Here is a 110578-nt window from a genome sequence, read left to right as displayed (position 1 = left end):
GTATGACGTGGAGTTCAATGCAGCCCTCCGCCTGGAAGAGCAAAACGCCGAGATCCCCCAGACCGATGTGCGCTGGGAACTAGACCTCAGCGTCTGGATCAAGCTCCCGGCGGTGATTGGCCTCCTGCCCGAGAGCCTGGTTCAGAGCAGCGGAGACCATCTATTACGTCAGATCGTGCGCCAAATCTCCAGGCGCCTGACCTGGAAAGTCCAAGAGGACTTCCACGCCACCCATGGGCTGGACTGCCCGCCAAGACGGCGGGCCCAGTTCTGATCAAGCGGGGCGGTTTTCCCAGATCTTGTTGAGGATCTGCATCCCGCTCACGGCTTGCCAAAGAAACAGGGTGAAGACACCCATGTTCAGCATCACGTGCAGCTTGCGGGCGATCAGATTGCCCTGCTGCATCAGCGGGGACAGGGCAGCCGCCATCGCGAGTCCGCAGGTCATGGCGATGCCCACAAGCAGGTGAGGGCCGACGAACAGCTTGCCGTTGTTCAAGTAGGTGACGGCCATGCCGCCAAAAGTGCCCAGCACCATCACCGCCAAGACGGCACTGCCATAGAGGTAATGGCGTTTCGCGAACTGCCCCTTGATCAGGGTCTTACGCGCTTCGGCATCAGCGGTACGCGTTTTCTTGGCCTTGATGCCAAGGAACATCGCGTAGCCGCTCAGAGCCAGCAGGCCCCACATGGCCAGCGGGTGCAGGAAGTTGAGATTGAAGGCGAGAGCTTCCGGCATGGAGCGCTGGCGTGGTGGACGGACCGCGCGACGCTAGATCAGTGCAGGAAATGGCGGCGGCCCGTGGTGACCATCGCCAGGCCCAACTCGTCGCAGGCGGCAATCGAATCCGCGTCGCGGACGCTGCCCCCGGGCTGAATCACGGCCGTGATGCCGTACTGGGCCGCCAAGCGAACGGTGTCATCGAAGGGGAAGAAGCCATCGCTGGCCAGTACGGCTCCACGGGCCTTGTCCCCAGCGGTCTCCAGGGCAATCTTGGCCGAACCCACGCGGTTCATCTGACCGGCGCCGATGCCGAGGCTTTGACCGCCACGGGCAACAGTGATGGCGTTGGAGCGCACGTGACGCACCAAGCGCCAACAGAAGGCCAAATCCGCCAGTTCTTGGGGGCTGGGCTGACGCTTGCTGACGACCTGCCAAGCGGTCTCGTCGACGGGCTGATCGTCCAGGTCCTGCACTAGCAGTCCACCCAGGACGCTGCGGAGTTGTTGCCGGCTGGCCCGCTCAATCGCCTCCGGTGCCAGCTCGAGCAAACGCAAATTGGCCTTCGCCGAGAGCAGCTCGCGGGCTTCCGGATCAAAGGAGGGCGCAACCACGCACTCCAGGAACAGGCTGGTCAAATGCCCTGCGGTGGCGCCATCGACGGGACCATTGATCGCAACAATGCCGCCAAACGCCGAGAGGCGATCGGCATCGAGTGCCCGCTCAATCGCATTGGCGCTGCCTCTGCCAGTGGCCACGCCGCAGGGATTGGTGTGCTTGACCACGACCGCCGCAGGCTTGAAGGCGTTGCCCCCCGCAGGCTGTCCGCCGTAGCCGAACTCGCGCACCGTGGCGAGGGCAGCCTCGAGATCAAGAATGTTGTTGTAGCTGAGCTCCTTGCCCTGAAGCTGCTCGCCCGCACCCAGGCCAGCCCCAGGCTGGGCGTACCAGGTGGCGCTTTGGTGGGGATTTTCGCCGTAGCGCAGGCTTTGGCGCGCGGGCAACTCCAGGCTGAACGTGCCGGCGCTCTGCGATGCCAGCTGCGCACTCAGCCACTGGCTGATGGCGGTGTCGTACTCCGCGGTGTGGCTGAAGGCTTCCAGGGCCAGCTGACGCCGCAGCTCAGGGCTAATCGCTCCGGCGGCCAAGGCCTTCAGAAAGGCGGGATATTGCGCCGGACTGGTCAGGACCGCCACGTCCGCATGGTTCTTGGCGGCTGCGCGCACCATCGCTGGCCCGCCGATGTCGATGTTCTCAATCGCCGCGTCCCAGCTGACATCGGGCCGAGCAATCGTCTCGCGGAAGGGATAGAGATTGACCACGACCACATCGATCGGGGCAATGCCCTGGTCAACCAGATCACTCTGGTGGGAGGACTCCGAGCGCTTTGCCAGGATTCCGCCATGAATCCGGGGGTGCAGGGTTTTCACGCGTCCCCCAAGGATCTCGGGGGCACCGGTGTGCTCAGCGACCTTGGTCACCGGAACCCCAGCGGCCGACAACGCTGCTGCCGTACCGCCGCTTGAAATCAGCTGATAACCAGCCGCCAACAGCCCCTGGGCCAAGGGCACCAGCCCTTCCTTATTGGACACGCTGAGCAGGGCCGTGGGCGCCATGGCGATGCAGAGGTCGGCAGAAGGTCCAACCTACGCAGGAGCAGCTCCCGGATCCGCCCATGACCAGCCATCCCGACCAGCTCCAACTCGGGCCTGAGAACGCGCAACAGCGACTCGTTCTGCTGCACGGCTGGGGAGCCGATGCCGATGACCTCCTGGATCTCGGAGAACTGCTCGTCAACCCAGAGACCAGTGTTGTCGCCCTGCGGGCGCCAGAGGCCCACCCCTACGGGAGCGGACGGCAGTGGTACGACCTGCAGCCCATCAATTGGGACGCCCTGCCCGCAGCACGCTCCGGCCTCCAAGCCCGGCTTCTCGCCCTCGCCGAGAGCGTCCCCCTCGAGCGGACCGTGCTGCTGGGGTTCTCCCAGGGCGCAGCCATGGCCCTTGACGTCGGTACAGCACTGCCCTTGGCCGGCATCGCCGCCTGCAGCGGCTACCCCCATCAAGGCTGGCAAGCGCCGTCTGCTTGCCCCCCCGTGCTCCTGACCCATGGCCGCCAGGATCCGGTGGTGCCGTTCATGGCCAGCGAAGAACTGCTGCAGCAACTCCAAGCCAGCGGACAGTCAGCGCAACTGCTGGCCTTTGACGGCGGCCATGGCATCGATGAATCGCTCTTCCCTGAGCTCAAACGCTTCATCACTGAACGGATCGCGCCCAGCCAAGGCCTGCCTCAGTGAGCAACAAAAAAGCCGGCCCCATCGGGAGGCCGGCTGATGCCCTTCTGAAAGCAGAGTCTGAGAATCAGACGAAGGCGTATTCGTACTCTTCCATTTCTTCCCAGTCGTCGGCGGCCATCGCCTCGAGACCAGCAAAGAGGTTGTCTTCGCCAATGCGATCGACGATCTCACGCAGGGAAGGGAAGAGGAAGTGGTTCTCCTCGGCGTATTGGGCACTAAACAGACCTTTTTCGCCCCAGAAGAAGCGGTCCGTGGTGTGCTCGTTGCGACGCACGTTCACCAGAGCGGGAGGAACGATCCCTGACTCGGCGATGTAGCGACGGGCAGCCGTCACAGGCTTGTATTCACCGGTCTCGATGTTGTGAACACCGACATGGGCCAGGACTCGCTGGCCAGCAAGCCGGCGGCGGCTGATGCGCTTGCGCTTTTTGGACATGGTTCAGGAACCCCGAAGGGCGGAGGGGACGAAGAGACGAAGGCAAGAGACCTTCAACAACGCCCAAACGTCTGACAGCCCAAACTGACAGCAAAGCGAGCGTTGGCGTTCAACCAGCAAAGAGACGTGTCTCTCCTGCTGTAACCTCGATGCAACAAAGTTGCAACCAAAGGCAGAAGCCATCGCCGTGCTGCCTGCGTCAGGCCGCTCGGTATTGGTCGATACCCAAAATCTTAAGACTTTTTCTCGGATTTGAACCAAGTCTCCGAAAAAAAGTTCCGTTTAAGGCCGTGGACCACCACCAGAACGCCGCCTAGATGCAAGTCTCCAAGCGGTTTCTCGCGCTGCTGAAACAGCAACTTGCCCAATTCGCAGATCGTCCTGATCTGCGGTCATTGGTGGTGTACGTGGCCCTCCCCAGCGCCAGTGGAGAACCCTCCCTGCTCTCGATTGGCGGCTGGCCCAAGCAGGTCTTGGCCCTCGAAAGCGATGCCAGTAGGCCATCGCCAGACGAGCGCAGTACGCGCCGTTGGCTCGCCCTGCGCGATGGGCCGCTCCTGCTTGGAGCCCTGCGAATCGACACCGACTGCTGGCCCTGGCCCACGCCCCTGAGTGATCGGCTAGAAGCAACAGCGCTCTGCCTCACCGAAGCGCTCAAGCTCGATCTGGAGCAACAACGACTCGGCCGTCAACTGGCCCTTCGGGACGACCAGCTCAAGCTGCTGGTCCATCAACTGCGCAATCCCCTGGCGGCCCTGCGCACCTTTGGACAACTGCTCAGGCGTCGCCTCGATGGCGATAGCGCCAATCAAGCGTTGGTGGACAACCTGCTGAGCGAGCAGCACCAGATCAATCGCTATCTCGAAGCGATCGATCAACTCACCCAAACTCCGCTGCTGCCCCCCGCCCAACACGGCCTGCAACCGCTGCTGCTGCCGCCAGCCTTCAGCAGTGAGGACCTGCACTCCCTCAACCAAGTGCTGGAGCCCTTGCTGGAGCGCGCCGCTGGAACCGCCGCCCTGCAAGGCCGGCGCTGGGTGCCGCCTGGAGAGCTTCCGACGCAAGCGTGCAATGCCGCGGCCGTCTCCGAAATCGTGGCCAACCTGCTGGAGAACGCCTTCCGCTACAGCCGCCCTGGTGGCGGCGTCGGCCTGGTTTGTCAGGAGCAGGGCGATCAGCTCGTCCTAGCGGTTTGGGACGAAGGGCCCGAAATCCCCAGCGCCGAACGGGAGCAGATCTTCCGCAAAGGGGAACGGGGCAGCACCGGCCTTGCCTTCGACGGCAGCGGTCTGGGGCTGGCGCTCGGCCGGGACCTCGCGGAACGCATCGGCGGTGCACTGGAGCTACGGGTGCCGCCCTCCGGTCTCGATCCCAAATTGCCCAGCGCTGGCAATGCCTTCCAACTCAGCCTGCCGAAACGGCCAACAGCAACAGGATCCAGCTAAGGCTCCACTCCACGCAGGCGCCGTAGCTGTCGCCGCTGTGACCGCCCAAGCGCCGGCCCAACACCCAAGGAATCAGCATGGCCGGCAACACACCGAGCCAGCCCAACCCAGCCCATGGACTGTGGCCGAGTCCCAGCAGCAGGCCGCTGAGGGCAAAAGCCAACAGCAACGAGGGCACCAATTCAGCCAGCAGACCCTGCCAATGGCGCAGGTGAAAAGCCGCCGTGCCCTCGCTCTGGCGCAGATAGGGAAACCACTGCATCGCAAACAGCGGTGAAACCCGCGCCCAAACCGAAGCCCAGACCAGGGCGAAAGGCGCCAAGGAGCCAAGCCAGGCCAACGCCGCAGCGCGCAGCAAGAGAGCCACCACCAGCGCCTGGACCCCGCTCGCCCCGACCCTGCTGTCGTCCATGGCCTCCAGACGGCGTTCAGCAGGGGCGGCCAAGCCATCGGCCGTATCCATCAGCCCATCGAGATGCAGCCCGCCGCTCAGACTGATGCCCAGGGTCAAGACCAGGGGGATCTGCACCAGCGGACCCGCGGGCGCGAGCAGCTGCCACAGCGCTGCCTCCAACAGCCCAATCGCCAGACCCACCCAAGGGGCAAAGCGGGCAATGCGCTCAAAGCGCGGCGTGACCCCGGGCAGCAGCGGAAGGACGCTGTAAAAAATCCAGGCTCCAGCCCAATCCCTGAGCATGCAGGCGGCCAGCAACGATGGGGCTAGATGATCCTGCCGCCTCGATGAGCTTCCACTTCGAGATCACGGCCCGCTGCACGCGCACCGCCGCCCGTTGCGGCTGCTTTCACACCCCCCATGGCGTCGTTACCACCCCGCGCTTCATGCCCGTGGGGACGCTGGCCACGGTGAAGGGCGTCACGCCGGCGCAACTCAAAGCGACAGGGGCGGAGATGGTGCTCTCCAACACCTTCCACCTGCACCTGCAACCCGGTGAGCAGATCGTGGCCGACGGCGGCGGCTTGCACCGCTTCATGGCCTGGGACGGGCCAATGCTCACCGACTCCGGCGGCTTTCAGGTCTTCAGCCTGGGAGACATCAACACCATCAACGACCGCGGCGTGGTCTTTCGCTCCCCGCGCGATGGGGCCCGGATCGATCTCACCCCAGAGCGATCCATGGCGATCCAAATGGCCCTGGGGGCCGATGTGGCAATGGCCTTTGACCAGTGCCCGCCCTATCCCGCCACTGAAAGCGAGGTGGAGACCGCCTGCCGCCGCACCCATGCCTGGCTGGAGCGCTGCATCACGAGCCACACCAAGGACGATCAGGCTCTATTCGGGATCGTGCAGGGGGGCTGCTTCCCGCACCTACGCGAAGAATCGGCACGCGTCATCAGCGCCATGGGACTGCCAGGCATCGCCGTCGGTGGCGTGAGCGTGGGCGAGCCCGCCGAAGAAATGCACCGGATCGTGCGCCAGGTCGGCCCCTTATTGCCCGATGACAAGCCCCACTACCTGATGGGCGTTGGCACCCTCCCTGAAATGGCCATCGCCGTGGCCAATGGCTTCGATCTCTTTGATTGCGTGCTGCCCACCCGCCTGGGACGCCACGGAGCGGCCCTCGTGGGCGGCGAGCGCTGGAACTTGAAAAACGCCCGCTTCCGCCATGACCACAGCCCACTGGATCCCAGCTGCAGCTGCCCGGCCTGCACGGTCCACAGCCGCGCCTACCTCCACCATCTGATCAAAACGGATGAACTGCTCGGAAAGATCCTGCTCAGCCTGCACAACATCACCCAACTGGTGCGCTTCAGCACAGCGATGGGACAGGCCATCCGTGACGGCTGTTTTTCAGAGGATTTCGCTCCGTGGGAACCAGCCTCTCCGGCCGCCCACACGTGGTAGTTTCCGTCCCTAGCCAACGACGAAACCAGGATGGCCGCCTACGCCCTGCAGACCCTGGCCCAGCTGCCCGAGGCCTACCAAGCCTTCGGTCCTCTGATTGACATCCTGCCGATCATTCCCCTGTTCTTCCTGCTGCTGGCCTTTGTCTGGCAAGCCTCCGTCGGCTTCCGCTGATCCCCGGCTGAGCAGTTGAGAGAAACAAAAAAGCGGTGGGGGCCCATTGGGTCTCCACCGCTTTTTGATGGCCATCCGGGATTAGCCCCGGCGCAAGACGGCCCAGGCAAATTCCGGTAAAGCCAACATCCGGCGCCAACGGCTGGGCTCTTGAACGAGGCGATACAGCCATTCGATCTGCAGACGGCACATCCACTGGGGAGCACGCTGTTTCGCGCCCGACCAGACGTCAAAACTGCCGCCCACTCCCATCCAGAGGCCCGGCTGACCAGCATGCATGCGCTGGATCCAAGTCTCTTGGCGCGGCACACCCAAAGCCGCCAGCACCAGATCCGGCCTGGCCTCGCGGAGTTGCTGCTCAATGCCGGGCCACTGATCCGGGCTTTGATAGCCGTGGACACTGAACTGCAGGTTCAGGCCGGGAATCTCTTTTTTCAGCCGGGCCGAGACCAGCGCCATCACCTCGGGACTGGCCCCCACCAAAGCAACACGCCAGCTGCGGGACGCCGCCTCGACCAGGAGCTGACGGGCGAGCTCAATGCCTGGGCTGCGGCGCACCCGGTAACCCTGGCGCTTGAGGGCCCAGACCACACCGGCACCATCAGGAATCACCAGATCCGCCGCCGCGATCGCCCCACCTAGGGCGGGATCGGCCAGGGCCGACATCGTCATCTCGGCGTTCAAGGTGACGATCTGACCGCCCCCCCGCTGCTTCAAAGCCAGGGCTGCTTCGAGCACATCGGCGGCCACGGCCACCTGCACACCCAAGACCTGGGCGGTCTCCCAGGCGGGCTGATCAAACGCATTGGGGCTGGCGGGAGTCGCCATTGATGCCGTCGTGGATAGGCCGCACGGGAGAATCTATGGCTGGCCTTCAGGCAGTGCTCGCCCATGACCCTCAGCAGCGCCCCGGTTGCGAACAGCGCCGCACCGCTGCAGCTGAGTGCCGCTGAGGCTTGGCAGCGCCTCCAAGAACTGGACCGTCAGATCGATCAGGTGGTGCTGCAGCGCCAACACCCGATCACTGGCCTGCTCCCCGCCAGCACCGCCAACAACGTCCACGGCAACTACGGCGATGCCTGGGTGCGGGACTGCGTCTACTCGATCCAATGCGTCTGGGGCCTCGCCCTGGCCCATCGGCGCCTGAGTGGCGACACCACCCGCGTCTACGAGCTGGAGCAGCGGGTGCTGCAACTGATGCGGGGCCTACTCAACGCGATGCTGCGCCAGGCCCACAAGGTCGAACGCTTCAAGCAGACCCTCTCCCCGCTCGATTGCCTGCACGCGAAGTACGACACGGGCAGTGGCGATCCGGTGGTCCCCGATGACGGCTGGGGGCACCTACAGCTCGATGCCACGGCACTATTCCTGCTGCAGCTCGCCCAGCTGACCCGTTCGGGACTGGTGGTGGTTCAAACGAGCCACGAACGGGACTTCCTGCAAAACCTCGTCTATTACGTGGCTCGCGCCTACCGGGTGCGCGATTACGGCATCTGGGAGCGCGGGGACAAAGGCAACCACGGCCTGCCAGAGCGCAACGCCAGCTCCATTGGTCTGGTTAAGGCTGCCCTCGAGGCCCTGGAAGGCCTGGATCTCTATGGCCCCCACGGAAATGGTCAGTGCCACCTGCACATTCCCCACGACGCCATCGTGCGGCTGCGGCGCGCCCTCAGCGGCCTGTTGCCCCGGGAATCAGCCAGCAAAGAAGTCGATGCGGCCTGCCTCTCGGTGATTGGCTACCCGGCCTGGGCCGTAGAAGACAGCGCCCTTGTGGAACGCACGCGCGAAAAGATCCGCACCGAATTGGGCGGGCCCTACGGCTACAAGCGCTTCCGCCGGGACGGTCACCAGACCGTCGTCGAGGACCACAACCGACTGCACTACGAACGGGAGGAACTGGCCCAGTTCGAGCACATCGAATGCGAGTGGCCCCTGTTCCTGGCCTATGAGCTGATCACGGCCTGCTGCGAAGAACGCTGGAGTGAGGCCTGGAGCTGGCGGGAGCGGCTGCGCAAGGTTGCCGTCGAAGTGGACGGCATCGAGCTACTGCCAGAGGTCTATGTAGTGCCGAAAGCCAGCATCGACGCCGAGCGCAAACAACCGGGAAGCCAGGAGCGCATTGCCAACGACAACGTTCCACTGCTCTGGACGCAAAGCCTGACCTGGCTCAGCGACCTGATGCTGCTGGGCCTACTGGAGCCGCAGCAACTGGACCCCAGCGAACGGCGCCGCAGCCGCAGTCTGGGGGCGCCTCAGGTCCTGGTGAGTTTCGTACCCGCACGCGAGCACATCGCAGCGGCCCTGGAGCAGTCGGGACTGGCCGTCAGCCGCCCAGGGCCCAGCAACATCGCCAGTTCCCAAGAGCTCGGCCGGCGGATGGCCCAGGTAGGCGCCAATGCGCGACTGGGCCTGAGCGGTCATCCGCGGCTGCGCATGGAGACCATGGCCACCGCCCGGCTCTACCGCCAAGACGGCCAAACCCTGGCCTTTTTGCCAGCGGTGCTGGAGGAGGACACCTTTTATCTCTCCGATGACCCCGAGCAACTGGTGGATGCGGTCACCAACGAAATCAGTCAGTTGCAACGCCACTGGCGCGGAAGCGGGCTACCGCTGCTGCTGATCCCTGTCGAAGAAGGTCCCTTCCAGCGCAGCCCTGAAACCTTCCTGCGTCTTGGGGAGACCCTGCGGAGCGGCGTGCTGGGTGGAACCGCCGTGCAACTCGGCAGCTTGGAGGACCTGGCCAACCAAGCTTGCTGGGCGGAACTGCCCCATGCGCAACCGGAGGCTGCCGTCAGCGCAGCCCAGCCCAGCCAAGGACTGCAGAGCAGCGGCCTGGACAAACCGCTGACCGCCGAACAAGAGCAAGAGCTGGAGGAATCCAGCCTGGATGCGCTGCTGGAGCGGCTCTGGCAAAGCGCCTCCCTCCAAGAGCAAGCCGAGCTGCTGGAACTGCTGGTGCGCCGGCTCGGCCTCTCGGCCGTCCTGACCGGACCCAAGGGCAATGCAACACCCAAGGCCCTGCTGGAGGAGGCCTACCGCCGCGCCCTCAAGGATGGGGACTGGAACGTGGTGCGGCGCTGCGCTGGAGTCCTGGGTTTGGTTCATCCCCAGCTTGAAGATGCCCTCACCGATCTCTTGGTGCGCCAGAAACAGGTCGTGGTGGGGCGCAACTACACCAACGACTCCCTGATCACCCAGCCCCTCAGCAGCAAGGCGATTGCAGCCATGATCCGCCTCTACAGCGGCGAGGACAGCCGCGAATGGGTGCTGCAGCAGGAACTCCTGCTCGCCCTCGATGGCCTGGCCCGACGTGATCCCGCCTTACTCAGCGGCAGCCTGACCCTGCAGCTGGGACAACTGCTGCTGCTGCTCACCAGTGAAGTGGCCGGGGAGCAGAACCTCTCACCGAGTGAAGCCTTCGAGGCGCTCTGCGACACGCCGCCCCACGCCATCGGACGGCGGCTCAAGCAGGTGCTCAGCGATGTGGAGCACGCCAAGGCCGCCCTGCAACGCAAGGAGCAACTGCACCTCAGTGGCCGGGTGAGCTGGGAGGCTCCTGAACCCTTGGAGGAGCTCGAAAAGGGCGAAAACTGGCTGAAACACCGGGAGCGCATGGGTGCACTGCAGAACGTGCCCCGGGACTTCCACCCCGGAATCTGGAGCCTGCTGCACCACTGCCGCGGCCTGGTCATCGGCGACAAGCTCGAGCGCCGCAACCGGCTCGAGAGCGCGCCGCTGCTCAAGGAGAAGACTCCCGGCGAGCGCAACTTTGCGGTCCACGTCGAGCACCTGCTCAGCAAGATTGAGGCGCCCGAATACCGCCGCCTCTGCATCGAGACCCTGGTCACCCTGATTGCCTTCGTCGATGCCAACCCGGAGGTCAGCGTCGCTGACGACCTGGTGCTGGATGTGGTGATTGGCCACGCGGTCCGCGTCGGCTGGCAGCAGCGCCATCCGGAGACCGATCCCGCGGAGTACGGCAGCCACAAAGGCGATGCCTGGGATGCCTTCTATCGCGCCTCACCAGCTGAATGCCGCCGCTGGCAGCTGCTGGCGCTGAAAGAACTGGCGGAGATGGCCTGAGTTAGATCGGCTCCGGCAGGGTCATGCAGATGTTGGCCTGCTCGACGCACTGCTCGATCAGATCAGCCAGCAGCAGGGCCCGCGACGCCTGAGGGCCGTCGACGGCGGGCTTCTCCTCACCGCGAACGCACTGGAGGAAATGCTCCAGCTCAGCGACCAGGGGGTCCACCGGCGAGGTGCTGACCTCTTCGATGAATCCATCGTTGCGATACAGCAATTCACCGTGGTCAGCGCTGAAGGACTGGTGGGTCCGCCGGTGGATCTGCAGGCTGCGGTTGAGGAAATCGGTCTCCACCAGGGCGCTGCGGCAGTGAGCAGAAAGGCTGCGGATCTTGCGATGCGCCATCTTGCTTGCGGTCAGGCTGGCGACCACACCATTGGCAAAGCCCAAGGTGGCATTGACGTAATCGATCGGACCATCGGCGCTGCGGCCGCCGGCGGCGGCAAGGCGAATAACGGGGGCCTGCGCCAGTTCCAGTACCAAATCGATGTCATGGATCATGAGATCCAGCACCACCGAGACGTCATTGGCGCGGTCCGGGTTGGGGCTGTGGCGGCGGGCCTCCAGCACCACGACCTCCTCGCCAGCCACCACCTTGACCAACTCGCGGAAGGCTGGGTTAAAGCGCTCGATGTGCCCCACCTGCAGCAGACGGCCGGAGGATTTCGCCGCTCGAATCAGATCGGAGGCCTCGTCTTGGGTGGCTGCGATCGGCTTCTCGATCAGAACGTGCACGCCCGCGTCAAAGCAGGTCATGCCGACGCGGTGGTGCAGGAGCGTCGGCACCGCGATGCAAACCGCCTCGACTTCCTTCAGCAGCTCGGCGTAATCCCCAAACCAGCGGCAGCCAAACTGCTCGACCGCAAGCTGACCGCGATGGGGGTCTGGGTCAGCAACCCCGACAAGCTCTGCATCCTTGAGCAGGCTGAGCACCCGGGCGTGGTGCCAGCCCATGTTTCCGATCCCGATGACCCCAACGCGGACTGGCTTCATGGCGTTGGTGTTCCGGCGCAGTAATTATCAGGGATCAAAGGTCGTCATCGCTGACGGGCTCTGCCAAACGGCGACTGATCTCTACACGGTCAATCCGGGGACCATCCATCGCGAGGACCTCAAATTGATGCCCCTTCCAGAACACACTTTCTCCGGGTGAAGGGATGTGCTGCAGGCGCTCCAAGAGGAAGCCGGCGAGTGTGTGATGTTCGTCGGATTCAGGCAACTGGAGGTTGAGCTCCCTGTTCAGCTCATAAATCTCCAGATCTCCGGCTACCAGCCAGCTGTCGTCCTGGAGCTGCTGGAGGTACTCCTCGGGATTTTCGGGATCCTCCTCTTCGCCGACGATCTCGCTGGTGAAGTCGGAGATCGTGACCAGACCCTCGGTGCCTCCGTGCTCATCCACCACCAGCAGTAGCGGTTGACCACTGCGAATCAAGGGCAGCAATTCAGCGACTGGCGTGGTCTCTTGAACCTTGGTGACCGGGGTGACATAGGGAGCCAACGGTGTGTCGCGCTGCAGAAGTCCCTTGGCAATCGGTTCCGCCAAACGCCTGAGGTCCAGCACCCCGCGCACGTCATCGAGGGAACTGCCCAAGACCGGGAAGCGGGCGTGGTGGGTCGTATGGACGGCCTCCATCAGCTCACCAAAGCGCACCTCCAAAGGCAGGGTGACCATGCCCGAACGGGGGACCATCACCTCCCGCACCTGGGTATCGCGCAGAGAAAAGAGACCCTCCAACATGTCACGCTCATCGGGCATCAAGCCGGTGACGCTGTTGGACTCAATCAGGGTTTCGAGCTCACCGGCTGAGAGGGCCGGCACCAACTGATCCCAGTTGCGCGGCAAGCCCAGCAAGCGCAGCACCCCATCACCGAGACGCTCCACCACCGCCAAAAACGGCGCCAGGGTGCGAATCAGGTTCTCCAACACCGGCGCCAGCCGCAGGGCGGTGGCTTCGGGGCGATGCAAGACCCAGGCCTTAGGCACCAAGCCGCCCAAAAGAGTGGCCAAGAGCACGAGGACCGAAAAGACAGCGATGTCCCACCAGACCTGCTGACCGGCAGCAGCGGAGAGCCGTTCCGCCAGGGCGCGGCCACTCCAGCCCAGCGCCAACAGGGCCATGGCCATGCCGAGCTGCGTCGCCACCAGGGCCCGGCGCAAACGCCGCTGCAGGCGTGCCACGGCGGTCGCACCAGCGTGGCCGTCCTCCTCGAGCAGCTGCACCCGGGTCGGGCGCAGGCGAATCAGGGAAAATTCAGAGGCGGCGAAAAAGGCCAGCAGGATCAGCAGGGCCGCCGGAGCCAGAAATCGCATCGCCAAAGAATGGGGGTCGCGAGGATCGAACTCGCCTAAGGCGGATTATGAGTCCGCTGCATTCACCAGATTGCTAGACCCCCAGCGGGTGTGGTTTACCACAAGCCGCGCACGGGGGCAGAGAGGTTGCTGCAGCCGCCCTGGGGCAACCCTTGGCAGAAGCCATTGGAGACATCGGCTGTGCGCCAAGGCAGGGGGTTGCTCTGCTGATCCAGCAGCACTTGATAGGTGTTCTCGACCGCCGAGCCGTCCCAGACGATCGTCTGATCTGGGAAGCCCAGGCCCATCACCCGGTTGCCCTCGCGGCCGCCCATAGCAATGCCGAGAACATCGGTGATCTGATTCACGACGCTGACCCCACGGGCATAGGGCGCGGTGTAGCTGAAGAAGCGCTGCTCCATCAGCTCAGGGGTGGTAGTCACAGGCCCGCAGCGACTCACCTCCACCAGCGGAGAACCATCGAGGGGCGCCTCGATGCTGGTACGACAGACAACGGGGCCCGCTGAAGCAGCCGGGATCAGCGATCCCGCCGCAGCGGCAGCGATGGCGAGTGATCGGAGCAGCTGCATCCCTTAGGGCTCTGGGCTCTAGGCGCAAACTAGACAGACCGAGAGCTCGACGCCAGCGGAGTGACTACCACCGTTTCCCTGCCTTCCACCAGCACCGAACAGCGGCAACTGCTGCTGGAACTGCTGGCCACGCGGGCCTACCGCCACGGCAACTTCACCCTGGCCTCCGGTCGCACCAGCAGTCACTACGTCAACTGCAAGCCCGTCAGCCTCAGCGGATTGGGCCTCGCGCTGCTGTCGGCCCAAATGCTGGAACTGGTGGAGCCCGGCGCTGTGGCCGTCGCGGGCCTGACCCTCGGCGCCGACCCCCTGGTCAGTGGCGTGGCCCAAGCCGCGGCCTTGGCCGGTCAAGCCTTGGACGCCCTGATCGTCCGCAAGGAAGCCAAAGGCCATGGCACCGGTGCCTGGCTAGAGGGTCCCCTGCCGGAGGCGGGAAGCCGCATCACCGTGCTCGAGGACGTGGTCACCACCGGTGGCTCCTCCCTTAAAGCGGTGAAGCAGTTGCGCGAAGCGGGGTATGTGGTCGAGCGCGTCGTGACGATCGTTGATCGCCAGGAAGGTGGCCTGGCTGCCATGCAGGAGGCCGGCCTGGAGCTGCGCAGCCTGTTCCAGCTGGATGAAGTCGCAGCCGCACACCAGGCATGAGTGCAGCCAGCCGCTGGGGCACTCCCGTCAGCTTGATTCGCCTGGAGGGCAGCGACACCCGCCGCTTTCTCCACGGCCAGAGCAGTCAAGCGATTGAACTGGCCAAGCCGGGGGACTGCCTGCCGACCTGCCTAATCAGCCCCACGGCCCGAATGCGCGGCCTGGCGCTGGTCTGCGTCGATGACGCAGGCGCTGACCTGATCGTCATCGCAGGAAATGGTGAGGCCATCCGCGCCGGCCTGGATCGCGTGCTCTTCCCCGCCGACAACGTGCGGCTGGGCGCTGTTCAGCCGGCCACCCTCTGGCAGTGGCAGGGCGACGCCCAAACCGAAGACAGCGTGCTGATGCGACCTGGAGTCAACCTCGGCAGCGGTCCGAATGCCGCCGTTGTCTTGCAGCGATCTGACGAGGAGCTGCCGCCATGGCTCGCTGAGCTGCCGGAATGGTCCGGCGAACAGGTAGAAGCCAACCGCCTGCGGCATGGCCTGCCCACCGAACCCGGTGAACTGAACGACGACACCAATCCGTTTGAACTCGGACTGGCCCAGTGGGTGAGCCTGAACAAGGGTTGCTACGTGGGCCAGGAGACCCTGGCGAAACTCGCCACCTACGACGGGGTCAAGCAACAGCTGCGCTACTGGGAAACCAGTGAAGCCCTCGAGCCCGGCACAACCCTGAGCAGCGCTGGCGGCGAGCGCGCTGGTGTCGTGACCTCCTCTCAGGGCCGCCGGGGGCTCGCGCTGATCCGCCGCTCTCAGCTCGAAGCCAGCACCCTGCAGGCAGAGGGCACCGAGTTGACCATCAGCACACCCCTGGCCTTTATCGCGCCTCCAATCGGCGCTGGCGGTCAGGGCTGATCGAGAAGCCAACGGGCGACCACCCAGGTCGCGAGCGCGTCGTCGTGGTTGTAGCGGAAGATCCGGCGCAGGTTCTGGCGGGAGCCACGGCCATCGGCGCCGGCTCCGCCGAGGCGCCAGCGGCGCCACCAGAGCAGGGCCCGAGCGCCATCGACACCCTGCTGGCTCCAACGGAAGCCAAGCCAACTGGCCACCGCCTTGAGCCCGTAGCTGTTGGTGGGCATCCACCAGTGCTGGCGCAGGCGCTGATGCACGTCCAGCATCCGGGCCCGTAGGGCCTTGAGCTCCCGCTCGCGCACCCCCAAGCGTTGGCCCATCTTCACCAGGGCCAAGACCTCCGTTTCGCCGAAATGCAACACTGGCCAATCGGGATAGGCCTCGAGCAAACGCATCAGGCGCTGCCAGAGCCGCTCCTCACCGTGCTCCAGCAGGGCGAGAACCGGGTGGTAAGGCGCAGCAGAGGCCTGGGCTAGATCCGGCCAACTGCCGTCGGGATTGCGGGGCAGACGCACAAAGCCATGCAGGAAATCGTCCCGGGCATCGGGATCCGATTCGATGTCGTAGATGAGCACCCCAGGTGCCTTCGCCAATTCCGGCAGGGCCGCCAAAAGGTCGCACCGCAACGGTTCGCCCCTGGCCTGCACCTGGGCTTGGGTGACCAGCTGCGGCGCAATCTCGGCGTGCTGCTCGCCATAGGTCATCAGGCGATCCGCCAGGTCGCCTGGATCGGCCTCAGCCAGGGCACTGAGACGATCAATCCCGAGCTCCATCAACATGTCGCGCCGCTTGGCGCCGATCCCACTGACTTCGCTGAGGTGTCCCTCCGCCGCGGCCACTTGGTCACAGCTGGCCTTCCAACTGCAGAGCACGCACTTCTTGCGATCGGCCACCAAGGGAGGCGGCGTTGGCCGGCGCAGATCATCGGCCAGGCGCTCCAGCGCTTCATCCAGCTGTCGCGGCAGGTTGCCGGCCAAGGGGACGGTCTCCTGCTGCAACCCCCGGCCTGATCCCGAGAGCACCAAGGCGGTTCGAACCGGTGCCTGTTGCACCTCCGCCAGCAAACGCCCCCAAAGGGCCAGGACATAGCGGTGCTCACGCGTTGTCCGCCGTCCCGGCCGAAACAACACCGGCCGATAGCTGTGAGGCCCCCAACGGCTTTCGCCTTTGACCTTCTGGAGCAGGGGCGGGTGGGCCTCGACGCCTTCACCCTTCAGCCGCAGGCCCACCACCGCCGGCGCTCCGGCCTGGGCTGCCGCCTCACCATGGCCGGGGCGCTCAGGGAACAAGGTCGCGAAACTGCGGCGCTGCTCATCGAGCTGCAATTCGCGGTGGGACGTCCAAAGCCGCTGGTCGCCATCGCCATGGCAATCAAGCCAGGCGCGGCGCTTGCAGCGCAACCAACTGCGCAAGAGCCGGTCGTTGAGCAGGATCTGAGCTGGCACCCCCTGACGCTAGGTGGCCGCCGCAGCCTGCTAGCACGTGGATGTCGCCCCTGCCCTGCTCCGATGGCTTCAGCGCCCCTGCCCCTGGAGGCCAGCCCCATTGCCTTCGGCACCGACGGTTGGCGCGGCATCCTCGGCGTGGACATCACCGTCGAGAGACTCCTACCGGTTGCTGCCGCATCCGCCCGGGAACTGGAGTCCTCAGCACCCGCAGGACTAAACAGCCGCGAGATTGTGGTCGGCTACGACCGCCGCTTCCTCGCACCGGAACTCGCCGAAGCGATCTGCAGCGCGGTGCGCGGCGCCGACTTAGTCCCGGTGTTGGCGGAAGCACCCATCCCCACCCCTGCCGCCAGCTGGGCCGTGGTGGAACGCCAGGCCCTCGGTGCACTGGTGATCACCGCCAGCCACAACCCGCCGGAGTGGCTCGGCCTGAAAATCAAAGGCCCCTTCGGTGGTTCGGTGGAAGGGGACTTCACCAAGCGGGTGGAACTGCGGCTGCAGGCCGGCGGCATCTCAGTGCCGATCCAAGGCGAGACCCTGCGCTTTGACGCCATGGGGACCTACCTCGCGGGCCTCAAAGCCAAGGTGGACACCGCAGCTCTAAGCGCCGGACTCGAGCGCCTAGGCCTGCAGGTGATCGTCGATCCGATGCACGGCTCCGCGGCCGGTGGACTGAGCCGCCTGCTCGAAGGTGCAGTGCAAAGCGATCACCTGCGTGAGATCCGCTCCAACCGTGATCCCCTCTTTGGCGGCAACCCGCCCGAACCCCTGGCCCCCTACCTGCAGCAACTGATCGCAGAGGTGCGGGCCTCGACCCTGGCCGGCCGGCCGGCCGTGGGCATCGTCTTTGACGGCGATGGCGATCGCATTGCGGCGGTGGATGAACACGGTCGCTTCTGCAGCACCCAGCTGCTGATGCCCCTGTTCATTGATCACCTGGCCCGGGCCAAGGGGATGAGCGGTTCTGTGGTGAAAACCGTGAGCGGCTCCGATCTGATGCAACTCGTGGCGGAGGACCTGGGTCGGCCGGTGCTCGAGAAGGCGGTGGGCTTCAAATACATCGCCGCTGAGATGCTCAGCAGTGACGTGCTGGTGGGCGGCGAGGAATCAGGCGGTGTTGGCTTCGGAAGCCACCTGCCGGAGCGCGATGCCCTCTACGCGGCCTTGCTCTTAATCGAGGCGCTGGTAGAGGGGGGCCAACCCTTGGGCGTTCGCGTCAGTGCCTTGCAGGAGCGCTGCGGCGGTGCCGCGGCCTACGACCGCCTGGACCTACGCCTCAAAGACATGGCCACCCGGCAGCGGCTGGAGGACTTCCTCGCCAGCACCCCGCCAAAGGAGGTCGCCGGATCCCCTGTTCAAGAGGTGATCACCACCGACGGAGTGAAACTGCGCCTCGGCCCCAGCCACTGGCTGATGCTGCGCTTCTCCGGCACCGAGCCCCTACTGCGGCTCTATTGCGAAGCCCCGAGCGAAGCGCGTGTGGCTGAAGTGCTCTCCTGGGCGCGCCAACTGGCCGAAGCAATCTGATGAACACCCTGGTGATCGCCAGCGGCAACGCCGGCAAGGTGCGTGAGTTCGCACAACTCCTAGAGGACCTGGGCCTCGACACCCAACCCCAGCCCGAGGGAATTGAGGTGGAGGAAACCGGCGACACCTTTGCGGCCAACGCCCGCCTCAAGGCCGAGGCCGTGGCACAAGCGACAGGTCAGTGGGCCCTGGCCGACGATTCAGGCCTCAGCGTCGATGCCCTCGGCGGCGTCCCCGGAGTGCACTCAGCCCGCTACGCCGCCACCGATGCAGCACGCATTGAACGGCTCCTACAGGAGCTGAATGACGCGGGCGCCATCGACCCGGCGGCCCGTTCCGCACGCTTCACCGCCGCCTTGGCCCTCGCTGACCCCAGTGGTCGTGTGGTCCTTGAAGTGGAAGGTCACTGCCCAGGCCAAATCCTGATGGCATGCCGAGGCGATGGCGGCTTTGGCTACGACCCCGTCTTCTATGTGCCGGAAGTACAGCTCAGCTTTGCGGAGATGCCCAAAGCGCTCAAGGCCGAAGTGGGGCATCGGGGCCGCGCCTTCGCAGCCCTAAAACCCCAACTGCAGGCCCTGCTGGCTCAAGAGAGGCAGTAATCCAACGCCAGGCTCACCGAGTTACGAGGAGCCGGGGCTTCCTCTGGGTTGAAGCTGGCCGAGAGGGCGCGGTTGTAGGGCATCGGCCTTGGCCCATAGCCACCACGCTGATTAATCCGCAGCAACTGAACCCTGCGCAGCCCAAGGGCATCGGCCGTGACCTGGGCCTGGCGCTTGCCGTCGGCCAAGGCCTGGCGCATCAACTGAGCCTGCACTGTTTCCGCACTACCGCTCGCAGCCAGCGACGTGAAGCCACGCAGGCTCACCCCAGGCAAGGTGCCTGCTGCCTTGATCAGGGCGTCGTAGTTGCCCTTACTGACCTCTCCCGAGACATTGGTGCTGGCCCGCTGCCGCCGAGGCCCAGCGCTGCCGCCACCAATGGCATAGGTGCGCGGTGCAGGAATCGTCATCCGCCCGCTCACCAGTGGCGTCAAGGCTGTGCGCAACTGCTCGAGTCGGGCACTCATCTGCTCCATCGCCTCGGCCTTCTTTCCTGCCTCGGCATCAAGGCCGAGGTTGAAGCGAAAACGGTCAAAGGCGGTGGTGCCGCTTTGGCTGACCTGCAGTTGATAGAGGATGCCGCCGCAGCGATCACCACCCCCCGCCTGAGCGGGTTGGATCAACGCCAACGGTGATAAGGCAGGAATCAGGCAGAAGCCCAGGGCGGCGGATCGAGGGCTGAACATGGCTCAGGGGGATGATCACTCCTGTCTACGGGCAATCCACGAGGCAGCAACAACCGGATCAAGCCACACCTGCGACCAAATCCAACTGGCCGCTCAGATCACCCCCAGATCACCCACCGCGGGGCGCCATTGCTGCAGCGTCCACTCCACCCCGCCGCTGAGCACCATCGGGTCCTGCTGGATCAACGCTTCGGCTTCGCTGTAGTCCCCGGCCTGCAGCAACAACAACCCACCGCCGCCTGGCTGACCCTCACCATCCACCAAGTAGCCACTGCTGAGCACCTGACCTTGGCCACGCAGCTGCTCGACCCAGCGGCGATGGGCCTCGAGATGGGGTTTCATCTCGACGTAGGGCCGCAGGAAGCGCTCGGTTTTGACAAACCAAGGCATCAGGCCTGGGCCCAACTCCCATGCAGGCCGTGGGGTACTGCGAGAGGGAGCTCCAGCACCGCCACCTCCGCCAAGCTGGCTGCATCCAGGATCACCAGATCACTGGCACAGCGGGCACCGTTCCAGACCAGGCAGAGCACCGAACCGTCGTCCTCAGCCGTGGCACCGGGGCGGGGCACCATCAGTGGCTCGCTGACAAAGCCACGGGGCGCCGCGCTCCAGACCCGGCCCGCTCCGGTGCTGAGATCCAGCTTTTTGATCGCCTGCAGGGGGTCGTTGCCGCGCTCCCGCTCCGCCACGGCCATCCAGCTGTAGCGGGCCTCAAGGCCCTGCCGCTCGGGGTTGACCATCGCGAACTCGCAGGTGCGCGCTTCGAGCACCTCGGTGCTGACCGCACCGCTCTCGAGATGGATACGGCAGCGCACCAGCTGCCCCTCTGGAATCGACTCAAAGTCGACCTGGCGGAAGTCCACATCCGGACCGATCGAGGGGAAGTCGTCGTAGTAGATCGAATCCACCACCAACTCCTCGCCGTCTTCAAAGGCATTGAGGTGGTGGAAGACAAAGCCCTCGGGAGCCGGGATCTGCAGCGGCTTGCCCTCGCCGCTGCGGGGGATCAGCCAGAACTGGCCTTTCTCGCCAGGCTTCGAGCTGAGGCACTGGGCGGCACCCTTCTGGCCGATGACAAAGCCCGTCGGGTTAAAGGCGACGGCGTTCTGCAGGAAGACCGCCCAGTTCGGGGTGATCGCGAAGTCATGCAGGAAGGCAAAGCCCTTGAAGCTGTGGCGGCTATCGGCCACGAGCGCTCCGGTGCTGGAGAACTCCATCAACCGAATCGTGCTGCGGGGGCCCGCCTTCACGCCAAAGGTCACCATCCGCGCCTCACCGTGGTGGCCCGGGTCAAAGCGGGGATGGGCACTGAAGGCCTCACCGGGCTTGAGCAACCCATCCAGCCGGCTGAGGCCGCGGGTTTCCAGGGTCTCAGGGTCCAGCGCATGGGGTTCGGCGGCCTCCCACAGGGCCAACAGCTGATCTCCCAGCCGCACCACATGGGTGTTGGCGATGTTTTTCAGACGCAGGTCAAAGGCATTGGCGGCAATGCCGCCGGGCTTCTGGGTGCCAAAGACACCTCGGTAGAGAAATTTGTCCGCCTGCTCCTCGGCCTCAAAGCCCTCGGTGCGCACAAAGCGATTGCGCAGCTGGACCTGACCTCCCTCAAACCGCAGGGCGGTGATCATGCCGTCCCCGTCAAAGGGGTGATGCACCCACTGACCACCCCGCTCCAACCGGCCGGGACCATTTCGGTAAAGAGTGCCCTCAAGCTCAGCTGGAATCGCGCCCCGGGCTGCGGTCAGCGCGACGCCATCAAGCTCGACGCCAACGTTGCGGAAGGCGCTGGCCCAATCGGAGCGGTCGTAGCCGAGGGCGGGGGCGACGGTCATGGGCAAAGACGCTGAGCGACGCCGCCATCATCGCGTAACGGAGTGTTAAGCGGGCCTAGGCGCCCGCGCGCTCCAGCACGCCCTTGCTGCTGGGCACCGCTCCGGCGCGGCGCGGATCCACCTCGGTGGCCTGGCGCAGCGCCCTTGCAAACGCCTTGAAGCAGGCCTCAACGATGTGGTGTGAATTCACCCCATCCAGCTGCCGGATGTGCAGGGTGAGGCCGGAGTTATTCACCACGGCCACAAAGAACTCTTTAACCAGCTCGGTGTCGTAGCTGCCGATCTTCTGAGCGGGGATCTGCAGGCCAAAGCTCAGGTGCGGGCGGCCGCTGCAATCGAGGGCCACCTGCACCAAGGCCTCATCCAGGGGCGCCACAAAGTGACCGAAGCGATGAATCCCGCGCCGGTCACCGAGGGCCTGGGCCAGGGCCTGACCCACGGCGATCCCCACGTCCTCATTGGTGTGGTGATCGTCGATGTGGGTGTCACCCACAGCATTGATCTCCAGATCGACCAGCCCGTGGCTGCTGATCTGATGAAGCATGTGATCGAGGAAGGGCACGCCCGTGCTGGCGCTGCACTGGCCCGTGCCATCGAGGTTCAACTTGACGCGCACATCGGTTTCACCGGTGACGCGATGGATCTCGCCCGTGCGCATGGTCATGCCCTCCTCAGCTCAGTCTGCCGCTCACATGCCGGTGATGCAGTAGCCGGCGTCGACATAGATGGTCTGGCCGGTGATGCCGGAGGCCAGGTTGCTGGCGAGGAAGGCCGCGGTTCCGCCCACTTCGTCCTGGGTGACGGTGCGGTGCAGGGGAGCCTTCTCTTCGACGTTATGGATCATGTCGAGGATGCCGCCGATGGCCGAGCTGGCCAGGGTGCGGATCGGGCCGGCGCTGATGGCATTCACGCGCACCTGCTTCTCGCCCAGCTCAGCGGCCAGATAGCGAACGGAGGCTTCCAGGGCGGCCTTGGCCACGCCCATGACGTTGTAGTTGGGGATCGCGCGCTCAGCACCGAGGTAGCTGAGGGTGATCACACTGCCGCCCTCGCTGAAGAGAGGCTTGGCGTGCTTACACAGCGGTGCCAGGGAGTAGGCGCTGACTTCCAGGGCTCGGGCAAAGCCCTCGGGAGAGATGTTCGAGTAGTCACCGATCAGCTCGTCCTTACCGGCGAAGGCCAGGCAGTGCACCAGGACATCGATCTGGCCCCACTGCTCCTTGACCTTGGCGAAGACCGCTTCGATCTGAGCGGGGTCCTGCACGTTCAGGGGCTCGAACAGGGTGGGGGAAAGGGGAGCGGTCAGCTCACGCACCTTGCCTTCAAAGCGCCCCTTGTCATCAGGCAGATAGGTGACCCCGAGCTCGGCGCCAGCGGCGTGCAGCTGCTGGGCGATGCCCCAGGCGATCGACTTGTTATTGGCGATGCCGGTGACCAGGGCCTTCTTACCGCGCAGATCGAGGAGCATGAAACGAGCGCTTGCGTTGCGGTGATTCTCACCCAGAAGGCGCCAGACGCCAGGATCACTGGACCCCAAGTCGCCATCGTTGGCTAGCCCCACCCCGCGCGGAGTGCCCCTGAACTGGGAGGAGCACCCCGGTGATCTCCCTCGTCAATTCAGCGACCGCAGCGCACTCGAGTGCACGCTGCAGCAGCTCTTCCCCGAAGCCAGCGGCAGCCTCAGCCCGATCCAGGGCGGACGCAGCCAGGCGGATGCTCTCCTGCGCAGGGTCCAACCCGAGCGCTACGCCAAGGCCCGCAACTTCCTCAGCGGCCCCGTCACCCGGCTCTCGCCCTTCATCCGCCACGGGGCCATCAGCCTGGCGGAGGTGCGCGATGCCCTTTTCGCCCGCACCAAGCAGCGGCAGGCCAGCGAGAAGCTGATCAATGAGCTGGGCTGGCGGGACTACTGGCAGCGGCTCTGGAAGCAACTGGGCGATGGGATCTGGAGCAACCAGGAACCGCTCAAGACCGGCCATCACCCCGGGGCCTATGCACCGGAACTCCCCGCCGACATCACCGAAGGCCGCACGGGGCTGGCCTGCATGGATGGCTTCAGCCAGGAGCTGCAGCAGACAGGCTGGCTGCACAACCACGCCCGGATGTGGCTGGCGGCCTACGTCGTCCACTGGCGGCGCATCCGCTGGCAGGCGGGCGCCCAGTGGTTCCTGCGCCACCTCCTCGATGGGGACCCGGCCAGCAACAACCTCAGTTGGCAATGGGTGGCCAGCAGCTTCAGCCACAAGCCCTACTTCTTCAACCGCTCCAACCTGGAGCGCTACAGCGATGGCCGCTACTGCCGAGACTGCGACCTGAGCGCCAAGGGCTGTCCGTTTGAGGCCAGCTACGAGCAGCTCGAGCAGCGCCTGTTCCAGCAGCAAGCCGCGATCCGCGAGACGGGCGATCGCACGAGCCGCCGACAGCGCCCCTCGAGCTCCAAAGCCTCCGCCTTCAGCCGCCCCGCCAAGCCCAACCGATGAACAACCCGATCCTTTGGCTACACGGGGACGCGCTGGGCCCCAGCAACCCTGCCCTGTTGTCCCACCCCGGTCAGCCGGCGGTGTTCGTCTTCGACCGAGAACTGCTGCGGGGCAACAGCCCCACCACCGCCGATCCCCAGGGGGCAGCCGAGCCGGTCAGCCTGAAACGCATCGGCTTCCTCTACGAGTGCCTGCTGGAGCTCCCCGTGACCCTGCGCCAGGGGGATGTGGCCAGCGAGGTGCTGGGCTTTGCCCAAGCCCATGGCGCCGATGGCATCGTCACCAGCTCCAGCGTGGATCCCCGCGTGGGGAGCATCTGCCGCACGCTCGAGCAATCCCTGCCGGTGGTACAGCTCGAACCCACACCCTTCGTCGAGCTGGAGGAGGGAGTGAATCTGGGGCGATTTAGCCGCTACTGGCGCCAAGCCGAACGGGAGGTCTGGGCCAACTGGACGCCGCAGGCTTAAGAAGCTGCGTTTTCCTCTGGGGGACTGAGCAGGTCCCGCTCCTCGAGCATCGGGAAGGTTGGAGCCGAGACCTCAGCGGCGCTGCGGGGCGGAACCGTCCACTGCCAGCGGGCCTTGGGAGCGCGCTGACGGCAGAGCGCTTTCAGCTCCTGCCGGAGGGCCCGCTGCACGTCCTGGCGGTTGGCCGCTTCAAAAAACTCCTGACGGCTCGCCAGGCCCGTGCTGAAGGGCCTGCTGCCATTGCCGTTAAACAGTCGAGCTGGATCCACCAGCCAGCGGGGTTTGCACACGCCAGCCTCCCGGGTGTCGGTGGAGAGCCAGATGTGCAGCCCGTAGCCGTCGGGCTGATTCACCACCGCCAAGCCGTCATGAGGCTGGGCGCGCTGCAGGGGATAGATCGTCCAGGTGGCGCTGCGGTGAGCGGGCACACAACCCAGCAGAGCCAGGGCCAGGAGAGCCGCTGCGGGACGGGGCCAACCCAAGGCAGTTCAGGGCACAATCAGCCCCATTCTGGTGGCGTTGTCATGGTGCTCACCCCGTCTGAAATGTTGCCCCTGGGAACGCCCCTGCCGGCGTTCGCGCTGGAGCGGGCCGCAGGCGGCAGCTGGAGCACAGCATCGCTGGAAGCCCAACCGGTGTTGGTGCTGTTCATCTGCGCCCACTGCCCCTACGTGATCCACATCGAGCCGGAACTGGGCCGCCTGGAACGCGACTACGGCCAGCAGCTGCAGATCGTGGCGATCTCCAGCAACAGCACCATCACCCACCCCCAGGACGGCCCGCAAGGCTTAAGCGCGCAGGCCCAACGACAAGGCTGGGGCTTCCCCTATCTCTTTGATGCCAGCCAAGCGGTCGCCAAGGCCTTCCAGGCCGCCTGCACCCCCGATCTCTTTTTGTTCGACAGCCAGCACCAGCTCGTCTATCGCGGCCAGCTCGATGCCAGCCGCCCCGGCAACGACCAACCGCTCAATGGCGCCGACCTGAGGGCGGCCATCGACGCCCTATTGAGCGGTCAAGCGATCAGCCCCGAGCAAACGCCATCGATCGGCTGCAACATCAAGTGGCACCCGCAGGAGCCATAGAAGGCCGAGAACCGAGTGGGGGCCTTAAGGTTCCCTTCATGCAGGTGCCCCCCTTCAGCCTCACGGAACAGCTGGCGCAGCTCGGACCTGAGCTGGATGCAGCGGTTTTGGAGGTTCTCCGTAGCGGTCAATACATCGGTGGCGGGGTCATCGCTGCTTTCGAGAAGGCCTTTGCCGAGAGCGTGCAGAGCCCCTTTGCCGTGGGCTGCAACAGCGGCACCGACGCCCTGATCCTGGCCTTGCGGGGCCTGGGCATCGGTCCGGGCGATGAGGTCATCACCGCCTCCTACAGCTTTTTTGCCACCGCGGAAGCCATCAGCGCCGTGGGTGCCACACCGGTCTTCGTTGATGTCGAGGAGAGCTCCTACCTGATCGACCTGGAGCAGGTGGAAGCCGCAATCACCCCCGCCACGAAGGCTCTGATCCCAGTGCATCTGTTTGGCCGGCCAGTCGACATGGAGCGCGTCTGCTCCATCGCCGCAGGCCACAACCTCAAGGTGGTTGAGGACTGCGCCCAGGCCAGCGGCGCAAGCTGGGCTGGGGTCCCCGTGGGCAGCTGGGGCGATGTGGGCTGCTTCAGCTTCTTCCCCACCAAAAATCTCGGTGGTGCCGGTGACGGCGGCGCCGTGACCTGCAAAGACGAGGCGCTGGCACAACGGATGCGGGAGCTGGCAGTGCACGGGATGCCCCGCCGCTACCTCCACAACGAACTCGGCTACAACAGCCGCCTCGATGCGATCCAGGCCGCCGTTCTGGGCGTCAAGCTGCCCCACCTGAGCGACTGGGTCCAGAAGCGCACGGCCATCGCCCAGCGCTACCGCGCCGAACTCAGCGGCAGCAGCGGCTTCGCCTTGCCTGAGGCCGGTCCCTCCGGCCACAGCTGGAACCAGTTCGTCGTTCGTGTCCCCGCCTGCAGTCCCACGCCGGCCTGCGGCTCAAGCTGCACCCCGTCCGCTGACAGCGCCAACTTCGGCCTCCCGGAAGCCTGCTGCCGCGACTGGCTGAAACAGCAGCTCCAGGAGGCCGGCGTCACAACGATCATCTACTACCCGATTCCAATCCACCGCCAGCCGGCTTATGCCCACCTGAACTACGGGCCCGGCTCGCTGCCCATCACCGAGCGCCTCTGCTCCGAAGTCCTCAGCCTTCCGATCTTCCCGGAACTCAGCACTGAGCAGCAGAGCCGAGTGATCGAGGTGCTGCAGCAGGTGACGGCCAAAACACCTGCATCGGTTGCGGCCTAGGCCTTCGGCAGCGACGCATAGAGCGCCTTGAAATGGGCCTGCTGCTTCTTGTGACTCACGATTGGCGCGGGGTAGCCGCGGCGCTCCATCGGGGTGATCTCGCCACTCAACAAGTCTTTGGTGTTGACGTGACTGAGCTCCGGTAGCCAGCGGCGGATGTAATCACCCTCCGGATCAAACTTGCTGGCCTGGGTGGCTGGATTAAAGATCCGCAGGGGCTTGGGGTCCATCCCGCTACTAGCACTCCACTGCCAACCGCCGTTGTTAGCTGCCAGATCACCATCCACAAGGCGGGCCATGAAAGCGGTCTCGCCTAGGCGCCAATCGCAGATCAGGTCCTTCACTAAATAGGAGGCGACGATCATGCGGCAGCGGTTGTGCATCCAGCCGCTCTCATTGAGTTGGCGCATCGCCGCATCAATGATCGGCATGCCTGTCAGCCCATCGCACCAGGCCTGGTAGCGATCAGGGTCGTTCTCCCAGGGGAAGAGCTTCCACTGGGGCCGATACGGACCATCGGCGAGTTCCGGGAAGTGAAAAAGCGCCTGTTGATAAAACTCCCGCCAAGCCAGCTCCTGCTCCCAGACCTGAATCGACTCGCGCTGCTCATCGCTGCGCGCCAGGGCCTTGGCCTGCTGCGCCGCATCCCAGGCCTGGCGCGGGCTGAGGGTCCCAAACTTCAACGCTGCCGAAAGGCTCGATGTCCCCGCCTCTCCCGGCATGTTCCGGCCGGGCTCATAGGCCAAGAGCGGACCGCCATCACAGAAGGCCTTCAGCTGCTGCTTGGCCGCGGCCTCTCCTGGACGGCAGGGACAGAGTTCTGCACCTGAGAAGGTTTTACCGAGGGACTCCAGGCTGGGCAGCTCGGCGAGAACTGGCAGCTCGCCGTCATAGGCCAGCAAGCCCTGGGGGGCAGGTCTCAGAGCCAGCTCCCCAGCGGCAGACCGGCGCTCCACCTGGCCAAACCAATTGCGCTTAAACGGTCCGTACACCCTGTACGGATTTCCACTGCCGGTCTTGAGGGCTTCGGGAGCCACCAGGAGCTGATCCCAGTCCACCAGGACCCTCTTGCCCTGGGCCTGGAGCGCCGCGGCCACCCGCCGATCACGCTCTCGCCCGTAGGGCTCGACATCACGGTTCCAGGCGACCACACCCGCTCCGATCGCCTTGGCCAACTGCGGCAAGACCTCAGCGGGATCCCCCTGGAGCAACAACAACTGACTGCCGGCCTTGCGCCAGCTGGCCTGGAGTTCCTTAAGGCTCTCGAGCAGAAACCAGACCCGCGCCGGAGCCATATCCGCCGCCGAGAGGATCGCCGGATCCAGCACGAACACCCCCGTGACCGCCGGGGTCGCTGCAGCGGCGGCCGCCAGACCCAGGTTGTCGACCAGACGCAGGTCACGGCGATGCCAGAACAGCCAACGCTCCGCTGCCATCAGATCCCCAGCACCTGCTTGGCGCGGAACCAGGCCGTCACGCTCTTGGCATCGAGGTACTCATCGCCGCTGGCGATCAGCTGATCGAGTGCCGCCGGCGTCATCAGGACCACCTCCAGGTCCTCATCGTCATCCCCTGGCGGACGCTCGCTCAGCTCCGTGAGATCACGGGCCAAGAAAAGGTGAATCACCTCATCGGAATAGCCCGGGCAGGGCAACAGCGCTCCGAGTTCGTCCCAACGGGTGGCCGAGTAGCCGGCTTCTTCTTGCAGTTCCCGCTGCATCGTGCTCAGCGGGGTCTCGCCTGGATCCAGGGTCCCGGCCGGGAACTCCAGCAACCGGGTCGCCACAGCAAAGCGGTATTGGCGCAGGACCACCACCCGGCCATCGGCAAGCACCGGCACCGCCAGGGACGCCCCCGGGTGCTTGACCATCCCAAAAGTCCCCTCGACGCCCATCGGCAACTGCATCCGATTGACCTCGAAGCGCAGCTTGCGCACATCCAGGCTGGCGGTGGTCTCAAGCTGGCGCGCGGGCTCGGGAGAGGGCAGTGGCGCCATGGAATCTGATCACCGATCGATGGCAATCAGCATGGCAGTTGCAACTACTCAAGCCATCCGGCCCTAGGCGCCAACCGCAACGGCGGCGGCTGTCCCGCCAAGACCTGCTGCAGTGGCAACTCGAAGCTGGAATCCAAAACGGCCAAGGGCGCCAAGACAAAGGTCCGGTCCGCCCAACGGGGGTGGGGGAGCTCCAACTCGGAGCTCTGGAGCTGCAATGTCCCCCACCAAAGCAGATCCAGATCCAACGTCCGGGGCCCCCAGCGCTCCTTGCGCAGGCGGCCGAATTGCGACTCCAGAGCCTGCAGCCGTCGCAACAGCTCCATCGCCGCCGCCGCAGTGGGCTCAGGTGGCTGATCCAAGACCACCACAGCATTGATGTAGTCCGGCTGATCCGGCGGGCCGCCAACGGGAGCCGTTCGAAAGAGCGGGGACCAGCGCAGCTCCGCTTCGCCCAAACAAACCTGAAGTTCAGGCCGCAGAGCGATCAGGGTCTCAATCGGACCGCCCACTGCGCTGGGCAAATTGGCCCCAAGCCCAATTGCCAGGCCCTGATCAGCGAGACTGGCGCCCACGACGAACTTCTCCGGCGTTTCCATGGTTGCAAGTGGTACAGCCGCTCGGGCCTTCCCCCTTGCCGCCATCACCGGCCACGGAACCCTGAAGCTGGCCCTGCTGTTGGCAGCCGTCGACCCCGGCCTGGGTGGTGTGGTGATCGCCGGCGGGCGCGGCACTGGCAAATCCGTTCTGGCGCGGGGTCTGCATGCCCTGCTGCCGCCGATCGACGTCCTCGATGTCGGCGGCCATGGCCTCAACACCGACCCCCAGGCACCGGAAGACTGGGATGCGCCGACGCGGGCGCGGCTGACGGAACTCGGGGCGGACCCAACCGGCGCCGACAAGCAAGCCCTACTGCCCACCAAGGTCATCCCGGCACCGTTTGTGCAGGTGCCCCTTGGCATCACCGAAGACCGCCTGGTGGGCTCGGTCGATGTCACGGCATCGCTCGCCAGCGGTGAAGCGGTCTTTCAGCCAGGTCTGCTGGCCGAGGCCCACCGGGGCGTGCTCTACGTCGATGAGCTGAACCTGCTCGATGACAACGTCACCAACCTGCTGCTGGCCGCCATTGGCAGCGGTGAGAACCGGGTCGAGCGCGAAGGCCTGAGCCTCTCGCACCCCTGCCGCTGCCTGCTGATCGCCACCTATAACCCCGAAGAGGGGGCCATCCGCGATCACCTGCTGGATCGCTTCGCCATTGCCCTCTCGGCCAACCAGGTCCTGGAGCTCGATCAACGGGTCGAGATCACCCGCAGTGCTATCGGCCACGCCGAATCCAGCGAAGCCTTCCGCCAGCGCTGGCAAGAGGAAACCGACGCCCTCTCAACCCAGCTGCTACTGGCACGCCAATGGCTACCCGATGTCCAGATCACGCGGGAGCAAATCGCCTATCTAGTGAACGAAGCCCTGCGCGGCGGCGTGGAAGGCCACCGCAGCGAGCTCTATGCCGTGCGGGTCGCCCGCGCCCATGCCGCCCTCAGTGGCCGTGACCGGGTGGAAGCGGAGGACCTACAGGTGGCCGTGCGCCTAGTGATCGCGCCGCGGGCCATGCAACTGCCGCCCCAAGATCCCGACCAACAGATGGAGCCCCCTCCGCCGCCACCCCCGCCGCAGGGCGAGGACAACCAAGAGCAAGAGCCGGACGAGCCTGAGGACAACGAGAACGACAAGGAAGACGAACAGGACGAAGAAGACACCCCGGAAGATCAAGCTCCGCCTTCGATCCCCGAGGAGTTCATGCTCGATCCCGAAGCGATCGCGATCGATCCGGATCTGCTGCTCTTCAACGCCGGCAAAGCGAAGAGCGGTGGCAGCGGAAGCCGGGCGGTGGTCTTCAGCGACTCCCGCGGCCGCTACGTCAAACCGATGCTGCCGCGGGGGCCGGTCAAGCGCATTGCCGTCGACGCGACCCTGCGGGCCGCAGCGCCCTATCAAAAAACCCGGCGTGAGCGGGAACCGCACCGCAAGGTCGTGGTGGAAGACGGGGACCTGCGGGCCAAGCAACTGCAGCGCAAGGCCGGTGCCCTGGTGATCTTCCTGGTGGATGCCAGTGGATCGATGGCCCTCAACCGAATGCAAAGTGCCAAGGGGGCCGTGATCCGGTTGCTGACCGAGGCCTACGAGAACCGCGACGAAGTGGCGCTGATTCCCTTCCGCGGCGAAGCCGCCGAAGTGCTGCTGCCCCCGACGCGCTCAATCACCGCCGCACGGCGGCGGCTGGAGTCCATGCCCTGCGGCGGCGGCTCCCCCCTAGCCCATGGCCTCTCCCAGGCTGCTCGGGTGGGTGCCAACGCCATGGCCACCGGGGAACTGGGCCAGGTCGTTGTTGTCGCCATCACCGATGGCCGGGGCAACGTTCCCCTCAGCCGCTCCCTCGGTCAGCCCCAGTTAGAGGGGGAAGAGCCCGTGGACCTCAAGGAAGAGGTCAAGCAGGTGGCCAGCAAGTACCGCTCTCTGGGAATCAAGCTGCTGGTGATCGACACCGAGCGCAAGTTCATCGGCAGCGGCATGGGCAAGGACCTGGCCGACTCCGCCGGCGGCAAATACGTCCAGCTGCCCAAGGCCAGCGATCAGGCGATCGCCGCGATCGCAATGGAGGCCATCAGCGGGGTCTAATCAGCGTTTGGTTTCGGTCTTCCCGGGATAGACCTCATCGAAGAAGGCCCCCAGTCCAATCGCCACGCTGCGCAGGCCATCCATGAAGCGCTTGTCGGAGGTGAGCTTGTTGATGTCACCTCCCACGCGATCCAGGGTGGCCGTGAGCTCCTCCAGGTTGGCGACTGTGCCCTTGAGCTCGCTAAGGGTCTTGGGGTTATCCAGAACCCGCACGAAGTTGAGGATGTGGGCCGTGGAGTCGTTGAGGTTGTTGATCGTCGGCTGGACATCACGAACGGTGGTCCGAAGGTCACCGATTAGGGACTGACCGTCATTCATGAACGCCGTTGCTTCCTTGGCCGTGGTTTCAATGCTGCTGATCGTGGTGGCGAGCTTGGGAATCAGCTTTTCCTTCTCCGCCTGATCCAGCAACTGCTGCAGCGTGGCCGTCACCTGGCTCAAGGTCGCCGCGCTCTTGCCCTGAATCACTGAGCCATTGCAGACCGTCAAAGCGCGGTTGCAGTTGATCGCTTTAGGCCCAGGGGTCCCCTTCGGCAAGGGCTTGATCGGGGCCGTGAGAGCCACGACAGCATCCCCGCCGAGCAGCGAAGCCGCCTCCACCCGTGCATCCAAGGGTTGAGGAAGCTGAAGGTTGGGTTGATTGATATCGATCTGCACTTCCACAGCCGTGGCCGTAGCGGTGACTTGCTGAACATGACCGACGGTGACCCCGCGATAGGTCACCGCCGAGCGGGGCGCCAATCCAGCAGCATCAGCAAAGTTCGCCTGGAAGCGCCAGGTGCGATTGCTCACCGACACGCCTTTGAGCCAGAGCCAGAACAACCCAGCCGAGCTCACTGCCGCCAGCAGCGTGAAGCCGACGATCGCTTCTTTGACACTGCGGCGCATCGGGATTAGAGCTCCGCGGGTTGCATCGGCCCGCTGAGACTAGCCGTGCGGAACTGAAGCACATAGGGATTGGTTGTGGTCCGAAAGTCCTCCACCGTTCCTTGCCAGCGGAAGAGGCCGTCATAGAGCAACACCACCCGATCGGCGGTGCGCTCAATCGTGCTCATCACGTGGCTCACCACCACAGAACTCCCACCAGCGATTTGAGTCGTGTGAACGATCAAATCTTCAATCCGCGTGCAGGCCACTGGATCCAGACCTGCCGTCGGCTCATCGAAGAGCAGCAAGGGGACCTTCCCCACGGGCTGACTGGGATCACTGATCACAGCGCGGGCAAAGCTGACCCGCTTCTGCATGCCGCCACTGAGCTCGCCGGGATAGAGGTCCTCCGTACCAGAAAGCCCCACAGCCTCCAAGGCCTCGGCCACCCGCTGGCGGATCTCCCGTTCATTCAAGCGACTGAAACGATCCAGCAAAAAGCCCACGTTCTGGCGCACGGTCAAGGACGCCAGAAGCGCCGGGTTCTGAAAGACCGTGCGGACGTCGGGGGGGTTGCGCTGATCCAGCCGCAGATAGGTCTGCTGCACCCCATGGATCTTCAAGCGACCGCTGCTGGGCAGAAGCAAACCCGAGAGCAGACGCAGGATCGTCGATTTACCGGCACCCGAGGGACCCACCACCGCCAGGCGCTCGCCCGCGTTCAGGGTCAAGTCGACGTCGCTCAGCACGGTGTTACGGCCCCAACGCACGCTGACGTCGTCCATCTGGACCACTGGGGTGGATTGCACCGGATCCTTCACGAATGGGGGCATCTTGGCGGTTTCTCCGTAACCTGGCCCCATGCCGGCTCGAGGACAGCGCAGGGGGAATCGCTCGAGACCTCGCCCGAGCTGGGTCGGCAAGGGAGATCTGCGCCAGAAAGACCTGGTCAGCCGCTCCAAGCGCGCCGCACGCTGGCTGCAGCCCGGCCTGGTGGTCAAGCGCTGGATGCTGACCTCCGGCATTGGTCTGTTCCTGCTGTTCCTGGGGGGAGCCGTTTGGGCCGACCTGCAGCCGATCTACTGGCTGCTGGAGTTCATCCGCTGGTCCCTGGCCAACATCACCACGGTCCTCCCCCGCGAGATCACCGGACCACTGGTGCTGGTGGTGGGCGGGGGACTGATCTGGCTCGGGCAAAGCCGCAGCTTTGGGGCGATCCAGCAGGCGCTGGCACCCGATCGCGACACCCTGCTGGTGGATGCCTTAGCTGCCAAGAGCCGCCTGAACCGCGGCCCCTCGATCGTGGCCATCGGCGGCGGCACCGGGCTCTCCACCCTGCTAAGCGGGCTCAAGCGTTACAGCAGCAACCTCACGGCGATCGTCACCGTCGCTGATGACGGCGGCAGCTCGGGGGTCCTGCGCCGCGAACTCGGCGTGCAACCTCCGGGAGACATCCGCAACTGCCTGGCGGCCCTAGCCACAGAGGAACCGCTGCTGACTCGGCTTTTCCAGTACCGCTTCCGCGCGGGCACTGGCCTCGAAGGCCACAGCTTCGGCAATCTCTTTCTCTCCGCCCTGACGGCCATCACCGGCAGCCTGGAGGGGGCCATCACCGCCAGCAGCCGGGTTCTGGCGGTGCAGGGCACGGTGGTCCCGGCCACCAACGCCGACGTCAAACTCTGGGCCGAGCTAGCCGATGGGCGCCGCATTGAAGGCGAATCCCAGATCGGCCATGCCACCAGCCCGATCGTGCGGGTGGGCTGCATTCCCGAGCGACCTCCGGCGCTACCGAAGGCCCTCGAAGCGATCGCCAATGCCGACCTGATCGTCCTTGGTCCGGGCAGTCTCTACACCTCTCTGCTGCCCAATCTTCTGGTGCCCGAGCTCGTGCAGGCGATCAGTCGGAGCAAGGCGCCCCGCCTCTACATCTGCAATCTGATGACCCAGCCGGGCGAGACCGATGGGTTGGATGTCGAGGGACACCTGCGGGCAATCGAATCACAGCTCGCCAGCCTGGGGATTCAGCAGCGTCTGTTCTCTTCGGTCCTGGCCCAAGAGGACCTCGGTGAGTCCAGCCTGGTGGACTACTACCGCCAGCGCGGTGCAGAACCTGTCGAATGCGACAGCCGCAAACTGCGTAGTGAGGGATATGACGTCACCATTGCCCCGCTCCAGGGGGCACGTCCGACCTCAACGCTGCGGCATGACCCCCGAAGCGTGGGGCTAGCGGTGATGCGCTTCTACAAGAAACAGCGCAGAGAGAAAGAGAAAACGACCTAAGCAGTCAGCCCAACAACTGAGTGTGCAGCTGCACCCAGGCCGCAAAACGCTTCAGACCGACCTCAAGGGGAGTATTCGGCCGGAAGCCAACCCAGGCCTCAAGGGCTGAAGTATCGGCAGCCGTTGCCACCACATCACCCGGCTGCATGGGTTGGAAGTCCTTGATCGCCTCGACGCCGAGGGCCTGCTCCAGCAGTTCAATGAAGCGGAGCAAAGGGGTGGGCTGTGAGTTGCCGATGTTGAACAGCCTGTGCGGCACTGCGGCAGTTGCGGGATTCGGATCCAGCGGATTGAAGTTGGGATCAGCGGTGGCGGGTTGATCAAGACAGCGGATCACCCCTTCGACGATGTCGTCGATGTAGGTGAAGTCCCGTTGCATCTGACCCTGGTTGAACACCCTGATGGGCTGCCCCGAAAGGATGGCCTTGGCGAACAGCATCGGGGCCATGTCCGGACGACCCCAGGGGCCATAGACCGTGAAAAACCGCAGACCAGTGGCGGGAAGCCCATAGAGATGGCTGTAGGTATGGGCCATCAGCTCGTTGGCCTTTTTGGTGGCTGCGTAGAGGCTCACCGGATGGTTCACGGCGTGCTGCTCGCAAAACGGCATCTGACGGTTGCCGCCATAGACCGAGCTACTGGAGGCATAGACCAAATGCTCCACGCCCTGGTGACGGCAGCCCTCGAGCACATTCCCAAAGCCATCGAGATTGCTCTTGATGTAGGCCGCCGGGTTCTCGATCGAGTAGCGCACTCCGGCCTGAGCTGCGAGATGCACGACAGCGCGCGGTTGGTGGGCCGCAAACAGATCAGCGATCTCGGCTTCATTTTCGAGATCGAATTGCTTGAAAAGCCAATCCCCAGCCGCATCGTCGAGGCGCTGCAGTCGCGCAACTTTTAGTTCAGGCGAGTAGTAAGTGTTGATGTTGTCGAGGCCAACAACACGCTCGCCACGCTCCAACAGGCGCAGAGCAACGGCGGCTCCGATGAAGCCGGCCGCACCGGTCACCAAAACCGGACGTTTCACAGGCTGGGAGCTCAGTAGGCGTCCTGCATCTCGTAAAAGTCCGGCTGCACGTAGTCCTTGCGCAGCGGGAAGCCCTTCCAGTCTTCTGGCATCAGCAAACGCTTGGGTTGGGGGTGGCCTTCAAAGCCGATGCCGAACATGTCAAAGGTCTCGCGCTCAGGCCAGTCGGCACCGCGATAGAGCGGATAGAGGCTGGGGATCGTCAGGTCGCCGTCTCGGGAGAGGAACACCTTCAGGCGCACCTCCTCGGGCGGCTGGTGATTGGAAGTTGCGGATTGCTCCGCCAAAGCACCCAGCTTGAGCAGGTGATAAAAGCTGACGAGCCGGCCGCCCGGGCCCTCGTCATAGCCGCCCTGCACCTGCAGGTAGTCAAAGCCCGAGGCTTTCAGGGCAGCGGCAATCACCGGGAGAAAGGGTGCTTCGATGCCAAGGACCTCCACTCCGAGGTGATCAGGCTCAAGCTGCTCGTGCTCAAAGCCCTGGCCGGTGAGCCACTGGCTGACGGGACCCGGCTGAGGGGCGGGGACGACGGCGGTGTCTTCAGGCATCGAACTCAGGCTGGCTCAGCGGGAACAAAAGCTTTGGCCGTTGCAGCGACCGGCAGACCGGCGGCTGCTTTCAAGGCCGACTGCTGGGTTTCGGCGCGCAGGTAGCGGCCGTCGACGATCGGCTCCACCTGCTTCATCGCGTGGGAAACCGTGAAGTAGCGGTGGGTCGGAAGCAGGTTGCCGCGCTCCGACAGGGCCTCATTACCCACCTTCTTGCGCAGCTTGACCACCGCATCGAAGATCGCCTCGGGCCGGGGAGGGCAGCCGGGGAGATAGAGATCTACGGGGATGAGCTTGTCGACACCGCGCACGGCGGTGGTGGAGTCCGCTGAGAACATGCCTCCGGTGATCGTGCAGGCGCCCATGGCGATGACGTACTTGGGCTCGGGCATCTGCTCATAGAGACGGACCAGCGCAGGTGCCATCTTCATGGTCACAGTGCCGGCCACGATCAGCAGGTCCGCCTGGCGCGGACTGGAGCGTGGCACCAGGCCGAAACGGTCAAAGTCGAAACGCGAGCCGATCAGGGCGGCGAACTCGATGAAGCAGCAGGCGGTGCCGTAGAGCAGCGGCCAGAGGCTGCTCAAACGCGCCCAGTTGTGCAGGTCATCCAGGGTGGTGAGGATGACGTTCTCGGAGAGATCCGAGGTCACGCTGGGGGCGCCGACCGGGTTACAGCTGGATTCGCGCTGATCGCGGAGGGCGCTCAGGGAGAGGGCTTCAGCCATGCCAGAGGTGGCAGAGGAGGGGGTCATCTCAGGTCAGCTCCACTCGAGGGCGCCCTTGCGCCATGCATAGGCCAGGGCCACCACCAGGATGGCGATAAAGACCAAGGCTTCGATAAACGCCAACAGCCCCAGGCGGTGGAAAGCCACGGCCCAGGGATAAAGGAAGACGGTCTCCACGTCGAAGATCACGAAGACCAGGGCAAACATGTAGTAGCGGATGTTGAACTGAATCCACGCCCCACCGATGGGCTCCATGCCCGATTCGTAGGTGAGATCCCGTTCACCAACCCGCGACTTCGGCGAGACGATCTTGTTGGTGACGAGGGCCAGTACGGGCACGGCTGCTGCGATCAGCAGAAACCCGAGGAAGGCGTCGTAACCGGAGAGAACGAACACAGGGCGAAAGCGGCCCAACCTGCGGGGCAGTCTGGCATCCGCCTCTGGGCACTGCCTGACACGCTGCAATCCCAGATGGGATTGGGGGCTCCTTAAAGTTCGGGACTGTCTGTGGGCACCCCATGAGCGAGGAGACCCTTCCCGACGAGGTCCAAGAGCTGCCCGGGGTGACTGAGACACCAGTCGATGATCCCGATACACACCGCTTCGAATGCCGAAGCTGCGGCTTTGTCTATGACCCGGGCGAGGGCGTAAAAAAGCTGGCGATCGAGCCCGGCACCCCCTTCAGCGCCCTGGATCCGGTGAGCTTCCGCTGCCCGGTCTGCCGGAGCAAGACCCTGGCCTTCAAGGACATCGGCCCCCGCAACAAGCCCAGCGGCTTCGAGGAAAATCTCGGCTACGGGCTTGGAGTGAACACGCTCACGCCCGGGCAGAAAAACGTGCTGATCTTCGGCGGCTTTGCCCTGGCCATCGCCTTCTTCCTTTCTCTCTATTCCCTGCGCTGAGATCGATCGATGAAACGCCTGCTCTCTTCTCTCTGCGCGTTGCTCGCCGCTGTGGTGCTGACGGGCTGCGTCAGCACCAGCCTGCCCACGGCCCAGAGCAGCCCGTGGCAACCCGTGGACATCCACACCAAATCCAACCCCCTGGATCTGGCCTTCACAGACAGCAGCCACGGCTTCCTGGTGGGCAGCAACCGGCTGATCCTCGAGACCAATGACGCCGGTGCCTCCTGGACCGAGATGGCCCTGGATTTGCCCGAAGAGGAAAACTTCCGCTTGATCAGCGTCGATTTCTCGGGCGACGAGGGCTGGATCGTCGGTCAACCCGGCCTACTTCTCCACAGCGAAGACGCTGGTCAGAACTGGAGCCGCCTCTTCCTCGACACCAAGCTTCCCGGTGAGCCCTACATGGTGACGGCCCTGGGCAAGCGCAGCGCTGAATTGGCCACCAACGTGGGCGCCGTCTACCGCACCAACGACGCGGGCGGCTCCTGGCAGGCCCAAGTCGAAGACGCCGTCGGCGCTGTGCGCGACCTGCGCCGCAGCCCGGAGGGCAACTACATCAGCGTCAGCAGCCTGGGCAACTTCTTTGCCACCTGGTCTCCAGGGGAGCCCCGCTGGACCCCGCACCAGCGGGAAAGCAGCCAGCGCCTGCAATCCATGGGCTTCCAACCCAATGGCAACCTCTGGATGCTGGCCCGCGGCGCCCAACTGCGCTTCAACGAGGACGCATCGACTCCTGAGGAGTGGAGCAAGCCGGTGGTGCCAATCACCAATGGCTACGGCTATCTGGACATGGCCTGGGATCCAAGCGGCACGATCTGGGCCGGCGGTGGCAGCGGCACCTTGCTTGTGAGCAGCGACAACGGCCAGAGCTGGCAGAAGGATCCGGTGGGCGAAAAGCAACCGACGAACTTCAGCCACATCGCCTTTTTCAGTGATGGCAAGGGTTTTGTGCTTGGTGAGCGGGGATCCCTGCTGCGCTGGGTGGGCTAACAACGCTCTGTAACCAAGGGGGCCGCCCGGCATCGGCGGCCCAAGCCTTCCCCTTAAGATCTACAGACTGAACGCTCGCTGCTCATGGCTGCCGGCTCAACGGGTGAACGCCCGTTCTTTGAAATCATCACGAGCATCCGGTACTGGGTGATCCATGCCGTGACCCTGCCTTCGATCTTCCTGGCCGGGTTCCTGTTCGTGAACACCGGACTGGCCTACGACGCCTTCGGCACCCCCCGCCCGGACGCTTACTTCCAGGCTCAGGACGCCAAGGCCCCTGTGGTGAGCCAGCGCTATGACGCCAAGTCTTCGCTCGACCAGCGCCTGAAATAAGCCATGACCCAAGTTCCAGCTAGCACCACCCCTCGCAACTACCCGATCTTCACGGTCCGGTGGCTTGCAGTCCACGCCCTTGGCATCCCCACGGTCTTTTTCCTGGGCGCCCTTGCTGCCATGCAGTTCGTTCGCCGCTGACACCATGCAACGCTCCCCCAACCCGAACAACCTGCCGGTTGAACTGAACCGCACCAGCCTGTACCTGGGCCTGCTGTTCGTCTTCACCTGCGGGATTCTGTTCTCCAGCTACTTCTTCAACTGATCAGGAGGATCTGAGATGAGCGGCAAGAAATCCGGTCTTCCCGACGGAAGAATTCCCGACCGTCTTCCAGACGGTCGCCCTGCGGTGGCCTGGAAATCCCGTTGGACTGAAGGTGTGCTTCCCCTCTGGCTCGTTGCGACCGCTGGCGGCATGGCCGTGATCTTTGTAGTGGGCCTCTTCTTCTACGGCTCCTACACCGGTGTTGGTTCCGCCTGATTAGGCTGATCTTTGCAGGAGTTAATCAATCAAAAGACCTCGACTCGATAAGTCGAGGTCTTTTTTGTGCTGATTTTGTTTGATGAGCGCTTAGCCGCGACCAACGCGCCAGACCTGAAGCCCTGCTGCCTGTGCAGCCGACAGATCCGCAATCGAGCGGGCATCAAACAGCCATGCGGGCTTACGCATCTCAGCCGCTAGTTCCTGCCAATTGAGGTCAGCGAAACTCGCCCACTCCGTGAGGATCAGGACCGCGTCGGCCTGAGCCACTGCCTCGGCAGGGGTAGTCACACGATGCCAGACACCTTCGCCGCTGAGGGGACTGCCCACGGGAGAGGGAAGAGGCTGGCAACCAAGGTCAGAAGCGATTTGGGTTTCGGGGACCTTTGGGTCGTAAATGGCCAGCTGAGCCCCCTCCTCCAACAGGTCCTGGCAGATGCGGATCGCGGGTGCTTCGCGGGTGTCGTTGGTGTCGGCCTTGAAGGCAAACCCGAGCACGGCGATGCGCTTACCGGTCACAGTGCCGAACAACTTCTGCACGACCAGCTGGGCGATGCGGTGCTGCTGCCAGCTGTTGAGTTCGACAACGCTTTGCCAGTAGGCGGCAACCTCGTGGAGGCCGTAGTGCCCGCAGAGATACACCAGGTTGAGGATGTCCTTCTGGAAGCAGCTGCCGCCAAAGCCAGGGCCAGCCTTGAGGAACTTGGGACCGATGCGGCTGTCCGTTCCAATGGCATGGGCGACCTCGGTGACATCCGCCCCGGTGGCCTCACATAGAGCGGCAATTGAGTTAATCGAACTAATGCGCTGTGCCAAAAACGCATTGGCTGTGAGCTTGGAAAGCTCAGAACTCCATAGGTTGGTGCGCAGAATGCGCTGCTGGGGAACCCAGTGGCCATAAACACTGGCCAATGCCTCGATGGCGACGGGATCCTCGCCACCGATCAACACACGATCAGGAGCTTCTAGATCAGGGATCGCTGTGCCTTCAGCGAGAAACTCCGGATTGGAGAGCACTGAGAACGTTTTCGGTTCACCGGCACCGGCGACATCACCTTGAGAAGCCGAAAGAATGGCCTTGACCGTGTCCGCCGTACGCACCGGCAGGGTGCTTTTTTCGACAACGATCGTGTGGCCCTGGGCGCAGGCCGAAACCTGACGCGCAGACGCCTCGATCCAGCGCAGATCACTGGCTTGACCTGCTCCAACGCCTTTTGTCTTGGTGGGGGTATTCACCGACAGGAACACCATGTCGGCCGCGGCAATCGCCGACTCCACTGCTGTGGAGAAGTGGAGATTGCGTCCCCGGCAGCGGCCCACGACATCATCTAAACCAGGTTCGTAGACCGGAAGCTTGGAAAGGTCTGAATCATTCCAGGCCGCGACCCGGGCCTCATTCAGATCGACAACAGTGACCTGGATCTCGGGACAGCGATCCGCGATCACCGCCATGGTCGGGCCGCCCACATAGCCAGCACCGATGCAGCAAATGGTACGGATGCTCACGCCAATGCCTCCTTGAAGTAGGCGATCGTCGCATCCAGTCCCTGATCCAGAGCGATGGTGGGCTGCCACCCCAACTCCTGCTGGGCCAAGTCGATCACCGGTTGGCGCTGCAGCGGATCGTCCTGGGGCAGAGGCTTACAGATCAGTTCCAGAGAGGGATTGATCTTGGCGCGCACCAGTTCAGCCAACTGACGAATGGTGAATTCACCGGGGTTGCCGATATTGATCGGCCCAGAGTGCGGTCCATTCATCAGACGGATGATGCCCTCGACTAAATCATCGACATAGCAGAAGGAACGGGTCTGGGAGCCATCGCCATACAGCGTGAGCGGATCACCGCGCAGGGCCTGCACAATGAAGTTGCTCACCACCCGGCCATCATCGGGAAGCATGCGCGGCCCATAAGTGTTGAAGATTCGCACCACGCGAATCTCCACCCCATGCATGCGCTGGTAGTCGAAACAAAGGGTTTCGGCGATGCGCTTGCCCTCGTCGTAGCAGCTGCGAATGCCAATGGTGTTCACGCAACCCCGGTAGCTCTCAGGCTGGGGGTGCACCTCCGGATCGCCATACACCTCAGAGGTGCTAGCCAGCAGCAAACGGGCGCCCACCCGCCGAGCCAAACCGAGCATGTTGTAGGTGCCCAGGAAACTGGTCTTCGCGGTTTTGATCGGGTTGTGCTGGTAATGCACCGGCGAGGCGGGGCACGCGAGATGCCAAATCCGATCCACCTCCAGGCGAATCGGATCTGTGACGTCGTGGCGAATCAGCTCAAAGCGAGGGTGCCCCAGCCACTGCTGAATGTTCTGCTTGCGGCCAGTGAAGTAGTTGTCGAGGCAGATCACCTCTTCTCCGGCCTGCATCAAGCGGTCCACCAAGTGGGAGCCGACAAAACCGGCTCCACCGGTCACCAGATTGCGCGTGATGGAAGCGGGCATTAGAGACGAACCAAGTTGTCCTGTAGTTGCTGACGAAACAAAGAGACGGTGCTGCTGAGGCCTTCAGCCAAGGGAATCCGCGCCCGCCAACCCAGCTGAGCCAGCCGGCTCACATCGAGCTGTTTTTTGGGTGTGCCATCGGGCTTGGAGCTGTCCCAGACAATCTCTCCTTGAAAACCCGTCGCCTGCGCCACGGCTTCCGCCAGCTCACGGATCGTGAGGTCGATGCCGGTGCCGACATTGAGAAACGGCAAGGGCTCGCTGGCCTCATCCTTCGGGGCCTCAGGGGCCGCAGGATCCCAGTGCTCCAGGGCAAAGACACAGGCTTCACCCAGATCATCCACATGCAGAAACTCCCGCAACGGTGAGCCGCTGCCCCAGCAGGTCACGCTGACATCGCCCCGCTCCGCTGCCTCGTGGAAGCGGCGGATCAGCGCCGGCAACACATGGCTGTTGGTGGGGTGATAATTATCACCAGGCCCATAGAGATTGGTTGGCATCAAGCTGATGGCATCAAAGCCGTGCTGCTTGCGCAGGGCTTGACTCAACTTGATCCCGGTGATCTTGGCGATCGCATACCACTCGTTAGTGGGCTCCAGGGCTCCGGTAAGAAGTGCTTCTTCACGGATCGGCTGCTCCGCGAACTTCGGGTAGATGCAGCTGCTGCCAAGAAACAGCAGACGCCGCACCCCCGAGCGCCAGGCTCCCTCGATCACGTTGTTCTGGATCTTGAGATTGGCGAGCAAAAAGTCTGCTGGGTAGCTGTTGTTGGCATGGATGCCACCCACCTTTGCCGCGGCCAGCACCACCACCGTCGGGCGCTGCGCGTTGAACCAGGCCGCAACAGCCTCCGCGTCCTCGAGATCAAGGGCGGAGCGATCGGCCGTGAGCACGTTGCCGTAGCCCGCCCGCTGCAAAGCCCTGCAGATGGCGCTGCCCGCCATGCCGCGGTGGCCGGCCACAAAGATGCGATCGTCCGGCGTGATCAGACCCGTCATGGCTTGATCGCAGCCGGATTGGTGGGCGGGTTCTCCATGGACCCCACGACTGCGAAGCCCTGCTTGCGCAGCAGCGCTTCCTTAGCCGCTTCTTCCTTATCAGCAGCGACCATTTCAGCCACCAACTCTTCGAGGGTTGCGGTCGGCGTCCATCCCAACTTCTCCTTGGCCTTGGTGGGATCCCCCAGCAGCGTCTCAACCTCCGCAGGACGGAAGTAGCGGGGGTCGATGCGCACAACCACGGCACCGGTATCGGCGCGTCGGCCGACCTCAGCGATGCCGCTGCCTTCCCACTGCATGGCACCCCAGCCCAGTTGCTGGGCGGTGAGCTCAATGAAGCGGCGCACGCTCTCCTGGCGGCCCGTGGCGATCACAAAATCTTCGGGAGTCTGCTGCTGGAGCATCCTCCACTGCATTTCCACGTAATCACGGGCGTGGCCCCAGTCCCGCAGGGAATCGAGGTTGCCCATGTAGAGGCACTGATCCAGGCCCGCATCAATGCGGGCCAGACCGCGGGTGATCTTGCGGGTCACGAACGTCTCACCACGCCGCGGAGACTCGTGGTTAAACAGCACGCCATTACAGGCGTACATGCCATAGGCCTCGCGGTAATTCACCGTGATCCAGTAGCCATACAACTTGGCCACCGCGTAAGGACTGCGGGGATAGAACGGCGTGGTCTCCTTTTGGGGGATTTCCTGCACCAAGCCGTAGAGCTCACTGGTGCTGGCCTGGTAGATGCGGGTCTTCTGGGTGAGGCCAAGCATCCGCACCGCCTCCAGGATGCGCAGGGTGCCGAGGGCATCACTGTTGGCGGTGTATTCCGGCGCCTCGAAGCTCACCGCCACATGGCTCTGGGCACCCAGGTTGTAGATCTCATCGGGCTGGACCTGCTCGATGATCCGAATCAGGTTGGTGCTGTCCGTCAGGTCCCCGTAGTGCAACACCAGCCGCGGGTCGGCCTCATGGGGGTCCTGATAGAGGTGATCAATGCGACTGGTGTTGAAGCTGCTGGCGCGGCGCTTAATCCCGTGCACCACATAACCCTTCTCCAGCAGCAGCTCCGCCAGATAGCTGCCGTCTTGGCCGGTGATCCCAGTGATCAGCGCAACTCGCCCGCGGCAATCAATGGCTTCTGGACGGAAACTCATGGCTCATCACCTCTCAAAGACGGCTCTCCCACGAGAATGCCAATGAGCAGAAAGCCTACGTAGAAGAGCAAGCCATCCCCATAAAGCAGAGGCTGGAACAACCACTGCACACTCAGGCAAACCAGGAAGCCAGCTGCGATACAGCCATCGAGCTGCAGCGTCTCCTGCCGAAGCACCCACGCCAGCGACGCGAGGGCGCGCAAAAGCAAGGGAACAAGTGCGAGCAGCAACAGCAACAGCGGCAGCCAGCCCACCCGCACATAGAGATCCAGAAAGACGTTGTGCATCAACTCCCCCTGGCTGGCATCGAAATCCAACGCAGTGCCTTGGAAGTGCAACTGGTTGCCGCCCCAGAGGAACTGAGGCGCCACAGGTACAAAACCCGCAAAGCGATCGAAACGTTCGTCATAGAGGCGTAGCCAAAGCCGGGGGAAACGCCACACCGCCAGGGCTAAAGCCGTCACTCCGGCGAGACAGCCCAAGCCCAGGGCCTGCTGGCGCCGCCGGGATCGCATCCAGCCAACGGCGACGGGCAAAGCTCCGAGGGCGAGAACCAACCAACCCAACCGGCCGCTGAAGCAGACCGTGGCAGCCCACCCGAGAACCCCAACAGCACTGAGCAGCCAAGCCAACGCAAATCGGCGCAGCAGCCAGAGCCCGGGTAACAACCAGGCACAAGCCAAGGCCGCGTTCTGCTCCACAGAGCGGACATTGACGAGCGGGTCTGGACCCCACGGAGCCGCGATCGTGCTGTCTCGCCGGCGCACCAACAAATCCAGCCAAGCCCCATCGGGGCTAAAGACCCGCCCGTGAAGCAACACGATCCAGACGTAGGCCAGGGCACCGAGGCCGTAGGCCAGCCAGAGCCAACTCCTCTGCCGCCAGGAGAGCACCGCCGCGGCGCGGGCACCAATCCAGACGCAGCCAGCTGGCAGCAGAACCATAGAGATCAGATCCAACAGATCCCGCCCCCCCAGCCGCCAGAGGCCGTAGTGCACGGAGATGGCGCTGTAGCTGATGGAGAACAGCAGCAGAGCGCCGAGGCACCAGCGCAGTTGGGGCGCCAAGGGAGGGGCCTTACGGGTGCGCCAGGCCAGTAGGGCCAAGGCCGCGTAGAGGAGCGTGAAGGCCTTGGGCAGATGCAGGCCGATCAAGCCAAAGAGAAGGGCTTCCATCAGCTCAGGGCATGCTCCAGGGCCTGCAGATCAACCCGCAGCTGGCGTTGATAAGGATGCAGCAGCCGATCGAGTCGGGCGGACTCCACCGCCGGTGGGCAGGGGAAAGGCCGCTGCAATCCCCGTTGGAAGCCGTTGTAAAGGCCACCGCCCAGCACCGCCTGGGCCGGGTCATAGCCAGCGGCGCAGCGGGGATCGAGCTCCAGCAGGTGATAGGGCTGGCTGCGGCAAAGCAAGGGGTTTAAAGCCATCGAACCGTGCTCACACCAGAGCTCAGCGGCCTGGCGCAGGCGCTGCAGCAAGGCCAGGGGCTCCATGTCCTGGGGATTAAGCACCGTGACGTGATGGCGCTCAAAGCAGCGGATCATTTCCGGCAGGTTGACGATGCGCTCGTCCCGCAGTGAACAAAGAAACAACCGCTCCCCGCTGAAGGAACTCTCGCCAACGGCGACAGCCGGGGCCAACAGGTCCCTGGCCAGGCTGAGGTTTTGCCAGGGACTCAGGCGCGGCAACAGCAACGCATCGCTGAGTTGCCAGTTCAGCTCCAACAGCTGCTCAGGGGTGAACAGCGCCAGGCTCCCCGGTGGACAGAGCTGCTCCAGCAAGGCCGCCCACTCAGGGGAGGGTGCTGTGACGAGCAGGCGGCGGCCGCCGGCGGTGACACGCGGGTCACGGGCAAACCAGAGGATCGCCCCAAGGCAATCCCCAGCCCAGTGGCCGAAATGGCTCGTGCTGTGGGGGAAGACGGCGAAGGCCCCCTCCAAGTGGCGCTTCGTTTTGCCGAGCTGCTTGCGGATCGTGTGGAACTGGATCGTGCGGGGCGCCGCAGCCTGAGCTCGGCTACTGCCGCAGCGGAGGGTCCAGGTCTCGATGCTCGGGTAGTGGGGCACCGCAGAACTGCGATAGGGATGGCTCACCAAGAGCGCCGGGGCGGGTGCCGCAAGGGTCAAGCGATCGAGATCCAGCACGGTCTGCTCAGCCCGAGCCGCCGGCAACGGTGCAAACCCCACGGGCGAGAGGGGATGGTGGTAGCCCAGCAGGCGCGTGTCCGCCGCCTTCAGCCAAAGCCAGCGGGCCCAGTCGCCAAGCCGCTTCACCAGTAACACCTCCCATCCACCTGATCGGCACCAGCAGGGGTTTCCGCCAAGGAAGGGCGCACCCAGCTGGCGTTCATCAGCTGCTGAAAACGCGGGCTGGCCTCCCAGCGGCGGCCGCGAATGCCAAACAGCAGCTGCAGGGCTCCGCCCACATGAACAGCCACGCGGCCGGAGTCCGCGATGGCGGCGGCCAGGGGCAGGCCATAGGCCCCGCAACCCAGCAAGGCCACATCAAACCTCAGCGCTGCCACCTGCCCTTGCAGCAGATCGAGCGCTTGATCCCAGCTGGCATAGCCCTGGGTGGCTCCAGCCAGGGTCTGAGGGGGCGCCAGGGTGATCAACTCAAAATCCGGCAACACCGCGGGATTGGCGAACAGCTGCTGGCGCCGCCTCCATTGCTGCTGAATCGTTTGCACAAAGGGATGCACCACCAGCACCCGCTTACCTGCCAAGGCCGCACTCCAGGGCTCAGCGCACCACCAGGGCTCCAGGGCCGCCAGGCTGCAGCGCTGGGGCAGCGGCTCCAGGCCAGCCACCAACGCCGCTTGGTGGGGGCTGTCCCAGAGGGCCAACAGATCCACCCGCTCCAGGGCGCTCTGCAACCGCAGGGCTGCCGCGCGCAAGGCTGCAGGCTCCACCGGAAAAATCCCGGCGTTGCGGTGGGCTTCCCGCAGGCTGACACGGCTGAAGGGCGCTGCTCCAGGGCTCTGGGCTTCGGCCAACAAACGCGCTTCCACCGAACCCAGTCGGCCCACCAACACAGGCCGGCGCTCACGGATGGCCTCGGCGATCCAAAGACCGGCCTGCTCCTCACTGAGCTGCCCTGCAAACACCTGCGGATAGCGCCAGCACTCAAGTCGGTGGGCGACACGGCGACCCTGCTGCTTGATGCTGTGGCGCCACTGCCAACTCATCGCTGCAGGACCTCGGCGTAGAGATCCCGGTGAGCCCGCGCCACCGCCTCGGGCCGCCAGGCCTGGCAGATCTCCAGGGGCAGCGACCCCTCGGGCTGCGCCAAGGCCCACTGCAGGCCCAGGGCCAGATCGCGGGCGTCCTCTGGCGCCGCCAGCCAGCCATTGCGGCGGTGCTGCACCAGATCCGGCAGGCCCCCCTGACGGAAGGCCACGACGGGGGTGCCGCAGGCCAGCGGCTCGCTGGCGGACTGGGGCAGGTTGTCGAGGCGCGAGGGCACCAGCACCGCATCGGCCGCCGCGTAGGCCAGAGCCAAGCTCAGGTCATCGTCCAAGCGACCGGCGTAGTGCACCGGCAAAGGCAGAGACGGAGGCACAGCAGGCGTGCTCTGGCCCAGCACGACCGCATGGCAGTGCTCGGCCAGCGCGGGATCCAGCTGCTTGAGCTGCTCGAGAGCCTCCACGAGCAAGTCGAAGCCCTTGCGCGGATCAGCCACACCATCCATGGCGCCAAAAAGCAGCAGGCGCTGTTGTTGGGGCCAACCCAACCAACGCCGCACCTGGGCGCGGGGATAGGGGCAAAAGACCTCCGGCAAGGCGTTGGGGATCACCCGGCACGGCACACCTGCAAAGAGGGACGAGGCCGCCGCCTGCTCGGCCATCCAGTGACTGGGGGCAATCAGTTGGAGCTGCGGCAACAGGGACCGCCAGGCCCGGCGTTTGCGCTGCCAGGTCCAGCGATCAAGATCCAGGCCGCGGTGATCCCTGGGCCTGGTCACCGCGCCATACCCCTGGGCAAAGCGCTGATCCCCCAGGCCATGGGGGTAATGCTCCGCACCGCAAAACGGCCAGCAGTCATGGAGCGTCCAAAGCACCGGGCCCCGCAGCCGGCCGATGGCCTCCACCGAGAGGAATTCATCCTGCAGCCAATGGAGATGCAGCAGCTCCTGGGGCCTGCGGTTGAGTTCCAGGTCCAATCGCGATGGCAGGGCCGCAACCGAGTGGGTGATCGGATTGGCGGAGCGCTGGGGCTTGCTCAACCACCAACTGGCCGTGCTGCGCAAGAGCGCCAGGGCCTGACGGGGCTTGGAGCGGGGCGCCTCAACCCAACTGTCACCGCGGCCGGCGCGGGCCACGCGCATACGGCTCTCGATGCCCGAGGCCCGCAGGGCCTGGTGCAGGCGATAGCTGGCGCGGGCTGCCCCCTGGCCGCCGTCGTAGGTGGAGAGGTGCAACACGCGCATCTCAGCGCACCCCCAGCAGACGCAGGGCCTTGAGTCCCTTGCGCAGCAGCTCGGCCCGGCGACTGCGCCGGTACAGGCGCGCAAAGGTGTCGGCGTCCCGGCGCCGGTCCGCCTGGATCACGGTTGGATGGCGCAGCGGCACAGACACCGTGCCCCGGGGCCCCAAGGGGGAGCGCTCATCGAGGGTGTGGGTGGCGTCGGCGTCAAAGCCGATGTTCTCGGCCAGCTCGGCCGCCGGGATCACCGTCAAAAACCCCTGCTGCCAGCAGCTGAGCTGCCAGATCATGTCCCAGGTGTCGATCTGACCTTGGGCGAGGGCTTCGAGCCAGCCGCCCCATTTATGGGCAAAGGCGCGGCCCCCCAGCTGCTCGAGCCATCCGCCCTCTCGAAACGCCTGCCAGCCTTTGAGATCGCGGTCGTAGCACTGCCAGGCCCGGCGCCAACTAGCCCAGCCCCAGCAGTGGCTGTAGATCGAGAAGCGATAGCTGCTGCCATCGGCCGGTGGCCGGCGCTGATGGTTGTTGGCTGCAATGGCCCCCACACGGCTGTCATGGCGGTAGCGCTCCAGCAGCTCCTGGCAGTAGGGGAAAAAACTGGGGTCCACAAGAATGTCGTCCTCGAGGACGATCCCCTCGCTCTCGCGCTCAAAAAACCAATCCAGCGCAGCGGTCACCCCTGCGCGGCAGCCCAGGTTGCTCGGTTGAAACAGGTGCTCCAGCTGGCAGGGCCAATCGATCAACCCCTCAGACGCCGGCGCAAACAAGGCCCGCACAGCCCGACAGCGCTCGTCTTCGCCGGCACGCTTCGCGCGGGGTCCATCGCAGGCCACATAGAGCCGCTCGGGCTGGAGTTCTCGCAGCACCTCAAGCACCCGAGCCGTGGGCCCCGGGCGGTTAAAGGCGATCAGCAACACCGGAACCGCAAAGCTCATGGCGCCAGCAGCAGATAACCGAGCCCATAGCCCGCCGACATCAAAGCGGAGAGGGCCATCCAGGGCTTGAGTAACCAACTGCGCGATGCAAGCAGTGCCAGTAGCGCCAGGCTGGACAGGTCAATCCAGACTCGGGTGTAATCGGGGAAGCGGGCCAGGATCTGGGTCGAAGTGCAGAGGGCCGGCAGCAGATAGAGCGCCGAGGCAAAGCGCAACCAGCGGCCGCCCCAGCCACGCCAGGCCGCGAGTACCAGCACCCCAAGGGTCAGCAACCAAAGGCCAAAGCAACCGGCATCAAACAGCCGCTCCAAACCGCCGGGTTGGAGGTCGGCCAACGGCCTTAGTCCCAGGAGCTGCAGACCTTTCTGAAGGGCACCCTCCAACGGGAAGCCGAAGTGAACGCGGGCCAGGGCCCCGTCGGGCACGGCAGCAAACCGTCTCGTCAAGGTGCCAGACCAGAGCAGCAGCGGGAGCGGCACCGCCGCCAGCGGCAAAAGCCAACGCCAGCGCCGCTCCCGCAACGCTGTCAAAGCACTCGCAGCCCAGGCGATTAGACCGGTCTCCCGGGTCAGACTGGCGGCGATCAAACTGAGCCAGTGGGGCAGCAGACGCGCCTGACGGGCTGTCAGGGCAGCAGCGACCAGCAGCGTGGTCGCCAGCAAATCAGCAGTGGTCAAGCTGAGGGTGATCCAGTAGCCCGGCAAAGCCAAGACCGCCAACCCCCAGCCCGCTGAACGCTGCTGCAGCTGGGCCCAGGCCGCCACCAAGGCCGCCGCACAACCCATACAGACCACGTTCAGCAGGCCCAGGGTCCAGACGATCAGCTGGGGTTGCCCCAGTCCGCTCAAATAAGCCAACAGCGGATAGAGCAGGCGTTTACCCCGATAGATCGGATTGTCCAAGGCCTGACTGCTGCCTGCATCCAGTTGCCATGGATCCAGGGCGAGGCTGAGAAATTGCTGGCCGTCGTTGCCGCGCTTTCCCGCCAAGCGCACCACGGGTTGATCCGCCAACCGGGGCGAAATCGGCAGCTGATCACCAACGCGTGCAAGGCCGGTGGGATTGCCTCCGTACTTGCCGAACACCAACAGCGCCCAGACCAACAGGGCCATCAGGCCCGCCAGCACCCCCACGGCCTTGGGGCCCAGGGGCGCCTGCCCCCCTTTCAGCCAGCTCTTCAGAGTGGGCCAACTGGGCCAGCCCGGGATGCTCAAGCCCTGACCCCAGACCTGACGCAACAGGCGTTGCTCATGGGCCCAAGACGTGGAGGGTTCTGGAGGAGCGGGCTCCTCACCAGAAACCAGTTGCTGCATCAAGTCCTGCCAAACGGCAGCGACGGCTTGGACAGCAAAGCGCTCCTGGCAGCTGTGCTGTCCGCCCTGCCCAAGCTCCCAAGCCCAGCTGGGCTCCTGCAGCAAAGCAATGCAGTGATCTGCCAACTGCTGATCGCTGCTGGCCAGCAAACCGCTTTGACCGTCCAGAACGGTTTGGGCCAGGGCATGGCGGCGCGGCGCCACCACGGGGATGCCGCAGGCGTTGAACTCAGCGGCACTCAGGCAGAAGGTCTCATCGCGGCCACTGGGGTTGACCACCCCAACGGCGACCTGATCAAAAGCGTCGTAACGCTCCAGGCCGCTGCGGCCTTCAAAGGAGACCCGATCGCCATAGCCGCCCCGCTCCAACAGGGCCAAGCAGTGCCGTTCGTAGGCACTCAGGCTGGTTGAGCGGGCGCCGCCATAGAGATCCGCTCCACCAAAGACCCGCAGCTGGGCCTCCGGGCAGGCGCGGGCGATGCGCGGCCACTGCTGCGCCAGCCGATCAAAGGCCTTAAAGGGCGTGATCGCTCCCACATAGGCCAGGTCCTTAGCCGCCGCGGCCTGCTCCAAGGTCCGGGGATGGCGCCAGGCAGGGGGCACCGCCACGGGGTTAGGAATCACCACCGCCCTTTGGGCCAGGCGGCTGTGACGGAAGAAGTCCAGCTGGGCGCCGCTGACCAACACCCAACGCCAAAGAGCCGGCAGAGCCTCGTAACGGGCCTGGTCATGACAGCCGAGGTTGTGCAACCAGGCAATCAGGGGCAAAGGGCTGGCCTCAAGAGCCTTCCAATCAACCCAATCAGCGAAACCAGGGCGAAACACCAAAGCCTGGCAGCCACCGTCCCCTGCGGTCTGAAAAGCAGTCGCCAAGGAATCGACCACTGCCGTGCAGGAGGTAGGGATGCCATCGATTGACTGGGGAGCCGTCAACAACAGCAGCGGCTGCAGCGGACCCTCTGCTGCGAGCTGAGCCACGACGGCCAGGAAGGCAAACTCGGTGCCCCCGATGCCGGGATTACCCAGCCGTGGATCGCTGAGACCACCCCGCTCGGCGATGCCCCGGTTGTCGAGGAAAAAGGCAAGCCGCATGGGCCCCACAATGGCAGGGTCTGCCGAAAGCACATGCGCTGCAGAGGCCTGATGGGGGCAGCGGTGGCACTGGCCCTGCTGATCTGGCTGCCGCTGGGGCTGGCCGGCGTCCCCCTGGACACCCCAGACGGGTTTTTGCACCTGGGCTGGGCGGTGGGCTGGGTCAAGCAACTGCAGCAGGGCTGGCTCTGGCCCACCTGGAGTGATCTGCCCTGGGCCGGTGCGGGGAGCAGTGCACTGCTGATCTACCCACCCCTGTTTCGCTGGTTGGTAGGGCTGCCACTGCTGCTGGGGCTTCCCCCCGATCACGCCCTAGCCACAGGCCTTCTGCTCCTGCTGCTGCTGCACAACGGCGGAGTCGCTGCACTCGCCATGCACTGGCTCCTGAAGTCGCGCTGGCGCTGGGCGCTGCTGATCGCCGCCAGCCTCAATCCCTACCTCCTGGTCAACATTTATGTGCGCGGGGCCTGGCCTGAAGCCCTGGCGCAAGCCCTGCTCTGGTGGCTGGCCGTGGGTTTTTTGGGGCTGCAGCAACGGCGGCCCTGGGGCTGGCCACTAGCAGGTCTTGCGCTGGCTGGCATCGCCCTGAGCAACTGGAACGCCGCCCTGTTGACCGGGGTGGCTTGGGGCCTAGCGGGCCTGCTGCTCAGGCGCAAAGCCTGGCTCTGGAGCGGCGCCCTGGGGACCGGACTGGCGATGCCCTTTTGGTTGCCAGCGCTTCAGGCTCTGCCATCGGTTCGCCCCCCAATCCCTGCGGGCCTATTGCCAGGGGAATTTTTTGCCGACATCGATCTGGGCTATCGCAGCTTTGCGGCGCTGCTCTGGATCCAAGCGGTGGCGATTGCCCTGGTGCTGCTCTGGCGCTGGCTTGGCTGGCGGGGCGCCTCGCCTCTGGCCCGCTGGGGTGCGCTGTTGGCAGTCCTCTCTCTGCTGATGAGCCTCTCGATCAGCGCACCGATCTATCACTGGCTCCCAGCGCTACAGCGCATTCAATTTCCCTGGCGCTGGCTCAGCCTGGGCTGGTTTGGTGCCCTGCTCTGGTTCGCATCGGCCAGCGAGCAACCCCAGCGCACCAACCGAACCCGACCTGCGGCCCTCGCAGTGACCGGCCTGGCGGCGGCTGGATGCTGGTTCGATGGGCTTTGGCGCTTTCGCAGCAATCTCTGGGGCCATGCCCCGAGCGCCAGCGAGCGGATGGCCCTGCGCACCTTGCTGAGCTGTGATCCCCTGACACCCTGCTCAGCAGGCGTGGCTGCGCTGCCAAAGGAGGGGGAGCTGGCCAAACGCTTTGTGGCCCTGCCCAATGGCCGCATTGCCTTGAGCGGCGTACCGGATTACAGCCCTGCCGAGGTGCCTGAGGCGTCCTGGAACAAGCGGCTGGCCATTTTTTGGCTGCCGGCCTGGCCGCAAACACGTTGGGCTGAATGGTCTGGGCAAGGAAGGGTGACACTGCTGGAACGCACGCCCCGCAGCCGGGTACTTCAGGTGAACGCCACCAGCGCCGGCCGGCTGCGAATCATGCAGTGGGCCCACCCCAGCTGGCGGGTCCAGGTCAACCGCGGCCAAGGCTGGAGCGCTCCGCTGCCGGCGGGAGGGCGAGATGGCCAAGGTTGGATCAGCATCAAGCTCCCGGCCGGCCGCTCCCAGGTGGCCTTGAGCTACGGCCAGCTGCGATCGGGGCCCGTACGATCCCGGCCATGAACACCGCCGCAGCCCGCCCCCCTCGGCCGCTGATCAGCGCGGTAGTTCCCTTTTTGAACGAGGCAGCAACTCTGCCAGTCTTGTTTGCGGAACTGGAGCAGCAGCTTGGGGCCCTGGGTCTGCCCTGGGAGCTGGTGTTGGTGGATGACGGCAGCCGCGATGAGTCACTCGAGGTGGTGCGCTCCCTGCTGGAGCAACGCCCTCAACTGAAAGCGACGGTGCTCAGCCTCTCGCGCAACTTTGGCAAGGAGGCGGCCCTGACCGCTGGCCTGCAGGCCAGCCGTGGCGATGTGGTGGTGCCCCTCGATGCCGACCTGCAGGACCCCCCCGAGCTAATCGGCGCCATGCTCGAGCAATGGCGGCAAGGCTTTGATGTGGTCTATGCCGTGCGGCGGCGGCGGGCGGGCGAGAGCAACACCAAACGCTTGACGGCCTTTGGGTTTTATCGGCTGATGGGACGGCTCAGCAGCACCGCGATCCCCGCGGATACCGGCGACTTCCGTCTGATGGATCGCTGCGTGGTCGAGGCCTTACTGCAGCTGCCGGAGCGAAGCCGATTCATGAAGGGCTTGTTCGCCTGGGTGGGATTCCGCCAAAGCGCCATCAGCTACGACCGTGATGCCCGAAAGGGCGGCAAAAGCAACTGGAACTACTGGAAGCTCTGGAACTTCGCCCTCGATGGCATTACCTCCTTCAGCCGAGTGCCCCTCCAGGTGCTCAGTGGCAGTGGCGTAGCCATTGCATTCCTGGCGCTGCTCTACGGCGGCTGGATGGTGCTGCGCACATTGGTCTTTGGCATCGATCTCCCGGGCTATGCCTCGTTGATGACCGCCGTGCTGTTCCTAGGGGGCGTTCAACTCATTGGCCTTGGGATGCTGGGGGAATACCTCGGCCGGGTCTTTGAAGAGGTGAAAGCCAGGCCGCTCTATTTGGTTCGAGAGCGCTGGGAACAGTGATGGCCAAACGACTGCCCCTACTCCTCATTGCCGACACCAGCGTCCCGGAGGCGCTGGGCAGCAAGTTTCTGCGGGGGGCCCAGCAGGCCGGCCTGGATCCCAAGCGCGACCTATTAGTGGCCTACACATCCCCGGCGCCGGCCTTCTCGCCGAGCATGGGGCGGTTGCGCGGGAAAGTCTTCTACCGCCTGGCGGATCGGCGCAGCTGGGAGTGGTGGGGCTTCCAGCGGAAGCTGATCGCACTGATCGAGCATCACAAACCCAGACTGGTGCTGGTCACGGGCATCTTGCCCCTAGCACCGCAGGTGTTCCAAGCCATTCGCGCATCAGGAGGACGGATCGTGAATTACCTCACGGACGATCCCTGGAATCCGATTCACCGGCGCCACTGCTTTCTGCGCAACCTGAAGGACTACGACCACATCTTCAGCACCAAAGAAGCGCTGCGGCAGCGGCTAGAAGCGGCGGGCACCCTGAGCACCAGTTGGCTCCCTTTTGCCTACGACCCTGAACTGCATCACCCGATCGACTTCACCGATCCCGAAGCGGCCGATGTGCTGTTTGTGGGTACAGGCGCTGCAGAACGCCTGCCCTGGCTCGAGGCCTTGGCTGATCTGCCGGGGCTGCGCCGCCGCATCCACGGCAACAGCTGGGAAGGCTTGAGCACACCGGGCTGGGAGAAGGGGCCAGCTGTGGTGGGGGAGGACTACTGCAAGGCGATGGGTTCAGCCCGGGTCGTTCTGGGGTTACTACGTCTGGCCAATGGTGACCTCTCGACGGATCGCTCCTATGAGATCGGGGCCATCGGAGGCTGCGGCCTCTACCAAGACACAAGCGAACATCGGACGCTGCTTGAGAACTATCCGTATGCAGGCTTCTTCAAGGATCCCGGCGAACTGAGAGCACGGGTTCAAGCTCTGCTCAGCGATCCGGAACTGCAACAGCAGTTGCGAAAATCAGGCGCAAAGGCATTGCGCAGGCCACAGCACACCTACGGCGCCAGGCTGCGGACGATCCTGGAGTGGAGCCAGGCAAAGCCATGAAGATCACCATCGTCGTGGGGGGGCGCTGGCATGCCTTTGATCTGGCCCGGGAGCTAAAACAAGCCGGTCACCTGCACCGCCTCATCACCAATTACCCCCGCTGGTTTGTAAAGCGCTGGGGAATCCCCAACGACAACGTCGTCAGCTTGCCGCTGACCTTCTGGGTGGTGAAAGCGATCTACAAGCTTGGCGGCGAGAGCTTGATGATGCGCTGCCAGTGGCATGTGCACCGCTGGTTTGCCCGAAGGGCGGTCAAGCACCTGGAAGGCAGCGAGTTAATCCACGGCTGGTCCCAGTGGAGCGAACCAAGCCTCGCCTGGGCAAAGCAACGGGGGATCCCAACAGTGCTGGAGAGATCCTCCGCCCACATCCTTGAGCAGAGCCGGCTGCTGAACGAAGAACATCGCCGCCTGGGCCTGAAGTGGGCAGCCACCCACCCGCGGATCGAAGATATGGAGCTACGGGAGTACGAGCTCTGCAGTCAGGTTGCGGTTCCGAGCCTGTTCGTGGAGCGCAGCTTTCTGGAGCGGGGCTGGCCCGCAAAGCGCCTCTTTCGCAACGCCCTGGGGGTCGACCTCAGCCGTTTCAAGGCTCCGGAGCAAGCCCCCCGCCCACCTGAAGTGAGTGGTTTGAGGGTGATCTACGCGGGTTCACTGTCCGTACGTAAGGGAATCCCCGATCTGCTTGAGGGGTTTAGGCAAGCGAACCTTGCTGACGGCACCTTGACCCTGGTGGGCGGCGAGACCCCCGAACTGGAGGGTCTGCTGAAGCAGCAAAACCATCAGGTGCGATGCCTCGGTCACCTTCCCCAGGCCGAACTGGTGGAGCACTACGCCGCAGCGCACTGCTTTGTGATGGCCTCCATCGAGGAAGGGATGGCGATGGTGCAGATGCAGGCCCTGGCCTGCGGCCTACCGCTGATTTGCACGACGAACACCGGTGGCGAGGACCTGCTCAGGCTGCAGGGCAGCGGCTCAGTGCAACGTGACCATGACGTTGAAGAATTCCCCGCCGGTTATCTGGTCCCCATCCACCGTCCCGATGCCATTTCCTGGTGCCTGCAGGCACTCGCCCAAACCAGCAGCCTCTGGGAGCAGAAGCGTGAAGCCGCGCTGGACCTGGCACGAAGCGAGCTGAGCTGGAGTGCCTACGGCAAGCGCGCGATCGCCAACTACCAGGCCCTGCTCGAGGACAAGGGCTAATGGAAGTCACGATCATCCTGCCGGTCTACGGCCGCTCGGGGCTGCTAGGCCCGGCACTGGAGAGCGTGCTGCAGCTGCAAGATCCAGGCTGGCAGCTGTTGATCGCCGATGACGGCTCTGACGCGGATACGCAAGCCTTCATCCAAAGCTGGATCGACTCTCAGAACCAAGACACGCGGGTGCGGTGGGTCAGGCGCCCCCAAAACCTCGGACTGTTCGGCAACTTGAACCGTGCCATTGAAGAAAGCAAAAGCGAGTGGGTGCTGCTGCTCTGCAGTGATGACCTGCTGTTACCCCATGCCATAGGGCGGATTCATGAGATGTGTGAACGCTGGCCCGATGCAGGACTGATCCTCTCGACCTATGAATCCATCAATGAGGACGGGAGTCCACGGCCGGCAGACAGCGCCTGGCACCACGACCAGGTGAGCCAGGAAACAGCGTTGGTGCCACCTGAGCGATTCGTGCCTGCACTGCTGCAGCTGGGGAGCTTGAACGGGAACCTCAGCGGGATGGCCTTCAGCCGCAGCCACTGGCGTGCAGCAGGCCCCTTCCTCGAAGACTGGCGCCATGCGGCGGATTGGGAATGGCTACTGCGGGCGAGCGAAAACCAGCCCCTCGTCCTGAACCGGGTGCCGATCGCGCAGGTACGGACCCATGAGCGCCAACTCTCCAACCGCAACCGTCGCAGCGGCCATGAATTACAGGAGGTGGCGTCTGTGGTGCAGCAATTACGCGAACACCCCCTATTAAGCGATGAACCACGTCGCCGCTGCTGGGCCGCCCACGTGATGCAGTTTCAGCTCTGGAACGTGTTGAAGCAATTCAGTCAAACGAGGCCCAAAGAGCTGACGCAAGGCCTAAAGGCCATCCACCAGGCCGCCGGCCTCCGGCAGACTGCCTGGACACTGCTTCGATGGCTGCCCGCAAGATGGCGACGACTGCCGCGCACAAGCGCACGCTGATGGCCCAGCGCTCTGATGCGCGCCTCGCAGAGCTGATCGCCACTCGGATTCTGCCGAACTACACCAGCACAACGCTCCTGGATATCGGCTGCGGCGACGGGGTCGTTAGCAGGCATCTTCCAAGCCAATGTGAGTACACAGGCCTGGATATCAGTGATGCCTGCATCTACGAACAGCGCCACGACAATCCCAAGGTTCGCTATGTGCAAGCGGGTCAGATTCCTGACCTGATGCGGAGCGAAGGTCCCTGGGACACAGTGCTCTTGCTGGATGTCATTGAACACACCCGGCGCTTCACGCCACTGTTTGAGTTAGCCCTGACGCGCGCCAATCAACAGGTGGTCGTCAGCCTGCCGAATGAGCTCTTCTTTCTAGATCGACTCAGAATGCTGCGAGGACACGAGCTCAATGCCCACAGCCTTGATTTAGTTGATCAACCCGAGGGGTTCAAACACCAGTTCATCGTCAATATCGATAAAGCACGGTCTCTCCTGTCACAAAGAGCTGAGGCCTTGGGCTTCAACTTGACTGAGGAAATTCTGCGTCCTCTGATCAGCAAGCGACGCCTGGCCCAACCAGCCTGCTGGGCCTTACAGCAGCTGAGCTCCCCCCAACTCTGGAGCATGGGCAGCGTGTTCATTTTTCAGCGGCGTGCGTGAGTAACCCTCGACCCAGAAGAGCCGACCGGGATCGCCTGGACACCTTGCTCGGACCACTGCAGTGGTGCCTGACACCATGGGGAGCAATCGGCATCGGGATCAGCGGCTGGATCCTGACGGCGCCACTGAGTAGTGCTCCACTCGCGATTGGACTGTGCTGGTGGGGGGTCGTTCTTCTGCTGTGGGCCATCCAGCTTGAGCGCCCCTGGATCAACGTTCTTCCCTTCCCCCCCCTCACGGTCCTAGCCCTGCATTTGTTCCTGCGGTGGGAACTCGGCGGAATGGTCCTTCTACTCAGCCGTAATGGCCCGGGCGATATCCAGGACTGGATTGCGCATGTCCATCAGGCACTCCCCCTGAACGCCGTGATGACCTCGGGGATCGTGCTTGGAGGCCTACTGAATTGGCCACTGATCCATCGGTCAAAAACTCCCGCTTCCGCTGCCATCAACAACGACTCTCCTCAACGCGGTTTCAGCAGACAGCAGCTACTTCTCCTTGGCGCCATCACTGGTGTTGTGGCCGTTGGTTATGTAGCGGTTGGCTTTTTCGCGGGGACACTGGACCGCGGAGCGGCCTATTTCACTTGGGCCGGACGCTTCTGGCGACCAGACACCTTATTTTCTGCTGCGATCCGTCTTCGAGATCTCTATTTCATTGTTCTACCGCTGTTGTTGTGGCGCTGGCGCAGAAACCTGCTCATCGTCATGGCCTTTTTTCTTCCCACCGCAGCGAGCCTGGCGGCATCCGCCCTGCTTGGAGGACGCGGTCTTCTGCTTTACCCCGCATTGCTGACATTGGGTGGCCTGTGGCTGGCACAAGCCAATCCCAAACTCATGCGCTGGCTCATCATTGGACTCTGTGCTTTGGCGCTCAGTGCGATCGCTGTTTTACCCACCATGCGTCACAGCAACTCCTTCCAGCAGTCAACAACGAGCGATCTAATGACCAGGCTGGGAGCCCTACAAAACGGAACTGAAATCCTGAATTCCTCAGCTGCCATTCCCCTAATTGGTCGAGATCTTTATGCCTGGAGTGATCCCTATCTGTTCCGGGAACCCGGACTGAGTCAACGTCCAGCAGGATCCAAGCGGCTAGGGAATCTTCTCTTCCTTTGGGCACCGCAGGCCGTGATGCCCAATCGTCCGCCCATCAACGACGGGCATTTAATCGCCAAGGAAATCAAAGGTTCGCCCAGTGAGGGGACCCAGGATGGTCGGCACATATGGTTTCCGGGTGTGAGCTTAAGCGCTGATCTCTACTGGCGCTTTCGCTGGCCTGGGGTTTTGCTTGGAAGCAGCATCTTCGGCCTTCTCTATGCCTACTTTTGCCGCGCCTGGTATCAACTGGCCGCCTTAAACCGGAGCACGGCCACAACCCTGATCGCGCTGTTCCCGTCAACCTTTCTTCAAGGCCCCCCGCTCAGATCCCTCTCTGAGACGGCCTGGAATTGGTTCTATGAGTTTCCAAAATACGTTCTCATTCTCACTGCGATCACAGTATTGATTGAATTTGTCAATCGGCTCTGGCCTGGTCGAGCACCAAGCGCAGAAAATCAACCAACCGATCAATAGCAACTGGCGCAGTCAACAAAGGAGTCTCAGTGAGCTCCGAAAGACGCCGCGAGCAGGCAAGATCTTCAGCCAAACCCGCAGCAACGCCTCCCGAAAGATAATTATACAAATTCAAGAATGACCTCGGATTAAAATCAACCTCCACATGTCGGTCGACATATCCAATCGGAATCGCTCCACAGGCGAAGCTCTCGGGAATTTTCTCGGTGTAGTACCCCGGAGCGATCGCATTTTCTGGACAGAGATTAAAACGGTAACCACTCAGCAAATCCCGCTTCGTGAAGTTCGAGCGGGTATGGTCAGCGATCGAAGAATCAAATGCTCGACCGAAGCCATCGACTGGCAAAGAACGGTCAACCTCCCGCCACAGATAGCGACGCTGATCATTGAGATAGGACGCCACAAATGCAGCCCGTTGTTCACCAGATCGATTCCAATCCAGGGGCCGAAGCAACTGCTCCTGCTTGAGCGGCTCACCCAGGCGAATCCATTCACCCGGCGAAGGAATTCCATCAGCACTGAAATCAACGTAATTCCACCAGTGGGGCATGCGCTGATAGCACAGATCTCCCACCCGCAATTCGTGTCCCAGGCCAAAATCGCAACCCGACTGCTCAAAGTTTTGATAGTTCTCGGCGAACGGGTTCTCGGAGCTGACGTGCAGCCGTAAAGGTCGAGCCGGCTGCCGCCAAGGGCTGCGGATGCGCTCTCGCCACTGCAAACCGCGGTTCAACCAACGGCGCCGCGCGCTGCCATCAGCGAACGGGCCGCGAATCAGCAATTCATGCGGCTCAGTTCGTGACACAAGCTCAAACCTGCAGAGCGTGCCAAGAACCCGCATGACCAGATCCGTGCTGGCAAAGCTGGGGTAACAACCCTCAAGTGCAAGCCGAAGGGGACCCAAACGTTTGGAATCAAGAGTCGGCCGTAAGTTAAGGGCATGAATTGATGGCGACCCTGCAATCCAGTCTTCGTCAGGGTGCTTGGGACCTGCTACGCGGATCTGTGGTGGGTCGCGCTCTGGGTTTCGCGCTCAACCTCTGGTTAAGCCGGAGTCTTGGGCCGGCGGGACTAGGCCTCTTCAGCCTGGTCCTGACGACGAGCCAAACCTTTGAGCTCACTGCTCGAGGGGGGGTGGATTACGGACTGAGCTGTGCCCTCACTGGCGAGGGAGCCAAGGAATCCGCGCAAACCAAGGACAACATCGCCGGGTCGGCCATCCAGCTGGTTCAGCTGAGCACGCTTGGTCTTGCGCTGGCGCTTTGGCTTTGGGTCATCCCGCTGCAGGGACTCCTACCCAGCGACCTCAGCTTGAGTCGCAGCGCCCTGGCACTCGCCCTGGTCGGCATCGCCAGCCTGGAGAGTCTTGGCGGGCTTCCTTGGGATCTCCTGATCATCGCCGGCGCCACAAAACTGGTGGCTCTTCGACAAGGACTGTTCTCCCCGCTCAAGCTGCTGCTCGCCGCCATCGGGGCGGCCTTGGGCGGCGTTGCAGGAGCCCTGATTGGTTACGGACTGATGAGTGGCCTGCAGCTGGTCTGGTTGAGACAGAGCTGCCGTCAACTCTGGCCCTGGCCACATCGCTGGCAACCGGACTGGCCCGAAGCCTGGAGGTTGATCAGAAGCGGCATCAGCCTGTATGGCTCGAATGCTTTGGCGGCCATGGTGTTTTTACCACTACTGGCGGGCGTTGCCCAGGCGGAAGGAGTGTCCGATGTGGGCTTCCTCAGAGTGGGGCAGCTGATCGTGCAGGTCTTCACCTTGCTTCCAGGAGCCCTAACGCCTCTGCTGTTCCTGAGGCTCAGGGCAACAACGGTTGAATCCCAGCGCAGCGAGAACACCGAACTCTCGCTGCGGCTGATCTGGTGGCTGGGCTTAGCCGCACTGCTTGGCTACCTACTCATCGACAAACCACTGGTCCAACTGTTTTTTGGAGACTCCTATCTGCCCTCCATCCAGCCAACCCGTCTCTTGGTTCTGATGGCCGTCTTGGATTCGGTCAACCAGGTCTTGCACACACCCCTTCTGGCCAGCCAACGCACACGCCTGTTTGCCATCGCTCAGAACAGTGGAGCGGTGCTGGCGGCCCTGCTGGGCTGGTGGCTCATCCCAACGAGCGGCCTGCAGGGCTTTTTAGCTGCCAAGCTTTGTTTTTCCGTCGTACCTGTCGCGATCTACCTGAGTGAGGCTTGGAGACGCTTCATCCAGCCGAGAATGGTGATTCGGCTGCTGCTGGCCACGGCGGCGGTGACCCCCCTCTGTTGGTTGTCCGATCCCAATCCCCAGTGGTCGATGCTCTGCGCTTTTGGTGTCGCGATCATCCTGACCATTGAAGGCAGGCCACTGCTGCAATTGCTGCCGCGACGTTGAATGCGGATCCTCCACGCCATGCCTGTTTATGCCCCGGCATGGCAGTACGGGGGGCCGGTTCTGAGCGTGAGTCGGCTCTGCGAAGCCCTAGCGGGCAAAGGCATTGCCGTTGAGGTCATCACCACCAATGCCGGCCTCAGTGATTTGCCCTTATCTGAACTAGGCCAACCGATCATGCGGAATGGGGTGCCAGTGACCTACTACCCCGTCGACCACGCCACCGGCCCCATCCAGTCCAGACGCCTGGTGCAATCCCTCTCGAGGGTGATGGCTCGTGCGGACCTCCTACACCTCAGCGCCATCTGGCAACCCTTGGGAATCCCCATCCAGAGAGAGGCGATCCAACAAGGGGTCCCCATCCTTCACACCCTGCGCGGGGCCCTTGGCCCCTACTCCCTGGGCCAGCGCTGGTGGAAAAAACTGCCCTACTTCCTGGTGCGCGAGCGGCCTTACCTGCAACAGGCCGCAGGCCTTCATGTCACCAGTGAGCAAGAAGCCAACGAACTCTGGCCCCTAGCCCTACGGGCACCACGTTGGTTCCTGCCCAATCCGATGGACCTGGATCAGCTGCACCCCAACCCTGGTCTGAGACAGCAGTGGCGCCGGCAATTGGGCGTGCACTCCAATCACCCACTTCTCCTGATCTGCGGACGGCAGCATCACAAAAAAGGCTTGGATTTATTACCCCCGGTGCTGTCTGCACTCCGCGACAAGCCATGGCAACTCCTCCTGTTAGGAGGGGACGAGGATGGCAGTGGTCAGCAACTGATCCAGCAACTCCAACGACGGGGATTAGGGCAGAGAGTCATCGAACACCCCACTGTGCCCGCCGCGGAATTGGGAGGGGTCTACAACGCAGCGGATCTGCTGCTGCTGCCAAGTCGCCATGAAAACTTTGGCAATGTTGTGCCTGAAGCTTTGGCCTGCGGCTGTGCGGTGGCCATCAGCGACCGCACCGGCGTCGGAGTGGATCTACAGCGCAGCGCACCTCAGGGATTCGGCGCCGTGCTGCCTCGACGATGCCGCGACTGGATCCAATGGCTTGGGTGGTGGCTGGAGGACGCACCGCGCGCCAGCCTTCCAGTCAGCCAATGGGTCGCACAGCACTATTCACAATCGGCCGTTGCCGATCGCGCGATTGAGCTCTACCAGCAGATCCTGCAAACTCAGCAGGGTTGAGCAGGTCATCCCCTGACGCGTTCGTCCGCTATCCCCCAACCAACCGATCCGACCGGCCTGGCCGCGGTGGTCCTGTGCCTGAACGAAGCCGATAACCTGCCCCGCTGTCTGGCCTCACTGGCTTGGTGCGACGAGCTTGTAGTGGTGGATTCCGGCAGCACTGATGGCAGCCAGCAGATCGCCATCGAGCTTGGAGCACAGGTGTTCGAGCATCGCCAAGCCGGGCGCTTCCTGATTAGCGAGCAACGCAACTGGGCCCTTGAGCATGCCGAACTCAGCAGCCCTTGGGTGCTGTTCCTTGACGCGGATGAAGAGATTGGTCCTGACTGCCGAGAAGCCATCCAAACCAATTTGGATGAATCAAAAGACCTCGACGGCTTTGAACTGACCCCCCGTTACTGGTTTTTGGGACGGTGGTTAAAACGAACCCAGAACTATCCCAACTGGCATCCTCGGCTCGTGCGCCGCGGCCATCTTCGTTTCGAGGGAGGGGTCTGGGAAAACTTTCCCGCGGGGTCTACCGTCGGCCGCATTGCCCAGCCCTACGAGCACTACGCCTTCAGCAAGGGGATCGATGATTGGTTAGAGCGGCATCGACGCTATGCCGACTGGGATGCCGAAACGATCTGCAGTTACTTGAGCTCAGGCAACCGACAAGCCTTCGGCACGAGGCGGGCCTTGAGGCTCCGTCAGTTCACGGCCCTGCTTTGGCCTGTCAGACCCCTGCTTCGCTTTGGCCAGAAGTACCTGCTCCAGCGTGGGTTTCTGGAAGGGTGGCAAGGGCTCTTGTTCTCGTTACTGATGGCCGGATACGACCTGATCACGGTCATCAAGGTGATTGAACGGCGACGACAGCAACGAGGCCTGCCGCTGTGATGCCTGCTTTGCGCAAGCCAAAACGGCTCCTACTGATCAGCGAGCACTTTGAGCCCAGCACTGGGGCCACCGCTCAGCTGATGACCGACCTTGCTGAGGGGCTCCATCGTCGTGGCTGGAGCGTGACGGTTCTCACCGCCACACCAGGAGGCGCTCTGAACGTTCCGGTGCAACGCCTCGGTGGCCGGAGTGGTGTAGCCATCGGTGTGACCGCCAAGGTCCTACGCGGTGCCCGCTTTCTCCTGGGCTCTCTGCTCTGGTGCCTCTGGCATGGACGCCGCGGGGATGGGGTGTTGATCGTGTCCAACCCTCCTTTCATCGGAATTCTTGGACCCCTACTGCAACTGAGCCGGCGACTGCCCTACGTCTTCGTTTTTCAGGATCTCTTTCCGCGCTCAGCCGTTCTCAGCGGCGTTCTTCCCGCGGCTGGCCCTGTGGCCCTGGTTTGGCGCAGCCTGATGCAGGAGGTATGCAGACACTCCGCCACGACGGTGGTGCTCAGCCAAGCGATGGAAGAGCGGCTACGACGCGATCTTGGCCGCGAGCTGCCACTAGAAGTCATTCACAACTGGGCTGTCGAGCGTGGCCTATCCGGACCGCGAGCGCAGAACGCCTTTGCCAAAGAACAAGGGTTTGAAGACCGCTTCACCCTGCAGTACTCCGGGAACTTCGGCCGCCTCCATGATCTCCTCACCCTGCTCGAAGCTGCTCGGCTGCTGCAGGACACAAGGGTGATGTTTGTCTTTATTGGCGGAGGGGCCAAGGGAGGACAGATCGAGGCCTATCAGCAAGGATTTGGGCTCAAAAACGTCCTGCAGCTGCCCTATCAACCCAGACAGCGTCTTCCCGAAAGCCTGAGCGCCTGTGACCTCTCCGCCATCGGCTTGATTCCAGGCGCGGAAGACACCGTTGCTCCGAGCAAGTTTTACGGAATCTTGGCGAGCGGTCGCGGGATTGTACTCATCGCGCGGCGCAGCTGCGATCTGGCACAGCTGGTGCTGCGCGAAGGATGCGGGATCGTCGTTGAACCTGGAGAAGCCGCTGAATTGGCCGAGCGACTTCGGGCTCTCAGCGAAGCACCTCAAGAGGTTGCCGCGATGGGAGAGCGCAGCCGGACGCTCTACGAACGCCAATTTGGCGTGGATCGATCGATCGATCGCTATGCCGCGATCCTGGAGAGGTTGGCGTGATTTTGCTTCTGAGCTTCGACGTACAGCGCCGAGGCGGCATTGAGCGCTTGAGTCTTCAGGTCCAACAAAGCTTGAAGCGGCAGGGACAGCAGGTCGTCCTGCTGACCCCACGCCCGCTAACTGCGGTTCCAAAACTTGGACGCCTGCTCGGTCGCTTCCGTTTCGTCCTGGCTCTGGCCTGGTACCTACCGCAAGCCTCCCAAGTGTTGTGCATGCATGCCCTCCTGCTTCGCCCCCTTGGCTGGCTCAGATCCCTAAGACGCAGGCAGCAAAGCCTGCATTGCTGGATCCATGGCATCGAGGTCTGGGGGAGCGCGCTCACAGCTGTCAAAGGCGATCTACTGCGCTGTCAACAACTCATCGCCAGCAGCCGGTTCACACGGGACCGCGTTTTAGAACAGACCGGACCATGGCCAGCAATCCATGTCGTGCATCCGATGGCGGATCTCATCGCCCCCTTCCAACCACTTCAGGCCCTGCCCGAGGGGCTGAGGTTGCTCACCGTGGCGCGCATGGACTCGCGTGAGCAGTACAAAGGGCATGACTTAATCCTCGAGGCCTTGCGGCAGCTCAAGGAACGCGGCTGCCTCAACCCAAAGCTGCAATGGAGGGTCGTTGGAGCGGGAGACGACCGCAAGCGACTGGAGTCAATCGCCCATGACTGGAGCCTCTCCCCGTGGGTTCACTTCCTGGGCAACCTGCCAGATCCCGTGCTGGAACAGGAACTCCGCACTTGCAGCCTCTTGGTGATGCCCAGCAGCTATGCCGTCCGTACTGACGGTCGAGCGTGTGGCGAAGGCTTTGGAATTGTCTACTTAGAGGCAGCCCAAGCCGGACGGGCCTCGATTGCCGGTCAACGCGGCGGACACAGTGACCTGATTGAAGACGGGACAAACGGCTGGTTGATCGAGCCTTGTCCAACCGCACTCGCTGATCGTCTGGAGTGGTGCATGACGCATCCAGAAGAACTCAGTCGGATGGGGGCCAACGCCCATCGGCGAGCCGTTCTGGAGTTCAGTGCCAGCAGCTTTGATCAGGCTCTGCAGCTGGCCTTCAACACAGCACTCACGGCCTGAGCGAGATCGCGAGGATGGGGCAACCCTCGGATCGGCTCCGGCGTAAATCCACGCGAATGCAGCGCTGCGAATCGCGACAGTGCCTCAGCCATCGCCGCAGCATCTTTCGACGCAAACACTGCTGAACCAGGGGGGGATGGGGCTGGAGCAGCCACTAAATCCCTGGCACTCCCGGCGTGGTCACTGGTGATCACTGCACAGCCAAATTGAAGGGCCTCGTTGACCACCAAGCCCCAGGTTTCCCCTTGCTGCGAAGGAAACACCAGCACGTCTGCCATGACGTAAAAAGCTCCCAGGGAGCCCTGATTTTGAAAGCCGAGAAAACGACATCGCCCCGGCAAAATTTCCCCTGCCTGCTCCTCAAACCGTTGCCGAAGCGGTCCGTCGCCGACTGCAAGCAAGCAGAAGCGTGAGCGAAGAGACTCGGGCAGCAACATCAACGCCTCGAGTAACAGCGTAGGGTGTTTGGCCGCCGTCATCTTGGCGCTCCAGAGCAGCACCAGCTCTTGCCCTGAGAAGCCCTGCTCAAGGCGCAATGCCGGGCGCTGGGGCATCCAAGTTCGAACCTGATCCGCAAAAAAATCAACATCCACGGAGTAACGCACAGAAGTCAGTGCCTGAGGCTTCACCCCCAGCCTGCGGAAGTGATCGAGAGAGTCACTGCCAACCGGGAAGATGTGATCAAACTGGCGATACCAGCGCTGAAGCAGAAGATCTTTGAACAGACTTTTCAGGCGACTGCGCTGGAAAGCACGGTCGGTGCCATCCGCCCTTAGAAACAGCCGCTGACCTGACAACCTCAACAGCAACGTGACGGCTGTAATCCAAGCCGGGGTGTAAGCAAAAACCAACACCCGATCTGGTCGGAAGGTCCGCAACCGCTCTCGTGCCGCCCATGCCAAGGGCCATGCCACAGACCACCGACTCAGATCAGCCAAAGGCCGCTGGCTCATGAACAAATGGGGGAAACCCTCGGTCAGATCGCTGTCCCAGGCAAAGGCCACCCTGAAATCAGGATCCATACTTTGGCGTTGGCCATGATCACAGCCAAAGAGCACCAGCAGCTCAAGCTCAGGATCCGCCGCCAGCTCAGCAAAAACAGGACGGAAATACTGAATCGGATGGGTAATCAACACCGCCAAACGGCAGGGTCGCTGGGAAGCACTCACAGCTGACACAACCAGGGAGCAATCAGATCAGCGGCCAGCCGATGTCCGTTGGCGTTCCAATGTCCCTCCCCTGGGGCCTGGCCTTTGAACCCATGCAACAGCAGCCCGGCTTGATCCGCTTGGCGTTGCAAATCGGGTGCGAGAGGCAAATAAGGAATCTGACGCTTGGCGAGTAAGGACCCCAGGCGCTGTTCCTGAGCGAAAGGCTGGGACGGTCGCTCACTCGCAATGGGCCACACCTGCTCAGGGGCAGAGGTGCTGATCACTGCAAATCGCGCCTGATCAGCCTGTGCCTCTGATGCCAAGGCAGCGATCAAGTGATCCGTCAGGCGCCAAGCCTGATCGGAAGCCACTGGGGTCCGGGGCACTTGAGGACGCACAGACTGACTCTGCTCCTGGTCTGGCTGAACACGGCTGGCCCAACGGTTTTTCGCCTCATTGAGCAGCTGCAGCAGACGACTGTGATTAACCAAGCCGTCGAGGGCGCGGCCAGGCAGTGACATCCTCCAGCGATAGGCCGCTGACTGACGAAAACCCTGGTCCACTACAAGGTTGTTTTGCGCATCGAGCACAAACACCGGACGATCAGAGCGAGAAATCGGCTCGTTGTCCGTGAAGTCGTTGCCCGGGTAGACCACCAGCAAGACCCAATCAGGGCGGTAGCGCCGAGCCAGGTGCCTCCAGGTCAGCAACTGTTGACCCGTGCCATAGGCACCGACCCCAAAATTCAAGACCTCTACCCCAGCTGAATCCTTCCGACGCAGGGAGCAATGATCGGCTGAAGCCAGTCGTTCCTGAAGCTGCTGCACAAAGGACTGCTGCTCATCCACTTGCAAGGCCTCCGTAAACGAGTCCCCCAAGACCGCAATGCGCAACACCCTGGGTGCTGGAGATTGATCGACATCACGGCCCCGGAAACCAGCACGGTTGATCCGCACCTCACCACGACCTTCTCGCGTCCACTCCCCCTGAGCCCCGGGCCGCAGGGCAAAACCACGCACTGCATCCACCGTGTAGAAGGCTGGATAATTCAGCCCCGCAACACGCAACCCAACCTCAACAAAGACCAGGGATGCAGTGACTCCAACGGACAACGCCGCGACATTGGCAATCCAACGCTTCATCGCCGCCATGATGCAGGAACAAGCAAGATCAGAAGCGACGTTGCCAGCAAGCGCAAATCCAACAACAGGGAATGGTTACGGAGATAAAAGAGATCTCGGCCCAACTCCCACGCGACGGCATCCAGCTCCTCAGGAGGAGGGCCCGCAACTCTTCCCCAGCCCGTCATCCCCGGTCGCATCCACTGGCGTAATTCGGCCCCTGGGAAGCGCGCCTCGAGTTGTTGCATGGCTGCCAATGTCAGGGGACGGGGCCCCACCAAACTCATGTCCCCCCGCCAGACATTGATGAGTTGTGGAATGGCACTGAAGCGACCAGGCGCTTGAAAACGCAGTCTCTGAAAAGAATGGCCATCCCGCCCGCTGCAGAGATCACTAAATAGTCGTGGTTTCCACAGCCAACCGAATGGAACCAGTACGGCTAAAACAACCCCACTGACAAACACATCTGCCAGCCGCTTGAGCCGTGAACTTGGCCCGGTGCGGGCATGGCTGAAGGCCTCGACCCGGTCAGCCCAAACGGGGGGGACCAGAGCTGGAGGTAACCGCCGCAGAAACAACTCTGCCCAGCCCTGAACAGACAGCAAACGCACCCCCTGGTCTTGCCAGAGAATCAGAATGCGGCGGTCCTCATCGGACAGATGGTGATCCCCGCTTATCACCACGCCATCGAGGTTCAGCAAACCCGGCAACGGCAGCGGCAAAGCCGGCATCCCTTGAACAGCGCGCCACTCCAGGCCGCAGGGGATGGCACATCCACCAGCCTCAATCGCCCTGGACAACTCACCACGCTCCCGTGACGAGACCAACATCAGCCACTGTTGCTGCGGCTGCCAGAGGTGGGCATTGACCTGGCTGAAGCGCAGGATCTGGGTCGTCAGAAACCCCAAGCCCAACACCGGGATCAAAAAGCCGCGACTCATCGTGTCCAACCAGGGCTGACCGCGCAGCCCGGTCAGCACCGCGGCCAGCGCAAAAACCGTGACTGCTGCAACCACACAGTTCCGCAACTGCCGCCCCACATCCAGTTGGTACCTGGCCAGTGCCGTGTAGGTGCCCAGCAGGTATTGAACAAACAACCAGGCGAGGATCAGAGCGACGGGACCGCGACTCAAGGTCGGCCACAACCCAAAACGCCAGTAATAGACAACGGTCCAGCTGAAGCCAAGCAGCACCGCCTCCGCCAAGGCAAAGCGAAGAACTCTTCGCGCTGAAAGGGGGGTCCGTTGTCCCATCAGCCCAACAGAGCAGAATCAGAAGGTTGCATCCGCCGAGGAACTAGCCATGTGGTGGCGCTCGCCTTGGCTGAGACAACGCATTTTATGGATGGGTCTGGCGACCTTCGATGTTGTGGCCGTCTGCGGCAGCTACAACCTTGTTTACTGGTTTCACTTCCAGTCTCTACCCGGAATCAGCGGGTCGGTGGCGGCTCTGACCTGCCTGTGGATCGCCAGCTCCTACCTCCTCGGTCGCTACTCCCAGCACTATCGCCCCAACAATCGCTGGCGGATCGCCCTCAGCACTGCCGTGGTTTGTTTGCTCCTGGCACTCACCGCTGCGGCCCTGAACTGGGGCGCTGAAATTCAAGACCCTCGAACACTGCCTCGCTTTGCCTTGCCCACGGCCCTAATCGCAGCCGGAGCCTCCTCTTTGGTCCAAAGCAGGGTGCACCAGCGTCAGGACCGCCCCGAACATTGGGTGCTCATTGGAAGTGACACCGAACTCGCGGTGGTTGAAGCCGAACACAAACTGGAGGCAGGTCGCAGCTCCCTGCAGCTCACCTTGCTAGGCAGTGCAGGGGTAGAAGATCACCTGCCGGCTTTAGCTCAGGCCGATCTCGCCGGGATAGCCATTGGTGAGCGGGCCCAACTCAGCGAACGCGCTCTCGAGCAACTCCTTGCCCTGCGAGGGCAAGGCCGCCAAGTCATCAGCCTGGTGAATTGGTCTGAGCAGCTCCTCCAACGCGTCCCGCCTGAGCTGTTCACGAGTTACTGGCTCGCTCAAGCAGAAGGATTTGAACTGCAACCAGAGCGACTCGGATGGCGACTGAAGCGACTGGGAGACCTGGTGGTGGCTGTGGCACTGTTGCTGACCACAGCCCCGCTGATAGCGATTGCAGCTGTGTTGATCAAGCTGGAAGATGGCGGAGCGATTCTCTTCAGCCAAGTCCGAACAGGGATCTACGGCCAACCCTTTCGGATCAGAAAGCTGCGCAGCATGCGCTCCGATGCCGAACGACACGGTGCCCGTTGGGCGAGCCATTCCGATCCACGAGTCACACGAATCGGACATTGGCTTCGAAAACTAAGGATCGATGAATTACCGCAACTCCTCAATGTGATTAACGGCGACATGAGCCTGATTGGACCCAGGCCAGAACGTCCAGAATTTGAACAGGATCTCGAAACGCAAATTCCCCACTACCGCATTCGCCACTGGATCAGACCAGGTCTGAGCGGTTGGGCCCAGGTCTGTCATCCCTACGGTGCCAGCGTGGCCGACAGCCGCAGCAAGCTCAGCTACGACCTCTATTACTTACGCAACTTCAGCCTGCCACTGGATTTCCTCATTCTCCTGAAGACGATTCAATTGGTCAGCCGCGGAGCAGGTTCGCAGCCCAACAAAACAGCGAACTAAAGCAGATTCAGGCACGCTTCCAACTCCGTCCGCGTGGCCACCGCCGTCTTCACCCAAGAGTAAGAACGCGCCCGCTGCAAACCCCGCAGACGCAATTCCGAACGGACTTGGGGTTGCTCCAGCAGCTGGAGGAGGCCATCTTGAATGGCCAGGGAACTCAAAGGATCAACAAGCAGAGCAGCATCAGCGGCTACTTCCTGGGTCCCCGAGCCGTAGCTCGTGAGCACTGGAGTGCCGCAAGCCATCGCTTCCAGAACAGGCAAACCAAACCCCTCCCACAAGCTGGGATACAGAAAAGCTAGAGCTCCCTGATATAAGCCAGCCAAGTCTTCCGGTGCGACATAGGGACGCCACTCAATCTGAGCATCGAGCCCAAGCTGATGCACCAAAGCTTGCAACTTTGGAGTTTCACTAGAGTGAGGCTTGCCGGCCAGAACAAGCTTGATCTCCGGATACCGAGGCGCCAACGCAGCAAAGGCTTCAATCAAGCGGCGAATATTTTTGTGGGGGTAGGCCTGACCGATGTGCAAAAGATACGGGCGTTGATCACCAGGCAATCTGGCTTCAGCCAACTGAAAGCGCTGGTCGTCATAGCCCAAAGGAATCACGCGGATCTTGTCCATCGGCACACCGGTGCAGCGTTCAATTTCAAGCGCGGTAAAAACCGAATTCGTGAGTATCCGTGCACTGCTGCGCAATAAAGGAGGAACCCAGGATCTGAAATAAGCACTTTGCAAGGAGCGCTCAGGGTGACTGATGGTCCTCAAGTCATGCACCATCACCACCTGGGGAATGCCTTGACGACCGAGGTAGCCCTCCGGAGCTGGCGTGAAAATCAAACGAGCTCCTGTCTTCCGCGCAAGCCTCGGCAACTGAAATTGACTCCAAGCAAGACGCTTCAAGCGTTCACGGGCGCTGCCCTGTTCCCCCCCCGGCACCAGTACATGGGGTAATTTCTGGAGTTCAGGAAGCACTGCATTGGCATAAACGCCAATTCCTGTGGGCTGCCGCAACACCGGCCGGTAATTGAGCAGCAGAGTCATCAGGCCAAGCCGATCAAACGACGGCGCGCAAATTTGAGCCAATTGAGGGCCCAACAAGCTGCGCTCACCACAGGACTGAGATAACGACGCTGGGCTCGGAAGGTTTCCAGGTACACCTGGGCAATGCGGGTATGACTCACACCCGCCTGAACCACCTTAAGGATTGAATCACTGCTGTGGACCGTGCGCAGATCCGCGGGCAGCCGCAGAAACCACTCGTAGTCACCACAGATTCGAAAGCTGGGGTCAAAAGCACCCGCCACCTCAAACAACTCGCGGCGTACGAGCATGCCGGGGTGGGCAATGTTCATGGACTGGCGCATACGCTTCCACTGCCAGCCAAAACCCCAATGGCGAAGCAAACGTCCGTCAGGAGCGTGGTAAGCGTTGCGGGCGGTAATTAAATCCGCCTCCATCGCGGTCAATGCCGCAATCCGCTCCAAGCTTGTGGGATCAAGAAACACATCATCGGCGCCAATAAAGCTCAAATAGCGGCCACTGGAGAGCTGCACTCCTCGATTCCAGGCGTCATAAATTCCCTGATCAGGCTGACTGCTCCAGAGCAGACGCTGGGGTCCATCTGCGAGGCTCCGCTGAAAAGCCGCCACCAACTCCGCCGTTCCATCCGTTGAGGCGTTGTCGAGCAGCACGCACTCCCAATCGGTCCAGCTCTGAGACAACAAGCTGGTCAAAAACTGATCAAGCTGGGCCGCGCAGTTCCAGGTGGCAACAAGAATCGATAGGCGGGGCGAGCTATTCATGTCCTATCGGGTCCGAAGGACCTGCTGAATCGCACCGAGATCCTTCAGCGGCAGCTCCAGCTCTTCTGCCACCTCCCGCAGGGGCTTCAGACGCACCACGCCTCGCTCCAGTTCGCCATCGCCAAGGACGGCAGCCCAGCGGGAGCCACTTCGATCAGCACGCTTGAATTGCTTTGCGAAGGCGGCTCCGCTGGGATCCCGCTCAACCCGCAGGCCCGCGAGCCGCAGGGACCTCGCCAGAAGCAGGGCTGCGGACTCGGCGGACTGACCGCGGCTGACCAGATAGAGATCGGGCGGCGTTGATGCGTCCTGCTGACCTAGCAGCATCACAAGCCGTTCCATCCCCAAGGCCCAGCCGATCGCTGGGGTCACAGGCCCACCCAGTTGCTCCACCAAGCCGTCGTAACGGCCACCACCACAAACCGTGGCCTGAGCGCCGAGTTGGGTGGAGGTGATTTCAAAGGCGGTGTGGCTGTAGTAGTCCAGCCCCCGCACGAGCCGAGGATTCAACGTGTAAGGAATCGCCAGTGCATCAAGCCCGGCCTTCACCTGCTCAAAGCGGTCACGGCTCTCCTCTGCCAGAGCATCCGCCAGGGTTGGCGCGTTCACCAGCACCGCCTGGGTATCCGTATTTTTCGAGTCGAGGATGCGAAGCGGATTGCGCTCCAACCGATCCTGCGAATCGGGATCGAGGTGATCACGGTGCTGCTGCAGGTATGCCACCAGCTGCTCGCGATAGCGCACACGATCCTCACTGCTGCCGAGGGTGTTGAGCTCCAAAGCCAACCCTTGAATGCCCAGGCAAGTCAGTAGATCCCAGGCCAGTGCGATCGCTTCAACATCGGAGCTCGCATCCGCAAAACCAAGGCACTCCAGACCGATCTGATGAAACTGACGCTGCCGGCCCGCCTGGGGCCGCTCATAGCGGAACATTGGGCCGGCATACCAAAGCCGTTGAGGACCCTGGCTCAACAAACCGTGCTGAATCGCAGCGCGGACCACCGAAGCCGTGCCCTCCGGCCTCAAAGTGCAACTGCGCTCGCCACGGTCGAGGAAGGTGTACATCTCCTTCCCGACCACATCGGTGGCCTCCCCAATGCCACGGGCAAAGAGTGCCGTGACCTCCAGCAAGGGGGTGCGGATCTCCTGCACACAGGCCCTCCGGAACTGCTCGCGGGCCTCGTTCTCCACCCGCTGCCATAGCGGGGTCTGGGCAGGCAGCAAATCCACCATGCCCCGCAGGCTTTGCAGCTTCTCCACGGAAGGCCCAACACTGAGGCCAGTCTGCAGTGGCACCCTTAACCTCAGCTGACCCCAACCGGTGGTTGCGCGTTGGCCAAGCTTCTAATCACCGGCGGCGCAGGCTTCATCGGCAGCCACACCTGCCTGGTGCTGCTGGAAGCAGGGCACACCCTTGTGGTGCTCGACAACTTTGACAACAGCTCACCGGAAAGCCTCAAACGGGTCCAGGAGTTGGCCGGTCCCGCTGCTGCCGACGCCTTAACGGTGATCAAGGGCGATGTGCGCTCCAGCAGTGATCTGGAGAGGGCCTTGGCGGGTGGCTGTGATGCCGTGGTGCATTTCGCTGGCCTCAAAGCCGTGGGCGAATCCGTGGCCAAACCTCTTCTCTACTGGGATGTGAATGTGAGTGGTTCGCGGGAATTACTTGCTGCAATGCGAGCCTGCGGCTGCCGCACGATCGTCTTCAGCAGCAGCGCCACCCTCTATGGACTTCCAGAGGTGGTTCCGATCTGCGAGACCGCTCCCATACAACCGATCAATCCCTATGGGCAGACCAAGGCCGCCGTGGAGCAGATGCTGGCAGACATCGCCACCAGTGAGGCTGGCTGGCGAATCGCTTGTCTGCGCTATTTCAACCCCGTCGGAGCCCATCCCAGCGGACGTCTTGGAGAAGACCCCAATGGCATCCCCAACAATCTCTTCCCCTTTGTGAGTCAGGTAGCGGTGGGCCGCAGAAGCCGGCTGTCGGTCTTCGGCGGCGACTGGCCGACCCCCGATGGCAGCGGCGTTCGGGATTACATCCACGTCATGGATCTCGCCGAAGGGCACCGAGCAGCGGTGGATGTCTTACTGGCGGAAGATCCGCAGCTGCTCACCTTGAATTTGGGCAGTGGCCAAGGCCACTCCGTGCTGGAAGTGGTGGCCGCCTTTGAAGCAGCATCAGGTAAGGCGGTGCCCTACGAGGTCGTGGCCCGTAGGCCCGGAGATGCAGCATCCAGCGTGGCCGACCCCTCGCTGGCGGCGCAGCGGCTGCGCTGGCGCACCCAAAGGGGCCTCAGCGAGATGTGCCGCGATGGCTGGGCATGGCAAAGCGCCAACCCCCAGGGCTACGCCTCGTGATCCAGGCACTACGGCTACTGCGGGAATACAGCAGCTGCCTGAGCTCCACCCGGCTGAGGAAGCCGCACCAACTTCTGGTGCTGGCCATGTTCAAAAACGAGAGCCACGTCCTCGCTGAGTGGGTAGAGCACTATCTCGCTGAAGGGGCCACTGCGATCCACCTGATCAACAACAACAGCACTGATGACTTCTTGAGCCCGCTCCAGGACTTCATCGCCTCTGGCGTGGTGATCCTCCACCACGACAACCGCCAACACTGCCAGCGGCAGATCTACAACGAGCATCTGCAGCACCTGCGTAGCCAGTGCCGCTGGCTGCTGGTCTGCGATCTGGATGAATTCATTTACGCGCGACGCTCAGGACTGCGCATGAGCGATCTGCTCAGGGCCCAACCCATGGACGTGAGCTGCATCCACCTGCCCTGGAAGATGTTTGGCTCATCGGGCCTCCAGAGCCAACCCAAGAGTATTCGCTCCGGATTTATCTCCAGGGCCAACGCCGACGCACCCCATCCCTGCAAAACTGCCGAAGGAAGCATTCCTGGCAAAACCATTGCCCGCGCCTCGCGCATCCGCAGCCTGGATGTTCACACCTGCAACCTGAGCTGGGGCCGGCGCATCCTGCCCAATGGCGAACCCGCTGAGCACGGCAGCTTTCAGAGCATCAGCGAGGCTGCCCTGGCCTCCCATCCGCTACACCTTAACCACTACGCCATCCAATCTCTGGACATATTTACTCGCGTGAAAATGACTCGCGGCGATGTCAATAGCTCAGACTATGCACACGCAAGAGATATGAATTATTTCAGAAGCTATGACACAAATGAAGAACTTGACGCAGAGCTTGCTCAAAAGCAAATCCGATGCTGATACAGGGGAAGATTCAATACAGGAGCCTAGGCAGAAGCATTCTGCTTGGCGGTCTTCTAATTTTAACAAGCTTAGCTCTACTTGGCCAAACTCCCAATTTCTGGAGCGGCATTTGGGACAATGAAAAATTACTGGCCTTCGACCATGTCCGACTCATCGAACAAGGTGCCGGAATTACAAACATCAATCTAGCAAGAATTCCCAGCATATTTCCTGATTACACACTGGCATGGCTAAGCCAACTTGCAGGAAGCGACATTAGAACCCAATACTTGTTCTATATAGTTGTACAGACATGTCTACAGCTCAGCCTTAGCTCCTGGATACTACGAATCATCACCCAAGCAAGCTGGCTTCAGTGCCTAGCAGTCATTGGCGGCCTGAGCTATTTGATGGGGCTCGCGAGTCCAGCATGGGCAGCCAATCACTCCTTAGCCGCACTTCCTCTTAATCACGGCGGAAATCTGGTCATGGTCCTGACTTTGACAGGTTTCTGCCTACAATTAGCAAGGTCACCAAAAGCCCAGCCTTACGCCTCGCTTCTTGGAATCACATTCTTTTTAGCAACACTTAGCAACAGAATATTGATCCTCCAGATTGCCATTCCAGCCTTTTTACTTTTTGCTTTCAAGAGAGGGATAGGCCGTAAATTATACACAAACATTGCACGCAATGTGGCAATCTCTACGTTTGCCGGCTTGGCACTATCAAAGATTGCAATCAAAACAGGATGCAGTCCGCCAATGACATGGCAGTTGCCAGATTTAGCAATACATCTCGCAAACCTCTTTGTACTCCAATCAAATCAGGTTGGCATTGGTTTCCCAATTCTATTCAACATTGTAATATGTACTTATTGGTGCTGGCGATCTAGGGATCAGGCAGTTCAATCGTATGGTTTCCTAGCGGCAACAGGGGCAGCCCTAGTTATCTTGGTCTATCCGCTTATCTTTTCCAATCAAGGACTTGGCGATAGCGTACTACGGTATCTATTCGGGATAATCTTTACAGCACCAATTACCATAGGAATCCTTGGGGTTCGATCCCTGAAGAAATATCCTGCTTTTTACACCATTGCATTGTGGGCATGTGCCACACTACTGGCTATCAACATGATCAGCCAGACGGAGGTCTTTGCTTCTACAAGTCGATTCGCACGGTCAATCCTTGATTGGGAAAATCCATACAGCAAGTTCATCGAGAAAAACCTATCCGAAGGTGACGCTGTACTAACAAACTATGAGTCTAGAGATGACCAAGAACTATCCGCAAGAAGCCTTAAAGCAGGATCAAACTGGAGAAGACATGCGTCACAAATTGCCAACGGCGACGCAAATCCCTGGGATCAAGGAAAATCCGAGTTTTACATGAACCAAGCTACAAAAGAGCTTAGAAATTATAACTCCCTGCTCATCCGACCTCAGGATCAGAAGACAGCAGAGACATGGTATGGAGTTCCAGAGAAAAAGGTTTTTGACAAGAATCTAAATGTCGAACTTTGGATCTATGGTGAAGTTGGACGTCAAAGGATTTCCAACAGAGTAAAGGCCGGTCTTCGCGGTCCTTTTGAGGTCGAGTGCTCGTAGTGACTACTCGAATTCATCCAGATATGAAAATCTGAAAAACTTGATGCGGTCGCCAAGTTTTGGTCCAGGACTCAGCTGTTCAGACAACATCAAGCTCTGTGCACTCACTGGCGATCGCACATGTCTCCAACGGAATAACCATCGAATCAATGGCCGGCGTTGCCCAATGCCAGCGGCCAAGGCCAAGGCCACCGATTCTGGGCTCACTCCTGGTGCCTCAAGACACTCACACCACGCGGAGGGAGCCTGCACTGCAGGCTGGCTTTGCAGGCGCTGATCGAGGTCGAGCATTTGAGCGATCAGCTTGTGCTGGCGATGAGGCAGTTGCAGCCGCTCAGCCAGAGCCAAGGGATCGCTCGCACCCGCCAACAGAGCCGGCAACAACGGAACCTGCAGGCGCTGAGCCCAGTGCAACCGGCGCTGCAGATGGCGGTCAGCCTGCAACTGTGAATCCAGCACGGCCAGGGCACCCCAGCGTTGCAACGCTGCCAAAGCCATCGGCCAGGGCTCACGGCTCAGCAACAGCTCTAGCTCCATCCGCAGACGCGTACCCAAAGCCGGTGGGGCCTGACCCGGATCGTCCCCAACACGCCATCGCCAAGGCCAGGAAGCCAAGGTGGTGCGCACCTGATCGAAGGCATCGGGGGCCAAATCAAAACCCAAGCGAGCGGCATAACGAGCAGCCCGCACCAGGCGGGTTGGGTCATCGCTAACGCTGTTGGGGTGCATGAAACGCAGCTGACGGGCGCTCAGGTCCTGCTGGCCACAATGGGGATCCAGCAGCTCCCCACCAACCAGTGTCAAGGCCATGGCGTTCACCGTGAAATCACGGCGGGCCAGATCCTCATCCAGCAGACCAAGACGCACTAAAGGGTTTTCTCCAGGCTGGGGGTAGCGCTCACTCCGCGCTGAGGCGATGTCCAGCAACCAAGTCCCCCCCTGACCTTCGGGAAGATCCAGCTCCAGCTCAAAGGTGCCAAAGGAACCGTGCTCCTGAATCTGCAGGGGGATCGGTTGAGCGAACACCATCCGCAACGCTTCAGGGAAACGCTCCACCAAGTCGGCAGCACGGCCCTCCACCACCAGATCAAGATCGGGGAGTCCGCGCCAGGGATCTTCGTGGTGGCGATGCAGCAGCAAATCCCGAACAACGCCCCCCACCAGGGCGCAGCGCTGACCAGCGGCAGCGGCAGTCAATGCCTCCAGAAGCGGCTTGGGGACGTCAGGGATCTCCATCGCCCGGCAACCTCAGAGGGGCTCGATTGGAGCGAGGCGGGGATCGAGGATTTTGGGCCCCATGCCCTCAAACTTCACCGCCAGGGAGATCTTTTCACCGCTGCCGAAGAGATGGGTGACCTGGCCATCTCCGAAAGAGCTGTGTCGCACACGATCGCCCACGGACCACGTCCGCGCGGGCGCTCGCCGGCGAACGGCGTTGGCGGGCTGTGACAAGGAAGCTGCTGCATCTGGCCGGTCGACGCGGGTGAGCCGATCGAGTCGCTGTTCGCGGCGGATGGCAGCACCACCGCTTCGGGGGATGTCACCTTGAACCAAGGCCTCCGGTAGTTCCGAGAGGAAGACCGACGGGACAGCCGGCTCGCGCATGCCGCCCCAGAGACGTCGCTCACTGGCATGGGACAGAAACAAGCGCTCTTTGGCCCGCGTAATGCCGACGTAGCAGAGGCGCCTCTCTTCCTCCATGGCGGCTGGATCTTCCAGAGATCGATAGCTGGGGAAGAGGCCCTGCTCCATTCCCACCAAAAAGACCACCGGGAATTCCAGACCCTTGCTGGCATGCAGGGTCATCAAAGTGACCCGATCCTGGTCGGTGTCCTTGCTGTCGGCATCGCTCGCCAAAGCGGCCGAAGCCAGGAAATCCTCGAGGGAACCCTCTTCGTTTTCCTCTTGGTACTGGAGTGCGGCATTGACCAGTTCGTTGAGGTTGCGACGCCGGTCCTCTGCCTCATCCGTCCCTGCAGCAATCAGCTCAGCGACATACCCGCTTTTCTCCATCGCCAGCTGAACCAACTCAGAGGGAGCTGCCTCTTGGGATCGATCTTTAAGGTTGTTGATCAACTCACAAAACTGAAGCAATCCTTTCGCCGAACGACCCCCGAGGGAGCGAACGGCCTCCGGATCGCTGACCACATCCCAGAGCGGAATTCCAAGCTGGTTAGCAGCATCCGTCAGACGTTCAATCGTGGTCTTACCAATACCGCGCTTGGGTGTATTCAGGACCCGCAGCAAGCTCACCGTGTCGGCAGGATTCACCAACAATTTGAGATACGCGAGCATGTCTTTGATCTCGCGGCGGTCATAGAAACGCAAGCCACCGACAACCACATAGGGAATGCCCCAGCGCACCAGGGATTCCTCCATGGCACGGGATTGAGCATTGGTTCGATACAGCACAGCCATATCCCCCCAGCTCAAGTCGGGATGGGCCGCATCCATCATTCGCATGCGGTGAACGACGGCTTCGGCCTCAGCAATCTCGTCATCGCAGCGGGTCAACGTCAGCAGTTCCCCCTCACCACGCGTCGGCCTTAAGACCTTGTCGATCCGCTCGCTGTTGTTGGCAATCAGAACATTCGCCGCTTCAAGGATGGTGGCTGTGGAGCGATAGTTCTCCTCCAACTTGACCATCGTCTGCGTGGCCTCATCTGGCGCACCATCACCAAAGTCATCCTGAAAACCCATCAGGATGGTGAAGTCCGCAGCGCGGAAGCTATAGATGCTCTGGTCCGCATCGCCGACGACAAACACCGAGCGACCCGCCCAGTCATCAAAGGATTCCGGATCGCGTCCATCCGTGACCAGAAGTTTGATCAGGTCGTACTGGGTGCGGTTGGTGTCCTGATATTCATCAACCAGGACATGCCGAAAGCGGCGATGCCAATAATTGCGGACTTGGTCGTTCTGACGTAGCAGTTGCACGGGCAGCAACAGCAGGTCGTCGAAGTCCAGGGCGTTGTTCGCAGCTAAGGCACGGCGATAGCGGCGATAGGTCTCAGCCATCAACTTGCCCCGCTGCCCGCCTGCATCGGCCTCGAGCTGCTCCGGCATCCAGCCCTGGTTCTTGGCGTTGCTGATGGCCCAACGAACCTTTTTGGGCTCAAAGCGTTTGGGGTCCAGCCCAAGCTCCTGGGTAACGATCTCTTTGACCAAGCTCTGGGTGTCCCCTTCGTCGTAGATCGAGAACTGGCGAGTCCAAGTGAGCCCCTCTGGATCGCGGAACTTGTCGATGTCAAAGCGCAGCAAGCGAGCAAAAAGAGCGTGGAATGTACCGATCCAGAGGTCCTTAATCACCTCGCGATAGATCCGCGATCGCAACTGCCGCTGATCGACAGCCGCCAAGGTGCTCCAGGGCTGCCCAAATTGGCTCTGGGCCAGTTTCTGGGCGAGAAGCAGCTCGAGCCGCTCCTTCATCTCGCGCGCGGCCTTATTGGTGAAGGTGACCGCCAGCAGCTCAGCAGGATCAACACCATGCTGCCCAATCATGTGGGCAATGCGGTGGGTCAAGGCACGGGTCTTGCCGCTCCCTGCGCCAGCCACCACCAGCAATGGACCTTCATGGTGATCCACTGCCTTGCGCTGGGCGTCATTGAGACCGGACAGAAAGCTCATGAAGCCGCTTGCTGCTGTTCCAGCATCGCCAACTCACGGAAGCTGTCTGAGCGCTCCTTTAGTTCGGCATAACTCCCGTAGGCCTTGATGCTGCCGTTCTGGAACTCGTAAATGCGGTCACAACGCTGAACCGTGCTGAGCCTGTGGGCAATCACAACCGTGGTGCAGCGTCGGCCGATGACCTCTAGGGCTTCAATCACCTCGGACTCCGTACGGTTATCCAGGGCGCTCGTCGCCTCATCCAGGACCAAGAAACTGGCCTGACGGTAAAAGGCTCGTGCCAAGGCCAGACGTTGACGTTGACCACCAGAAAGACGCAATCCGTTCTCGCCGATCTGGGTATGCAAGCCATAGGGCAGCTCGGCCACAAACTCCTCAAGCTGAGCCGCTTCCAGAGCCTCCCAGACGCGGTCGGATTTCACCTGCTCGACCGCCTCACCAAAGGCGACGTTCTCCAGGACGCTGCCATTTAGAAGATTGATGGACTGGGGCACTTGCGCACAGTTGGCCTGCCACGCAGGAATATCGAGCCCTTCTACAGGAATTCCATCAAGGTCCAAGGCACCGCGGCTGGGATGGAGCAAACCCAGAAGGATATTGGCCGTTGTGGTTTTGCCACTTCCGGTACTACCGACCAGGGCAATCCTTGAGCCCACTGGGATGGAGAGATTGACCCCCTTCAGCACCCAGTCGTCGGAGTGGGGGTAGCGGTACCAGACATCGTCAAGGCGAATCGTGTTGCGCGGGAAGACCCCTGCCGCCGAGGGAACTCCTGGAGTGCGCTGGGTTGGTCTGTCCGCCGGCAAATCAAGCAATGCCAAAGCCCCATCTAGCAGTGGCAATCCACCCCGCAATTGGGTCAGCGATCGAAATGCATCCTGGAGGGGCGGCGTGAGGCGCAGAGCTGCAACAGCGATGGTGGCAAGGAAGGGAAGAATCGAGCGAACTTCGTTGGGATTGCCACTCATGAGAGCAGGCATGGCCCCAACGGCAAAAATCATCGTGATGCCAAAGGGCTCAATCAGGCCGCGTGGCAAATCAGGCAACCACTCGGTCAACCAGGCATAACGGCGAGCTCGCTCACCAGAGACCCTGAACTGCCGTTCAAAGTAGGGCTCAGAACCGCTTAACTGGATATCACGAATCGACCCCAATGATTCAAATAAAATGCTGGCTGATTCAGCCTCCTGCCTCAACTTCTGACGAAATCCATGCCTTAATCTTGGAGTCACAATCCCAGAAATCACGCTGTAGGCCAAAACAAGACTGACCACCAACACCACTGCAAGCCAACGCCCAACAAACAAGATCCCGATGGACAGCAAAACAATGGAGACCGACGCACTCAAGATCTGAAGAATTGGAGTGACCACATTCATGGCAACTCGATTGAGATTATTGAGCAGCTGAGAACTCAGATCGGCCGTACTTTTCCCCAGGTGATATTCATAGGGCTGCTGAAGAAGCCGTGCATGAATTTCGTCGGAGATATCTCGCCAAACCCCTGCAGAAAGCCTCTGCTGAAAGAACTTAAGTGAAATCTTTGAGAGAGAAGCAGCCCAGGCCAGCAGGATGAAGACCAGGATCATCCAGACGCTCTGGTTGACACTGTCCCCACCAAAGACATGGATGCCTGGAAGCCGATCCTCCAGATCGGAATCCACCAAGGAGCCTGTCAGGCGAGCGATGACCGCCACCGATGCCAGATCGATCACGCCCGGCACCACCGACAGCGGCACCAACATCCACAACGCCGACCGCCGCCGCCGCGGCAGGTGATTCAGCAGGTGGCGTAGCTGATCGAGGGTTCGGCTGCGCATAGCCTCAAACTATGGCTCCAAGCCAGGCGCTATGGCCGCAAACGGCCAGCCAGCGAACCGATTGGCCTGAGTTTCGACTTCAGCCGGAGTCTCCACAGAGGAGGGGCTTTTAGGGCAGGCTCACCAGCCAAGATCCGGTCCCAGTGCTGGTTGACCGCAACCAAGGCCTGACGCCAATGCTCCAGCAGAGACGCTTCGCTGGAGGCATCCAAGAGGTCATTGAGCGTCTCGAGCTTGGGCCTCCAATCCGCGGGCTGCGCCACCGCAGCACTAATGGCCTCGAGATCGGCCGCCAAGGTCCCCGCGCCCAGCTGATGGCCCATCCGGCCAGGCTCCAAGCTGTCGGCCAAGGCATGGTTCAAGCTGCTGAACACCACGCAGCCGCAAGCCAAGGCCTCCAAGGGGGGCAGTCCGAATCCCTCCGTGACACCGCGACCACGCCAGTAATCCGCCGAGTCATACAGCACCACCTTGGCGCTGTTGAACAAATCCACCAGGTCCTCAACCCATCCGGATTGCACCTCAACCCGAAGGCCCTTGGCCTTTAGGGCAGGGACCAACTGCTTCAGGACATAGGCACTGGTCTTACGCTGCTGCACCAGAACATCAATGCTGCGCTCTCCATCGCCGCACCGCTTTCCCCGTTGCAGCCACTCGGGACTCAGGGCGTTGGGCACCAGACAAAGCGGATTACGTGGAGCCAGGTCACCCCAATAACCGAGGGTGTTGCGGCTCACCGCAAACACAGGTACAGCAGGCGGGAGGGGAAAGCCATAGCCGCTGCTGTGGGCGTGATAAGCGCAGGCGCGTCCGCGCAACTGCCGCAGCAACCAGGGGACATCAAAGCCCCAGCTCACAATCCAAAGGGCGACCCCCGCTCCACCAGGGAGAGGCTCGGCACGGAGCAAGTCAGCAAGGTATGGCCTGCCTTCTTCGCGCTGGCGGTAGGTCACCAGCTCGACGGGCCCCAACCCCGCTAGCAGGCGGGCAGTTTGGAGCTCAACGAGCAACCCCCCACAGCGAAAGCGACCGGTGGTTCCGGGGACTAAGAAGCGAAGGGGGCGCAAGCTCAAGCAGCGACCGTCTCGGTGCTGCCGGTGCGCTGGCGACGGGTCAGGAAACCAAAGAGCACCTTGCCAATGGCAGCAACGAGGTTGCCCTCGAGTTCCTTGAACATGTTCATGTTCAGGTGGAAGGCCTCGTTGGCCTCTTCCACGATCCGATCGGCCATGAGCTGATCGATCGGCAGGGTATCCATGGCCGATCGATAGGTGCCTTTAAAGGCCTTCTCGTCCGAGATGGCATCGAACTCATAGAAGTGGAGACCGTCATCTCCATCCAAGTTCATGGCCTTCTGGGCGATGTTCTTGAGGATCTGGCCACCGGAAAGATCACCGAGATAACGGGTGTAGTGGTGACCGACGAGAAGCTCGGGTGACTCCTGAGCCACCTGGTGAATGCGCTCGACGTAGACACTCGCTGAAGGGGAGGGCTGGATGTTCTGCTTCCAGTCCGCACCGAAGTAATAGACAAGGTCCTTCTCAAGGGCCTCACGGCGGTTCAGTTGCTCAAAGGCAATGGGAGCCAGGACCGGATTGTCTTTCAGCCGGGCGAACTCGTCCTCCATCGCCCCATACACGAAATAGAGGTCGGCCACCAGCTTGCGGTAGCTGGCTTTATCCACAACCCCCTTGAGGAAGCAGCTGACGAAGCCGGTGTTCTCGGCCATGGTGTGGGATTTCTTGGTCCCTTCACGCAACTGGGCAGCAAGAGCGACAGCCATGTCCTTGGATTCGTGGTCGTGCGATGCCGCACGGTCAGGAGGATCAAGGTAAGGGGGAGGCTGACGGGGGTGGGCGCAAGGTTGCGAAGGGTTACGCCACGTCAGCGGCGCCTGCTCCCGCCTCAAACAGATCAAAGAGCTCGCCGCAGAACTGCTTGAGCTTGAGGGTCACGGACTCCACGGGCAGATGCGAACCAGAAGGACGCCAGTCGCCAAGGGTGGTGAGCCTCCAGCGCTCGCTCTCGTAGGTCAACCCCCGAATCGTGACCCCCAAGAGCCTGGGCCTGGCCTCACTGACCCCAGGAGCCAGGCTCAGCTGCAGCAAAAAGGAGCGGCACTGGCTGCGAGGGCTCCAACCGGGCAGATGAAACGACAGATCCAGGGCCTGCTGGTCCTCGAAGGCGCGGGTGAGCGGGTCATCGCGCCAAGGACGCAGATTCGCCCGGGCATCAGGGAAATGCCGACGAAACAGTGCGGCCACAGACGCGATCAGCTGAACCAATTCCAGTGATCGAACCTGGTCGCCTGCATTCATGCGTGCCTCCGGCTGCAGAACCCTGCTAGGCCGAAACCTAGGCTCACCTTCAGTGTTCTGCCGCAGCCATGGCGACCTTCGAGAAGCTCACCGCCCCCAGCCAAGGAACGGCCATCCGCTTCGAGAACGGTCAACCGGTCGTTCCCAACGACCCGATCATTCCCTTCATCCGCGGCGATGGCACCGGCGTTGACATCTGGCCCGCCACCCAGAAGGTGCTGGACGCGGCCGTCGCCAAGGCCTATGGCGGTCAGCGTCGCATCGAGTGGTTCAAGGTCTACGCGGGCGATGAGGCCTGCGACCTCTATGGCACCTACCAGTACCTCCCCGAGGACACCCTGGAAGCGGTCCGCCAGTACGGCGTCGCGATCAAGGGTCCCCTGACCACCCCCGTCGGTGGCGGCATCCGTTCCTTGAACGTCGCCTTGCGCCAGATTTTTGACCTCTATTCCTGCGTGCGTCCCTGCCGCTACTACGAGGGGACGCCCAGCCCCCACAAACGGCCACAAGACCTCGATGTGATCGTCTACCGCGAGAACACCGAGGACATCTATATGGGTGTCGAGTGGGAAGCAAGCGACCCTGTCGGCCAAGCACTGCGCAAGCACCTCAATGAGGTGGTGATTCCTGCCAACGGCAAGCTCGGCAAGCGACAGATCCCTGAGGGTTCAGGCATCGGCATCAAGCCCGTGAGCAAGGACGGCAGTCAGCGCCATATCCGCAAGGCCATCCAGCACGCCCTACGTCTGGAGGGCAAGAAGCGCCACGTAACCCTGGTGCACAAGGGCAACATCATGAAGTTCACGGAAGGCGCCTTCCGGGACTGGGGCTACGAGCTCGCCACCACCGAATTCCGTGCGGACTGCGTCACGGAGCGAGAGAGCTGGATCCTGGACAACGCCGATCAGAACCCTGGGCTGAGCATCGAAGCCAACGCCAAGATGATCGACCCGGGCTACGACAGCCTGACTCCCGAGAAGAAAGAAGCGATTTGCGCCGAAGTTCAAGAGGTCATCGATGCCATCGGCTCCAGCCATGGAGGCGGCAAGTGGAAGCAGATGGTGATGGTGGACGACCGCATTGCCGACAGCATCTTCCAGCAGATCCAAACCCGGCCGGCCGACTACTCGATCCTGGCCACCTTGAACCTCAACGGTGACTACATCTCCGATGCGGCTGCAGCCGTTGTCGGTGGATTGGGCATGGCACCGGGCGCCAACATCGGCGACACAGCCGCCATTTTTGAAGCCACCCACGGCACGGCCCCGAAGCACGCCGGACTCGATCGCATCAACCCCGGCTCAGTGATCCTGAGCGGCGTAATGATGCTCGAATACATGGGCTGGCAGGAGGCCGCCGATCTGGTCACCAAGGGCATCAGCGATGCCATTGCCCATCAGGAGGTCACCTATGACCTGGCCCGTCTGATGGAACCGCCTGTTGAGCCGGTGAGCTGCAGCGGTTTTGCTGAGGCTGTGATCAAGCACTTCTAGAGCCAGACAAACGAAAAGCCGGGTTCATGCACCGGGCTTTCGCTACGACAGCAGCTCAGAAGATGGAGTAAATAAACGGTGCGACAACGGATCCCTGAGTAAAGACAAGAAGCGCTCCCATCAGCACAATAGTGATAATCAAAGGTGCAAGCCAGTATTTTTTGCGGACCTTCAGAAAGTCCCAAATATCCTTAAGAAGGTCGAGAAAAGCTTCCATTCAAACCTCAGAAGATGCGGGTTAAGTCCACGGTCTTGTGCTTAGACGTCTCGCGATAGGACTCCAGTCGCGTTCGCTTGCGTTTCAAAGGATCGTAACCGGTCAAGCGCATCACATAGGCGATGGGCTGTAGCACGAAGAGGAAAACCACACCAAGAATGAGGTGGCCATTGATCCATCCCAAGATATGGCCAAGCTTCATCCAGCCTTGGTAAGGCCACTGCAGTAATCGAGGCGCGATCAACGCCAACATGAGGCTTGGGATCCCGATCACAAAGGGCCAAATGGGTGCATGGTGGCCCTTCAGAGAAGGAATCAACCAGCCAAAAACGAGTGGAAAGACGATCCCTAGCAGAATTCCAAACTCACGGAGCTGCTTTTTGGATGCAGGTGACGCTGACAAATGAATCATGATCAGTCGAGTTCAAACTCCTGTTTCCAGCTTTCGTCCGCGTCGTCCAGGGGCTGTTCTTCCTTCAACAACAACTGGTTCTGCAGCACCAAGACATCCATCTCGGTCCGCATAAAGCAGCGGTAGGCATCCTGAGGCGTACAAACGATGGGCTCTCCGCGAACGTTGAACGATGTATTCACAATCGTTGGGCAACCTGTTCTGCGTTGAAAGGCCTTGATCAAATTGAAGTAGCGGGGATTGGTTCGCTCTGAAACGGTTTGAACACGGGCTGAATAATCGACATGGGTGATCGCTGGAAGAGATGAGCGCGGAACGTTGAGCTTTTCGATCCCGAACAACTGCTCCTGCTCAGCCGTCATGGACTGGCAAAGCTCTTTTTTAACCGGAGCAACCAGAAGCATGTAAGGACTTTGAGCATTCAGCTCAAACTGATTCGCAACCTCTTGCTCGAGAACAGATGGCGCAAAGGGACGAAAGCTCTCGCGATACTTGATCTTCAAGTTCATCACACTCTGCATCTGCTGGTTACGCGGATCACCGATGATCGAACGTGCACCTAAAGCACGGGGACCAAATTCCATTCGGCCGTTGAACCAGCCCACCACCTTGCCTTGATCCAACAGCTCCGCCAACTGGTCAAAAAGGAGCGGGTCCTCGAGGGCCTGGAACGGAGCCTTGATACTTGTCAGATACTCACAGATTTCAGGATTCGAGAAAGCGGGTCCGAGATACGTCCCTTTCATCGCATCACCGCGTACAGGCTGACGTGAATTCTTGAAATGCTGATGCCAAGCCACCAGAGCAGCACCAAGGGCCGACCCCGCATCCCCGCTGGCCGGCTGAATCCAGATCTGATCAAAGATTCCCTCTCGCAGCAATTTCCCGTTCGCCACACAATTCAGAGCCACACCACCTGACAAGCAGAGCGCTGTCGCACCGGTTTCTTGGCGAAGGGTCCTGGCCAACTTGAGTACCACCTCTTCAGTGACGACCTGAATGGATGCCGCCAGATCCATATGGAATTGACTGAGCTCTGTCTCGCCTTTGCGCGGTGGGCGGCCGAACAACTTATGGAATTTCCGGCCCGTCATCCGGAAACCACGATGGAATTTGAAGTAACTGAGATCGAGGCGGAACGTGCCGTCTGGCTTGATGTCGATGAGGTGCTGCTTAATTTGGTCGACATAACGGGGCTCCCCATAGGGAGCCAGGCCCATCAACTTGTACTCACCTGAATTGACCTTGAAGCCGCAGTAGTAGGTAAAGGCTGAATACAGCAGTCCGAGGGAATGGGGGAAATTAATTTCCCAGAGGGGGCTGAGGCCTGCGCTATCACCCAGCCAAGCCGAGGTAGTCGCCCATTCACCAACCCCGTCCATGCACAGAACGGCCGCTTTCTCGAACGGACTTGGATAAAAAGCAGCACCCGCATGGGAGAGATGGTGCTCACTAAAGAGCAACTCCGGCTGCTTGGCATCAGGCGCACCCAGAGCTGCGACCTGTTTTTTCAGCTCGGTCTTGAGAAACAGTTTTTCTTTTAACCAGACCTGCATCGCCGCCACAAAGGAGCGCCCACCACGTGGGGCCGCACCCAAGTAGGTCTCCAGAAGCCGCTCGAAGGTCAGCAGCGGTTTCTCGTAGTAGACCACCGCATCGATATCGGCCAAAGCCAGGCCTTGAGAATCCAAGCAATAGCGAGCCGCCGAGGCGGGGAAACGAGCGTCGTGTTTTTTCCGAGAAAAGCGTTCTTCCTGGGCAGCTGCGACCACCTCGCCATCAACCAGTAAGGCTGCAGCGCTGTCGTGGTAGTACGCGGAAATCCCCAGGATGCGCATGGCTTGGCAAAAATCCGCCCACCAAATCCTGTCATGAAGCAGCCAACACAGGAGGCCTGGGCGGCAAAGTACTGACCATGCTCCAGCCCCTAACCAGCGCCACTGACCCTTGTGTGCACTGCGGCTTCTGCCTGCCCACCTGTGCCAGCTACCGGGTACTCGGCAATGAGATGGACTCGCCACGGGGACGGATCCACACACTTAAGGCGATCGACCGCGGAGAGCTGGAGCTTGACGCCACGGTGGCCTCGCATTTCGACACCTGCCTGGGCTGCTTCGCCTGCGTCAGCGCCTGCCCCTCAGGCGTGCGGTACGACCAACTCATTGAAGCCACGCGGCCAAAGCTCAACGCCCCGGAGCTGCGCACTCCCGGAGAGACCGCGTTCCGAAAGCTCCTGTTTGCGCTCCTGCCCTATCCGCGGCGCCTGCGTGCCGCACTGTCACCCTTGCGACGCTATGCCGGCTCACGGCTGCAAGAACTGATTCGCCAATCAGGCCTGAGCCGCCGGTTGGGAACCCAGATCCAGGCGATGGAAGAACTGCTCCCTGCGATGAGCGAAAGCAGTTTCCGGGATGACTGGCCCGTCATCAACCCCGCGATGGGTGATAAGCGAGGAAGGGTGGGTCTTGTGCTGGGCTGCGTGCAGCGCGTCTTTGACCCCGAGGTAAATGCTGCGACCGTGCGGGTGCTGACGGCAAACGGCTTTGAAGTCGTCATTCCAACCCAACAAGGCTGCTGCGGGGCAGCGACCCATCACCAAGGGGAGACGGCACTCACCGAGACCTTTGCCTCAGAACTCATCAACAGCTTTAGGCAGGTCATTGGACCTGGCAAAGAAGCCGGAAGCGAACCGCTCGACGCCGTACTGGTGGCAGCCTCAGGCTGTGGACACACCATGAAGCAGTACGGATCAATCCTCAGCCACCAAACGCATGGACAGACATTTGCGAATAGCGTCTTTGATGTTCATGAATTCCTTGATCAACAAGGACTCAGCGACGCCTTCAAGCAACAATTACAGCCTCTTCGCAGCGATCAAACAACAACAATTACCTACCATGACGCATGCCATATGCTGCACGGGCAGCAGATCAAGTCAGCGCCTCGCAGCCTCCTTCAATCGATTCCCAATGTGAAATTGAAGGAAGCAATGGAGGCAGGCGTTTGCTGCGGAAGCGCGGGAATTTATAACCTCGTTCGACCGGATGAAGCGAACGCACTTGGAGCAATCAAAGCGCAAGACCTAGCGACCACCAATCCCGACTGGATTGCCAGTGCCAACATTGGCTGCACGCTACAAATCCGCAAACATCTCAAAGATCAGCGAGGGGCGATTCCCGTTGCTCATCCAATGCAGCTCTTGGACCAAAGCTTCAGAAATCAACCCATGGACCACGTGAAAGAGATTGAGTAGCTACAAGTAGAGACGAACACCTGAAATCAGGCTGAAGGTTTGGGGGTAGTCGGTCAAGGCAACGATCAATCCCCCGGTTCAGCACCCAATGGCCGCCTGCTCCAGGTGCTTGGCGTTGGCTTTGGGCTCGCCGGATCGATTGGAGGAACCATCGGCGCCGGCATCCTGCGGATCCCAGGACTGGTGGCGGAGCAACTGCCCTCGCAGCCCTGGATTCTCTGGATCTGGGTCCTGGGAGCCTCCTACGCCCTGCTCGGCGCCATCTGTGTGGCGGAACTGGCAGCAGCCATGCCCAAGGCGGGGGGCTGGTATGTCTACGCCGAAGCCGCCTTTGGGCGTCGTGCGGGATTTCTAGTGGGCTGGAGCGACTGGATCGCCCACTGCATTGGCTTGGCCTGGGTCGTCACCACCCTGGGTGATTACCTCTCGCCTCTGGTGCCAATGAGCAGCGCCTGGATCGCCGTCGGGATCCTGGGGCTGTTCACACTGATCCAGTGGCCAGGGGTGCGCTCCGGTGGCACCAGCCAAGAGTTTCTCAGCCTGATTAAGGCTCTGATCTTTGCGGCCTTGGTGGTGGCTTGTTTCGCGCTGCCCCTTCCCAATCGAGTGGAAGCACCAGCCAGCTTCATCCCACCCGATCTGAACCTGTTCGTGCCTATGGTGCTGGCCCTGCAGGCAGTGATCACCACCTACGACGGTTGGGCTTGTCCGATTTATTTCGCTGAAGAATTCGCCAGACCCAGCCGGGACATCCCGCGCTCGTTGATTGGTGGGGTCCTAGCGGTTGCTGGCCTCTATCTGTTGATCAACGCAGCACTGCTGCATGTGCTGCCCATCCCGGTCCTGGCGGAATCAAGCCTGCCCGCCGCCACAGCTGCCGAACGGTTGGTTGGACCCCAGGGCGGAGCGGTGATCACCGCCGTTGCCTTGGTCTCTCTCCTGGGCGTGACTAACACCGTGGCGATGGCAGCTCCACGCATCCTGTTTGGCCTCGGACGCGATGGATTAATGCCCGGCTTCACCGCCGAGGTGAATGCCGGTGGAACCCCGGTGAATGCCCTACTGATCACCTCCCTCTGCAGCACGCTGCTGGTAGTCAGTGGTTCGTTTGAAAGCCTGCTGGGGATGGGAGCCTTCCTCTATGTGGGGCTGCCCCTGTGCGGATTCGTCACCTTGATGGTCCTGCGGAAACGCCAACCGGAGCTGGATCGGCCGTTCCGCTGCTGGGCCTATCCCCTGACGCCGATCCTGGTGGGAACGGTGTCGCTGGCCTTTTTGCTGGCAGCCCTCTGGAGCGATTCCGTCAACAGCCTCTGGGCCCTGGCCCTAGTCGCCGCCGGAGGCCTGGCCTCAGAAGCCAGCCAACGGCTCAGGGCTGCTGCATGAGTGTCCAGGCCTGACGCAAGCTCGACGCATCGCCCAAATTGCCGGGGAAGGTGATGACCGGCAGACCGTCTGGGGTCATCACGAGCGACAACCCAGCAAACAGTTGTCCCTGCAGCTCAACCCAAGGGGCCTTCAGGCCGGACTCCAGCAGGGTGTGCGTGGTGATCCCCCCTTTGCTGATCACGTACCCGAGTCGCGGGGCCAGGCCTCCGGCTAAGCGCGCCATCAGCTGCGCCAACTCCGTCCCAAGCTCCCGGCGTTCCGCAGGGCTGGAGCAATGGAGCTCACCGCGGCTCGTGAAGACAACGGGGGTATGGCCCTCGCTGATGACCGTTTCGATCTGCTGCCGCCAGGACTGCTCAAGGCTGGCGAGAAGGCGGTGCCGTTCTGGCCCAAACACCACACGCGCCACCTTGCGGACATCGAGCTCGATGCCGATGCAAGCGGGCTCAGCCAGCAGTGTCGTCAGTTGAGCATCAGCCAAGAGCACATGGGAACCCACCAGCACCAAGCCAGGCAGAGCGGGGCCGCGCCTAAGCCCGGCCAAGCCAGAGGCGTCAAGCGGCTGGGGTGGCAGCGGCACAAGCCCATTGATCAAGCTGGCGGCGGACTGCAGGGCGAAACGCTGACCCTGACGCTCGCAGGCCCAGATGGCCTCGCCCAGGGCCGTCAACTGCTCCGGCCGCTCCGCATCGACACAGGCGATCGAGGCCGGAGGCAAGGCGGCGAGCCGTTCCCTCAGGGCCTCAGGAGCAGCCTCCAAGTCGGAGCAGCTGATTTGCCGAACCGAGGCGGCCAGGGTCTGTCCGGCGGTTTTCTCCTCCACCCAAGCCGGCAAAAAGCTGCTGGAAAATCCGAACAGTCGATCCTGCGCAAAGGCTGTGGCATGGACCGGTTCTCCATGCAGCAAATGCATCCCCTCCTTGGTGGTCCGACCCCCAGGCAAAAACGCCGGCACCAGCAACGTGGAAGCAAAGGGGCCCAGCTCCTGGTCAATGACCTCCAGCTCAAGCGGAAAGTGACCGCGCAGGGTGGAGTCGCCGCGGCTGACGATCAGCCAGCGATCCATCAATCCAGCGGCCTGCGCTTCGGCCAGGGCAGGCTTCAGAGCATGGCAAATCCTGCGGACCCGCTGCTCGGCGGCCTGGGGGTCGAGCGCGCGCGTGTTCGCGAGCAGAAACAGCAGCGGTGAGGGGTGGAGCAGGGCTTGGCGCAGGCTGCCCGGGTCCCAGCGCAGCAACAGAGGACAGCTGTGCACCGTCTGCGATCCAGTTGGATCGTCATCAAGCACCAGGACCTTGATCCGCTGAGCCATGGCACCATCGTGCCGTGATCACCCCTGAACACCGCGAACTCCAGGATCTGGTGCGCCAATGGCACCAGCAGGCCCTGCCGTGGACGCCGGCTGGCGCAGGCACAAGGCTGCATTGGGGAGCAGCACTGGAGCAACCGCAAACCCTCAGCACAGCGAAGCTCAATCGGCTGGTGCATCACTCCAGCGGCGACTTCACGGTCAGCGTGGAAGCAGGCCTGCCCTTGATCGATCTCCAGGCGGCTCTGGCGGAGGCCAAGCAATGGCTGGCGGTGGACTGGCCCTGGGGCAGTGGGACTGCTGGAACCCAAAGCGGAACGATCGGAGGTCTCATTGCCCGCGGGATGGCCGGTGGATTCAGGCAGCGCTATCTGGGGATCCGCGATCAAGTGATTGGCCTGGAGGTGATGCGGGCTGATGGAACCCAGGCCAGGGCCGGAGGCCAAGTCGTGAAGAACGTGGCTGGCTACGACCTCATGCGGCTGTTCTGCGGCAGCTGGGGCAGCCTTGGACTGATCACCCAAGTCACGCTGCGCACCTTCCCCCAGCAGCCCCATCGCGCTGGACTGCTGTTCACGGGGGAGCTGGAAGCGCTGGAATCCATGCGCCAAGCCTGCCTGCAGGCGGCCCTGATGCCCCAGCGCCTGGATTGGTGGACGATCGAGGGGATGCCCTGCCTACTGCTTGGGCTCGTCAGCATCAGCCGAAGCGCTGTGGAGTCCCAATTGCAGGAACTCAACAGCTACGCGCAGACGCTTGGACTCCAGGCCAACGGCCTCAACGCCGATGAGCTCCTGGAGCTCGAGGCCGCAGGACGTGAAGCAGAAGCTGAGCTCGACAAGGATCGTTGGTTAATACGCATCGGACTGCCGCCAGCTCAAGCCCACGCCTGGATGGGTGAAGCCTGCTTGCAGGGCATCCGACTCAACCTGGCCGCCGGGAGCGGCCAAGGCCTGGCCTGGGCTGATCCTGAGGATCTGCCGGGCCACAGAATCAGCAGCTTGGCCGAACGCTGCCGATCGCTCGGCGGCGCGCTCACTCTCCTGCAGCAACCGAGCTCGAGCGCCCTCACGAGCGCACTGGACTGTGCGAACCACAGCCTGATTGCCGCAATCAAGCGGAAGTTCGATCCACTGCAACAGCTCGCTCGAGGACGCCTACCCGGCCTCTGAGCAGACGTAACGGCAACGCAACTGCATCGCCTGACCAGGCTCCAACTCCAGGCGGCGATCACCCGTCGCCAGGGAGCCGCGTGGGGCCGTCCAGGGCTCCAGGCAAACCATGGAGCGAGGGGGCTCGGTCCAGACCACCGCCAGATCCAGCGGAGCAGTCAGTTCGAGGCTGATGACCTGGCCCGAACCAGCGTCGACCAAACGCACCGAATCGCCCGTTGGATCAGCCAGGAGATCCACCCCCTCGGGCAGCTGGGCCAACTGTTCGGCCGTTGAAGCCTGAGCCATCTGGTGATGGTCCAGGCAGCGCTCAGGCAGGCCATCCAAGCTGGCGGCCTGCAGTGAACTGACGGCGAAGTAGGGGTGCAGGCCGAGCGAGAACGGCATCACACCAGAGCTGTCGGGTCCATGTTCAACCGTGGCCAGAACCTCTAAGGCCGACGGTGCAAGCCTGTAGTCCATGCTCAAACGAAACGAGAAGGGGAACGCAGCACGGGTCTGTGGATTGGACTCCAAGACCAAACGAAGTCCAGCCCCATCGCTCAACGCCTCGAGTTGCCACGGCAGATCCCTGGCAAAGCCGTGCTGAGGAAGCGTGTAGCTCCCTTCCGGGAGATTCCCGCAGATCGGGAACAACACGGGAATACCACCGCGAACACTCTTGGCTGGGTCAGCAAAGCGATCGGCGTCGAAATACAGACGCTCTTGGCCACCACACAGCCAACCGGTGACGAGCCCGCCACGCTCGGGGACAACCCTGAGCTGATCACCGTTCGCAGCCGTGAAACAGTGATGCGGGTACGGCCCTTCGGCAGCTTGCAGACCCATGGTCTCGAGCGTCAGCGTGCCCAGAGGTTGTACTTGAGAATGCACCAAACGGCACGAACGCCATCCTTCCAGCCGATTTTCTTGCCTTCGTCGTAGGTGCGGCCGTAATAGGAGATACCCACCTCATAGATGCGGCAGCGACGTTTCGCCACCTTGGCCGTAATTTCCGGTTCAAAACCAAATCGCTTCTCCCGAATCGGTATCGACTGAATAATTTCAGTGCGAAATGCTTTATAACAAGTCTCCATATCTGTGAGGTTTAGGTCGGTCAACATATTGCTCATTAACGTCAAGAAACCATTACCCACACGGTGCCAGAAATAAACCACACGGTGGGGGGCCGCACCCTGAAAGCGACTACCAAAAACCACATCCGCCTTGCCCTGAACGATCGGGCTAATCACGAGTGGATATTCATTGGGGTCATACTCGAGGTCGGCATCTTGAACAATGCAAATCTGACCTTGGGCGGCGGCAAAGCCAGTGGCGAGCGCAGCCCCTTTGCCCTTGTTGCGCTCATGAAGCAACACGGTGAGGTCCGGCGCGCTCAAGCCCTTCAGCAACTCACGGGTCCCATCACTGGAGCCGTCATCAACAACGATGAGCTGCTTAGAGGCAACCGGTGCCTGGCGGACCCGTTCGAGCAAGTCGAGAATCGTTCCGGCCTCGTTGAAACAAGGAATGACCACCGAAAGCAAGGGACGCGTGCTCTCGGTTTGCATTGCCTTGATGCTCCTGTTCTGTGCGAACTACTTCAGCACAGGCTCAACGGGGGCCTTACGGAACACCACCAGCTTTTGAACCGTGTAGGACAACGCCGCGAGGACTGGAATCAGCAGCAAGGCCGCCACATTGCGCGAGAGACCCCACCTGGCCAGGTAGCCGATTCCAGCCCAGTTGCACCACCAGAGGCCCAAAGCCGTTAGCGCATAGGCAAGGGCCGAACGTTTCTGCAGACGGTCCACCCGAAACACCCGCTTGCCATACAGAACAAAGCCCAAGGCCACGTTCAGAAGCTGACTCAGGAACGTGGCCAAGCCCGTGGCCATCACCAACAGCAGACCCTGAAGCACCAGATTGGTGGCCAGGACGTTCAGGACGCCGTAACCCAGAAAACGCCGCTTCCGTCCTGATCCCATAAAGGCTAGGGGAGTTGATCCAGCCACTCCAGCAGAGCAGCATTCACCTGGCCCGGCACCTCGTCATGGGGACAATGACCGGCCTGGAGGACCACTTCCGTGGTGTTCGCTGGGGCGTGACGCTGGAAGGCTCCGCGACGGCCGGCAGCGTTAATCCAGGGATCGCGAATGCCCCAGAGCAGCAGCAGCGGTGACTGCAGCTCGGCAAACAGCTCATCCAGGGGCTGGCCCCGGGGAATGTCGAAGACCGTGCGGAACACCCCGAATGCTCCGGGATCACGGGAGGGAGCCAGGATCGACTCCACCAGTTCGTCATCGACGTTGGTGCGATCGATGTAGACCTGATTCAGGGTGCGGCGCACGTTGCCCGGACGGCGCATGTTTTCAAACAACAGGCGCTGGAGGATCGGGCTCTTGAGCAGGGCCGATCCGACCGTTCGGCGGGCGATCGCACCCCAGCCTTTGGGCTCGCCCTGTTCATCAGAAAACGGTCCAGCGGCATTCAGCAGGGCCACCCCCGCACTGTCTGAACCCAAGGCCGCCCCAGCAGCCAGGGCGGCGTAACCCCCCAGAGAATTACCAACGAGGACCGTCGGCCGGCCAATGCGCTCCCTGACGTAGCTCACCAACTGATCGCGCCAGAGGGCACCGCCATAGCTCGGGCCGGCGGGCTTGGCACTGCGGCCAAAGCCCAGCAGATCCAAGGCATGGACCTCGTAGTGCTGCTGCAGGGCCGGGATATTGAAGCGCCAGTGGTCGGTCGAGGCGCCAAAGCCATGCACCAACAACACTGCAGGACGGTCAGCGGCGCTCGTGCCCTGCTGCAGGCAATGGATGGGAAACCCCTGAAACTGCCAGGTGCTCGTGGTCACGGGGGCCTGCGGCTGGGGGGCGATGCTAGGGAGATCCACTGCCCTGGGGGCGCCGGGTGATCACCGACTGGCTGCTAATGAGCTGGACTCTCTGGCTTCCAGGCACGGCGCTCTGGGCCTTGAGTGCCTACATCCCCCTCAGTGGCCGGCTGCTGAACGAAGACGACGGAGCGGGGCAGGCCAGCCTCAAGCTCAGCGGCTGCCTTGCCCTGGCCCTGGTGCTGGGCTTCGGCATCAACCTGGGCTTGGGCTTCAGCCTGGGCCCCAGTTGGGGCTCAAGCCTTGGGCTGGTCGCAGCGCTCTATGGCCTCTTTTGGGGCGTGATCGCCCGCCAGGACTAATCGCCCTGGTAGCTGCTGCGGCGACGGCGAGCCCGACCCTCGCCAAAGGAATCGTTCTGACTGCCGTAGCTGCGGTCTTCCCAGCCCTGGGCACCGGATGGACGATCACCCCGAGGTTCAGGAGCACGACTGGGCTCATAAGAGCCTCCATATCCGCCCCCGCCGCCGCCATAGCCGCCGCGGCGGGGGGCTCCACCACCACCGCCGGGAGAACGGGGTTCCGCCTTGTTGATGCGCAAGGGGCGGCCCATCAGTTCAGCCCCCTGCAGAGCATCAATAGCCCGGTCTTCGCTCTCAGGATCAACGAGTTCGACGAAGGCGAACCCACGCTTGCGGCCGGTATCGCGCTCAAGGGGAAGGGCGCAATTGGCGACTTCACCAAAGGGGGCAAACAACTCGGCGACGTCCTCTTGCTCTGCGCGAAAAGGCAGGTTGCCAACAAAGATGCTCACAGGCCGTCCGGGCCGATTAGGCGTTGATTCAGCCCCAGAACCCTAGACCGGCTGAAGCGATTTGAGAGGCTGCTCTCAATCAGCCAGCCGCTGTTTGGCCCGCTCCAGTTGCAGGCGGACCTTCTCAAAAGCCGTCCCCCCCTCACTCCGGCGAGCGGCGACCACCTGACGGGGATGGATGGCTTCGAAAATGTCGGCCTCAAAAGCTGAATGGAGCTGCTGCCAACGCTCCAAGGGCAGCTGGCGCAGGAGGACCCCCTCCTGCAAACAGGTTTTGACCAGGCCGCCGACGAGTTGATAGGCCTCCCGGAAGGGGACACCTTTACCGACCAGGTAGTCCGCCACATCGGTGGCATTGGAGAAGTCACTCTCCACCGCCTGTTCCAGACGCTGCGGACGAAACTCCAGACCCTCTTCAAACAGGATCGCCATCGCCTCCAAGCTGGCCAGGGTGGTGGCTACGGCGTCAAACAGAGCCTCCTTGTCCTCCTGGAAATCCTTGTTGTAAGCCAGGGGAAGGCCCTTGATCATCACCAGCAGCCCCTGCAGGTGCCCGAACACGCGCCCGCATTTGCCTCGGACCAATTCAGGGACATCGGGGTTTTTCTTCTGGGGCATCAGGCTGCTGCCCGTCGCGCAACGATCAGTGAGGCTGACGAAGCGAAACTCCTCACTAGCCCACAGGATCACCTCCTCGCTCAGGCGACTCAGGTGAACCATCACCAGGCTGGCGGCCGCACTGAACTCCACCGCGAAATCGCGGTCGCTGACGGCGTCCAGGCTGTTGGCGTAAACATCCTCAAAACCCAAAGCGGCCGCCGTCTGCCGCCGATCAATCGGCACTGGCGTCCCCGCTAAGGCAGCGGCGCCAAGGGGACAGATGTTGACCCGCTTGCGCAGGTCCTTCAGGCGAGCACGGTCCCGCTCCGCCATCTCCACGTAGGCCAGCAGGTGATGGGCCAGACAGATCGGCTGAGCCCGCTGTAGGTGGGTGTAACCGGGGATCATCACCTCCACGTGGGCTTCGGCCTGGGCGAGCAATGACTGCTCAAAGCGCACTAAGGCGCCATCGATGGCATCAATCTGGCTCCGTAGCCAGAGGCGCAAATCCGTGCCGACCTGGTCATTGCGGGAGCGTCCGGTATGGAGCTTTTTACCCAGGGGACCCAGGATCGCGATCAGCCTTCGCTCCACGGCGAAGTGCACGTCCTCATCCTCCAGGCCAGGCTTGAACTGACCCGCCGCCGCCTCGGCGCGCACCTGCTCCAGACCAGCGACCAGCTGCTCAGCCTCCTGGGCCGTGATCACCCCCGTGCTGCCCAACATCCGGGCATGGGCGATCGAGCCGTCCAAGTCCTGCTGCAGCAGCTCGATGTCAAACCCAATCGATGCGTTGAAGCGCTCAATCGCTGGATGCAGACCCTGCTCAAAACGCTGACTCCAGGTGGAGGAAGAGGAATCAACGGCCATCGGGCCCGGACTTGCTGCTAAATCTCAGCTTGGCAGGCAGCCGATTAGCTCGCGGCCGCCATCGGGGCGTTCTCGCCCATGCGCTGGGAGGCGTAACCGGTGCCGCGCACGGTCAGGATCAGCTCAGGGTTGCGCGGATCGGGCTCGAGCTTGCCGCGCAGACGGGCTACGTAAACGTCCACCACCCGCAAGTCGGCGGCACGGCGGGGCGGATAGCCCCAAAGCTGCTCAAGGATCTCAGCGCGGGGAACAACCCGGCCAGGCTCACGGAACAACAGTTCCAGCAGGCTGAATTCGGTGTAGGTCAGACCGATGCGCTCACCATCACGGGTGACCTGACGGCGATTGGTGTCCACCACCAGATCGCCGACGCGAAGCACCCCTTGACCCGCGGGAACATCCCGGGGCTCGTTGGTGGCCGAACCGCGGCCAACGCGGCGCAGGATCGTGGCGATCCGAGCCTCCAGCTCTTTGGGGCTGAAGGGTTTCGGCAGATAGTCGTCTGCGCCCAGGTCCAAGCCAGCGACCCGCTCAGCGATGGCATCCAAGGCCGAGAGAAAAATGATCGGTACGCAGGACTCAGCCCGCAGACGCCGGCAGACGGCGAAGCCATCGAGCTTCGGGAGCATCACGTCGAGCACCACCAGGTCTGGCTGCTCTTTGTGGAAGAGGGCGAGCGCTTCCTCGCCGTCTTCAGCGCAGACCACCTGGTAGCCGGCCAGCTGGAGGCGCATCACGAGCACCCGCCGCACAGCAGGTTCGTCATCCACCACCATCACGGTGGCGCGCTGCTCTGACGAGGCCTCGACAGAGGAGGCATCACTCTGTCGTTGCTGCTCGTCGAGCGGCATGCACTACACAGCGTGAAGAAGCGCAACGTTAACTCTCAGACCTCGCTTGGCGATAGCCTTTTGCCGGCGAACTGAGCTATGCGGCGCCAGTCTTAAGGTTTTCTCCAGGTCGCTCTAGGGCCAGCGTCCTGCGGCGTAGGCGTTCCACTGACGCTCCGCCTCAGCCAAGGCCGCATCACTGCTGATCTGGCCCAACATCGCCCGCTGAAGCTGGGTGTAGACGATGGCCTGCAGCCGCTTCACCCCAGGGCTGGCCGGCACCAGCACCCGAGCTGAGCTCAGGGTTTGGGCCGAAAGCAAACGGGCCTGCCGCACCAGCTGCTCAGCCTGAGTCGACGCTCGCTCATCCGCCAGGGCCTCTTCCACCTGCCGCAAGGCACCGGTGGACGAAGGCAGCACCCGTGCCTGCTCGGCAAAACGGGCCTGGTTATTGGCATCGGTCAGAAAAAGGGCAAAGCGGGTCGCCGGCCCGGCCACCTTGCTCTGGCGGGGAATCGCCAGGGTCATCACCGCCACATTGGCAGCGCCATTGGCACCGGTCACGGGCGGATAGGGACGGGTGGCCGCGGCCACCTGGGGCGCATTGGTCTGGATGCTGCGCAGAAACTCCGCACCGCTTCCCACCTGGGCCAACTCACCGCTTTGGTAGAGCTCAATCGCCCGCCGGTACCCCTGGCTGACCACCTCCCGGGGCAGCAGGCCACGGCGATAGAGATCGCTCCAGAAGGCAAAGGCCCGCCTGCCCGCCGGTGTGTTGAAGGCCGCCCGTTGCCGCTGGTCCAGCAGCGTCACCCCCATCTGCACCAGGGACTCGAGTAACTCGGCGGAGTCCTCAGGAACAACGGTCACAAACAGGGCATAGCGCCCCGTTCGGCGCTTCACGGCTTCGGCATAGGCCGGCACCTCAGCCCAACTGCGCGGCGGCCCGTCGTAGCCGGCCTGACTCAACAGCTGGCTGTTGGCCAGAGTGATCCGGGCCGTCAGGTACCAAGGAATGGCGAACTGCTGCGGCTGACCATCGGGAGCGGCACTTTGGCCCGCTTGCCAGATCAGCGGCAGATAGGTCTCGGCAGCGCCCTGGGGCAACAGGGGCTCAAGGGGCTGCAGGCCGCCCTTGCTGGCCAAGTTGGCCGCGAAGAGCGGGTTCAGGTTCACCACATCGGGAGCCGTGCGCGCAAACACCGCCGCCAGCAACTTGCGCTCGACCGATCCCCAGGGGACATCGGTCCAAACCACGTCATAGCCAGGGTTTTGCTGCTCCCAGCGGGCAATGACTCCGTTGAGGTAGTCGTTGAACTTGGGGGCCAGATCCAAGGTCCAGAACTGGATTGGAATGCGAGCGGAGGTCTGCCGCCGAGCGGGGGCGCAAGCCGCGAGCACCCCCGTGAGCGCTGCACCCGCCAGCAGCCCCGCGACCAACCGCTTGGGGGTCTTCAACCCCGTGCGGAGAGCAGTTGTCGCCAACGCAGCAGCAAAACCGAACAAACCAGAGGTGCCAGCAAGGCCGTGATCAAAGCCTGAGCCGCCAGCAGCTGCAAGCCACCCTCGGGCAACACACCCTGGAACCGCCACTGGAGCAAGAAACTGCCCCCTAGGACCAGGCTGCCCAGGGCCGCCAGCAGCCCCAGGTTGAAGCTGCGCTCAATCGGACTACCCCGCCGGCCGAGGAGTCCCCACCACCAACCCAGCAGCACGAGAGCCGGCAGCTGGGTGACGTGACCGACATGCAAGCCATCGAGCAGCAAGCCCAAGGCCAAGCCTGCAGAAGCCCCGGACCAGGCCCCATCCACCAAGGCCCAGGGCAGCAGCCAGAGCACCGCCCAACTGGGGGAGATGCCATCGAGGCTCAACCAGCCCGGGGAGAGCAAGGTCAGCGCCGGAACCGAGAGGGCAGAGGCCACACACGGGCCATGGCGGTGCAATCCGGCCATCACTAACGGGACACCAACTGCACCCAATCGACCGCGTCGATCGGTGCACTCAGTTGAACCACGGCATCGGGGGCTGGAACCAACTCATCATCGACGCTCTGAACAACACCCACCGTGAGGTTGGGGGGAAGCAAGGTGCTGGCGGGGGAGGTGGTCACCACATCTCCGGGGCGCACCCCAGTGTCCTTATCCAGGAACTGGAGCCGCGGCCGCGGCGTATCGCCGCCAATCAACAGGCCATGGCGCTTGACCCGCGGAACCCAGACCCCCAGGCGGCTGGTGCTGTTGGTCAGCAGGGCGACACGGGCCGTACTGGGGGTGACGCTGGCGACCCGGCCGATCAGGCCTCCGGGGGCGAGGACGGCAGCGCCGGCGCGCACCCCCTGCAGGCTGCCCTTGCCCAACTCCAACTGTTGCCACCAACCGGAGGCCTGACGGGAGATCACCGGAGCCGAGATCCGTGCACCCTTGGCTTGATCCAGGGCAACCAGACCGCGCAGGCGAGCGTTGTCGCTCTCCAACTGCTGCAGCCGCGTCTGCTGATCCAACTGCTGCGCGGAGCGGAGCCATTCGGACTGGGCCTGGCCCGGCCAGAACGGACGACTCAACAGGGCGTAGGCATCGAGGACGCCCGCACCCTTGGTCAACCGAACACCAGCCAAGACGGCCAGCAGCAACCACCAAGGCCAGGCCTGAACCAGTTTGTTGATTCGACTGGCCATTACGCGTTCAGCCTGCTGAAGTCAGGGGTGTCGAGCACCCGCTCAAGGCCCTGGTAGTCCTCAATCACGCGGCCGCAGCCGTTGACCACGCAGAGCAGGGGATCCTCGGCGATGTGCACCAGGATTCCGGTCTCGTGGCTAATCAGATCGGTGATGCCGCGAACCAAGGCGCCCCCACCCGCCAGCACAATCCCCCGGTCGACGATGTCGGCGGCCAACTCCGGCGGGGTGCGCTCCAGGGTTCGCTTGACCGCCTCCACGATCACGTTCAGGGGCTCTGCCATCGCCTCACGAATATCGCCGGCACGCACGGGAATCGTGCGGGGCAGACCCGAGAGCAGATGCAACCCACGAACATCCATCGTCGATTCGTCGAAGGCGTCGTCGGGGAAGGCCGAGCCGATCCGGATCTTGATCTCCTCAGCGGTGCGCTCCCCCACTACCAGGTTGTGGACCTTTTTGAGGTAGTTGCTGATCGAATCGCTCAGCTCATCGCCGGCGACCCGGACCGACTCGCTGAGCACCGTGCCCCCCAGGGACAGCACCGCCACCTCCGTGGTGCCGCCGCCAATGTCGACAATCATCGTGCCAACGGGCTCGGTCACCGGCAGGCCCGCGCCGATGGCCGCGGCCACGGGCTCCTCAATCAGATGCACATTGCGGGCGCCGGCCAAGCCCGCTTCTCGCACCGCGCGGCGCTCAACGCCGGTGACCCCGCTGGGGATGCCGATGACCAAGCGGGGCGCCACGATGCCGCGGCCCTCATTCCCTTTCTGAATAAAGGTCTTGATCATCTGCTCAGCGGCGTCGAAGTCAGCAATGACGCCGTCGCGAAGGGGACGCACAGCACGGATATTTCCAGGGGTGCGGCCCAACATCAGCTTCGCCTCATCCCCCACCGCCAGGGGCACACCACGCTCAAGGTCGATCGCCACCACGGAGGGCTCCTGCAGGACGATGCCCTTACCGGAGACATACATCAGGGTGTTCGCCGTCCCTAGATCGATGCCGATGTCGCGGGACAGCTGGAAACGCTTGAAGAACACAGACGTCTCCCCATTCCCTCAAAGCATAGGTAGATCCTGCGATCTGACACCCTCAAAGACCTAGCTGCCACTCGGGTTTTGCAGCGGTGGTGACACATCCGGGGCAAAGGGTGGAACTCTCACCTCGAAGCTCCCCGCCCGGGGACTGCATCATTGATCCAACGCAAACGCAGGAGAACGCCATGGGCGTCAATTCCGTAACCCTGGTCGGCCGCGCTGGCCGCGATCCCGAAGTGCGCTACTTCGAGTCCGGCAGCATGGTGGCCAACCTGACCATCGCGGTGAACCGCCGCAGCAATAACGACGAACCCGACTGGTTCAACCTGGAGATCTGGGGCAAGCAAGCTCAGGTCGCCGCCGACTACGTCCGCAAGGGCTCCCTACTAGGGATCATCGGCAGCTTCAAGCTGGACCGCTGGACGGACCGCAACAGCGGCGAAGAGCGCAGCAAGCCCGTGGTTCGGGTGGACCGACTGGAACTGCTGGGCTCCAAACGTGACGCCGAAGCCAATGGCTTTGGCGGTGGTGGTTTCGGTGGCGGCGCGCCCAGCGAAGACGAAGTGCCATTCTGAGCGATCGCAGGACGAGCACAAAAAAGCCCGGTCTTCAGTCGACCGGGCTTCGGGAAGAGAAGCCCCTCAGCGTTGAGGGGCTTTGTTGTCTCAGGGCTCAGTAGCGGTAGTGCTCGAGCTTGTAGGGGCCCTCAACGGGAACGTTGATGTAGGCGGCCTGCTCGGCGGACAGCTCGGTGAGCTTGGCGCCGATCTTCTCGAGGTGGAGGCGAGCCACCATCTCATCAAGGTGCTTGGGCAGCACGTAAACCTCTTTGGCGTACTGAGCGCCCTTGGTGAAGAGCTCGATCTGAGCCAGCACCTGGTTGGTGAAGGAGTTGCTCATCACGAAGCTGGGGTGGCCGGTGGCGCAGCCCAGGTTCACCAGACGACCTTCGGCCAGCAACAGAATCTTGTTGCCGCTGGGCAGGGTGATGTGGTCGACCTGGGGCTTGATGTTCTCCCAGGTGTACTGCTTCAGGGAGGCGACATCGATTTCGTTATCGAAGTGGCCGATGTTGCAGACGATCGCCTGATCCTTCATCTGGATCAGGTGCTCGTGGCGGATCACCTGGAAGTTGCCGGTGGCGGTGACGAAGATGTCGACATCAGCCACAACGTCCTCCAGACGGACGACGCGGTAGCCCTCCATGGCGGCCTGCAGGGCGCAAATCGGATCGATCTCAGCGATCATCACGGTGGCGCCAAGGCCACGCAGGGATTGGGCAGATCCCTTGCCCACATCGCCGTAGCCGAGCACCAGAGCGACCTTGCCGGCCACCATCACGTCGGTGGCGCGCTTGATGCTGTCCACCAGGGACTCACGGCAGCCGTAGAGGTTGTCGAACTTGCTCTTGGTGACGGAGTCGTTGACGTTGATGGCGGGGAAGGGGAGCTCGCCGCTCTTCTGCAGTTGATAGAGACGGGCCACACCGGTGGTGGTTTCCTCGGTCACGCCCTGGATCTGTGCCTTGATCCGGGAATAGAAGCCAGGCTGGGCTGCCAGCTTCTGGCGAATGCTGTTGAAGAGCGCGGTCTCCTCTTCGTTGCTGGGGTTGTCCAGAACGGAGGGGTCGCTCTCGGCCTTGGTTCCCAGGATCACGAGACCGGTGGCATCGCCGCCGTCATCGAGAATCATGTTGGGGGTACCGCCGTCGCCCCACTCGAGGATGCGGTGGGTGAAGGCCCAGTACTCATCGAGGGTCTCGCCCTTGTAGGCGAACACAGGGACACCCGCAGCAGCGATCGCAGCAGCGGCGTGGTCCTGGGTGGAGAAGATGTTGCAGCTGGCCCAGCGCACTTCGGCGCCCAGAGCGACCAGGGTTTCGATCAGAACGGCGGTCTGAATCGTCATGTGCAGGGAACCCGCAATGCGGGCACCCTTCAGGGGCTGCTCAGCGCCGTACTTGCTGCGCAGGGCCACCAGACCGGGCATCTCGGTCTCAGCGATCTCGATCTCCTTGCGACCGAAATCAGCCAGACCCAGATCGGCGATCACATAGGTGCTGGTGCTCTGCAGCGCAGGCGCAGTGGGGGAGGCCACCATGGTTGATGTTCTTGAGGTGAATGCACTCGCCAGCCCAGACCGTGGCTTGGCAAGAGGTGTGGAATATCTGCAGAGACGCCGAGGCTTCGGGCTCGCTTAAGGGCAATCTATCGGTATGCAACAACTGAGCGTGCAGTTAGCGGATGCGGCGGCCACCCAGAACCTTGGCCGTCAACTGGCCTTGGACTGGCTCGCGTTACCGCAGCCGAGGCCCATCCTGTTGCTGGAGGGGGATTTGGGAGCCGGCAAAACCTCCCTGGTGCAAGGGATTGCCCTGTCTCTCGAGATCGAAGAACCCATCACCAGCCCGACCTTCGCCTTAGCGCAGCATTACCAAGGCCAGGCCGCCGCCTTGGTCCATCTCGACCTCTATCGCCTTGAGCAGAGTGCCTCCGCCGATGAGCTCTTCTGCCAAGAAGAAGAGGAAGCCCAGGCACTGGGCGCCTTGCTGGCGGTGGAGTGGCCCGGGCGACTGAGCTTCAAACCAGAAGGCGCCTGGACCCTGCAGCTGGACCTGCTCAACCCGAACGACCCGGAGGCCGGACGGCTGGCCAGGTTGCAGCGCTAACGCTGCAGAAACCGCTGCACTGCAACCGCATCGGGTTGAGGGTCAATCGCCCCCGCCCCGCCGCAGACCAAGGCACCACAGGCTGCTGCGAAACGCAGCATCTGCTCCGGAGGCGCCCCCCCCTGCACCAGTTGATGCAGGAGACCCGAACTGAAGGCATCGCCGGCGCCGGTGGTGTCGACCACCTGGGGTGGCGCTAAGGCCTCGAGCACCCCGGAGGCACCGGCCAAAGACCAATGGACAGGGTTCCCACCATCAGTCACCACAACGTCAGGTACTTGGGGCAGGCCCGCCGAGATGACGCTCGGATCAACACTGCCGAAGAGCCATAGGGCCTCTTCCTTGGCCAACTTCAACAGCGACGCCGAAGCAATGAGGGGCTGCATCGCCCTGAGGGCTGCCGCGTCCGGGCCGGCGGCTGGATCACGGCTGACATCCCAAAAGGTGGGGCGCCAATTGACGTCCAAAGCAATCCGCAACCCCGCTGCCTTTGCCTGATCCACCGCCCAACGCAAACTGACCGCCGACGCTGCTGTGGCTAGCGGAATCGTGCCTACGAGCAGCCACTGGGCTTGGGCGACCAAGGCAGGCCAGGCCCACTCCAACTCGGCCTGATCGAGGGCCTGATCCGAGAACCCCTGACCCTGGTCACCGGCAAATCCCTGGAAGACCCGCTCGCCATCGGCATGGCGGCGCACCAAGACAACACGACTGGGGCGCGTGGCATCCCGTTGCAGACCGGCCAGCTCCACGCCGCGGTTCGCCATCAACTGTTGAAAGGACTCTCCGATCGAATCGCGCCCCAGCCGTCCGACAAAGGCTGAGGGTGTGCCAAGACGGGCCAGGGCGCAAGCGACATTGGCCGGGGCCCCGCCCAAGCGGTCGTCACATTGATCAGCTGTTGCCGTCGCCGGATCTCCCCCCAAGGGACCCAGGCGATCAACCAGGGCCTCGCCCAGACAAATCACCTTGGGGGCTGGTTGCATCGATCAGGCCGCGGCGGTTCCCTCCTCAGGGTGCAGACGCGCCAGCAAGGCGGCAATGATCCGCGCGTTGGCGGCGGGGAACGGGAAATCGCTGAGCTGCTGGGGCTTCACCCAGCGCACCTGCTGCGAGGCCAAGGGTTGGGGCTCACCGGAGCGCCAATGGCAGAGGTGAACGACAAAGCGCAGACGTTTGTGGCTATAGGCGTGATCCAGGCTGATCAACTCCTCCCCCACCTGCACCTCAATCGCCAATTCCTCCCGCAATTCCCTCGCAATGGTGTCTTCGATCGGCTCCCCCGGTTCCTGCTTCCCGCCGGGGAATTCCCAAAGACCACCCAGCAGCCCTTCATTCAGGCGCTGATCAATCAGAACCTCGCCCGCGTCGTTGAGCACCACGCCGACGCCAATGACCTGAAAGGGCAGTTCACGTGGGGCTTCTTTCACGGGGTAGGCCACTGGATCGCCGGAAGCGTAGGCAGCGCAATCCTCGCGCCAGGGACATTGCTGGCAGCTGGGATTCTTAGGGGTGCAGACCGTGGCCCCCAGATCCATCAGAGCCTGGTTGAAGTTGCGCGGCTGCTCCCTTGAAAGCAGCTGCTCGCTTAAAGCCCAGAGCTCTTTGCTGTTGCGGGCCGGCGGCGTGGGGCTAGCGATTAAACGCGAGAGCACCCGTTTGACGTTGCCATCAAGGATCGAAAAGGGCAGATCAAATGCCGACGACAGGATGCTTCCAGCGGTGCTCGGACCAATTCCCGGCAAGGTCAACCAGCTCTCGAGGTCACGAGGCCATCGGTCGAACGCATCGTCCGAAAGACATCGCCCGTAGCTCCTCAGGAGCTGCTGGGCCCCTTGATGCAGCCGGCGGGCGCGGGAGTAATAGCCAAGCCCTTGCCAGAGCAACAGGACCTCTTGCTCATCGGCTTCAGCCAAGGCCTGAACCGTCGGCAAACGATCCATCCAGCGCTGCCAGTAGGGCAACACGACCTGCAGCTGGGTCTGCTGAAGCATGACCTCCGCAACCCAAATGGGATAGGGGTCCAGAACGTCCGTCCCTTCGGGCAGTCCTCCCGCAGGAGAACGCTTCCAGGGGATGTCGTGGCGGCCATAGACCTGCCACCAATCAAGCAACTGGGCTGACCCCAACGATTGAGCTTCCATCACAGACTGGAACTCACGGCCAAGGTCTACGTGTCCGTCCTTCGTCCATGGCTACCGCTGGCAATGCCACTGGGAGTGCTGTTCGTTGGGATCGCCACCTTCTCCGATCCCGATCCATCCGAGCCGGCACCGAAAAAGCTGTCTAGAGCTGCAGAAGCCCCTAGGCCGAACTATTCGAGGCCACCGGATGGCCTGAGCAGCCGCTGTAGCGATGATCCCAATCTCGCCGAAGCCCTGCTGGTGCAAGGAAAACGTCTGGGGGTTGTCATTTTGTCCGGCCCCCCTGAGTTGGCCGGGAAGGATGCCAGCTATCGAGCGGAGCATGGCCGCCTCGGCACAATCATGCTGAAGCCCAGACCGATGAGTGCTGTCGTCCGCTGCAAGCTGATCAGCCACGAGTTCATCCATGTCCTGCAGCACCTCAACGGAGGACTCAAAGGTGTTGAACCGCTCGGCTGGGGCGCATCAAGCGCAGAACGCAACCGCCACAGAGTGATTCAGGAAGCGGAGGCCTATCAACATCAAGATGAGGCTGAACATGTCCTAAGCCTCCTGAGGGCGACGGCCAAGCCTCAGCGCTAAACCGCGACGTAGGCCTGAACGTTCTGGCTCAAACGACGCAGACCAGCCAGCCCATCCCGCTCGAGGTTGCGTACCCGGTCGCGGCTGATGCCCAGGACCCGGCCGATACCGGTCAAGCTCATCGGCTCATCCGGGTCAGGCACATCGCGGCATGGAATCGCGTAGCGCATCTTCAGCACGCGGCCCTGCAGGTCCGGCAGTTGGTCCAGCAGTCCCCGCATATCCATCCGTAGGCAC

111 protein-coding genes, 1 tRNA gene and 1 pseudogene (1 of these 113 cut by a window edge) are annotated in these 110578 nt (G+C 62.5%); 46 read left to right on the top strand and 67 right to left on the bottom strand.

The features are described from left to right. Window positions 1-274, top strand: partial view of a DUF1997 domain-containing protein gene (locus ACXIQ9_RS09355; RefSeq protein ID WP_010314473.1) — the final stretch only. It extends 365 nt beyond the left edge of the window; 274 of the gene's 639 nt are visible here — the last part of the coding sequence; the start codon falls outside the window, past its left edge; the stop codon is at window positions 272-274. On the opposite strand, the gene ACXIQ9_RS09350 is transcribed toward ACXIQ9_RS09355, so the two are convergent. Continuing rightward, the gene (locus ACXIQ9_RS09350) at window positions 275-739 is read right to left on the bottom strand and encodes a DUF4079 domain-containing protein (protein ID WP_010314472.1); all 465 of its coding nucleotides are present in this window, start codon (window positions 737-739) and stop codon (window positions 275-277) included. Window positions 740-777: 38 nt separating this feature from the next. Continuing rightward, window positions 778-2337, bottom strand: coding sequence for a bifunctional phosphoribosylaminoimidazolecarboxamide formyltransferase/IMP cyclohydrolase (purH, locus tag ACXIQ9_RS09345; RefSeq protein ID WP_459016495.1), 1560 nt, complete (start codon window positions 2335-2337; stop codon window positions 778-780). A 59-nt stretch (window positions 2338-2396) separates the two neighbouring features. Here purH and ACXIQ9_RS09340 point away from each other — a divergent pair, with 59 nt between their 5' ends. Then, window positions 2397-3017 carry an alpha/beta hydrolase gene (locus ACXIQ9_RS09340; protein ID WP_424163714.1) on the top strand — a complete coding sequence of 207 codons (621 nt, stop codon included), beginning with the start codon at window positions 2397-2399 and terminating at the stop codon, window positions 3015-3017. 64 nt (window positions 3018-3081) lie between these two features. Here the strand turns inward: ACXIQ9_RS09340 and ACXIQ9_RS09335 are convergent, their stop codons facing one another. Continuing rightward, on the bottom strand, window positions 3082-3453 hold the full coding sequence (locus tag ACXIQ9_RS09335; protein WP_010314468.1) for a DUF3155 domain-containing protein: 372 nt from the start codon (window positions 3451-3453) through the stop codon (window positions 3082-3084). A 317-nt stretch (window positions 3454-3770) separates the two neighbouring features. Between ACXIQ9_RS09335 and ACXIQ9_RS09330 the strand changes: the two genes are divergently transcribed. Next, window positions 3771-4898, top strand: a complete 1128-nt coding sequence (locus tag ACXIQ9_RS09330; protein ID WP_459016494.1) for a sensor histidine kinase — start codon at window positions 3771-3773, stop codon at window positions 4896-4898. On the opposite strand, the gene ACXIQ9_RS09325 is transcribed toward ACXIQ9_RS09330, so the two are convergent. Then, the gene (locus ACXIQ9_RS09325) at window positions 4858-5595 is read right to left on the bottom strand and encodes an adenosylcobinamide-GDP ribazoletransferase (RefSeq protein ID WP_459016493.1); all 738 of its coding nucleotides are present in this window, start codon (window positions 5593-5595) and stop codon (window positions 4858-4860) included. The two genes, ACXIQ9_RS09330 and ACXIQ9_RS09325, sit on opposite strands and share 41 nt — an antisense overlap. Window positions 5596-5639: 44 nt before the next feature. Between ACXIQ9_RS09325 and tgt the strand changes: the two genes are divergently transcribed. Next, window positions 5640-6761 (top strand): tRNA guanosine(34) transglycosylase Tgt, encoded by a 1122-nt coding sequence (gene tgt / locus ACXIQ9_RS09320; protein WP_043705370.1) that lies wholly within the window; start codon window positions 5640-5642, stop codon window positions 6759-6761. Window positions 6762-6791: 30 nt separating this feature from the next. Continuing rightward, on the top strand, window positions 6792-6935 hold the full coding sequence (locus tag ACXIQ9_RS09315) for a photosystem II reaction center protein K (protein ID WP_010314460.1): 144 nt from the start codon (window positions 6792-6794) through the stop codon (window positions 6933-6935). 81 nt (window positions 6936-7016) lie between these two features. Here the strand turns inward: ACXIQ9_RS09315 and ACXIQ9_RS09310 are convergent, their stop codons facing one another. Next, window positions 7017-7763 carry a WecB/TagA/CpsF family glycosyltransferase gene (locus ACXIQ9_RS09310; protein ID WP_459016492.1) on the bottom strand — a complete coding sequence of 249 codons (747 nt, stop codon included), beginning with the start codon at window positions 7761-7763 and terminating at the stop codon, window positions 7017-7019. Between the two features lie 63 nt (window positions 7764-7826). Between ACXIQ9_RS09310 and ACXIQ9_RS09305 the strand changes: the two genes are divergently transcribed. Beyond that, the gene (locus ACXIQ9_RS09305; protein ID WP_459016491.1) at window positions 7827-11018 is read left to right on the top strand and encodes a glycoside hydrolase family 15 protein; all 3192 of its coding nucleotides are present in this window, start codon (window positions 7827-7829) and stop codon (window positions 11016-11018) included. A 1-nt stretch (window position 11019) separates the two neighbouring features. Here the strand turns inward: ACXIQ9_RS09305 and ACXIQ9_RS09300 are convergent, their stop codons facing one another. From ACXIQ9_RS09300 to ACXIQ9_RS09285, 4 genes are all read right to left on the bottom strand, one after another. Continuing rightward, complete coding sequence (locus ACXIQ9_RS09300; protein ID WP_459016490.1) at window positions 11020-12012, bottom strand: Gfo/Idh/MocA family oxidoreductase; 993 nt, start codon at window positions 12010-12012, stop codon at window positions 11020-11022. Between the two features lie 34 nt (window positions 12013-12046). Next, complete coding sequence (locus ACXIQ9_RS09295; RefSeq protein ID WP_459016489.1) at window positions 12047-13330, bottom strand: hemolysin family protein; 1284 nt, start codon at window positions 13328-13330, stop codon at window positions 12047-12049. Between the two features lie 10 nt (window positions 13331-13340). Beyond that, window positions 13341-13413 (bottom strand) — tRNA-Ile (locus ACXIQ9_RS09290). A gap of 12 nt (window positions 13414-13425) precedes the next feature. Then, window positions 13426-13899 (bottom strand): Occludin/ELL family protein, encoded by a 474-nt coding sequence (locus ACXIQ9_RS09285; RefSeq protein ID WP_459016488.1) that lies wholly within the window; start codon window positions 13897-13899, stop codon window positions 13426-13428. 60 nt (window positions 13900-13959) lie between these two features. Here ACXIQ9_RS09285 and pyrE point away from each other — a divergent pair, with 60 nt between their 5' ends. Together pyrE and ygfZ are read left to right on the top strand one after the other, a co-directional pair. Beyond that, a complete protein-coding gene (pyrE, locus tag ACXIQ9_RS09280; RefSeq protein WP_296416399.1) occupies window positions 13960-14544 on the top strand; it encodes an orotate phosphoribosyltransferase in 585 nt (194 codons plus the stop codon). Next, window positions 14541-15401, top strand: a complete 861-nt coding sequence (gene ygfZ / locus ACXIQ9_RS09275) for a CAF17-like 4Fe-4S cluster assembly/insertion protein YgfZ (RefSeq protein WP_459016487.1) — start codon at window positions 14541-14543, stop codon at window positions 15399-15401. The genes pyrE and ygfZ overlap by 4 nt, the downstream gene beginning before the upstream one ends. On the opposite strand, the gene ACXIQ9_RS09270 is transcribed toward ygfZ, so the two are convergent. Continuing rightward, the gene (locus ACXIQ9_RS09270) at window positions 15392-16843 is read right to left on the bottom strand and encodes a TM0106 family RecB-like putative nuclease (RefSeq protein WP_459016486.1); all 1452 of its coding nucleotides are present in this window, start codon (window positions 16841-16843) and stop codon (window positions 15392-15394) included. The two genes, ygfZ and ACXIQ9_RS09270, sit on opposite strands and share 10 nt — an antisense overlap. 63 nt (window positions 16844-16906) lie before the next feature. On the opposite strand from ACXIQ9_RS09270, the gene ACXIQ9_RS09265 reads away from it, so the two are divergent. Together ACXIQ9_RS09265 and rdgB are read left to right on the top strand one after the other, a co-directional pair. Then, complete coding sequence (locus ACXIQ9_RS09265) at window positions 16907-18373, top strand: phosphohexomutase domain-containing protein (RefSeq protein ID WP_459016485.1); 1467 nt, start codon at window positions 16907-16909, stop codon at window positions 18371-18373. After that, complete coding sequence (rdgB, locus tag ACXIQ9_RS09260; RefSeq protein WP_459016484.1) at window positions 18373-18975, top strand: RdgB/HAM1 family non-canonical purine NTP pyrophosphatase; 603 nt, start codon at window positions 18373-18375, stop codon at window positions 18973-18975. Before ACXIQ9_RS09265 ends, rdgB begins: the two co-directional genes overlap by 1 nt. On the opposite strand, the gene ACXIQ9_RS09255 is transcribed toward rdgB, so the two are convergent. The 5 genes from ACXIQ9_RS09255 to fabI form a co-directional block, all read right to left on the bottom strand. Continuing rightward, complete coding sequence (locus tag ACXIQ9_RS09255; protein ID WP_459016483.1) at window positions 18960-19661, bottom strand: SIMPL domain-containing protein; 702 nt, start codon at window positions 19659-19661, stop codon at window positions 18960-18962. The two genes, rdgB and ACXIQ9_RS09255, sit on opposite strands and share 16 nt — an antisense overlap. Window positions 19662-19754: 93 nt before the next feature. Next, the gene (locus ACXIQ9_RS09250; RefSeq protein ID WP_296421615.1) at window positions 19755-20051 is read right to left on the bottom strand and encodes a YciI family protein; all 297 of its coding nucleotides are present in this window, start codon (window positions 20049-20051) and stop codon (window positions 19755-19757) included. Then, window positions 20051-21493 (bottom strand): carotenoid oxygenase family protein, encoded by a 1443-nt coding sequence (locus ACXIQ9_RS09245; protein ID WP_459016482.1) that lies wholly within the window; start codon window positions 21491-21493, stop codon window positions 20051-20053. The genes ACXIQ9_RS09250 and ACXIQ9_RS09245 overlap by 1 nt, the downstream gene beginning before the upstream one ends. Before the next feature lie 55 nt (window positions 21494-21548). Then, the gene (hisB, locus tag ACXIQ9_RS09240) at window positions 21549-22157 is read right to left on the bottom strand and encodes an imidazoleglycerol-phosphate dehydratase HisB (RefSeq protein ID WP_296416814.1); all 609 of its coding nucleotides are present in this window, start codon (window positions 22155-22157) and stop codon (window positions 21549-21551) included. 24 nt (window positions 22158-22181) lie between these two features. Continuing rightward, window positions 22182-22961 (bottom strand): enoyl-ACP reductase FabI, encoded by a 780-nt coding sequence (gene fabI / locus ACXIQ9_RS09235; protein WP_459016481.1) that lies wholly within the window; start codon window positions 22959-22961, stop codon window positions 22182-22184. Between the two features lie 79 nt (window positions 22962-23040). Between fabI and ACXIQ9_RS09230 the strand changes: the two genes are divergently transcribed. Both ACXIQ9_RS09230 and ACXIQ9_RS09225 read left to right on the top strand, forming a co-directional pair. Beyond that, entirely contained in the window at window positions 23041-23973 is a 933-nt protein-coding gene (locus ACXIQ9_RS09230; protein ID WP_459016480.1) for an FAD-binding domain-containing protein, read from the top strand. Continuing rightward, window positions 23970-24440, top strand: a complete 471-nt coding sequence (locus ACXIQ9_RS09225; protein ID WP_459016479.1) for a hypothetical protein — start codon at window positions 23970-23972, stop codon at window positions 24438-24440. The genes ACXIQ9_RS09230 and ACXIQ9_RS09225 overlap by 4 nt, the downstream gene beginning before the upstream one ends. Here ACXIQ9_RS09225 and ACXIQ9_RS09220 read toward each other — a convergent pair. Then, window positions 24437-24922, bottom strand: a complete 486-nt coding sequence (locus tag ACXIQ9_RS09220) for a hypothetical protein (RefSeq protein WP_459016478.1) — start codon at window positions 24920-24922, stop codon at window positions 24437-24439. The genes ACXIQ9_RS09225 and ACXIQ9_RS09220 overlap by 4 nt on opposite strands. 42 nt (window positions 24923-24964) lie before the next feature. Between ACXIQ9_RS09220 and ACXIQ9_RS09215 the strand changes: the two genes are divergently transcribed. Continuing rightward, the gene (locus tag ACXIQ9_RS09215) at window positions 24965-25522 is read left to right on the top strand and encodes a thioredoxin family protein (RefSeq protein ID WP_459016477.1); all 558 of its coding nucleotides are present in this window, start codon (window positions 24965-24967) and stop codon (window positions 25520-25522) included. Window positions 25523-25560: 38 nt separating this feature from the next. Next, window positions 25561-26766 carry a DegT/DnrJ/EryC1/StrS family aminotransferase gene (locus ACXIQ9_RS09210; protein ID WP_459016476.1) on the top strand — a complete coding sequence of 402 codons (1206 nt, stop codon included), beginning with the start codon at window positions 25561-25563 and terminating at the stop codon, window positions 26764-26766. Here ACXIQ9_RS09210 and ACXIQ9_RS09205 read toward each other — a convergent pair. From ACXIQ9_RS09205 to folK, 3 genes are read right to left on the bottom strand one after another with little or no spacing between them, the layout of a single operon-like run. Further along, entirely contained in the window at window positions 26763-28202 is a 1440-nt protein-coding gene (locus ACXIQ9_RS09205; protein ID WP_459016475.1) for an FAD-binding domain-containing protein, read from the bottom strand. The two genes, ACXIQ9_RS09210 and ACXIQ9_RS09205, sit on opposite strands and share 4 nt — an antisense overlap. Then, complete coding sequence (locus tag ACXIQ9_RS09200) at window positions 28202-28762, bottom strand: NUDIX hydrolase (protein ID WP_010314408.1); 561 nt, start codon at window positions 28760-28762, stop codon at window positions 28202-28204. Before ACXIQ9_RS09200 ends, ACXIQ9_RS09205 begins: the two co-directional genes overlap by 1 nt. 44 nt (window positions 28763-28806) lie before the next feature. Continuing rightward, complete coding sequence (gene folK, locus ACXIQ9_RS09195; protein WP_459016474.1) at window positions 28807-29337, bottom strand: 2-amino-4-hydroxy-6-hydroxymethyldihydropteridine diphosphokinase; 531 nt, start codon at window positions 29335-29337, stop codon at window positions 28807-28809. 22 nt (window positions 29338-29359) lie between these two features. On the opposite strand from folK, the gene bchD reads away from it, so the two are divergent. Continuing rightward, entirely contained in the window at window positions 29360-31435 is a 2076-nt protein-coding gene (gene bchD / locus ACXIQ9_RS09190; protein ID WP_459016473.1) for a magnesium chelatase ATPase subunit D, read from the top strand. On the opposite strand, the gene ACXIQ9_RS09185 is transcribed toward bchD, so the two are convergent. Further along, entirely contained in the window at window positions 31436-32323 is an 888-nt protein-coding gene (locus ACXIQ9_RS09185) for an MlaD family protein (RefSeq protein ID WP_459016472.1), read from the bottom strand. 5 nt (window positions 32324-32328) lie between these two features. Then, window positions 32329-33135 carry an ABC transporter ATP-binding protein gene (locus ACXIQ9_RS09180; RefSeq protein ID WP_010314400.1) on the bottom strand — a complete coding sequence of 269 codons (807 nt, stop codon included), beginning with the start codon at window positions 33133-33135 and terminating at the stop codon, window positions 32329-32331. Between the two features lie 28 nt (window positions 33136-33163). Here ACXIQ9_RS09180 and ACXIQ9_RS09175 point away from each other — a divergent pair, with 28 nt between their 5' ends. Next, window positions 33164-34582: a gluconeogenesis factor YvcK family protein gene (locus tag ACXIQ9_RS09175; RefSeq protein ID WP_459016471.1), complete on the top strand. Its 1419-nt coding sequence runs from the start codon at window positions 33164-33166 to the stop codon at window positions 34580-34582. 4 nt (window positions 34583-34586) lie between these two features. Here the strand turns inward: ACXIQ9_RS09175 and ACXIQ9_RS09170 are convergent, their stop codons facing one another. The 4 genes from ACXIQ9_RS09170 to ACXIQ9_RS09155 are packed head-to-tail and all read right to left on the bottom strand — an operon-like array spanning window position 34587 to window position 37281. Continuing rightward, the gene (locus ACXIQ9_RS09170) at window positions 34587-35609 is read right to left on the bottom strand and encodes an NAD-dependent epimerase (protein ID WP_459016470.1); all 1023 of its coding nucleotides are present in this window, start codon (window positions 35607-35609) and stop codon (window positions 34587-34589) included. An 11-nt stretch (window positions 35610-35620) separates the two neighbouring features. Then, window positions 35621-36157, bottom strand: a complete 537-nt coding sequence (locus tag ACXIQ9_RS09165; RefSeq protein ID WP_459016469.1) for an NAD(P)H-quinone oxidoreductase subunit J — start codon at window positions 36155-36157, stop codon at window positions 35621-35623. A 5-nt stretch (window positions 36158-36162) separates the two neighbouring features. Continuing rightward, window positions 36163-36885 (bottom strand): NADH dehydrogenase subunit K, encoded by a 723-nt coding sequence (locus ACXIQ9_RS09160; RefSeq protein ID WP_459016533.1) that lies wholly within the window; start codon window positions 36883-36885, stop codon window positions 36163-36165. 33 nt (window positions 36886-36918) lie between these two features. Then, on the bottom strand, window positions 36919-37281 hold the full coding sequence (locus ACXIQ9_RS09155; RefSeq protein WP_010314389.1) for an NAD(P)H-quinone oxidoreductase subunit 3: 363 nt from the start codon (window positions 37279-37281) through the stop codon (window positions 36919-36921). 122 nt (window positions 37282-37403) lie between these two features. Between ACXIQ9_RS09155 and ACXIQ9_RS09150 the strand changes: the two genes are divergently transcribed. The 6 genes from ACXIQ9_RS09150 to ACXIQ9_RS09125 all read left to right on the top strand — a co-directional run bounded on the left by ACXIQ9_RS09150 (window position 37404) and on the right by ACXIQ9_RS09125 (window position 39594). After that, a complete protein-coding gene (locus tag ACXIQ9_RS09150; RefSeq protein ID WP_247476390.1) occupies window positions 37404-37787 on the top strand; it encodes a rubredoxin in 384 nt (127 codons plus the stop codon). A 9-nt stretch (window positions 37788-37796) separates the two neighbouring features. Further along, complete coding sequence (locus ACXIQ9_RS09145) at window positions 37797-38780, top strand: photosynthesis system II assembly factor Ycf48 (RefSeq protein WP_010314385.1); 984 nt, start codon at window positions 37797-37799, stop codon at window positions 38778-38780. An 84-nt stretch (window positions 38781-38864) separates the two neighbouring features. Beyond that, window positions 38865-39113: a cytochrome b559 subunit alpha gene (gene psbE, locus ACXIQ9_RS09140; RefSeq protein WP_247476392.1), complete on the top strand. Its 249-nt coding sequence runs from the start codon at window positions 38865-38867 to the stop codon at window positions 39111-39113. Between the two features lie 3 nt (window positions 39114-39116). Further along, a complete protein-coding gene (gene psbF / locus ACXIQ9_RS09135) occupies window positions 39117-39254 on the top strand; it encodes a cytochrome b559 subunit beta (RefSeq protein WP_010314382.1) in 138 nt (45 codons plus the stop codon). A 4-nt stretch (window positions 39255-39258) separates the two neighbouring features. Further along, window positions 39259-39378: a photosystem II reaction center protein L gene (locus ACXIQ9_RS09130; protein ID WP_010314380.1), complete on the top strand. Its 120-nt coding sequence runs from the start codon at window positions 39259-39261 to the stop codon at window positions 39376-39378. Window positions 39379-39393: 15 nt separating this feature from the next. Further along, on the top strand, window positions 39394-39594 hold the full coding sequence (locus ACXIQ9_RS09125; protein WP_010314377.1) for a photosystem II reaction center protein J: 201 nt from the start codon (window positions 39394-39396) through the stop codon (window positions 39592-39594). A 90-nt stretch (window positions 39595-39684) separates the two neighbouring features. On the opposite strand, the gene ACXIQ9_RS09120 is transcribed toward ACXIQ9_RS09125, so the two are convergent. Genes ACXIQ9_RS09120 through ACXIQ9_RS09075 form a run of 10 tightly spaced genes read right to left on the bottom strand, consistent with a single transcriptional unit; the run spans window position 39685 to window position 51950 of the window. Further along, window positions 39685-41100 carry a nucleotide sugar dehydrogenase gene (locus tag ACXIQ9_RS09120; RefSeq protein ID WP_459016468.1) on the bottom strand — a complete coding sequence of 472 codons (1416 nt, stop codon included), beginning with the start codon at window positions 41098-41100 and terminating at the stop codon, window positions 39685-39687. Continuing rightward, complete coding sequence (locus tag ACXIQ9_RS09115; RefSeq protein ID WP_459016467.1) at window positions 41097-42038, bottom strand: UDP-glucuronic acid decarboxylase family protein; 942 nt, start codon at window positions 42036-42038, stop codon at window positions 41097-41099. Before ACXIQ9_RS09115 ends, ACXIQ9_RS09120 begins: the two co-directional genes overlap by 4 nt. Then, window positions 42038-43036 (bottom strand): GDP-L-fucose synthase family protein, encoded by a 999-nt coding sequence (locus ACXIQ9_RS09110; RefSeq protein WP_459016466.1) that lies wholly within the window; start codon window positions 43034-43036, stop codon window positions 42038-42040. The genes ACXIQ9_RS09115 and ACXIQ9_RS09110 overlap by 1 nt, the downstream gene beginning before the upstream one ends. Beyond that, window positions 43033-44187 carry a GDP-mannose 4,6-dehydratase gene (gene gmd / locus ACXIQ9_RS09105; RefSeq protein ID WP_459016465.1) on the bottom strand — a complete coding sequence of 385 codons (1155 nt, stop codon included), beginning with the start codon at window positions 44185-44187 and terminating at the stop codon, window positions 43033-43035. Before gmd ends, ACXIQ9_RS09110 begins: the two co-directional genes overlap by 4 nt. Beyond that, entirely contained in the window at window positions 44184-45362 is a 1179-nt protein-coding gene (locus ACXIQ9_RS09100) for a hypothetical protein (protein ID WP_459016464.1), read from the bottom strand. Before ACXIQ9_RS09100 ends, gmd begins: the two co-directional genes overlap by 4 nt. Further along, window positions 45362-46459, bottom strand: coding sequence for a glycosyltransferase family 61 protein (locus ACXIQ9_RS09095; RefSeq protein ID WP_459016463.1), 1098 nt, complete (start codon window positions 46457-46459; stop codon window positions 45362-45364). The genes ACXIQ9_RS09100 and ACXIQ9_RS09095 overlap by 1 nt, the downstream gene beginning before the upstream one ends. Next, window positions 46456-47373, bottom strand: coding sequence for a hypothetical protein (locus ACXIQ9_RS09090; protein WP_459016462.1), 918 nt, complete (start codon window positions 47371-47373; stop codon window positions 46456-46458). Before ACXIQ9_RS09090 ends, ACXIQ9_RS09095 begins: the two co-directional genes overlap by 4 nt. Further along, window positions 47370-48614: a glycosyltransferase gene (locus tag ACXIQ9_RS09085; protein WP_459016461.1), complete on the bottom strand. Its 1245-nt coding sequence runs from the start codon at window positions 48612-48614 to the stop codon at window positions 47370-47372. Before ACXIQ9_RS09085 ends, ACXIQ9_RS09090 begins: the two co-directional genes overlap by 4 nt. Before the next feature lies 1 nt (window position 48615). Continuing rightward, complete coding sequence (locus ACXIQ9_RS09080; RefSeq protein WP_459016460.1) at window positions 48616-49545, bottom strand: glycosyltransferase family 2 protein; 930 nt, start codon at window positions 49543-49545, stop codon at window positions 48616-48618. Further along, window positions 49542-51950 (bottom strand): glycosyltransferase family 4 protein, encoded by a 2409-nt coding sequence (locus ACXIQ9_RS09075; protein WP_459016459.1) that lies wholly within the window; start codon window positions 51948-51950, stop codon window positions 49542-49544. Before ACXIQ9_RS09075 ends, ACXIQ9_RS09080 begins: the two co-directional genes overlap by 4 nt. Before the next feature lie 51 nt (window positions 51951-52001). On the opposite strand from ACXIQ9_RS09075, the gene ACXIQ9_RS09070 reads away from it, so the two are divergent. Genes ACXIQ9_RS09070 through ACXIQ9_RS09040 form a run of 7 tightly spaced genes read left to right on the top strand, consistent with a single transcriptional unit; the run spans window position 52002 to window position 60050 of the window. Then, window positions 52002-53651: a hypothetical protein gene (locus ACXIQ9_RS09070; protein ID WP_459016458.1), complete on the top strand. Its 1650-nt coding sequence runs from the start codon at window positions 52002-52004 to the stop codon at window positions 53649-53651. Continuing rightward, complete coding sequence (locus tag ACXIQ9_RS09065) at window positions 53648-54607, top strand: glycosyltransferase family 2 protein (protein ID WP_459016457.1); 960 nt, start codon at window positions 53648-53650, stop codon at window positions 54605-54607. The genes ACXIQ9_RS09070 and ACXIQ9_RS09065 overlap by 4 nt, the downstream gene beginning before the upstream one ends. Beyond that, complete coding sequence (locus tag ACXIQ9_RS09060; protein WP_459016456.1) at window positions 54607-55650, top strand: CgeB family protein; 1044 nt, start codon at window positions 54607-54609, stop codon at window positions 55648-55650. Before ACXIQ9_RS09065 ends, ACXIQ9_RS09060 begins: the two co-directional genes overlap by 1 nt. Next, window positions 55647-56852 (top strand): glycosyltransferase family 4 protein, encoded by a 1206-nt coding sequence (locus ACXIQ9_RS09055; protein ID WP_459016455.1) that lies wholly within the window; start codon window positions 55647-55649, stop codon window positions 56850-56852. The genes ACXIQ9_RS09060 and ACXIQ9_RS09055 overlap by 4 nt, the downstream gene beginning before the upstream one ends. Then, the gene (locus ACXIQ9_RS09050) at window positions 56852-57817 is read left to right on the top strand and encodes a glycosyltransferase family 2 protein (protein WP_459016454.1); all 966 of its coding nucleotides are present in this window, start codon (window positions 56852-56854) and stop codon (window positions 57815-57817) included. The genes ACXIQ9_RS09055 and ACXIQ9_RS09050 overlap by 1 nt, the downstream gene beginning before the upstream one ends. After that, window positions 57817-58476, top strand: a complete 660-nt coding sequence (locus tag ACXIQ9_RS09045) for a class I SAM-dependent methyltransferase (protein WP_459016453.1) — start codon at window positions 57817-57819, stop codon at window positions 58474-58476. Before ACXIQ9_RS09050 ends, ACXIQ9_RS09045 begins: the two co-directional genes overlap by 1 nt. A gap of 44 nt (window positions 58477-58520) precedes the next feature. Further along, a complete protein-coding gene (locus tag ACXIQ9_RS09040; protein WP_459016452.1) occupies window positions 58521-60050 on the top strand; it encodes a hypothetical protein in 1530 nt (509 codons plus the stop codon). Here ACXIQ9_RS09040 and ACXIQ9_RS09035 read toward each other — a convergent pair. Beyond that, on the bottom strand, window positions 59992-60891 hold the full coding sequence (locus ACXIQ9_RS09035) for a glycosyltransferase family 10 domain-containing protein (protein WP_459016451.1): 900 nt from the start codon (window positions 60889-60891) through the stop codon (window positions 59992-59994). The genes ACXIQ9_RS09040 and ACXIQ9_RS09035 overlap by 59 nt on opposite strands. 107 nt (window positions 60892-60998) lie before the next feature. On the opposite strand from ACXIQ9_RS09035, the gene ACXIQ9_RS09030 reads away from it, so the two are divergent. From ACXIQ9_RS09030 to ACXIQ9_RS09010, 5 genes are all read left to right on the top strand, one after another. Then, window positions 60999-62420, top strand: coding sequence for a lipopolysaccharide biosynthesis protein (locus tag ACXIQ9_RS09030; RefSeq protein ID WP_459016450.1), 1422 nt, complete (start codon window positions 60999-61001; stop codon window positions 62418-62420). Next, complete coding sequence (locus ACXIQ9_RS09025) at window positions 62421-63599, top strand: glycosyltransferase (protein ID WP_459016449.1); 1179 nt, start codon at window positions 62421-62423, stop codon at window positions 63597-63599. It begins immediately after the preceding gene. Between the two features lie 66 nt (window positions 63600-63665). Beyond that, window positions 63666-64475, top strand: a complete 810-nt coding sequence (locus tag ACXIQ9_RS09020) for a glycosyltransferase family 2 protein (RefSeq protein WP_010314330.1) — start codon at window positions 63666-63668, stop codon at window positions 64473-64475. After that, a complete protein-coding gene (locus ACXIQ9_RS09015) occupies window positions 64475-65665 on the top strand; it encodes a glycosyltransferase family 4 protein (RefSeq protein WP_459016448.1) in 1191 nt (396 codons plus the stop codon). The genes ACXIQ9_RS09020 and ACXIQ9_RS09015 overlap by 1 nt, the downstream gene beginning before the upstream one ends. A gap of 212 nt (window positions 65666-65877) precedes the next feature. Further along, window positions 65878-66741 carry a glycosyltransferase family 4 protein gene (locus ACXIQ9_RS09010; protein ID WP_459016532.1) on the top strand — a complete coding sequence of 288 codons (864 nt, stop codon included), beginning with the start codon at window positions 65878-65880 and terminating at the stop codon, window positions 66739-66741. Here the strand turns inward: ACXIQ9_RS09010 and ACXIQ9_RS09005 are convergent. The 3 genes from ACXIQ9_RS09005 to ACXIQ9_RS08995 are packed head-to-tail and all read right to left on the bottom strand — an operon-like array spanning window position 66699 to window position 70266. Then, on the bottom strand, window positions 66699-67877 hold the full coding sequence (locus ACXIQ9_RS09005; RefSeq protein ID WP_459016531.1) for a glycosyltransferase family 4 protein: 1179 nt from the start codon (window positions 67875-67877) through the stop codon (window positions 66699-66701). The two genes, ACXIQ9_RS09010 and ACXIQ9_RS09005, sit on opposite strands and share 43 nt — an antisense overlap. A 29-nt stretch (window positions 67878-67906) precedes the next feature. Then, the gene (locus ACXIQ9_RS09000) at window positions 67907-69034 is read right to left on the bottom strand and encodes an SGNH/GDSL hydrolase family protein (protein WP_459016447.1); all 1128 of its coding nucleotides are present in this window, start codon (window positions 69032-69034) and stop codon (window positions 67907-67909) included. Beyond that, the gene (locus ACXIQ9_RS08995) at window positions 69031-70266 is read right to left on the bottom strand and encodes a sugar transferase (protein WP_459016446.1); all 1236 of its coding nucleotides are present in this window, start codon (window positions 70264-70266) and stop codon (window positions 69031-69033) included. The genes ACXIQ9_RS09000 and ACXIQ9_RS08995 overlap by 4 nt, the downstream gene beginning before the upstream one ends. 91 nt (window positions 70267-70357) lie before the next feature. Between ACXIQ9_RS08995 and ACXIQ9_RS08990 the strand changes: the two genes are divergently transcribed. Further along, window positions 70358-71668 carry an exopolysaccharide biosynthesis polyprenyl glycosylphosphotransferase gene (locus ACXIQ9_RS08990; RefSeq protein WP_459016445.1) on the top strand — a complete coding sequence of 437 codons (1311 nt, stop codon included), beginning with the start codon at window positions 70358-70360 and terminating at the stop codon, window positions 71666-71668. Here ACXIQ9_RS08990 and ACXIQ9_RS08985 read toward each other — a convergent pair. Genes ACXIQ9_RS08985 through hisS form a run of 3 tightly spaced genes read right to left on the bottom strand, consistent with a single transcriptional unit; the run spans window position 71665 to window position 74732 of the window. Next, window positions 71665-72711 carry a glycosyltransferase family 4 protein gene (locus ACXIQ9_RS08985; RefSeq protein WP_459016444.1) on the bottom strand — a complete coding sequence of 349 codons (1047 nt, stop codon included), beginning with the start codon at window positions 72709-72711 and terminating at the stop codon, window positions 71665-71667. The two genes, ACXIQ9_RS08990 and ACXIQ9_RS08985, sit on opposite strands and share 4 nt — an antisense overlap. Beyond that, complete coding sequence (locus tag ACXIQ9_RS08980; RefSeq protein ID WP_459016443.1) at window positions 72711-73472, bottom strand: glycosyltransferase family 2 protein; 762 nt, start codon at window positions 73470-73472, stop codon at window positions 72711-72713. The genes ACXIQ9_RS08985 and ACXIQ9_RS08980 overlap by 1 nt, the downstream gene beginning before the upstream one ends. 3 nt (window positions 73473-73475) lie before the next feature. Then, a complete protein-coding gene (gene hisS, locus ACXIQ9_RS08975) occupies window positions 73476-74732 on the bottom strand; it encodes a histidine--tRNA ligase (protein WP_459016442.1) in 1257 nt (418 codons plus the stop codon). Window positions 74733-74804: 72 nt separating this feature from the next. Here hisS and galE point away from each other — a divergent pair, with 72 nt between their 5' ends. The 3 genes from galE to ACXIQ9_RS08960 all read left to right on the top strand — a co-directional run bounded on the left by galE (window position 74805) and on the right by ACXIQ9_RS08960 (window position 78288). Further along, window positions 74805-75833, top strand: coding sequence for a UDP-glucose 4-epimerase GalE (gene galE / locus ACXIQ9_RS08970; RefSeq protein WP_459016441.1), 1029 nt, complete (start codon window positions 74805-74807; stop codon window positions 75831-75833). An 86-nt stretch (window positions 75834-75919) separates the two neighbouring features. Then, window positions 75920-76702 carry a glycosyltransferase family 2 protein gene (locus tag ACXIQ9_RS08965; protein WP_459016530.1) on the top strand — a complete coding sequence of 261 codons (783 nt, stop codon included), beginning with the start codon at window positions 75920-75922 and terminating at the stop codon, window positions 76700-76702. After that, complete coding sequence (locus tag ACXIQ9_RS08960) at window positions 76696-78288, top strand: hypothetical protein (protein WP_459016440.1); 1593 nt, start codon at window positions 76696-76698, stop codon at window positions 78286-78288. Before ACXIQ9_RS08965 ends, ACXIQ9_RS08960 begins: the two co-directional genes overlap by 7 nt. Window positions 78289-78291: 3 nt before the next feature. Here ACXIQ9_RS08960 and ACXIQ9_RS08955 read toward each other — a convergent pair whose 3' ends face one another. From ACXIQ9_RS08955 to ACXIQ9_RS08930, 6 genes are all read right to left on the bottom strand, one after another. Next, window positions 78292-79524, bottom strand: a complete 1233-nt coding sequence (locus ACXIQ9_RS08955) for a tRNA nucleotidyltransferase/poly(A) polymerase family protein (protein ID WP_459016439.1) — start codon at window positions 79522-79524, stop codon at window positions 78292-78294. A gap of 12 nt (window positions 79525-79536) precedes the next feature. Next, the gene (locus ACXIQ9_RS08950) at window positions 79537-81915 is read right to left on the bottom strand and encodes a UvrD-helicase domain-containing protein (RefSeq protein ID WP_459016438.1); all 2379 of its coding nucleotides are present in this window, start codon (window positions 81913-81915) and stop codon (window positions 79537-79539) included. Further along, window positions 81912-83735 (bottom strand): ABC transporter ATP-binding protein, encoded by a 1824-nt coding sequence (locus ACXIQ9_RS08945; RefSeq protein ID WP_459016437.1) that lies wholly within the window; start codon window positions 83733-83735, stop codon window positions 81912-81914. The genes ACXIQ9_RS08950 and ACXIQ9_RS08945 overlap by 4 nt, the downstream gene beginning before the upstream one ends. 29 nt (window positions 83736-83764) lie before the next feature. Next, a complete protein-coding gene (locus tag ACXIQ9_RS08940) occupies window positions 83765-84808 on the bottom strand; it encodes a glycosyltransferase family 4 protein (RefSeq protein ID WP_459016436.1) in 1044 nt (347 codons plus the stop codon). After that, entirely contained in the window at window positions 84805-85518 is a 714-nt protein-coding gene (locus ACXIQ9_RS08935; RefSeq protein WP_459016435.1) for a biliverdin-producing heme oxygenase, read from the bottom strand. The genes ACXIQ9_RS08940 and ACXIQ9_RS08935 overlap by 4 nt, the downstream gene beginning before the upstream one ends. Window positions 85519-85609: 91 nt before the next feature. Then, entirely contained in the window at window positions 85610-86053 is a 444-nt protein-coding gene (locus tag ACXIQ9_RS08930; RefSeq protein WP_459016434.1) for a hypothetical protein, read from the bottom strand. 68 nt (window positions 86054-86121) lie between these two features. Here ACXIQ9_RS08930 and ACXIQ9_RS08925 point away from each other — a divergent pair, with 68 nt between their 5' ends. Further along, window positions 86122-87546 carry an NADP-dependent isocitrate dehydrogenase gene (locus ACXIQ9_RS08925; protein WP_459016433.1) on the top strand — a complete coding sequence of 475 codons (1425 nt, stop codon included), beginning with the start codon at window positions 86122-86124 and terminating at the stop codon, window positions 87544-87546. Between the two features lie 55 nt (window positions 87547-87601). On the opposite strand, the gene ACXIQ9_RS08920 is transcribed toward ACXIQ9_RS08925, so the two are convergent. The 3 genes from ACXIQ9_RS08920 to ACXIQ9_RS08910 are packed head-to-tail and all read right to left on the bottom strand — an operon-like array spanning window position 87602 to window position 90013. Next, window positions 87602-87763, bottom strand: coding sequence for a DUF5989 family protein (locus ACXIQ9_RS08920; RefSeq protein ID WP_459016432.1), 162 nt, complete (start codon window positions 87761-87763; stop codon window positions 87602-87604). A gap of 7 nt (window positions 87764-87770) precedes the next feature. Then, the gene (locus ACXIQ9_RS08915) at window positions 87771-88175 is read right to left on the bottom strand and encodes an SxtJ family membrane protein (RefSeq protein WP_459016431.1); all 405 of its coding nucleotides are present in this window, start codon (window positions 88173-88175) and stop codon (window positions 87771-87773) included. A gap of 2 nt (window positions 88176-88177) precedes the next feature. After that, window positions 88178-90013 (bottom strand): carbamoyltransferase family protein, encoded by a 1836-nt coding sequence (locus ACXIQ9_RS08910; protein ID WP_459016430.1) that lies wholly within the window; start codon window positions 90011-90013, stop codon window positions 88178-88180. 77 nt (window positions 90014-90090) lie between these two features. On the opposite strand from ACXIQ9_RS08910, the gene ACXIQ9_RS08905 reads away from it, so the two are divergent. Then, on the top strand, window positions 90091-91428 hold the full coding sequence (locus tag ACXIQ9_RS08905) for a (Fe-S)-binding protein (protein WP_050778417.1): 1338 nt from the start codon (window positions 90091-90093) through the stop codon (window positions 91426-91428). A 39-nt stretch (window positions 91429-91467) separates the two neighbouring features. After that, window positions 91468-92814, top strand: a complete 1347-nt coding sequence (locus ACXIQ9_RS08900) for an APC family permease (RefSeq protein ID WP_459016429.1) — start codon at window positions 91468-91470, stop codon at window positions 92812-92814. Here ACXIQ9_RS08900 and ACXIQ9_RS08895 read toward each other — a convergent pair. Beyond that, entirely contained in the window at window positions 92798-94129 is a 1332-nt protein-coding gene (locus ACXIQ9_RS08895; RefSeq protein ID WP_459016428.1) for a four-carbon acid sugar kinase family protein, read from the bottom strand. The genes ACXIQ9_RS08900 and ACXIQ9_RS08895 overlap by 17 nt on opposite strands. A gap of 14 nt (window positions 94130-94143) precedes the next feature. Between ACXIQ9_RS08895 and ACXIQ9_RS08890 the strand changes: the two are divergent. Next, a pseudogene (locus ACXIQ9_RS08890) lies at window positions 94144-94503 on the top strand (FAD-binding oxidoreductase); the annotation flags it as partial. 780 nt (window positions 94504-95283) lie between these two features. On the opposite strand, the gene ACXIQ9_RS08885 reads toward ACXIQ9_RS08890, so the two are convergent. The 4 genes from ACXIQ9_RS08885 to ACXIQ9_RS08870 are packed head-to-tail and all read right to left on the bottom strand — an operon-like array spanning window position 95284 to window position 98137. Next, complete coding sequence (locus ACXIQ9_RS08885; protein ID WP_459016427.1) at window positions 95284-96126, bottom strand: aldose epimerase family protein; 843 nt, start codon at window positions 96124-96126, stop codon at window positions 95284-95286. Between the two features lie 11 nt (window positions 96127-96137). Then, window positions 96138-96848: a glycosyltransferase family 2 protein gene (locus tag ACXIQ9_RS08880; protein ID WP_459016426.1), complete on the bottom strand. Its 711-nt coding sequence runs from the start codon at window positions 96846-96848 to the stop codon at window positions 96138-96140. Window positions 96849-96875: 27 nt separating this feature from the next. Continuing rightward, on the bottom strand, window positions 96876-97265 hold the full coding sequence (locus ACXIQ9_RS08875; RefSeq protein WP_459016425.1) for a GtrA family protein: 390 nt from the start codon (window positions 97263-97265) through the stop codon (window positions 96876-96878). A 5-nt stretch (window positions 97266-97270) separates the two neighbouring features. After that, entirely contained in the window at window positions 97271-98137 is an 867-nt protein-coding gene (locus ACXIQ9_RS08870; protein WP_459016424.1) for an alpha/beta fold hydrolase, read from the bottom strand. A 77-nt stretch (window positions 98138-98214) separates the two neighbouring features. Here ACXIQ9_RS08870 and ACXIQ9_RS08865 point away from each other — a divergent pair, with 77 nt between their 5' ends. Beyond that, entirely contained in the window at window positions 98215-98478 is a 264-nt protein-coding gene (locus tag ACXIQ9_RS08865; protein ID WP_459016423.1) for a hypothetical protein, read from the top strand. On the opposite strand, the gene ACXIQ9_RS08860 is transcribed toward ACXIQ9_RS08865, so the two are convergent. The 7 genes from ACXIQ9_RS08860 to ACXIQ9_RS08830 all read right to left on the bottom strand — a co-directional run bounded on the left by ACXIQ9_RS08860 (window position 98475) and on the right by ACXIQ9_RS08830 (window position 104950). Continuing rightward, on the bottom strand, window positions 98475-98930 hold the full coding sequence (locus ACXIQ9_RS08860; protein WP_459016422.1) for an RNA recognition motif domain-containing protein: 456 nt from the start codon (window positions 98928-98930) through the stop codon (window positions 98475-98477). The two genes, ACXIQ9_RS08865 and ACXIQ9_RS08860, sit on opposite strands and share 4 nt — an antisense overlap. A gap of 75 nt (window positions 98931-99005) precedes the next feature. Next, window positions 99006-100400, bottom strand: a complete 1395-nt coding sequence (gene argH / locus ACXIQ9_RS08855; protein ID WP_459016421.1) for an argininosuccinate lyase — start codon at window positions 100398-100400, stop codon at window positions 99006-99008. 44 nt (window positions 100401-100444) lie between these two features. Continuing rightward, window positions 100445-101251 carry a response regulator transcription factor RpaB gene (gene rpaB, locus ACXIQ9_RS08850; RefSeq protein WP_010314257.1) on the bottom strand — a complete coding sequence of 269 codons (807 nt, stop codon included), beginning with the start codon at window positions 101249-101251 and terminating at the stop codon, window positions 100445-100447. A 114-nt stretch (window positions 101252-101365) separates the two neighbouring features. Continuing rightward, window positions 101366-102688 carry an ABC transporter substrate-binding protein gene (locus ACXIQ9_RS08845; protein ID WP_459016420.1) on the bottom strand — a complete coding sequence of 441 codons (1323 nt, stop codon included), beginning with the start codon at window positions 102686-102688 and terminating at the stop codon, window positions 101366-101368. Next, window positions 102685-103182 carry a rod shape-determining protein MreD gene (locus tag ACXIQ9_RS08840; RefSeq protein WP_459016419.1) on the bottom strand — a complete coding sequence of 166 codons (498 nt, stop codon included), beginning with the start codon at window positions 103180-103182 and terminating at the stop codon, window positions 102685-102687. Before ACXIQ9_RS08840 ends, ACXIQ9_RS08845 begins: the two co-directional genes overlap by 4 nt. A 2-nt stretch (window positions 103183-103184) precedes the next feature. Beyond that, window positions 103185-103904: a rod shape-determining protein MreC gene (gene mreC / locus ACXIQ9_RS08835; RefSeq protein ID WP_010314251.1), complete on the bottom strand. Its 720-nt coding sequence runs from the start codon at window positions 103902-103904 to the stop codon at window positions 103185-103187. Next, a complete protein-coding gene (locus ACXIQ9_RS08830) occupies window positions 103904-104950 on the bottom strand; it encodes a rod shape-determining protein (RefSeq protein WP_459016418.1) in 1047 nt (348 codons plus the stop codon). The genes mreC and ACXIQ9_RS08830 overlap by 1 nt, the downstream gene beginning before the upstream one ends. A 182-nt stretch (window positions 104951-105132) precedes the next feature. Here ACXIQ9_RS08830 and ACXIQ9_RS08825 point away from each other — a divergent pair, with 182 nt between their 5' ends. Beyond that, window positions 105133-105522 (top strand): single-stranded DNA-binding protein, encoded by a 390-nt coding sequence (locus tag ACXIQ9_RS08825; RefSeq protein WP_459016417.1) that lies wholly within the window; start codon window positions 105133-105135, stop codon window positions 105520-105522. 97 nt (window positions 105523-105619) lie between these two features. On the opposite strand, the gene ahcY is transcribed toward ACXIQ9_RS08825, so the two are convergent. Further along, on the bottom strand, window positions 105620-107047 hold the full coding sequence (gene ahcY / locus ACXIQ9_RS08820; RefSeq protein ID WP_247476546.1) for an adenosylhomocysteinase: 1428 nt from the start codon (window positions 107045-107047) through the stop codon (window positions 105620-105622). A gap of 115 nt (window positions 107048-107162) precedes the next feature. On the opposite strand from ahcY, the gene tsaE reads away from it, so the two are divergent. After that, a complete protein-coding gene (tsaE, locus tag ACXIQ9_RS08815; RefSeq protein WP_459016416.1) occupies window positions 107163-107615 on the top strand; it encodes a tRNA (adenosine(37)-N6)-threonylcarbamoyltransferase complex ATPase subunit type 1 TsaE in 453 nt (150 codons plus the stop codon). Here tsaE and ACXIQ9_RS08810 read toward each other — a convergent pair. Then, entirely contained in the window at window positions 107612-108601 is a 990-nt protein-coding gene (locus ACXIQ9_RS08810) for a carbohydrate kinase family protein (protein WP_459016415.1), read from the bottom strand. The two genes, tsaE and ACXIQ9_RS08810, sit on opposite strands and share 4 nt — an antisense overlap. Window positions 108602-108604: 3 nt before the next feature. Continuing rightward, a complete protein-coding gene (gene mutY, locus ACXIQ9_RS08805; protein WP_459016414.1) occupies window positions 108605-109759 on the bottom strand; it encodes an A/G-specific adenine glycosylase in 1155 nt (384 codons plus the stop codon). 30 nt (window positions 109760-109789) lie between these two features. On the opposite strand from mutY, the gene ACXIQ9_RS08800 reads away from it, so the two are divergent. Continuing rightward, a complete protein-coding gene (locus tag ACXIQ9_RS08800) occupies window positions 109790-110341 on the top strand; it encodes a hypothetical protein (protein WP_459016413.1) in 552 nt (183 codons plus the stop codon). Here ACXIQ9_RS08800 and ACXIQ9_RS08795 read toward each other — a convergent pair. Continuing rightward, a partial coding sequence (locus tag ACXIQ9_RS08795) for a sigma factor-like helix-turn-helix DNA-binding protein (RefSeq protein WP_459016412.1) occupies window positions 110338-110578 on the bottom strand: 241 nt, incomplete at its 5' end. The genes ACXIQ9_RS08800 and ACXIQ9_RS08795 overlap by 4 nt on opposite strands.

The organism is Synechococcus sp. LTW-G (genome assembly GCF_054459035.1).
This window is presented reverse-complemented; position numbering and strand designations above follow the sequence as displayed.

Coding starts and splice junctions, on each gene's coding strand:
- ACXIQ9_RS09255 (WP_459016483.1), bottom strand. CDS start 19,661: ATGTTCAGCCCTCGATCCGCCGCCCTGGGCTTCTGCCTGATTCCTGCC.
- ACXIQ9_RS08865 (WP_459016423.1), top strand. CDS start 98,215: ATGAGCTGGACTCTCTGGCTTCCAGGCACGGCGCTCTGGGCCTTGAGT.
- ACXIQ9_RS09145 (WP_010314385.1), top strand. CDS start 37,797: ATGAAACGCCTGCTCTCTTCTCTCTGCGCGTTGCTCGCCGCTGTGGTG.
- ACXIQ9_RS09315 (WP_010314460.1), top strand. CDS start 6,792: ATGGCCGCCTACGCCCTGCAGACCCTGGCCCAGCTGCCCGAGGCCTAC.
- ACXIQ9_RS09090 (WP_459016462.1), bottom strand. CDS start 47,373: ATGAGTTGGCAGTGGCGCCACAGCATCAAGCAGCAGGGTCGCCGTGTC.
- ACXIQ9_RS09210 (WP_459016476.1), top strand. CDS start 25,561: ATGCAGGTGCCCCCCTTCAGCCTCACGGAACAGCTGGCGCAGCTCGGA.
- ACXIQ9_RS08905 (WP_050778417.1), top strand. CDS start 90,091: ATGCTCCAGCCCCTAACCAGCGCCACTGACCCTTGTGTGCACTGCGGC.
- ACXIQ9_RS09050 (WP_459016454.1), top strand. CDS start 56,852: ATGGAAGTCACGATCATCCTGCCGGTCTACGGCCGCTCGGGGCTGCTA.
- ACXIQ9_RS09310 (WP_459016492.1), bottom strand. CDS start 7,763: ATGGCGACTCCCGCCAGCCCCAATGCGTTTGATCAGCCCGCCTGGGAG.
- ACXIQ9_RS09185 (WP_459016472.1), bottom strand. CDS start 32,323: ATGCGCCGCAGTGTCAAAGAAGCGATCGTCGGCTTCACGCTGCTGGCG.
- ACXIQ9_RS09175 (WP_459016471.1), top strand. CDS start 33,164: ATGCCGGCTCGAGGACAGCGCAGGGGGAATCGCTCGAGACCTCGCCCG.
- tgt (WP_043705370.1), top strand. CDS start 5,640: ATGAGCTTCCACTTCGAGATCACGGCCCGCTGCACGCGCACCGCCGCC.
- ACXIQ9_RS09045 (WP_459016453.1), top strand. CDS start 57,817: ATGGCCCAGCGCTCTGATGCGCGCCTCGCAGAGCTGATCGCCACTCGG.
- ACXIQ9_RS09070 (WP_459016458.1), top strand. CDS start 52,002: ATGGGGGCAGCGGTGGCACTGGCCCTGCTGATCTGGCTGCCGCTGGGG.
- psbF (WP_010314382.1), top strand. CDS start 39,117: ATGACCCAAGTTCCAGCTAGCACCACCCCTCGCAACTACCCGATCTTC.
- ACXIQ9_RS09350 (WP_010314472.1), bottom strand. CDS start 739: ATGCCGGAAGCTCTCGCCTTCAATCTCAACTTCCTGCACCCGCTGGCC.
- ahcY (WP_247476546.1), bottom strand. CDS start 107,047: ATGGTGGCCTCCCCCACTGCGCCTGCGCTGCAGAGCACCAGCACCTAT.
- mutY (WP_459016414.1), bottom strand. CDS start 109,759: ATGGAAGCTCAATCGTTGGGGTCAGCCCAGTTGCTTGATTGGTGGCAG.
- fabI (WP_459016481.1), bottom strand. CDS start 22,961: ATGCTCCTCGATCTGCGCGGTAAGAAGGCCCTGGTCACCGGCATCGCC.
- ACXIQ9_RS09130 (WP_010314380.1), top strand. CDS start 39,259: ATGCAACGCTCCCCCAACCCGAACAACCTGCCGGTTGAACTGAACCGC.
- ACXIQ9_RS08920 (WP_459016432.1), bottom strand. CDS start 87,763: ATGGAAGCTTTTCTCGACCTTCTTAAGGATATTTGGGACTTTCTGAAG.
- ACXIQ9_RS08930 (WP_459016434.1), bottom strand. CDS start 86,053: ATGAATGCAGGCGACCAGGTTCGATCACTGGAATTGGTTCAGCTGATC.
- ACXIQ9_RS08880 (WP_459016426.1), bottom strand. CDS start 96,848: ATGCAAACCGAGAGCACGCGTCCCTTGCTTTCGGTGGTCATTCCTTGT.
- ACXIQ9_RS09115 (WP_459016467.1), bottom strand. CDS start 42,038: ATGCCCGCTTCCATCACGCGCAATCTGGTGACCGGTGGAGCCGGTTTT.
- ACXIQ9_RS09065 (WP_459016457.1), top strand. CDS start 53,648: ATGAACACCGCCGCAGCCCGCCCCCCTCGGCCGCTGATCAGCGCGGTA.
- ACXIQ9_RS09080 (WP_459016460.1), bottom strand. CDS start 49,545: ATGAGCTTTGCGGTTCCGGTGTTGCTGATCGCCTTTAACCGCCCGGGG.
- ACXIQ9_RS09015 (WP_459016448.1), top strand. CDS start 64,475: ATGCCTGCTTTGCGCAAGCCAAAACGGCTCCTACTGATCAGCGAGCAC.
- ACXIQ9_RS09025 (WP_459016449.1), top strand. CDS start 62,421: ATGCGGATCCTCCACGCCATGCCTGTTTATGCCCCGGCATGGCAGTAC.
- ACXIQ9_RS08825 (WP_459016417.1), top strand. CDS start 105,133: ATGGGCGTCAATTCCGTAACCCTGGTCGGCCGCGCTGGCCGCGATCCC.
- ACXIQ9_RS08875 (WP_459016425.1), bottom strand. CDS start 97,265: ATGGGATCAGGACGGAAGCGGCGTTTTCTGGGTTACGGCGTCCTGAAC.
- ACXIQ9_RS09075 (WP_459016459.1), bottom strand. CDS start 51,950: ATGCGGCTTGCCTTTTTCCTCGACAACCGGGGCATCGCCGAGCGGGGT.
- ACXIQ9_RS08955 (WP_459016439.1), bottom strand. CDS start 79,524: ATGGAGATCCCTGACGTCCCCAAGCCGCTTCTGGAGGCATTGACTGCC.
- ACXIQ9_RS08935 (WP_459016435.1), bottom strand. CDS start 85,518: ATGGCTGTCGCTCTTGCTGCCCAGTTGCGTGAAGGGACCAAGAAATCC.
- ACXIQ9_RS09160 (WP_459016533.1), bottom strand. CDS start 36,885: ATGGCTGAAGCCCTCTCCCTGAGCGCCCTCCGCGATCAGCGCGAATCC.
- ACXIQ9_RS08980 (WP_459016443.1), bottom strand. CDS start 73,472: ATGAATAGCTCGCCCCGCCTATCGATTCTTGTTGCCACCTGGAACTGC.
- psbE (WP_247476392.1), top strand. CDS start 38,865: ATGGCTGCCGGCTCAACGGGTGAACGCCCGTTCTTTGAAATCATCACG.
- ACXIQ9_RS09200 (WP_010314408.1), bottom strand. CDS start 28,762: ATGGCGCCACTGCCCTCTCCCGAGCCCGCGCGCCAGCTTGAGACCACC.
- ACXIQ9_RS09060 (WP_459016456.1), top strand. CDS start 54,607: ATGGCCAAACGACTGCCCCTACTCCTCATTGCCGACACCAGCGTCCCG.
- bchD (WP_459016473.1), top strand. CDS start 29,360: ATGGTTGCAAGTGGTACAGCCGCTCGGGCCTTCCCCCTTGCCGCCATC.
- ACXIQ9_RS09000 (WP_459016447.1), bottom strand. CDS start 69,034: ATGAAGCGTTGGATTGCCAATGTCGCGGCGTTGTCCGTTGGAGTCACT.
- ACXIQ9_RS09325 (WP_459016493.1), bottom strand. CDS start 5,595: ATGCTCAGGGATTGGGCTGGAGCCTGGATTTTTTACAGCGTCCTTCCG.
- ACXIQ9_RS09110 (WP_459016466.1), bottom strand. CDS start 43,036: ATGACGGGTCTGATCACGCCGGACGATCGCATCTTTGTGGCCGGCCAC.
- ACXIQ9_RS08810 (WP_459016415.1), bottom strand. CDS start 108,601: ATGCAACCAGCCCCCAAGGTGATTTGTCTGGGCGAGGCCCTGGTTGAT.
- ACXIQ9_RS09030 (WP_459016450.1), top strand. CDS start 60,999: ATGGCGACCCTGCAATCCAGTCTTCGTCAGGGTGCTTGGGACCTGCTA.
- ACXIQ9_RS09250 (WP_296421615.1), bottom strand. CDS start 20,051: ATGCCTTGGTTTGTCAAAACCGAGCGCTTCCTGCGGCCCTACGTCGAG.
- ACXIQ9_RS09265 (WP_459016485.1), top strand. CDS start 16,907: ATGGCTTCAGCGCCCCTGCCCCTGGAGGCCAGCCCCATTGCCTTCGGC.
- ACXIQ9_RS09245 (WP_459016482.1), bottom strand. CDS start 21,493: ATGACCGTCGCCCCCGCCCTCGGCTACGACCGCTCCGATTGGGCCAGC.
- ACXIQ9_RS09215 (WP_459016477.1), top strand. CDS start 24,965: ATGGTGCTCACCCCGTCTGAAATGTTGCCCCTGGGAACGCCCCTGCCG.
- rdgB (WP_459016484.1), top strand. CDS start 18,373: ATGAACACCCTGGTGATCGCCAGCGGCAACGCCGGCAAGGTGCGTGAG.
- ACXIQ9_RS09285 (WP_459016488.1), bottom strand. CDS start 13,899: ATGCAGCTGCTCCGATCACTCGCCATCGCTGCCGCTGCGGCGGGATCG.
- ACXIQ9_RS09300 (WP_459016490.1), bottom strand. CDS start 12,012: ATGAAGCCAGTCCGCGTTGGGGTCATCGGGATCGGAAACATGGGCTGG.
- ACXIQ9_RS09010 (WP_459016532.1), top strand. CDS start 65,878: ATGCATGCCCTCCTGCTTCGCCCCCTTGGCTGGCTCAGATCCCTAAGA.
- ACXIQ9_RS08945 (WP_459016437.1), bottom strand. CDS start 83,735: ATGCGCAGCCGAACCCTCGATCAGCTACGCCACCTGCTGAATCACCTG.
- ACXIQ9_RS09340 (WP_424163714.1), top strand. CDS start 2,397: ATGACCAGCCATCCCGACCAGCTCCAACTCGGGCCTGAGAACGCGCAA.
- ACXIQ9_RS09085 (WP_459016461.1), bottom strand. CDS start 48,614: ATGCGCGTGTTGCACCTCTCCACCTACGACGGCGGCCAGGGGGCAGCC.
- ACXIQ9_RS08915 (WP_459016431.1), bottom strand. CDS start 88,175: ATGATTCATTTGTCAGCGTCACCTGCATCCAAAAAGCAGCTCCGTGAG.
- ACXIQ9_RS08985 (WP_459016444.1), bottom strand. CDS start 72,711: ATGACTCTGCTGCTCAATTACCGGCCGGTGTTGCGGCAGCCCACAGGA.
- ACXIQ9_RS09330 (WP_459016494.1), top strand. CDS start 3,771: ATGCAAGTCTCCAAGCGGTTTCTCGCGCTGCTGAAACAGCAACTTGCC.
- ACXIQ9_RS09335 (WP_010314468.1), bottom strand. CDS start 3,453: ATGTCCAAAAAGCGCAAGCGCATCAGCCGCCGCCGGCTTGCTGGCCAG.
- ACXIQ9_RS09180 (WP_010314400.1), bottom strand. CDS start 33,135: ATGCCCCCATTCGTGAAGGATCCGGTGCAATCCACCCCAGTGGTCCAG.
- ACXIQ9_RS08965 (WP_459016530.1), top strand. CDS start 75,920: ATGTTCAAAAACGAGAGCCACGTCCTCGCTGAGTGGGTAGAGCACTAT.
- ACXIQ9_RS09150 (WP_247476390.1), top strand. CDS start 37,404: ATGAGCGAGGAGACCCTTCCCGACGAGGTCCAAGAGCTGCCCGGGGTG.
- mreC (WP_010314251.1), bottom strand. CDS start 103,904: ATGGCCAGTCGAATCAACAAACTGGTTCAGGCCTGGCCTTGGTGGTTG.
- ACXIQ9_RS08840 (WP_459016419.1), bottom strand. CDS start 103,182: ATGGCCGGATTGCACCGCCATGGCCCGTGTGTGGCCTCTGCCCTCTCG.
- ACXIQ9_RS09100 (WP_459016464.1), bottom strand. CDS start 45,362: ATGGAAGCCCTTCTCTTTGGCTTGATCGGCCTGCATCTGCCCAAGGCC.
- ACXIQ9_RS09165 (WP_459016469.1), bottom strand. CDS start 36,157: ATGCCTGAAGACACCGCCGTCGTCCCCGCCCCTCAGCCGGGTCCCGTC.
- ACXIQ9_RS08895 (WP_459016428.1), bottom strand. CDS start 94,129: ATGGCTCAGCGGATCAAGGTCCTGGTGCTTGATGACGATCCAACTGGA.
- ACXIQ9_RS08925 (WP_459016433.1), top strand. CDS start 86,122: ATGGCGACCTTCGAGAAGCTCACCGCCCCCAGCCAAGGAACGGCCATC.
- ACXIQ9_RS08950 (WP_459016438.1), bottom strand. CDS start 81,915: ATGAGCTTTCTGTCCGGTCTCAATGACGCCCAGCGCAAGGCAGTGGAT.
- hisB (WP_296416814.1), bottom strand. CDS start 22,157: ATGACCATGCGCACGGGCGAGATCCATCGCGTCACCGGTGAAACCGAT.
- ACXIQ9_RS09305 (WP_459016491.1), top strand. CDS start 7,827: ATGACCCTCAGCAGCGCCCCGGTTGCGAACAGCGCCGCACCGCTGCAG.
- gmd (WP_459016465.1), bottom strand. CDS start 44,187: ATGAGTTTCCGTCCAGAAGCCATTGATTGCCGCGGGCGAGTTGCGCTG.
- ACXIQ9_RS09055 (WP_459016455.1), top strand. CDS start 55,647: ATGAAGATCACCATCGTCGTGGGGGGGCGCTGGCATGCCTTTGATCTG.
- argH (WP_459016421.1), bottom strand. CDS start 100,400: ATGGCCGTTGATTCCTCTTCCTCCACCTGGAGTCAGCGTTTTGAGCAG.
- purH (WP_459016495.1), bottom strand. CDS start 2,337: ATGGCGCCCACGGCCCTGCTCAGCGTGTCCAATAAGGAAGGGCTGGTG.
- ACXIQ9_RS08885 (WP_459016427.1), bottom strand. CDS start 96,126: ATGGGTCTGCAAGCTGCCGAAGGGCCGTACCCGCATCACTGTTTCACG.
- ACXIQ9_RS08910 (WP_459016430.1), bottom strand. CDS start 90,013: ATGCGCATCCTGGGGATTTCCGCGTACTACCACGACAGCGCTGCAGCC.
- ACXIQ9_RS09035 (WP_459016451.1), bottom strand. CDS start 60,891: ATGCGGGTTCTTGGCACGCTCTGCAGGTTTGAGCTTGTGTCACGAACT.
- ACXIQ9_RS08960 (WP_459016440.1), top strand. CDS start 76,696: ATGCTGATACAGGGGAAGATTCAATACAGGAGCCTAGGCAGAAGCATT.
- ACXIQ9_RS08995 (WP_459016446.1), bottom strand. CDS start 70,266: ATGGGACAACGGACCCCCCTTTCAGCGCGAAGAGTTCTTCGCTTTGCC.
- ACXIQ9_RS09125 (WP_010314377.1), top strand. CDS start 39,394: ATGAGCGGCAAGAAATCCGGTCTTCCCGACGGAAGAATTCCCGACCGT.
- ACXIQ9_RS09225 (WP_459016479.1), top strand. CDS start 23,970: ATGAACAACCCGATCCTTTGGCTACACGGGGACGCGCTGGGCCCCAGC.
- tsaE (WP_459016416.1), top strand. CDS start 107,163: ATGCAACAACTGAGCGTGCAGTTAGCGGATGCGGCGGCCACCCAGAAC.
- ACXIQ9_RS09205 (WP_459016475.1), bottom strand. CDS start 28,202: ATGGCAGCGGAGCGTTGGCTGTTCTGGCATCGCCGTGACCTGCGTCTG.
- ACXIQ9_RS08990 (WP_459016445.1), top strand. CDS start 70,358: ATGGGTCTGGCGACCTTCGATGTTGTGGCCGTCTGCGGCAGCTACAAC.
- ygfZ (WP_459016487.1), top strand. CDS start 14,541: ATGAGTGCAGCCAGCCGCTGGGGCACTCCCGTCAGCTTGATTCGCCTG.
- ACXIQ9_RS09295 (WP_459016489.1), bottom strand. CDS start 13,330: ATGCGATTTCTGGCTCCGGCGGCCCTGCTGATCCTGCTGGCCTTTTTC.
- rpaB (WP_010314257.1), bottom strand. CDS start 101,251: ATGCCGCTCGACGAGCAGCAACGACAGAGTGATGCCTCCTCTGTCGAG.